A 114307-nucleotide genomic window follows, 5' to 3' on the forward strand; every position below is an offset into this window, starting at 1 on the left:
AGCAGGTCACACGCCTGTACGGCCAGGTTAGCGGCTTTGGTGCCGTGCATGCCTAGCATACCGAGATAAACGTCACTGTGTGGGTTCACACTGCCCAGTCCCTTCAGAGTAGCAACTGCCGGGATGCCGGTCTCTTCTGCCAGCTTGCGCAGTGCCGGAACCGCCTGCGCCAGACCAACACCGCCGCCAACATAGAACATGGGCTTTCTGGCCTGCGCCATCAGTGCACGAGCCTGGTCAATCGCCTGATGCGGCAGCGCATTTCTTTCTTCAACCGGAACCAGATGCGGCGCGGGTTCACCCTGTGCAATCTGAATGTCTTTCGGGATATCAATCAGTACCGGGCCAGGACGGCCTGACTGCGCCAGCGCAAAAGCTTCCGCCATGATGGCGGGCAGCTCATCCAGCGATTCCACCAGGAAGCTGTGCTTGGTGCAGGCCAGAGAGAGTCCCAGTACGTCAATCTCCTGAAAGGCATCGGTGCCGATGAAGGCCGAGGTGACCTGACCCGTTACCGCCACAACCGGCACTGAATCCATCATGGCATCCGCCAGACCGGTGATCAGGTTTGTCGCGCCGGGGCCGGAAGTGGCGATACAGACGCCGGTTTTGCCGGTTGAACGGGCATAGCCGATTGCCGCCATCACAGCGCCCTGCTCGTGACGACACAGTAGGTGTTCCACGCCGCCATCATAGAGCGCGTCGTATACCGGCATGATGGCGCCGCCCGGGTAACCAAATACGGTATCAACACCCTGCGCGCGTAAAGCCTGAACTACCCACTGTGCACCTGTCATCGCTATTCTCCTGTGTCCTGACCGGAACAACAGAATTTTATGCTACTGTTCATTGTTTGTTCCTTGTGGATTTACTGATATTTCCTCGGGTCGAAAAAAAACCCCCGGACCTTTCGGTGCGGGGGTTTTTCGGATTCGAGGCTTGATTTTTAAGCCTTTCTTTCTCCAAGCGTTGCCCCGCACGGTAGGTTAATAACCACCACCACGCTAATCACGACCAGGCTAATCACTTGTAGAAGGGCTTTCATGTGTTGTTCAATTCTTTTTCGTGTTCGAAGTAATGCCTACAGAGTTATCATAGTCAGGGGGCATGACACAACTTTTTTTACAGATTTATTTTAGCTTGTTGCGCAGAATCAAGGCCTATCAATCTGTAATACAAGAAATAATTACATAATGATAATTATTCATCACTTCAGGGACGTAATAATATTTCGATGAATTTGCGTACTGTCGCGCAGCGTTTTAAAACGCCATGAAACAACTTTCGATGGGGTGTGCGATGTCCCGAACTGTGCTGATGCTGTGCTCGCTTTTCTTTGATGCAGTCACCAGACTGACGGCAACAAGGAGCGAGTATGTCATTGTCAAAAGTTCTGACCCGGGCAGCACTGGGGGTGGAAGCCCCGCTGGTGACCATTGAGGCACATATCAGTAACGGCCTGCCTGCCTTGACCCTGGTGGGTCTGCCGGAAACCACGGTCAAAGAAGCGCGTGAGCGGGTACGTAGCGCCATTATCAACAGCGGTTTCACCTTTCCGGCAAAGCGGGTCACCATCAATCTGGCTCCAGCGGACTTACCCAAAGAGGGCGGACGGTATGACTTACCTATGGCAATCGCCATTCTGGTCGCCTCTGAGCAGCTTCCTGCCGACAAGCTGATGCACTATGAGTTTCTGGGTGAACTGGCACTCGACGGCGCGCTGTGCGGTGTTCAGGGCGCGATTCCGGCAGCCATGGTAGCAATTCAGGCTGGACGACAGCTGGTTCTCTCTGCTGAAAATCAGGCGGATGCCGGACTTATCCGTCAGGGATCATCGCTGGTCGCCTCTAACCTCAGCGACGTATGCACTTTTCTGCGCAATGAACTCACGTTACCGACAGCGCAGTCTCCTGAGCATCAGGGCAATCCACCTGCTGACGACCTCGCAGATATTATTGGTCAGGAACAGGGACGCAGAGCGCTGGAGATCACGGCGGCTGGCGGGCATAACCTGTTACTGATTGGCCCGCCTGGCACCGGTAAAACCATGCTTGCCACCCGGCTGCCCGGCATCATGCCTTCTTTAACCGACCAGGAAGCACTGGAATGCGCGGCAATCGCCAGCCTGGTGAACAATAGCAGTACTCTGCACCGACAATGGCGTACCCGGCCTTTCAGGTCGCCTCACCATAGCGCATCTCTCTATGCTTTGATTGGTGGTGGATCGCTGCCACGCCCCGGCGAGATCTCACTGGCGCATAACGGCGTGCTATTTCTGGATGAGTTGCCGGAATTTGATCGCAAGGTGCTGGACTCTCTGCGCGAGCCATTAGAGTCGGGTGTCATCGCTATTTCGCGTGCCCGCGCAAAAGTCACCTATCCGGCAAGATTTCAGCTGATTGCTGCTATGAACCCAAGTCCAACCGGACATTATCAGGGACAGCATAACCGCACCTCACCTCAGCAGGTGCTGCGTTATCTCAGCAAGCTGTCTGGCCCTTTTCTCGATCGTTTTGATCTTTCGCTGGAGGTGCCGCTACTTCCTGGTGGAATGCTTAGTGGACAACGCCCTGTAGCAGAAACGTCTGGACAGGTTCGTCATCGGGTGGTCGCAGCGCGGGAGATTCAGCTGACCCGTGCAGGCAAAATTAATGCGCATTTAAACAATGCGGAGATAATGCGCTGGTGTCAGCCGGCTAAGGAGGATGCGGAGTGGCTGGAGTCAGTACTGGAGAAACTGGGTTTATCTGTACGGGCATGGCAGCGGATTTTGAAGGTGGCGCGTACCGTGGCCGATCTGGCGGGAGATGCGGAGATCAGCCGGCATCATCTGCAGGAGGCTGTCAGTTATCGCACAATTGATCGTTTAATGATTCATCTGCATAACAGCCTGCAATAAAAAAGGGGCTTTCGCCCCTTCTCTGTTAATCGTCGCTGTCGGTAAAGTCTTCGACGGTGTCCATCTGCGGTTTACCGCCGGACAGCGTATGAAAACGCTTAGGACGCTTAATGCGGGTCATATATTTAGACCATACACGTTCGGCTTCCGTTTGCGGCTCACGCACGCCACGACATACTTCAATAAACAGACGTTCTTCTTCTGTTGCAGGCTCACGCTTTGATAAATCCAGCTCATTAAAGGCGAAACCGTGGCGTTCAAGAAGCTGAGCTTCTTTAATAGTAAAGTCACCGTGGCGTGAGAAACCACGCGGGTAATGTTTGTTATCAAAGAAACGATTCTCTGTTGAGAAGCTTTCCGCCATGTTACACGCTCCTGATTTTCTAATGCCGTGCTGTTAATGGCGCGGAGTATTAGATAGGCTTGACAGAGTGTAAAACAAAACATTTAAATCTATACGACAAACATTTTTTGGGAGAACGCTGTGGATACGGAATTACTGAAAACTTTCCTGGAAGTGAGCAGAACACGCCATTTCGGGCGTGCTGCAGAAGCACTTTACCTTACGCAATCTGCTGTCAGTTTTCGCATCCGCCAGTTAGAGAATCAACTTGGCGTTAACCTTTTTACACGGCATCGCAATAACATACGTCTGACAGCGGCCGGAGAGCGCCTGCTTCCCTATGCTGAAAGCCTGATGAGCACCTGGATGATGGCAAAGAAGGAGGTTTCCCACACTCAGCAGCACCATGAGCTTTCGATCGGTGCCAGTGCATCGCTATGGGAGGCTTATCTGACGCCGTGGCTACAGACGCTGTATGAGAATCGTGAAAGCCTGCATTTAGAAGCGCGCGTGGCACAACGACACCTGCTGGTTAAGCAGCTCCATGAACGCCAGCTGGATCTGTTGATCACCACTGAAGCGCCTAAAATGGATGAGTTAACCAGTCAGCAGATTGGTCATATCTCGCTGGCGCTGTTCTGCGCCCGGCAGAGCGAGAAACGCGAAAAATATGATTACATTAAACTGGAATGGGGAGCAGATTTTCATCAGCATCAGAGCTACCTTTCCGGGGCGGATGATGTGCCAGTACTGACCACAACGTCGGCGCATGTTACCCGTGAACTGCTGCATACCACCGGCGCGTGCGCGTTCCTGCCTGACTTCTGGCAAAGCGTTTACAGTGAGTTGATGGTGATCCCGGATACGCCCGTCGCCGTTCGTCCGCTCTATGCTGTCTGGTTGCAGAACAGCGATCAGCAGGCGCATATCCGGCAGTTGCTTAAATTCCCGATTCTGGTCAGGCAAAACAGCTAAAGATCGGCAGGTAGAGAAGTAAGCAGGGAAGAGATGAGACCAGTTAGATTTAGCTGGTTCTTCTTTTTTGCCTTTCTGAAGGCAAAAAAAATCCTTTGCCGAAGCAAAGGATCGTTTTCTGGCAGGGGCGGAGGGACTCGAACCCCCAACACCCGGTTTTGGAGACCGGTGCTCTACCAATTGAACTACGCCCCTAATAGGGTGGCGGAACGGACGGGGCTCGAACCCGCGACCCCCTGCGTGACAGGCAGGTATTCTAACCAACTGAACTACCGCTCCACCGATTCTTTCACGCTTATCAGCAACCGGCTGATAACCGTCTGTTCCCGTTATTTTCCCTGTCAGAGGAAAAGGAACAAATTTGATGCCTGGCAGTTCCCTACTCTCGCATGGGGAGGCCCCACACTACCATCGGCGCTACGGCGTTTCACTTCTGAGTTCGGCATGGGGTCAGGTGGGACCACCGCGCTAAAGCCGCCAGGCAAATTCTTTGTGCTCTGTCCTGTGTCTTCTGTGCTGATGCTGCGTTGGCCGCCCTCGCGCTGCTCAGTCACATACGTCAGTATGCTCCTTCACATCGGTCGGTTGCCGCCTTGCCTCAGCGCAGAATCCTTCGGACTTCAGTCCGCAGGATACAACTATTATCCGGTAACAAAGCTGAAAATCGTGTCTCTCAAAAACGCCTCTGGCGTTGTAAGGTTAAGCCTCACGGGTCATTAGTACCGGTTAGCTCAACGCATCGCTGCGCTTACACACCCGGCCTATCAACGTCGTAGTCTTCAACGTCCCTTCAGGACCCTCAAGGGGTCAGGGAGAACTCATCTCGGGGCAAGTTTCGTGCTTAGATGCTTTCAGCACTTATCTTTTCCGCACTTAGCTACCGGGCAATGCCATTGGCATGACAACCCGAACACCAGTGGTGCGTTCACTCCGGTCCTCTCGTACTAGGAGCAACCCCCCTCAATTCTCCAGCGCCCACGGCAGATAGGGACCGAACTGTCTCACGACGTTCTAAACCCAGCTCGCGTACCACTTTAAACGGCGAACAGCCGTACCCTTGGGACCTACTTCAGCCCCAGGATGTGATGAGCCGACATCGAGGTGCCAAACACCGCCGTCGATATGAACTCTTGGGCGGTATCAGCCTGTTATCCCCGGAGTACCTTTTATCCGTTGAGCGATGGCCCTTCCATTCAGAACCACCGGATCACTATGACCTGCTTTCGCACCTGCTCGAGCCGTCACTCTCGCAGTCAAGCCAGCTTATGCCATTGCACTAACCTCACGATGTCCGACCGTGATTAGCTGACCTTCGTGCTCCTCCGTTACTCTTTAGGAGGAGACCGCCCCAGTCAAACTACCCACCAGACACTGTCCGCAGCCCGGGTAACGGGCCTACGTTAGAACATCAAACATTAAAGGGTGGTATTTCAAGGTTGGCTCCACGCAGACTGGCGTCCGCGCTTCAAAGCCTCCCACCTATCCTACACATCAAGGCTCAATGTTCAGTGTCAAGCTGTAGTAAAGGTTCACGGGGTCTTTCCGTCTTGCCGCGGGTACACTGCATCTTCACAGCGAGTTCAATTTCACTGAGTCTCGGGTGGAGACAGCCTGGCCATCATTACGCCATTCGTGCAGGTCGGAACTTACCCGACAAGGAATTTCGCTACCTTAGGACCGTTATAGTTACGGCCGCCGTTTACCGGGGCTTCGATCAAGAGCTTCTCCTTGCGGATAACCCCATCAATTAACCTTCCGGCACCGGGCAGGCGTCACACCGTATACGTCCACTTTCGTGTTTGCACAGTGCTGTGTTTTTAATAAACAGTTGCAGCCAGCTGGTATCTTCGACTGGCTTCGGCTCGGGGAGTAAATCCCTCCACCTACGCGCCAGCGTGCCTTCTCCCGAAGTTACGGCACCATTTTGCCTAGTTCCTTCACCCGAGTTCTCTCAAGCGCCTTGGTATTCTCTACCTGACCACCTGTGTCGGTTTGGGGTACGATTCTGTGTTACCTGATGCTTAGAGGCTTTTCCTGGAAGCAGGGCATTTATCACTTCAGCACCGTAGTGCCTCGTCGTCACGCCTCAGCGTTAATAAGGGACCGGATTTACCTGGACCCTCCGCCTACACGCTTAAACCGGGACAACCGTCGCCCGGCTGATATAGCCTTCTCCGTCCCCCCTTCGCAGTAACACCGAGTACAGGAATATTAACCTGTTTCCCATCGACTACGCCTTTCGGCCTCGCCTTAGGGGTCGACTCACCCTGCTCCGATTAACGTTGAACAGGAACCCTTGGTCTTCCGGCGAGCGGGCTTTTCACCCGCTTTATCGTTACTTATGTCAGCATTCGCACTTCTGATACCTCCAGCATGCCTCACAGCACACCTTCGACGGCTTACAGAACGCTCCCCTACCCAACAACGCCTAAGCGTCGCTGCCGCAGCTTCGGTGCATGGTTTAGCCCCGTTACATCTTCCGCGCAGGCCGACTCGACCAGTGAGCTATTACGCTTTCTTTAAATGATGGCTGCTTCTAAGCCAACATCCTGGCTGTCTGTGCCTTCCCACATCGTTTCCCACTTAACCATGACTTTGGGACCTTAGCTGGCGGTCTGGGTTGTTTCCCTCTTCACGACGGACGTTAGCACCCGCCGTGTGTCTCCCGTGATAACATTCCTCGGTATTCGCAGTTTGCATCGGGTTGGTAAGCCGGGATGGCCCCCTAGCCGAAACAGTGCTCTACCCCCGAGGATGAGTTCACGAGGCGCTACCTAAATAGCTTTCGGGGAGAACCAGCTATCTCCCGGTTTGATTGGCCTTTCACCCCCAGCCACAGGTCATCCGCTAATTTTTCAACATTAGTCGGTTCGGTCCTCCAGTTAGTGTTACCCAACCTTCAACCTGCCCATGGCTAGATCACCGGGTTTCGGGTCTATACCCTGCAACTTAACGCCCAGTTAAGACTCGGTTTCCCTGCGGCTCCCCTATACGGTTAACCTTGCTACAGAATATAAGTCGCTGACCCATTATACAAAAGGTACGCAGTCACCCCCATAAAGAAGGCTCCCACTGCTTGTACGTACACGGTTTCAGGTTCTGTTTCACTCCCCTCGCCGGGGTTCTTTTCGCCTTTCCCTCACGGTACTGGTTCACTATCGGTCAGTCAGGAGTATTTAGCCTTGGAGGATGGTCCCCCCATATTCAGACAGGATACCACGTGTCCCGCCTTACTCATCGAGCTCACAGCACGTGTGCTTTTGTGTACGGGAGTATCACCCTGTACCCTGCGACTTTCCAGACGCTTCCACTAACACACATGCTGATTCAGGCTCTGGGCTGCTCCCCGTTCGCTCGCCGCTACTGGGGGAATCTCGGTTGATTTCTTTTCCTCGGGGTACTTAGATGTTTCAGTTCCCCCGGTTCGCCTTGCAGCACTATGTATTCATGCTGCAATGATGCACAGAGTGCACCGGGTTTCCCCATTCGGACATCGACGGCTGTAGCGGTTCATATCACCTTACCGTCGCTTTACGCAGATTAGCACGTCCTTCATCGCCTCTGACTGCCTGGGCATCCACCGTGTACGCTTAGTCGCTTAACCTCACAACCCACAGGCGTTTTTCAACGCTGTAAGCTGCAAGCATTTGAGAGACTCGAACGTATCGTATTTTTCATTCTTATTACGGAGAATGAAAACGACACGTCGTTTCAATTTTCAGCTTGTTCCGGATTGTTAAAGAGCATAATACTTCGCAGCACACCGTTGCCGGTACGCTCTGAAGTATTCAGAAAAACAGTTAAAACGGTATGGTGGAGCTAAGCGGGATCGAACCGCTGACCTCCTGCGTGCAAGGCAGGCGCTCTCCCAGCTGAGCTATAGCCCCATACAGTTACTGCAGAGACCACTACTACCAGGAGTAACATTCTTCATGTAAAGAATGCGATTTTTTCTCAGGCAAGGCGTGTCGATGCGAAGCATAGTGAACTATGCGAGCCGTCGACACAACGCAGCATGAGGACAAATCTGGTAGGCCTGAGTGGACTTGAACCACCGACCTCACCCTTATCAGGGGTGCGCTCTAACCACCTGAGCTACAAGCCTGTAGAGGTTTTTTCTGCTCGTTACTTTTTATCAGACAATCTGTTGTGGACACTGCGCGGGAAGGTATCTTCAGGTAAGGAGGTGATCCAACCGCAGGTTCCCCTACGGTTACCTTGTTACGACTTCACCCCAGTCATGAATCACAAAGTGGTAAGCGCCCTCCCGAAGGTTAAGCTACCTACTTCTTTTGCAACCCACTCCCATGGTGTGACGGGCGGTGTGTACAAGGCCCGGGAACGTATTCACCGTGGCATTCTGATCCACGATTACTAGCGATTCCGACTTCACGGAGTCGAGTTGCAGACTCCGATCCGGACTACGACGCACTTTGTGAGGTCCGCTTGCTCTCGCGAGGTCGCTTCTCTTTGTATGCGCCATTGTAGCACGTGTGTAGCCCTACTCGTAAGGGCCATGATGACTTGACGTCATCCCCACCTTCCTCCGGTTTATCACCGGCAGTCTCCTTTGAGTTCCCGACCGAATCGCTGGCAACAAAGGATAAGGGTTGCGCTCGTTGCGGGACTTAACCCAACATTTCACAACACGAGCTGACGACAGCCATGCAGCACCTGTCTCACGGTTCCCGAAGGCACTAAGGCATCTCTGCCGAATTCCGTGGATGTCAAGAGTAGGTAAGGTTCTTCGCGTTGCATCGAATTAAACCACATGCTCCACCGCTTGTGCGGGCCCCCGTCAATTCATTTGAGTTTTAACCTTGCGGCCGTACTCCCCAGGCGGTCGACTTAACGCGTTAGCTCCGGAAGCCACTCCTCAAGGGAACAACCTCCAAGTCGACATCGTTTACGGCGTGGACTACCAGGGTATCTAATCCTGTTTGCTCCCCACGCTTTCGCACCTGAGCGTCAGTCTTTGTCCAGGGGGCCGCCTTCGCCACCGGTATTCCTCCAGATCTCTACGCATTTCACCGCTACACCTGGAATTCTACCCCCCTCTACAAGACTCAAGCCTGCCAGTTTCAAATGCAGTTCCCAGGTTAAGCCCGGGGATTTCACATCTGACTTAACAGACCGCCTGCGTGCGCTTTACGCCCAGTAATTCCGATTAACGCTTGCACCCTCCGTATTACCGCGGCTGCTGGCACGGAGTTAGCCGGTGCTTCTTCTGCGGGTAACGTCAATCGGTGCGGTTATTAACCGCATCGCCTTCCTCCCCGCTGAAAGTACTTTACAACCCGAAGGCCTTCTTCATACACGCGGCATGGCTGCATCAGGCTTGCGCCCATTGTGCAATATTCCCCACTGCTGCCTCCCGTAGGAGTCTGGACCGTGTCTCAGTTCCAGTGTGGCTGGTCATCCTCTCAGACCAGCTAGGGATCGTCGCCTAGGTGGGCCATTACCCCGCCTACTAGCTAATCCCATCTGGGTTCATCCGATAGTGAGAGGCCCGAAGGTCCCCCTCTTTGGTCTTGCGACGTTATGCGGTATTAGCCACCGTTTCCAGTGGTTATCCCCCTCTATCGGGCAGATCCCCAGACATTACTCACCCGTCCGCCACTCGTCACCCGAGAGCAAGCTCTCTGTGCTACCGTCCGACTTGCATGTGTTAGGCCTGCCGCCAGCGTTCAATCTGAGCCATGATCAAACTCTTCAATTTAAGTTTGATTTGCTTAAACAAGTTAAGCGGTGCTCATCTGTAAAACGTCATAATGAATTTCATTATGTGTTCACTCGTGAGACTTGATATTTTTTACGTCCGGAGACGCTGATATCAATCCTGCGAGTGCCCACACAGATTGTCTGATAAATTGTTAAAGAGCATGCCGCGATTTACTGCGGCGCGGGCTGCGTATATTACGCTTTCCGCATTGTCAGTCAAGCATTTATTTTCGCTTAACTCACTGGTTCGTATGATTTCGAACCTACTCAACCCGGCGCTTCGTAAGCCGTTGTGCCGTGTCAGTGGAGGCGCATTATAGGGAGTTCTCGGAGGCTGACAAGTGCTAATTTCAAATAAAATTCCGAGTGCTGATTTTTTCAGCTAAAAGCCGCTAAAGCGCCAGTTTTTCCAGCAATGGGAAGCCGTAACGCTGTAAAATGGGTGATAATTGAACCGCTTCACCATCCAACTCAGTACAGAATGCGACGTTCTGTTGCGATGAATGTATTTGAGGCGCTTCATGCTCCAGCAGCCAGACGGTACGTCGGGCGATTGCCGCACCGGAATCAATCAGACGCGTTCCTTCAGGCAACACCTGCTGCAGCTCTTCGCGCAGTAAAGGAAAATGCGTACAGCCTAAGACGACCGTGTCCGGTGGCTCAGCCATCCTCAGCCACGGCTGAACAATACGGCGCACTTCATCCAGTGCAACCTCCGCACCGTGGAGCTTCGCTTCGGCAAGTTCCACCAGCTCTGCCGATCCCAGCATCTCAATGTTGCAGGAACCGGCAAACTGCGACACCAGCTCATGGGTATAAGGACGGCGCACCGTAGCACGCGTTGCCAGTAATCCCACCACGCCATTACGCGTCAGGCGCGCGGCCGGTTTAATTGCCGGCACCACTCCCACCACAGGAAATGCAAAACGTTCACGTAAAGCGGGTAATGAAACTGTGCTGGCCGTATTACAGGCGATGATGACCAATGAGAGAGGGTAGCGCTGCGTAATAGCCTCAACGATAGCGACCACCCGCTCCACGATGAAGGTCTCGCTTTTCTCACCGTAGGGGAAGCCCGCATTATCGAAGGCATAGAGATAATGCAGGTCCGGCAGTAGCTGACGGACCTCGTCATAGACAGAAAGCCCACCGACGCCGGAATCAAACACCAGCACGGTAGGGCGCAAATCAGAAGTTGTAGCTGCCGCTGAGGTAATACTCTCGTCCTGGAGTCTGATAGCCATACACTGTCTCGTAATCTTTATCGAACAGGTTGGCAATTCTACCACGAACCGTGAGTTGTGAAGTGACCGGATATGAGACGGCGAGATCCCACAGGCTCACTCCCCCTAAGTTCACGCGTCGGCTGGGCGTGCTGTTAAAGTCGGTATCATAACGGTCGCCCAGATAATGGTAGGTGACGGACCAGTCAAACTCATACAGCGTCCAGTCGAGCTGATACTTCACCTGCTGCTTAGCCCGGCGAATGAGGGGCTGATCGGTGCTGCCATCCCGCGCATCAACATAATCATAAGAGAACTGATGCGTCAGCGGCCCGGTATCAAATCCGGCGGTGGCTTCAACGCCTTTAATACTCGCCTGCTCAACGTTGTAGTAGCGGAAGGTCTGCGGATCGCCTTCAATCAGATTATCAATGTCATTGCGATAGCCCGACACGCGCCAGTTCACCGGCCCGCTAAGGCCTTCAAAACCGCCTTCCCACTGCTTACTTTTTTCCGGGTCGAGGTCGCGATTACCATAAAACGGACTGTAAACCTGCGACAGATTCGGTGCTTTAAAAGCCGTGCCATAAGAGGCGAATGCGTGGTAACCAGAGATGAACTCCCATGACGCCGCCGTCTGCCAGGTGTTATGCCAGCCGAACTGATTGTTGTCGTCACCGCGTATCGCACCTTCAAGGGTGACGCTGCCAACCTGCTGCTGGCCGGTCAGGTAAAGGCCGGTGTTACGCTGCTCATAGCCCTCTGACAGATAGTTCGTGCCCGGCTCAGTCGTCTCTTTCTGCCAGTCAACACCGGCGCTGACGGCGCCCTGCCCCACCTGCACCGTGTTGCCCCACTGCAGGTTGTACTGGATGACATCATCAAAGGTGGATGCAGCGCCATAGCGGCCATTGCGCGGATCGTAGTTAATGTCTTTAGTATGGCCGTAACTGGCGATGAGCTGGGTAAAGTAAATGTCACGGTTGAAGCGTAACCCGGTGTCCCAGGTCTGGCTGTAGAGCTGACGGGTATCCGCCAGACCGATGATATTAGTGAAGCTGTCATCATAAGTGTATGACCCGTCGTAGGCGGTACGGTTATCAAACCCATAGCCGCGCACAAAACCGCTGAGTTCATCGCTGAACTGATGCTCAAGGTTGCCATACAGGGTTTTGCTCATGAAGCCGTCGCGATCGTGCTGCGCCGGACCATAGTCATTGGGATAGCCCGCCACCACGTCATACTCTTTGGTATAGGTGTAGTTGCCAGCCAGGGTCAGCTTTGTCGCATCACTCAGTTTCTGCTGGGTGGAGCCATCGTATATCTGATAACCATTGGACCCCATGCCCGCCGTCAGCGTGGTGCCCGGTTGCGATCGACCTGTAATGATATTCACCACGCCGCCAATCGCATCAGAACCGTAAACCGCAGACCGCGCGCCGCGAACATATTCGATGCGCTGCACCAGCGACAGAGGGATCTGGCTGAGGTCAGACGAACCGCTGATACCCGCCTGATTAAGCCGGATACCATCAATCAGGATCAGCACATGTCGGGACTCGGTTCCCCGGATAAACAGTGAACTTTGCTGCCCCAGTCCACCATTCTGTGCGACATCGACACCCGGCAGACGCCGCATCACATCCGTCAGGCTTTTGGCCTGCCAGCGATCAATCTCATCACGCGTGACAACGGTGGTCGGTGCCAGCACACCTGAAACGGGTTCAGCAAAACGGTTGGCGGTAACGATTTGCGTATCATCATTTCCCTGCGCAAAACCGTTTTGCGTCCAGAGGGAAATCGCCGTTGCGCTCAGCGCGAACAGCGATGCAGTTTTTTTAGTCATTTTTAATCGCATCCATAAGACGAAGCAGGATGCCGCGGGCCGACAATCAATAGAACGCGATGATTGAACGAGTAGCGACGTTACACCGGCAGGTCTTCGGGCTGGGAACCATAAGTGATGATGACTTCCCATCCCGCAGGACAGTGTCTGCACTTGCACACATCACGACATTCCTTACCGCTGCGCGTCAGCTCCAGATTCACACTGGATTCCCTGGTAACTCGGGCTTGAGGCCGGCGCTTGCAGTCTACGGAGTGGAGATACGGAAGTCCAGACTGCTAAATATCTTCTCGCTGCAGGACTGGACATCAGCAAGTGAATGCCTACAATCGCCCGCTGGTAAGCTATTAATCAGGATTGCTCATGACACCCGAACATCTCCCCATTGAAGAGTATGACGCACAGCTGGCGGAAAAAGTCAGTCGTTTAGAGACGATGATGACGCCGTTTGCTGCGCCCGACGTGGAGGTGTTCCGTTCGCCGGTCAGCCACTATCGGATGCGCGCTGAATTTCGCCTGTGGCACGACGGCGATGATATCTATCACATCATCTTTGATCAGCAGACTCGCGAGCGGATCCGTGTTGATCAGTTCCCGGCGGCCAGCCAGTTGATCAACCAGCTGATGCCAAAGATGATCGCCGCGATCCGTGATAACCGCACTCTGCGTCATAAACTGTTCCAGATCGATTATCTGTCGACCATGAGCAATCAGATTGTGATTTCCTTGCTCTATCACCGCAAGCTGGATGATGAGTGGCAGCAGGCAGCTGCTGCGCTGCGTGACCAGCTGCGCGCGGAAGGGCTGGATGTGCAGCTGATTGGCCGTGCGACCAAAACCAAAATCTGTCTGGATCGCGACTTTGTAGACGAATGTCTGCCCGTGGCGGGTCGTGAGATTATCTATCGTCAGGTCGAGAACAGTTTTACCCAGCCTAATGCGGCGATGAATATTCAGATGCTGGAGTGGGCGCTGGATGTGACGCAGGATTCACAGGGCGACCTGCTGGAGCTTTATTGCGGCAATGGTAACTTCTCGCTGGCGCTGGCGCGTAATTTCCGCCGCGTGCTGGCGACAGAAATCGCTAAACCCTCTGTTGCGTCGGCGCAATACAACATTGCCGTGAACCAGATTGATAACGTGCAGATCATTCGCATGGCAGCGGAAGAGTTTACGCAGGCGATGAATGGCGTACGCAGCTTTAATCGTCTGGAAGGGATTGACCTGACCAGCTACGAATGCGAGACGATTTTTGTCGATCCGCCGCGCAGCGGCCTGGATGAAGAGACGGTGAAAATGGTGCAGGCCTATCCGCGCATCCTTTACATCTCCTGCAATCCGCAAACCCTGAGCGACAATCTGCAGACGCTGTCAGAAACGCATGAGGTAACGCGGCTGGCGCTGTTTGATCAATTCCCCTATACCCACCATATGGAATGCGGCGTTCTGCTGACGCGTAAAGCGTAAACAAAAACGGGAACCCTGAGGTTCCCGTTTTCATATATTCCTGATGATATCCCTACTGATTACGCTTGCGCTTAAATCGCGTCGCAATCCAGAACACCAGCGCAACCATCAGAACGGTAGGGACAAAGTTGGAGCCAATGTCCGGGTATTCCGCCCGCACCAGCGCGCTATACACCAGAATCCCCAGCAGGAAAAACGCCGCCGCCAGACCTGGCATGCCGTCCGGCATGTTGGTGTTGAGATAACGCTGATGCAGACACCAGGCCGCCAGACCCAGCGCAATCAGCGGAAAAATCGAAAAGGGAACAAAAGCGCTGAACAGCACAGAAAACGAGCCGTTAATCGCTAAGCCGGTAATAAAAGCCAGTGCCAGAGTGCTTTTATCGCGGATACCTGGGTGGGTCATGGACGGATCCTTACTCATTGCTCTTCGGGTTTTTCCAGGGTAACCGCCAGTCGTTCCTGCTCACGGCGATACCAGTAATAAGCGCCTTTGGCGATCATACGCAGCTGCAGCACCAGCCGATCCTCAAGCTTACGTCGCTGCTCAGCATCAACATCCAGTGCTTCTGCACCGGCGCTGAAAACAATGGTCACCATCGCTTCAGCCTGCGCTTCGGTAAAACTACGCGGCATGCGATTTTCGACCTCAAGATAATCGGCCAGTTCAGCAATGAAGTGCTGAATTTCACGCGCCACGGCGGCACGAAAAGCGGCAGAGGTACCGGAACGTTCACGCAGTAACAGGCGAAAAGCGTTGGGGTTGTTGCCGATGAACTCCATAAAGGTCGCCACCGACGTTTTAATGATGCTGCCACCTTTGGCGATACGCTGGCGCGCCTGACGCATCAGCTGTCGCAGCATCAGCCCGCTTTCATCCACCATCGTCAGACCAAGCTCATCAACATCCTTAAAATGACGATAAAAAGAGGTAGGTGCTATTCCCGCTTCACGGGCAACTTCCCGCAAACTCAGACTGGTAAAACTGCGTTCGGCGCTGAGCTGACTGAAAGCTGCTTCAATCAGTGTACGTCGTGTACGTTCTTTTTGTTGCGCTCTGACGCCCATGCTCTCTGCCTTTAGCGGTATTGAGTGGGCACTATAACAAAATTTTCAGCGTACAGATTGGCAATCTTTGTCACCGCCTGTGAACCTCACTCTTTGTCAAAATGTGATGAAAATCGCTGATAGAATTCAGAAGTGCGCGACGAGATGTTAGAATCTCGTTGTAAAAATGTATAAATAATAGGACGTATCGGTATGCAAAAGTCTTACGATTACGATGCCATTGTGATTGGCTCAGGGCCCGGCGGTGAAGGGGCGGCGATGGGGCTGGTAAAACAGGGAGCGCGCATCGCCGTGATCGAACGCTACCACAACATCGGTGGCGGTTGTACGCACTGGGGCACCATCCCTTCTAAAGCCCTTCGCCACGCCGTCAGTCGCATTATTGAATTCAACCAGAACCCGCTCTACAGCGACCATACCCGACTGCTTCGCTCCTCTTTCGCCGACATTCTCAATCACACTGAAAATGTGATCAGCCAGCAGACAGCCATGCGTCAGGGCTTCTACGAGCGTAACCGCTGTGAACTTTATCAGGGTGATGCGCATTTTGTTGATGCCAATACCATTGAAATTGAGCAACCCGATGGCACGCGTGAGACGCTGACGGCAGAGAAGTTTGTTATTGCCTGCGGTTCACGACCTTATCATCCTGACGATGTCGACTTTACCCATCCCCGCGTTTATGACTCTGACTCTATCCTCAACCTGCACCATGAACCGGGCCACGTCATTATTTATGGTGCGGGTGTAATTGGCTGTGAATATGCGTCCATTTTCCGTGGCCTGAACGTCAAAGTTGACCTGATTAACACCCGCGATCGCCTGCTAGCGTTTCTCGATCAGGAGATGTCTGACTCCCTCTCTTATCACTTCTGGAACAGCGGCGTAGTCATTCGTCACAACGAGGAGTTTGAGAAGATCGAAGGCGTGGAAGATGGCGTGATCATGCATCTGAAGTCCGGCAAGAAAGTGAAAGCAGACTGCCTGCTTTACGCCAACGGCCGTACCGGTAACACCGATTCACTGTCGCTGGAAAATGTCGGTCTGGAAGCGGATGGTCGTGGCCTGCTGAAAGTGAACAGCATGTATCAGACGGCTCAGCCGCACATCTATGCCGTGGGTGACGTGATTGGCTATCCAAGCCTGGCCTCTGCCGCCTACGATCAGGGCCGTATTGCCGCGCAGGCAATTATCAAAGGAGAAGCATCCGCGCACCTGATTGAAGATATCCCGACCGGCATCTACACCATTCCGGAAATCAGCTCTGTAGGTAAAACCGAGCAGCAGTTGACGGCGATGAAGGTGCCTTACGAAGTGGGTCGCGCGCAGTTCAAACATCTGGCGCGTGCGCAGATCGTCGGCATGAACGTGGGCAGCCTGAAGATTCTGTTCCATCGCGAAACGAAAGAGATTCTGGGGATCCACTGTTTTGGTGAGCGTGCCGCCGAGATTATTCACATCGGTCAGGCGATCATGGAGCAGAAAAATGGTGGCAACACGATTGAGTACTTCGTGAATACCACCTTTAACTATCCGACCATGGCTGAAGCTTATCGCGTTGCCGCGTTAAACGGCTTAAACCGCCTGTTTTAACGTAGCGTCGAAATAGTGGGCCATGTGGGTTTTAATCGCCTCTGCCAGCTGTTCATAACGGCTGCGCAGAGGTGACCCCGGACGATAGACCAGCGCAATCGTACGCTGTGGCACCGGTTTGTAGCAGGGAAGATAGCAGACGCCATCGCGGACGCGTTCCGGCGGGACTGCCAGCGCTGGTAACAGCGTAATTCCGCTGCCAGCCGCCACCATATTACGCAGCGTCTCAAGACTGGTCGCGCGGAAGTGGGTATCTTCATCCGCACCCGCCTCAAAGCAGAAACCCATCGCCTGGTCACGCAGACAGTGCCCGTCTTCCAGCATCAGCAACTTTTCGCCAGCCAGATCGGACATCGGTACGCGATCGCGATCGCACCACGGATGATCGGCATAGACGGCCAGCTTCATCGGCTCATCAAACAGCGGCACTTCGATAAAGGCCTGACTCTCTTTGACCAGCGCGATAATCGCGCAGTCCAGCTTGCCGCTGTCGAGCTGAGACAGCAGCTGCTGCGTCTGCGCTTCGTGCAGGTACATCTCCAGTTTCGGGAATGTCTGGTGCAGCGTCGGGATAATCTGTGGCAATAAGTAAGGCGCAGTGGTCGGGATGAGGCCGATATGCAGCGGACCTGACATCGCTTCCCCTTGCTGACTGGCCATCTCTTTCAGCACTTTCACTTCACGCAGCACCGTTCGCGCCTGATCTACCAGCAGCAGACCTGCCTGTGTGAACAGCACTTTACGGCTGGTGCGCTCCAGCAGCATCACACCCAGCTCATCTTCCAGCTTACGGATCTGCCCGCTTAATGTTGGCTGACTGACATGACACGCATCCGCGGCACGGCGGAAATGACGGTGTTCAGCAAGCGAAACCAGATATTCAAGATCACGAATATTCATTGTTACCCTCCAAACCACGATAGCCCGTGGCGATAGATAGAATAGCAATGAACGATTGGCCCTATCAAGGGTGGTTAGGAATAATGCGCGCATCAAATGGAACACGGCAGGTCAGGAGCAAAAAATGTTTGCAAGTCAGGAAGGTAAAGCGATTCCATCAGTCACTTTTCACACGCGTCAGGGCGATCGCTGGGTAGATGTCACCACAGAAGCGTTGTTTAAAGACAAAACGGTAATCGTTTTTTCACTGCCGGGTGCATTTACACCGACCTGCTCCTCCAGCCATCTGCCGCGTTATAACGAATTAGCGGGTCTGTTTGCCCAACAGGGCGTGGACAGCATTCTGTGCGTCTCGGTGAATGACACCTTTGTGATGAACGCCTGGAAAGCCGAACAGCGCGCAGACAACATTACTTTTATTCCTGATGGCAACGGCGAGTTCACGCGTGGCATGGAGATGCTGGTTGAGAAAGCCGATCTCGGTTTTGGTCCGCGGTCATGGCGCTACTCGATGCTGGTGCGTAACGGCGTGGTAGAGAAAATGTTTGTCGAGCCGAACAAACCTGGCGACCCGTTTGAGGTCTCCGATGCTGACACCATGCTGCGCTATCTGGCGCCGGAGTGTAAAGCCCAGGAGTCGGTCTCCATCTTTACTAAACCTGGCTGCACCTTCTGCACTCAGGCAAAACAGATGCTGATGGATCATGGTATCCAGTACGAAGAGATTGTGCTGGGGCAGGATGCGACAACCGTGAGTCTGCGTGCCGTTTCAGGCCGGGCGACGGTGCCGCAGATCTTCATGGGTGGTCGTCATATTGGCGGCAGTGAGGAGCTGCAACACTACCTGCTGTCAGCATAAAGAATCTGAGCGTCGGCCGGGAGAGCAGGCGCTTTGATGATGTGCCTATAAAAAAAGTAGTAATTCTGAAGCTAGAGGTTGGCGGGCATTTAATGTGCCCGCTTTTTTTACCTGCTTAGCAGCTGACATGCACTTTTTCAGATCCCGCAATTATCACACGGGAAATAGTCAGATTAACTGGATGCTCCATAATAATGCCAGATAATAGGTAAGAACCCGCAACTTACTCGTACCCAAATCTCTGGGAAATTCCCTTTAGAAAAAACCTCACCCACGAAATAATATAAATAAAGTTGACTCACTAAAATTACCACACTGCAACTCATGTAAAAATACGCACAGTGAATATAATTTTCACTTATTCAGACTAAAAACCACCAAAATAAAGATAAAATACCGCCAGTGCGTAAAATGGAAATTATGCTATATACCACCATCCATCATTCGGTTATTTTTGACTTCGTCGGACAACTTTATATGTTCAGACATAAACCCTATTCTATTTAGAAATAACTTTTTGAGGGATATAATTATGCGTACTTTGTCTTATGAAGAAACAAATGCAGTGAGTGGTGCTGACCTGCAAGGTGCAGTTATCGGCATGGTAGATGGCGCAGCAACAGGTATGGCAATTGGGGGTAAATGGGGTGGTGCAGGTGGCTTCATCGTTGGTGGTATATCACAGCTTTTTGGTCTGATTATTCCAACCATCATGGGTGGTGTCGCAGGCTTAGTTATCGGCGCTGCCACCGATACCGCTTCAGTGCAAAGCCTGCTTGCAGATTATCGTTCCACTTTCGGTCCAGGTAACGTTGATCACGGCGGCACGATCGGCTAATCCGCGCGCCTGTTAACTCTTCAGGGCGAAGCCGGGTCTGATTAATTTATTTCTTCGCCCTTTTTTGTTTCCTATTGAAAAATAAAAAGGTATCGTGCATGAGAGCATTATCGATCAATGAATTTCAATATGTCAGTGGTGCGTCCGTTATTAATACTGAAACCTGGGCTTATATGGATCAGGTGCTGAGTAATACCTTAGATGGGGCATCTACTGGCATGGCGATTGGTGGAAAATGGGGTGGCGCAGGTGGCATCATATTTGGCGCTATATCTCAACTGGTTGGTCTTATTGTCCCCGCAATAATGGGCGGCATATTGGGCATGGTATCCAGCATTACGATAGGTTACGAGGCGACAGGGCTGTTACTGAATGATTATCGGGAAAAGTTTGGCACGGATTAATTTTTTTTCAAAAAAATAAAGACTACCGGTAATAGCAACTGATGTTGGTTTTCGCCCAAAATTTTAGTGCGGTTGAATAATCAGCGCACACAGCTGTTAATAATTTCGCAAAAGTCATGCCTTTTACCTGACATTAAAATAACGGGCAAAGCATTAACTCTGCCCGCTTCTCAATCACGCCAGACGTTGCTTTGCGTCACCAATGGCACGCGCAACCTGCTGCGGCGAAACACCGCCCTGCGCATTACGCTTATCCAGACAGGATTGCAGCGCCAGGATCGGATAAACATCCTCGCCAATTACCGTACTGAATTGCTGCAACTGCGCAAGCGACAGCGCTTCCAGCGCCACGCCCTGCCCGATGGCAGCCACCACCACTTCTCCGACGATATGGTGTGCTTCACGGAACGGCACGCCTTTAGCGACCAGATAGTCAGCCAGTTCGGTGGAGTTTGCGTAACCCTGTTCAGCGGCTTCCTGGCAGCGCGGACGTTTAACCTGCAGGCCATCCAGCACCAGTTCGGACATATGCAGACAGTCGAGCCAGGTGTCGAGCGCGTCAAACAGCCCCTCTTTGTCTTCCTGCATATCTTTGTTGTAGGCCAGCGGCAGACCTTTCAGCGTCATCATCATGCCGGTCAGTGCGCCCTGCACCCGACCACACTTGCCGCGAATCAGCTCCAGCGCATCCGGGTTTTTCTTCTGCGGCATCAGCGAGGAGCCAGAGGTGACTTTATCTGACAGCTCAATAAAGCCCGCTTCGCCGGTATTGAAGAAGATCATATCTTCAGCAAAGCGCGACAGATGCACCATGCCAATGGCCGCATCAGAGAGCAGCTCCAGCACGTGATCGCGATCTGATACGGTATCCAGACTGTTACGTGTGGCAGAAGCAAAGCCCAGCCAGCCAGCCAGCTGCTGGCGATCGATCTCGTAAGCGGTACCAGCCAGAGCGCCACAGCCCAGCGGGCTGACATCAAGCCGCTTCAGGGTATCCTGCAGTCGGCTCTCGTCACGCGCCAGCATTTCAACGTAGGCCAGACACCAGTGCGCAAACGTCACCGGCTGCGCGCGTTGCAGGTGGGTGTAGCCCGGCATCACCGCATCCTGATTCGCTTCTGCCGTCACCACAAGCGCCTGCTGCAGTTCGCGGGTCGCACCCAGTAACGCCTCAATCTGCACCTTGCACCACAGTTTCAGATCGGTCGCGACCTGATCGTTACGGCTACGACCGGTGTGCAGTTTTTTGCCCAGCGCACCGACTTTGTCGATCAGCTTGCCTTCAACCCAGCTGTGGATATCTTCGGCGTCGCTCTGCAGGATCTGCTCAGGATTCTCACGCACGTCATCCAGTAACGCATTCAGCGCGGCTTCCAGCTGCTGCTGCTCATCCTGAGTCAGAACGTTGACCGTCACCAGCGCTTTGGACCAGGCAACAGAGCCAATAATGTCCTGCTCTGCCAGGCGGTAATCGAAGCGCAGCGAGTCATTGAACTGTTTAAAACGCTGATCCGCTGCCTGAGTAAACCGTCCACCCCAAAGTGCCATGTGAAAACTCCTCTGAATCGTTAAACAAGAGGCGGCATAAATGCCGCCTCTGAATTAAAACGGTGAGGCGAGGCGCACCCCGCCTGAAAATTACTTCTTCTGCTCGTTCAGGGCGCGAATGCGTGAAGAGAGCGAGAACAGACGGATAAAGCCGCCCGCGTGACGGTGATCGTAGACTTCATCTTCACCAAAGGTAGCGAACTCTTCTGAGTAAAGGCTGTTCGCGGAACGCTTCTGGGTGGCTGTCGCCTGACCTTTGTAAAGCTGCAGCATCACTTCACCGTTAACCTCTTCCGCCAGCGATTCGGCAGCAGCCTGAATCGACTTACGCAGCGGGGCGAACCAGCGGCCGTCATAAACCACGTAAGACATCTCGTGGCCCAGCTGCTCACGCCATTTGAAGCTATCGCGATCCAGTACCAGCTGTTCAACCGCACGCAGTGCATTCACCATGATGGTGCCGCCCGGGGTTTCGTAGCAGCCACGGGATTTAATGCCCACCAGACGGTTTTCAACGATATCGATACGGCCAACGCCATGTTTTGCGCCCAGCACGTTGAGTTTTTCCAGACACTGGAACGGACTCAGTTTTTCACCGTTAACCGCCACAACCCGACCTTTCTCAACGGTCACGGTCACCTCTTCAGGCTGGTCAGGGGCTTCCAGCGGATCGACAGTCCAGACCCAGCAATCTTTATTCGGTGCATTGGCCGGGCTTTCCAGCACGCCGCCTTCGGTGGAGATGTGCCAGGCATTTTCGTCACGACTGTAGATTTTTTCCAGCGACGCAGTGGTCGGAATGTTGCGCTCTTTCAGGTAGTCCAGCAGTGCTTCACGTGAACGCAGGTTCCATTCACGCCACGGTGCCACCACTTTCAGCTGCGGTGCCAGCGCGGTGTAGGTAGTTTCGAAACGCACCTGGTCATTCCCTTTACCGGTTGCGCCATGACACAGCGCATCCGCGCCCACTTTCAGCGCCAGCTCAACCTGGGCTTTAGCGATGATAGGACGCGCCATTGAGGTGCCCAGCAGATAGGTGCCTTCATACAGCGCACCGGTCTGCAGCACCGGATAAACGTAGTCGCTGATGAACTCTTCACGCAGGTCAACCACGTGACATTCAGATGCGCCAGACTGCAGCGCTTTCTTCTCCACACCTTCCAGATCGCCACGCTCCTGACCGATGTCTGCCACGAAAGCGACCACTTCACAGCCGCCGTAGTTCTCTTTCAGCCATGGAATGATGGCTGACGTATCAAGACCACCGGAGTAAGCCAGAACGATTTTTTTGATGTTTTGCGTTTGCATTTCGTAATCCTTGAATCAGAGTCGTTAAGCGAGAATCCGGGTGCCAATCGACACGCCGTTAAACAGGTCAGGCAGCCGCTCAGCGTGACGCCAGCTGGCAATATCCACCGGGCGGCCCAGCGTACGTGCCGCATCCAGCGCAGCGTGTACTTTCACAATCATGCCGTCGGTAATAATGCCCTGGGTAATCAGCTGCTCGGCTTTATCGGCGGTCATCTCTCCGATGCGCTGACCTTTGCCGTCGAGAATACCACTAACGTCTGACAACAGAACCAGATCAGCGCCCAGCGTCGAGGCCAGTGCGGTCGCTGCCTGATCCGCGTTGACGTTCATCAGGTCGCCGCTGTCAGTAATACCAATTGAGCTGACTACTGGCATATAACCGGCCGCCAGCAGGGTGTTCAGCAGCGCCGGATCGCCCGGCGTTGCGTGGCCAACATGGCCGAGTTCTTCATCAAACGGGGCGACATTGACGATGCCTGCATCGCCCAGGCAAAGGCCTACCGCGTTAATGCCCGATTTTTTTGCCCAGGCCAGCAGCGTTTTATTCGCGGTTCCCGCCAGCGCACCCGTGATGATGTCGATCTGATCGGCCGGGGTGACGCGCAGGCCATTTTTCTTCATCACCGGCAGCGCCAGCTTTTTCATCAGTTCATCAACCAGGCAGCCGCCGCCGTGGACGATGATCAGCGGACGCTGATGAGCGCTACGATAGTTAAGCAATGCTTCAAACAAGCGCGACAGCGCTTCTTCGCTGTCTAACAGCACACCGCCCAGCTTAATAATCAATGGATTGGTCATGGTTTAGTTATCCGTTAAATCAGTGACTGCGTTTCAGGGAAGCCGAACCGGATGTTCAGGCACTGTACTGCCTGCGATGCCGCCCCTTTCAGCAGATTATCTTCGGCTGCTACAACAATCAGATGCTCGTCCTGCACTTCAAAACCGATATCGCAGTAAGGCAGGCCGACAACGGCTTTCAGCGCCGGTACGCCCTTATCGTAGAGGCGTACCAGCGGCTTGTCGTCATAGGCACGATGGAAGACGGCAGCGATATCTTCGCGGCTGACACCCGCTTTCAGACGGCAGGTGATGGTGGCCAGGATACCGCGCGGGAAGCTCCCCAGGTGCGGAGTGAAGATTACTGGCGTACCGAGGTGCGCGACAATTTCCGGGTGGTGACGATGATTGAACAGCCCGTAAGGCTGCAGGCTCACTTCGCAGAAGCTGGTGCCGACATTGGCTTTACGTCCGGCACCGCTCACGCCGCTGGTGGCGTTGATAACCGGCCACTGCGCATCGTTTAACAGTCCTGCATCCACCAGAGGTTTCAGAGCCAGCTGAGCAGCGGTCGGGTAGCAACCGGGTACCGCCACCAGCTGCGCCTGCTGAATTTTCTCATGCTGATATTCCGCCAGGCCATAAACGGCTTTATCGAGCCAGTCGCCATGCTGATGCGTGAAACCGTAGAAACGGGTGTAAAAATCAGCGTCGTTCACGCGGAACGCACCCGACAGGTCGAATACCACACAGCCAGCCTTGAGAAATTCCGGGGCCAGATCGTGGCTGACTTCGTGGGCCGTCGCCAGGAACACGACATCCACTTTGTCTGCCCACTCCGCCGCGCTGCTCAGCGGCTGCAGCGGTAAATCCACCACGCCTTTCAGCTGCGGATGGAGATCGGACAGGCGCTTGCCGGCATCAGGGCTTTGCGCCGAAACCGCCAAAGCGGTTATGTTGATATGTGGATGGCGATTCAGGAAGGTGGCAAGCTCAACACCAGCGTAACCACTGGCACCAACGATCAGCGTATTCAACATCAGGCTGTAACCCTTTTTACAGTCGCACGTTCCGGGTCGCGGCCTTGCCCCGTTACCCACCCTGTCATCTGCAGTGATTTAAGGTTCCCTTGCAGAGGACGTTAATGTATTTTTATTCACTATTACTGCATGAATATGGATACATCCTAACCCAAGGACCGCCAACAGTGAAGACAAAATTACCGCCTTTTATTGAACTGTACAGCCAGTTAGTCGCCACACCGTCGATCAGTGCAACCGATGCCGCGCTGGATCAGAGTAATGAAACTTTAATCAATTTGCTGGCCGGCTGGTTCCGCGACCTTGGCTTTAGCGTTGAAGTGCAGCCGGTGCCCGGCACCCGCAATAAATTTAACATGCTGGCACGAACCGGCAGCGGAGCGGGCGGCCTGCTGTTAGCGGGTCATACGGATACCGTTCCCTTTGATGATGGCCGCTGGACGCGCGATCCCTTTACCCTGACCGAGCACGACAACAAGCTCTATGGTCTGGGCACGGCAGACATGAAAGGCTTCTTCGCCTTTATTCTCGATACGCTGCGCGATGTGGATGTCAGTACGCTGAGTAAGCCGCTCTATATCCTCGCCACGGCCGATGAAGAAACCACCATGGCGGGTGCCAAATATTTCTCGGAATCAACGCAACTGCGTCCCGACTGCGCCATCATCGGTGAACCGACCTCGCTGAAACCAGTGCGTGCACATAAAGGCCATCTGTCGAATGTGATTCGTATTGAAGGAAAATCGGGCCATTCCAGCGATCCGGCGCGTGGCGTCAACGCCATTGAACTCATGCATGAGTCGATCACTCACCTGATGCAACTGCGCAACACGCTGCAGGAGCGTTATCACCATGACGGCTTTGCCATCCCCTATCCCACCATGAATTTCGGTCATATTCATGGCGGCGACGCTGCTAACCGTATCTGCGCCTGCTGTGAACTGCATATGGATATCCGACCGCTGCCGGGCCTGTCGCTGAGCGATCTGGATGGATTACTGAACGAGGCGCTGGCACCAGTGAGCGCCCGCTGGCCAGGCCGTGTCACGGTGGCCGAACTGCATCCGCCGATTCCGGGCTATGAGTGTCCGGCTAATCATGAGCTGGTGAGCGTGGTAGAGAAATTGCTGGGTACGCCAACGGAGATAGTGAACTACTGCACCGAAGCGCCGTTTATTCAGCAGCTCTGCCCGACGCTGGTCCTGGGTCCAGGTTCGATTAATCAGGCACATCAGCCAGATGAATTTATCGATACGGCATTTATTAAGCCGACGCGGGCACTTATCAGTCAGGTTGTGCAGCATTTTTGTCACTGATTGACAGTAAATGGGGCATTTCACTGTATTAACAGCAAAATGCCCCCTCATTCTGCGGGATTTAACAATAAGAATAACTTATCCCGCTTCCTTCCCGATAAATTCTGTGAATTTCCGTTAGTTAGCGCCATCTTCAGCGCACTTTAACGCATTTGACGAACGCAACATTACGTGGCTAGATAAAAGACGATGTTATGCCCACCGGGTGATTATCCAGAACGTTTCAGAATGCGGACAGGCGGCAACGGAGGCGGTTCCCTGTAGATTATCGGGAACACGATGTTGCTGATTTTTTGCTGCCTGAAAGGTCGGGTATAGAAGTTTTTAAAGACGATAAGGGTGTCAGGGTCCAATGAACGAACAATATTCCGCAATGCGAAGTAATGTCAGTATGCTCGGCAAACTGCTCGGGGATACGATTAAGGATGCACTGGGAGAGAACATCCTCGACCAGGTGGAAACCATCCGTAAGCTCTCCAAGTCATCCCGTGCAGGCAATGATACGCATCGTAAAGAGCTGCTCAATACGCTGCAGAACCTCTCCAACGAGGAGCTTCTGCCGGTTGCACGCGCATTCAGCCAGTTTCTGAACCTCACTAACGTAGCGGAGCAGTATCAGACCATCTCGCAGAGCGGCGAAGGTGAAAACCATCCTGAACTGCTGAAAAAGACCTTTGATACCCTGAAGCAGCAGAAAGATATCAGCGAAACCGACATTCTGGCGGCCATTGAGTCGCTGTCGCTGGAGCTGGTGCTGACTGCGCACCCGACCGAAATCACCCGTCGTACGCTGATTCACAAGCTGGTTGAAGTGAACAGCTGTCTGAAACAGCTCGACCACAGCGACGTCTCCGATTACGAGCGTAACCAGATTATGCGCCGTCTGCGTCAGTTGGTGGCACAGGCGTGGCACACCGATGAGATCCGCAAATATCGTCCGACCCCCGTCGACGAAGCCAAATGGGGCTTCGCCGTCGTGGAAAACAGCCTGTGGGAAGGCGTTCCCGCCTTCCTGCGTGAGCTGAATGAACAGGTCGAAGAGGCCTTTGGCATTAAGCTGCCGGTCGATTTCGTGCCGGTTCAGTTCACCTCATGGATGGGTGGCGACCGCGACGGTAACCCGAACGTCACAGCCTCCATTACCCGCCATGTGATGCAGCTAAGCCGCTGGAAAGCCACAGACCTGTTCCTGCGTGATATCGGCGTATTGATTTCCGAGCTGTCGATGTCCGAGTGCAGCGAAGAGATCCGCGAGCTCAGCGGCGATCCGGAAGCGCTGGAACCTTACCGCGTGATCCTGAAACGCCTGCGCAGCCAGTTAATGTCTACCCAGTCATTCCTGGAACGCCGCCTGAAAGGTGAGCGTCTGCCGCGTCCGGCCGATTTGCTGGTCTCCAACGATCAGCTGTGGGACCCGTTGTATGCCATCTATCAGTCACTGCAACAGTGCGGCATGGGCATTATTGCCAACGGTCAGTTGCTCGATACGCTGCGCCGCGTGAAATGCTTCGGCGTGCCGCTGGTGCGTATCGATCTGCGTCAGGAAAGTACCCGCCATACAGAGGCGATTGCTGAAGTCACCCGTTACCTGGGCCTTGGCGATTATGAAAGCTGGTCCGAAGCAGACAAACAGGCCTTCCTGATCCGTGAACTGAACTCCAAACGCCCGTTGCTGCCACGCAGCTGGGAACCCAGCGATGAGACGCGTGAAGTGCTGGAGACCTGTCGCGTTGCGGCTGAAGCGCCACAAGGCTCTATCGCCGCTTATGTTATTTCGATGGCGAAAACCCCTTCCGACGTGCTGGCCGTGCATCTGCTGCTGAAAGAAGCGGGTATCGGCTATGCAATGCCGGTTGCACCGCTGTTTGAAACACTGGATGACCTGAACAACGCAAACGACGTGATGAGCCAGTTACTGAGCATCGACTGGTATCGCGGCTTTATTCAGGGCAAACAGATGGTGATGATTGGCTATTCTGACTCGGCGAAAGATGCCGGTGTGATGGCCGCCAGCTGGGCGCAGTATCAGGCACAGGATGCGCTGATTAAAACCTGCGAAAAAGCCGGGATTTCCCTGACGCTGTTCCACGGACGCGGCGGCAGCATTGGCCGTGGCGGCGCGCCCGCGCATGCCGCACTGCTGTCACAACCGCCAGGCAGCCTGCGCGGCGGTCTGCGTGTGACCGAACAGGGCGAGATGATCCGCTTTAAATATGGCTTACCAGCCGTGACGATCGCCAGCCTGTCGCTCTACACCGGCGCGATTCTGGAAGCGAACCTGATGCCACCACCAGAGCCAGAACGCGAATGGCGCGACATTATGGATCAGCTCTCTGCTGACTCCTGCGCAATGTATCGCGGGTATGTGCGTGAAAATGCGGACTTCGTCCCCTACTTCCGTTCGGCGACGCCGGAGCAGGAACTGGGCAAATTACCGCTCGGCTCACGTCCGGCCAAACGCCGTCCTACCGGTGGCGTGGAGTCGCTTCGTGCGATTCCGTGGATTTTCGCCTGGACGCAGAACCGTCTGATGCTGCCTGCCTGGCTGGGTGCCGGTGCTGCTCTGCAGCAGGCGATGGCGGCCGGTCATCAGGATCAACTGGAAGCGATGTGCCGCGACTGGCCGTTCTTCTCTACCCGCCTGGGCATGCTGGAGATGGTGTTCTCGAAAGCGGACCTGTGGCTGGCGGAATATTACGATCAGCGTCTGGTCGACAAATCACTCTGGCCGTTAGGCAAACAGCTGCGCGACCAGCTTGATGCCGATATCAAAGCGGTACTGACCATTGCCAACGACTCGCATCTGATGGCTGATCAGCCGTGGATTGCTGAGTCGATTGCGCTGCGTAACGTCTATACCGATCCGCTCAACGTACTCCAGGCGGAACTGCTGCATCGTTCCCGTGCGCAGGAAGCACGGGGTGAAGAACCGGATGCCCGCGTTGAGCAGGCTCTGATGGTGACGATTGCGGGTGTGGCGGCAGGCATGCGCAATACCGGTTAATTCCGGTCAGGCGCGGATCACACCCCGCGCCGCCAGAGAGCAGCAATAAAAAAGTCGGGAAATTCCCGACTTTTTTACTGGCTCAGGCAGAACGGTTAAGCCGCCGCCGCAACCGGGCGAACCCCTAACGTGTGGCAGATGGCGTAACTCATTTCGGCACGGTTCAGCGTGTAAAAATGGAAATCTTTCACCCCTTCGCGTGACAGGATTTTCACCATATCCATCGCGATATTCGCTCCCACCATTTTGCGCGTTTCCGGATCGTCATCCAGACCGGCAAACATCGCGCTCATCCAGCCGGGCACGCGCACATTGGTCAGCGTGGCAAAGCGTTGCAGCTGCTTAAAGTTAGAGACCGGCAGGATGCCCGGCACAATTTCCACATCAATGCCGGTTGAGACACACCGGTCGCGGAAACGCAGATAGCTTTCGACGTCGAAGAAAAACTGGGTAATGGCCCGGTTTGCGCCTGCATCAATTTTTCGTTTGAGATTAATCAGGTCGGCCTGGGCGCTTTTCGCTTCGGGATGGACTTCCGGATAGGCAGCAACAGAAATATCAAAATCACCGACCTCTTTCAGCAGCGAAACCAGATCGCTACCGTACATCTCTGGCTTGCCGCTGCCAGGTGGCAGATCGCCACGCAGTGCCACAATATGACGGATACCGTTGTTCCAGTAATCCTGAGCGATGGTGCGCAGTTCATCGCGCGTCGCATCAACACAGGTCAGATGGGGTGCTGCTTCCAGGCCGGTGCGATCTTTAATGCCTTTGATAATGCTGTGGGTGCGATCGCGTTCACCTGAGTTCGCACCGTAAGTGACAGAAACGAATTTCGGTTTCAGACTGCTCAGGCGGTCAATTGAGGTCCACAGAGTCTCTTCCATTTCGCTGGTGCCCGGCGGAAAGAACTCAAACGACACATTAATTTGCCCGTTCAGTTCAGCCAGGCTCTGGTTTAGCGCTTCGCGCTGATTGGCATGAAAGAAACTCATCCTGCACCCTCACTGATTAATAATCGGCCCGCAAACATCTACACGTTTAGACGTCCAGATGTTCAAAATGACGCAATCTCAGTGTGCCGTCAACGTAAAAATGCTCAACAGATGTGATCAATTTTCAATCAATATGAAGGGATTTCAACAGGGAGGAGGCAACACTTTGAAAACAGGCGCCGAAGCGCCTGATGAGGAAGGATTACAGCAGCTGTGCGAGGCGATTAATATCTGACTGAATAGCGCCGGCGGTGACATCCCGGCCAGCGCCCGGCCCGCGGATCACCAGCGGATTATCGCGATACCAGCGGCTCTCAATGGCAAAGACGTTGTCGCACGGCAGCAGCGCGGCCAGCGGATGCTCAGGTCGCACCGCTTCAACACCTACACGCGCCTTGCCGTTAGCATCAAAACGGGCAACGTAGCGCAGCACCAGGTCCATCTCCCGCGCGGCTTCCAGCCGCTGTAGCATCTGCTCGTTCAGCTCTTCGCCATTTTCAAAGAAGTGATCAATCGATCCCTCAAGACAGTTATTCGGTACCAGCGATTCAACGCGCACCTGATCCGGCTCGATGTTATAGCCCGCCTCACGCGCCAGGATCACCAGCTTGCGCATCACATCCTGACCCGAGAGATCGGCGCGCGGGTCAGGCTCGGTTAAGCCCTGCTGCCACGCCTGGTCTACCAGCTCGGTAAACGGCACCGTGCCATCAAACTGCAGGAACAGCCACGACAGCGTACCGGAGAAGATCCCGCTAATTGCCAGAATGGTATCGCCGCTGTCGCGCAGATCGCGCACCGTATAGTTAATCGGCAGACCAGCACCAACAGTGGCGTTATAGAGCCAGTGACGCCCGGTTTTGGTAAAGGCATCGCGAATCTGCCGCCAGCTCTGACTGTCAGACGCACCCGCAACCTTGTTGGCGCTGATCACATGAAAACCGTGGCTGGCAAAATCAAGATATTGCTGCGCCAGCGGTGTACTGGCCGTGACATCCAGCACCACCAAATCATCGAACGGATGAGCACGCATCCACAGGAACAGCGACTCTTCATCGCGCTCCACCGCTTCATCATCAAAGAAGGCGAGCGCACGACTGGCATCCAGCCCGTCATAGCTCAGCAGGCTGCGGCGGCTGTCCGCGACGCCCGCCAGGACAAATTCAAAGCCGGTGCGCGCTGACAGCGTTTCCTGATCGCGGGCAAACAGTTCAAGCCAGCGTGAACCGATATTGCCTTTGCCAAACAGCATCAGACCGATGCGCTTTTCTGCGCGGAACAGCGACTGATGCAGTCCCTGAATCAGGTGCTGGGTCGGCCCGACGCGCAGTACCGCCACCACGCTAATGTGATCTTCGGACTGCCAGATGAATTCAACCGGCTGATCTTTTAGCTGCTGCCAGAAACGATGGGTATGCAGTGGATTGCGGGTAACGCCTGCGCCAACCAGCGCCACCAGCGCCAGGCCGTCGCGCAGCTGCAGATGGCCCGGTAAACCGGCGTCCTGTAGCAGTGTGAAGGCGCTGTTAACCACTTCAGAGGTATAGCAGAGCTGCAGCAGCTGACGGTCAGGATGGACGCCAAACGCCAGCGGACGCAGCTGCGCGCGCTTCAGCAGCAGGTCAATCTCTTTGTGCAGGATGGCGAAGTCATGCTGCTCTGGCAGCTGAATCTCAATCAGGCAAACATCATCGTGGCTGGTGACGATGCGCGCCCCGGTTCCGGAGGCCAGCACACGTTCAATACGGGTTGAGCCCTGCTCCGGCTGATAACTGCAGCGCAGTTGCAGGTCAATATCGCTGCCAGAAACCGGCTGCAGCGTACGGGTGTGCAGCACCGGAGCAGCCAGACGCGCCAGCTCACTGGCTTCATCCAGCCTTAACAGCGGCAGCAGACAGGCATCAGAGACTTTGCGGGGATCGGCGCTGTAAACGCCCGCGACATCGCTCCAGATGGTCACGCGTCCGACACCCGCCAGCGCGCCAATCTGCGTGGCGGAATAGTCGGAGCCGTTGCGGCCAAGCAGGACGGTTTCACCGGCATCGTTGCGGCTGATAAAGCCGGTCACCACGATGCGCTTTTGCGGATGCTGCGCCAGCAAAGTCTGCAGCAGGGGCCAGGATTTCCCCTCATCCACCTGCGGCTGAGCAGCACGTTCAGCACGCAGAAACTCACGCGCATCCAGCCAGCAGGCCTGCAGGTCACGCTGGCTCAGTACCGCTGACATCAGGCGTGCCGACCATATTTCACCGTGCCCGACCACTTCGGCATAGACCGCATCGGTGATCGGCGCATCCAGCAGTACGGCCAGCTTTTCCAGATCGCGGATAAATGTGGTGATTAAGGGTTCGGCGATCTCAGCAGGCAGCAGCGCACCGATTAGTTCACTCTGGTAGCGCCGTAAAGCCTGTTGCACCTGATGCGCAGAGAGCCGATCGTTCTGGCTCAGCTTCAGCCAGCTAATCAGCTGGTTGGTGGTTGAGCCTGCCGCGGAGACCACCATCAGATCGCCCGGCTGGCTGTAGTCCGCCATAATGCTGGCAACGCGCTGATAGCAACGCGCATCGGCCAGGCTGCTGCCGCCAAACTTATGCAACTGCCTGATGTTCGGCGTTCCCGCGCCTGCTGAAATCGTCATGCTTAACCCTCGGCTGCGATCCGGAATGCATTATCCAGATCGGCAATTAAATCTTCGTAATCTTCAATACCAACAGAAACCCGTAGCAGCGTATCGGAAATGCCTGCTGCCGCGCGTGCTTCTGCCGACATCCCCGCGTGCGTCATGGTGGCGGTATGGGAGATCAGACTCTCTACGCCGCCCAGCGATTCCGCCAGCGTAAATAGCCGCAACGCTTTCAGGAAGCGACGCAGCAGCGCCTCATCACCGTCGACCTCGAAACTCAGCATGGCACCAAAGCCGCGCTGCTGACGTACCGCATGTTCGTGTCCGGCGTTTTCCGGCAGCGAAGGATGATACAACTTTTTCACCCGCTTCTGCTGCTTCAGATAGTCCACAATCGCGAGTGCGTTGCGTTGTGCGGCTGCAATGCGCGGCGCAAGTGTACGAATGCCGCGCAGCAGCAGATAACTGTCAAAGGCTGCGCCGGTCACGCCAATGTTATTTGCCCACCAGGCCAGGTCAGTCGCCAGTTGTGGATCTTTGGCAATGACTGCGCCCGCCACCACATCGGAGTGACCATTGAGGTATTTGGTACAGGAGTGGATGACCAGGTCCGCACCCAGCGCCAGAGGATTCTGCAGCGCCGGACTCATAAAGGTGTTGTCTACCACGCTGACGGCACCCGCAGCGCGCGCGGCGGCGCAAATCGCGCTGATATCCACGACGCGCAGCAGCGGATTGCTGGGGCTTTCAATCAGCACCAGTTTCGGTTTTTCATCCAGTGCTGCCTGGAGCGCCACCGGATCGCCCTGATCGACAAATTTCACCCGATACGCGCCGCGTTTGCTCAGGCTGTCAAACAGCCGATAACTGCCGCCATAACAGTCGTGTGGCGCAACCAGCAGATCGCCAGGCTTCAGGAACACCGTCGTGACCAGGTGAATTGCCGACATGCCGGTATTGGTTAATACCGCACCTGCTCCGCCTTCCAGCTCCGCCAGCGTACGCTGTACGACATCACGAGTGGGGTTACCACGACGGGAATAGTCATGTGCACGAGGCTCATTGAAATCAAGAAAGTTATAGGTTGTAGAGAGGTGGATGGGCGGGACAACGCAGCCATATTGCTCGTCATCATTCAAACCGCTGCGCACTGCGATGGTTGCCGGTTTACGCGTCATGAGCGAATTGTTCCTGAAGAGTTAAGAAAATGTAGTCCACAGAATATCACCCTCTAATTAGACGTCAATACATCTGGACATCTAAATGTCTTTGCGTATAGATTGAGCAAAAACGCAATAACCGCTAAAATTATGCGTCATCGCCTGGCGTTCCCCTCTGTGATGAAGAGGCTGTGAGCGAAGAAAACCCGCCATATCAGGGGTCAGGCAGGAAAAAATCAGGCATAATCCGCTGATTTCCTCACATTTAACGTTTATTAATTAAGGTAACCCATGGCTGAATGGAACGGCGAATATATCAGCCCGTACGCTGAGCACGGTAAGAAGAGCGAGCAGGTCAAGAAGATTACAGTTTCTATCCCATTGAGCGTGCTGAAGATTTTAACGGATGAGCGTACCCGTCGTCAGGTGAACAACCTGCGTCACGCCACCAACAGCGAGCTGCTTTGCGAAGCCTTTTTACATGCCTTTACGGGCCAACCGCTGCCGGATGACGTCGACCTGCGCAAAGAGCGTAATGATGAGATTCCGGAAGAAGCAAAAGCAATCATGCGCCAGATGGGTGTCGACCCGGATACCTGGGAGTATTGATCCCCGGGGTCCGGTTTCACTGAATCCCGCTTCAGAGGAGCAGGCTCCGCTCAGGGAGCCGCTTTCTGATGCGATATGAGCGGCTTTTGCTGCTTTCCGCAATCTGATTGACCCTTCTGAATATTGCCCGTCAGACTTATCATAAAAAACCAGCCTGTTCTCATATTATTCCGTTATTTCTGTTGCAATAAGAATGCCTTTTTATTTCGATAATAGAATAATTACTATTGTTCACTATTATCCGCATCCGTAAAATTTTGTCTGAGCGACTATTTCACGGAAAGAAAATGAGTATTAAATATAAAATAACGTCATCTGCATCTGCTTTTATTATTATCCTGGTCGCCTCAGCAGTTCGCTCTTGTTTTGATCAGGCGAAAGCTGCACCCGCTCTCACAGAGCCAAATGGGAATATCAATGCACTGCAACAGGATCGTGTACGCAAAGAGCAACTGATGCTTGAACCGCAGCGGGCAGCGTCTGAACAACAGCGCTTCCGGCCAGAAGATATTCCCTTTCCGCATGAAGAAAACTGCTATCTCATTGATAAGGTCTCTTTAAAGCAGGATAGCAAAAAACTTCACCTCGAAAAATTAAGGTATTTTACTTCTCAGGCAGAAGGAAAATGTCTGGGTATCGCGGGTATAAGATTGCTGTCAAAAACCCTGCAGAATGAAATCATCCGGACAGGATATATCACCACTCGCGTTAATTTACCGGAGCAAAACCTGTCAGGTGGCGAATTAAAATTTGATATTAATGCCGGTAAAGTGGGAAAAATCGTTCTTAATAAATCCGGAGAAGACTATATCAATTTAACCAGCACATTACCGTTCAAAACGGGTGATGTGCTTGAACTCAGCGACCTTGAACAGGGTAGCCTTAATCTTCAGCGCGTACCGGGATCGCAGGTTAACGTCAATCTGGTGCCTGGCAGTGGCAAAGGTGAAAGTGACATCTATATCCAGCGCAGGCAGGATAAATACTGGCAGGTGGGTGCATGGCTTAATGATGCTGGCTCAGTTGCAACAGGCCGTTACCAGGGTGGTGCAGCGCTCTATCTGAATAATATCACCTCACTGAGTGACACCCTTTACGTCTCTTATGGCCACGATATTGCCCCGAAGCACACGATAAAAGGTAACAGTAATAAATCGATAGGTTATTCAATCCCCTGGGGTTACTGGTGGCTCGATCTCTACGCCAGTCACAGTGACTACCGGCAATTTATGACCGGAAACTGGGCAAAATGGACGCTGAATAATAAGAACCGTTATTACAATGCGCAACTCAATCGACTGATTTCACGCACCGTGCATCAGACCAGTACGGTTGGCCTGCAAATATTCGATGCGGAATCGCGTTACTCCCTGGATGATTTTGACCTTGTCAGCATGCATAAAAGAAGTGCGGGCTGGAAAGCGGTGCTGCAACATCAAATCAATGTTGATAATGCAGGTCTCGCAACCACACTAAGTTACCAAAGAAAGATGCCCTGGTTTAACAGCAGCAAAACTGTTGAGCAGGAGTATGGACTCATTGATAAGCAAGGCCGGATTGTTACTTTAGATCTTGAGGGTTCCGTCAACTTTCGTGTCTATGAAAACTGGCTAAACTACTCTCCTCATTTCAGCCTGCAATATTCGCCCGATAGCCTCTCGTCACTCAACCGCTTTTCGCTGGCAAACCGCTGGACGGTGCGCGGTTTCGATGGTGAATATTCTCTTCAGGACAATAAGGGATGGTACTGGCGCAACGATCTTAGCTGGATAATTCCCGGCAAACCGATTCAGCCCTATATCGGTGTTGATGCAGGCCAGGTCTATGGCAATTACAACCAGCAGTATTATACCGGAAAAACCGTCACAGGCAGCGTTGTCGGCCTGCGTGGAAAAGTTCTGCAAACACGCTTTGATCTTTTTGCCGGTACCCCGCTAAAAAAACCACAAGCCTTTCACACTGATCCACTTACGCTGGGTTTTTCATTGCAATGGAAATATTAAAAAAGATGGAGATTTTTTAATAAAAAACAGCTTTAAAAAATAAACACACCCATACAAAAAAAGGATAGAGATAATGAAGAAGCATAAGTTTAACCTGGTATTCCTGGCTACCGTGGCCACATTGTGTGGACAGCCTGCGCTGGCTGCACTCAATACTTACACCCATGCAAATGGATCGACCGTCGTTAATATTAACCAGGCTGATGCAAATGGTCTTTCACACAATATGTATCAGAACTTTAACGTCACCAGTGATGGAATGGTCCTGAATAATAGCACCACAGATTTAGTGCGTGACAAGGGTGATCTTGCGCGAAACAGCAATCTGGATAAGTCAGCCAGCCTTATCCTGAATGAAGTTATCTCAAAAAGCTCGTCTTCACTGAACGGGTATATTGAAGTCGCCGGTCAAAAAGCGGATGTCATTATCGCTAACCCGAATGGTATTACCTGCTCTGGCTGTAGCTTCATTAACACCGGACGCGCCACGCTGACCACCGGAACGCCCACCTTTACCGATGGTGCATTGACTGGTTTCAATGTGGCGAAAGGCACAATTACTGTTAATGATGATGGTCTGAAAGGAGCCGATTACACCGACCTGCTGGCGCAGAAAATTAATATCCAGGGAGAGATCGATACCACCCAATTGAAAGCGATTGCCGGTATCTATGATTACAATATCACTTCCGGTTCGGCGACAGCGAGTGGAACGGCCAAAGCCTACGGCAACACCATTGATGTCAGCGCGCTGGGGGGGGCAACTGCGGGAATTATTCAGCTGCAGACTACTGATGCCGGTGCGGGTGTCAATCACAGCGGCGTACTGAATGCGACTAATCTCTACATTACAGCTAATGGCACATTAACCAACAGCGGCACGATTGAAACCGGACTGCTGAGCGCTACCGCAGGTGGCAGCATAACGAACAGAGGAACGCTGTCTGCCAGCCAGGCTGTTTTGCAGACAACGGATGCGTTCACCAATAACGGCACCATTAAAACGACGGATTACGCCACCATCGTCAGCCTGGGAAAAATTTCTAACAACAATAATGCGCAGATTGATGCTGCTGGTGCTGTAAATATTATTTCTCTGGCCGGTAATATTGAGAACAGAGGAACCATCACGACGCCAAAAACGTTGGCCATGCAGACCGGTTATAATACGGTTGACGGTGTCGTCACGGCTGTCGCCAACACCAGCCTGCTCAATTCAGGGGCGATTCAGGCAGGTAACCTGAGTATGAATGCCGTTAAAGAGGTCAGCCTCCTGTCTGGCGGAGACGTGACTTCACAGGGTACAGCCTATGTTTCTGCGACAAAGGTCTCTAACGCAGCGACCCTGACCGCTCAGAATGCCTCTGTCGTGGCGAATGAGGTCAGCAATCAGGGCGTCATGCAGACAACCGGACTGTTAAACGTGTCGGGTAAAAACGGCATCTCTAATAGCGGTACCATGAGGGCGGGAACGCTGACACTGGCGACAGACGAGAAAATCAGTAACGCATCCTGTTTACTCTGGGTGCTGTGCAGTAAAGGCACAATGTCAGCCGATAAAATCACGATTACCGCACCGAAGATCGCCGCGATTAGTGATTTAAATGGTACTTATACGACGCAGGTACTTGAACTGAATAAGCCTGCGGCGACCCCGGCAACGGACACCAGCCTGTAACAGCCATAAAAAAACCCAGCCGAAGCTGGGTTTTTTCTTGCCGCCGAACCCGCAGGTTCAGGTGCCTTTTAATCTTATTTTTTAGCGCCTGGCACGCTGAAACGCTTGTTAAAGCGGTCAACACGGCCACCAGTTGCCACTTCACGCTGCTTACCGGTATAGAACGGGTGGCATTTGCCACAAACGTCCAGGTTCAGCTCGTGAGTCAGTGTTGAACGGGTGTGGATCTCGTTGCCGCAGGTACATTTGATTGTAACTGCTTCGTATTTCGGGTGAATACCTTGTTTCATGGGAAACCTCATAGAAGGCCGTGTCGCTCTCCGTGCCAGGCGTTAACCTGCACAGCACCACACGCGGTTGAACATTATAGGGTGTACTCCGGCCAGATATTTCTCACCGAAGGCGGCATATTATACAGGTAAGTTTCGATTGCTGCAAATATATGCTGAGATACCCGCCATAGGGGTCAGCGTGTACACTAGCTTCCCCGATGATTAAGCCGGAAAGAGAGAGTTATGCCCGTCGTTCAGGTTGCCCTGCCCGTCCCCTTGCCCCGCCTGTTTGACTATCTGCCGCCTCAGGGTCCGCAGCCGGTCATTGGCGGGCGCGTGAGTGTGCCCTTTGGCAATCGCAGGATGATCGGGATTGTGGTCGCCTTTCGTGACAGCAGCGATCTGCCGGAAGCACAGCTCAAACGCGTGATCGAGGTTCTGGACAGTGAGTCTCTCTATCCGCCGTCGCTGTGGCGCATCCTGAACTGGGCCGCCAGCTACTATCACTCTCCGCAGGGCGAAGTGCTGAGCCACGCAATTCCGGTGCTGCTGCGCCAGGGCAAAGCGGCGCAGGACAATCCCCTGTGGCGCTGGGAAATCACCGAGCAGGGCCGGGCAACCACGCCGGAAAGTTTAAAGCGGGCACCAAAACAGCAGCAGGCGCTGGCAGCACTGCGTCAGCAACCGCTCTATCGGCATCAGGTCAGTGAACACGATCTCACCGAGGCGACATTACAGGCATTGCGGGCCAAAGGCTTATGCGAACTGCATGAGCATCAGCCACAGATGCACGACTGGCGTACCACCTATGCCGTGAAAGGCGAACGTCTGCGATTAAACACCGATCAGGCGATGGCCGTGGGTGCGATTCGGGCAGATGATGAACATTACTCCGCCTGGCTGCTGGCGGGCATCACTGGCTCCGGCAAAACCGAGGTTTACCTCAGCGTGCTGGAAAATGTGCTGGCACGCGGTAAACAGGCGCTGGTGCTGGTGCCGGAGATAGGCTTAACCCCGCAGACTATCGCCCGCTTTCGCGAACGTTTTGATGCGCCCATCGATGTACTGCACTCCGCCTTAAATGACAGTGAACGGCTGGCGGTCTGGTTGCGTGCGCGGCGCGGCGAAACGGCCATTGTGATCGGCACCCGATCGGCGCTGTTTACACCGCTGGCCCGTCCGGGCGTGATCATTATTGATGAAGAACATGACAGCTCCTATAAACAGCAGGAAGGCTGGCGCTATCAGGCGCGCGACCTGGCTGTATTCCGTGCGCATGAAGAGGATATCCCGATTGTCATGGGCTCGGCGACGCCTGCTCTGGAGACACTGCACAATGTCCGCAGCGGCAAGTATCGCCAGCTCGACCTGACAAAGCGTGCCGGCAACGCCCGACCGGCGCTGCAACAGCTTATCGACTTAAAAGGCGTGCAGCTGATCGGTGGCCTGGCGCCCGGCCTGATTGGTAAAATGCGCCAGCATCTGCAGGCTGATAATCAGGTGCTGCTGTTTCTTAACCGCCGCGGCTTTTCCCCCGCCCTGCTCTGTCACGACTGCGGCTGGATTGCAGAATGTACCCGCTGTGACCGCTACTACACACTGCATCAGCACCACCGCCAGCTACGCTGCCATCACTGCGACAGCCAGCGTCCGCTGCCAAATCAGTGCCCGCAGTGCGGTTCAACCCATCTGCTGCCGGTCGGGGTCGGGACTGAACAGCTGGAGCAGCAGCTCGGCACACTCTTCCCTGGCGTGCCGGTGTCGCGCATCGATCGTGATACCACCAGCCGCAAAGGGGCGCTGGAGCAGCATCTGGCTGACGTTCATCGTGGCGGCGCACGTATCCTGGTCGGCACCCAGATGCTGGCCAAGGGCCACCACTTCCCCGATGTCACACTGGTCTCGCTGCTGGATGTTGATGGTGCCCTGTTCTCAGCCGATTTCCGTGCGGCAGAGCGCTTTGCTCAGCTCTACACCCAGGTCGCCGGCCGCGCTGGCCGTGCTGGCAAACAGGGCGAGGTGCTACTGCAGACGCACCATCCCGAACACCCGCTGTTACAGACGCTACTGCACCAGGGTTATTCGGCATTCGCCCAGCAGGCGCTGCTGGAGCGACAGGCGGTTCACCTGCCGCCCTGGAGCCGCCATGCACTGTTCCGCGCGGAAGATATGGATAACCAGCAGGCGGCGGAATTCCTGCAGCAACTCCGCAATTTGCTGGAAGCGAGCCCGCTGAACGATAAGGCGATGTGGTTTATGGGTCCGTTGCCCGCTTTGCAGCCCAAACGCAGTGGACGCTGGCGCTGGCAACTGCTGCTGCAGCATCCTTCCCGGCAACGTCTGCAACAGTTACTGAGCAGTTCGTTGCCGCTGGTTTCAACGCTCCCCGCTGCGCGCAAAGTGAAATGGACGCTGGATATCGACCCGACCGAGAGCTGATTTTTGCTGACACTGCGAGCCAGATCGAAAAACGTCGCATAAGTCACAATTTTTATGCAAATTAAGTAACAACCAGCCGGGCAATCGTTAACAATGTTGCCCGGATTGCTTTCAGGTCAGGCAAAAACAGAATCGAACGCGCCATAACGCGTCAGGAGCATGTGTTGGAGCAGAATCAACAATCGCCCGCCGCCACGATGAAGGATGTCGCGGAGCACGCGGGCGTCTCAACCGCCACCGTATCGCGTGCGCTGATGAATCCGGAGAAGGTTTCTGCGGCGACCCGTCAGAAAGTCGAGCAGGCCGTTGCCGCCGTCGGCTATGCAGCACACGGCCCTGCGCGCAACGCGCGGCGTAACGAAACGCGAACCATTCTGGTGATTGTCCCTGACATCTGCGATCCCTTCTTTAGTGAAATCATTCGTGGCGTCGAAGTCACGGCAGCCGAAGAGGGCTATCTGGTGCTGATTGGTGACTGCGCTCATCAGAATCAGCAGGAGCGAACCTTTCTCAATCTGATGGTCACACGACAGATCGATGGCATGGTGCTGCTCGGGTCACAGTTGCCCTTTGATGCCAGCATTGATGAGCAACGCAACCTGCCGCCCATGGTGATGGCGAATGAGTTTGCGCCGGAAATGTCGCTGCCCACGGTCCACATCGATAACCTGACCGCCGCATTTGAAGCGGTCAATCATTTACTGCAGTTAGGCCACACGCAGATCGCCTGTATTGCCGGACCGGAAGAGATGCCGCTCTGTCAGTATCGGTTGCAGGGCTATGTACAGGCGATGCGTCGCAGCGGGCTGACGGTTGATCCCACCTATATTGTGCGCGGTGATTTCACGTTTGAAGCAGGCGTTGCCGCCATGAATCAGCTGATGACTTTGCCACAACCGCCGCGCGCCCTGTTCTGTCACAGCGATATTATGGCGCTGGGGGCGATGAATCAGGCCAGACGCTGTGGACTGCGCATACCGGAGGATCTCTCTGTAGTGGGATTCGATGACATTGAGCTGTCACGTTACTGCGAGCCGCCGCTGACCACGGTGACACAGCCACGTTACCAGATTGGTCGGGAAGCGATGCTGCTGCTGCTGGATGAGTTAAATGGTAAACGGGTGATCAGCGGATCGCGGTTGCTGGATGCCGGCTTAACGATTCGTGGCAGTACGGCGCGCGCAAAAAAACGTGAAAAATAAGCCTGTTCGTCTGGTTTTTTCAGTAGATTCTTAAAGCGAACACTGCTGGTCAAAGTTCCGACCCTTGAGTAACATGGCGGACTCCTTGCCGGGCGCGTAAAATCATCATTTCGCCCAACTGGCACTATTTTTGAAGGGTATAAGAACGAGAGTGGCACAAAAAGATTACGTAGGCCGCGGGCGTTCAACAGGGACGCGTCGCAAAAAAAGCCCCAGCCGTGGCAAGAAGAGCAAAGGCGGTTCGGGAATATCTAAATTGATGATTGTACTGGCGGTCGCAGTGTTGGTGACCTTTGCCGGTGGTTTATGGTTCCTGGCGCATCACAAGAAAGAAGACGTGCCGGTCATTACGGATCATAAAGCCAACGGCAATGGCTTGCCGCCGAAGCCAGAAGAGCGCTGGAAATATATTAAAGAGCTGGAAAACCGTCAGGTCACCGTGCCAACGCCTATCGAACCCTCTTCAGGTGGCGAAGTGAAGTCGCAGACACAGCTGACCGACGAGCAGCGCCAGTTGCTGGAGCAAATGCAGGCTGATATGCGTCAGCAGCCGACGCAGCTCAACGAAGTGCCGTGGAACGAACAGACGCCGGCGCAACGTCAGCAGACGCTGCAGCATCAGCAGCAGTTGCAACAGCTGCAACGTCAGCAGCAGCAGGTTCAGCAACAACAGCAGCAGCAACTGCAACATCAGCAACAGCAACAGGTTCAGCAACAGCGTCAGCAGTTGCAGGCCCAGCAGCAACAGCAACGCCAGCAGCAGTTGCAGCAACAACAACAGCGTCAGCAACAGCAACAGCAGCAATTACAGCAACGTCAGCAACAGCAGCAGCAGCAAAACGTACAGCGCCAGTCGCAGCCTGCCCCCATTACGCGGGAACCGGACGTACAGTCTAAACCGCAGGAGACAGCGAAGGCGAAACCAGCGGAGAAAGCCTCTTCGCAGCGCTGGATGGTGCAGTGTGGTTCGTTCAAAGGCACTGACCAGGCGGAATCGGTGCGTGCAGGCTTAGCCTTTGAAGGTTTTGAAAGCCGTATTACGACCGGTGGCGGCTGGAATCGTGTGGTTATCGGACCGTATAAAGACCGCGCATCCGCTGACAGCACCCTGAAACGCCTGCGCAGTTCCGGACACTCCAGCTGTATTCCACTCTCCGTCGGGGGTTGAAACCCGTCAAACCCGCCCCATATCTGTTGCATGATACTCCGCGCCCCGTGCGCGGAGTCCTTTTCCGACTGCAACAAGGGGTCTGCCCGTGACAACAATAGTAAGTGTAAGACGCAACGGCCAGGTAGTGATTGGCGGTGATGGCCAGGCTACGCTCGGCAATACCGTGATGAAAGGCAACGTTAAAAAAGTGCGTCGTTTATACAACGATAAGGTGATTGCCGGATTTGCTGGCGGCACCGCAGACGCCTTCACCCTGTTTGAACTTTTCGAACGTAAACTGGAAATGCATCAGGGCCATCTGGTGAAAGCCGCGGTGGAACTGGCGAAAGACTGGCGTACTGACCGTATGCTGCGTCGCCTTGAAGCCTTGCTGGCCGTCGCGGATGAGTCAGCTTCTCTGATCATCAGCGGTAACGGTGATGTCATCCAGCCTGAAAACGATCTGATCGCCATCGGCTCCGGTGGGCCTTTCGCCCAGGCAGCGGCACGTGCGCTGCTGGAGAATACCGAAATGGGCGCACGCGACATCGTCGAAAAGTCGCTGAATATCGCGGGTGATATCTGCATCTACACTAACCACAACGTTAATTTCGAAGAATTAACGTCTAAGGCGTAAGGGTATAAATATGTCTGAGATGACTCCACGCGAAATCGTCAGCGAACTGAACCGCTTTATCATCGGCCAGGACAGCGCCAAGCGCGCCGTGGCGATTGCACTGCGCAACCGCTGGCGCCGCATGCAGCTCGACGAAGAGCTGCGTCATGAAGTGACCCCTAAAAACATTCTGATGATCGGTCCGACCGGTGTCGGTAAAACCGAGATCGCGCGTCGTCTGGCTAAGCTGGCCAATGCACCGTTCATCAAAGTTGAGGCGACTAAATTTACCGAAGTGGGTTATGTCGGTAAGGAAGTGGACTCTATCATTCGTGATCTGACCGATTCGGCCATTAAGATGGTGCGCAGTCAGGCGATTGAAAAGAACAAATATCGTGCCGAAGAGATGGCCGAAGAGCGCATTCTCGATGTGCTGATTCCGCCTGCGAAAAACAACTGGGGCCAGGCAGAGCAGAGCGCTGAGCCGTCTGCAGCGCGCCAGTCGTTCCGCAAAAAGCTGCGCGAAGGCCAGCTGGACGATAAAGAGATTGAGATCGATCTGGCCGCCAGCGCGCCTGGTGTTGAGATCATGGCGCCTCCTGGCATGGAAGAGATGACCAGCCAGCTGCAGTCGATGTTCCAGAACCTCGGCGGTCAGAAGCAGAAAGCCCGTAAGCTGAAGATCAAAGAAGCGATGAAGCTGCTGATCGAAGAAGAAGCGGCAAAACTGGTTAACCCTGAAGAACTTAAGCAGGACGCGATTGATGCCGTTGAACAGCACGGTATCGTGTTTATCGATGAGATCGATAAAATCTGTAAGCGCGGCGGCCAGAATGCCGGCGGCCCGGATGTTTCTCGCGAAGGTGTTCAGCGTGACCTGCTGCCGCTGGTTGAAGGCTGTACCGTTTCGACCAAACATGGCATGGTGAAAACTGACCACATTCTGTTTATCGCCTCAGGCGCGTTCCAGGTGGCCAGCCCTTCCGATCTGATTCCGGAACTGCAGGGTCGTCTGCCAATCCGTGTAGAGCTGCAGGCGCTGACCGTGAATGATTTCCAGCGCATCCTGACTGAGCCGAATGCCTCCATCACCGTACAGTACAAAGCGCTGATGAATACCGAGGGTGTGAACATCGAGTTCACCGAAGAGGGTATCCGCCGGATCGCTGAAGCCGCATGGCAGGTCAACGAAACCACCGAAAACATTGGTGCGCGCCGTCTGCATACCGTACTGGAGCGTCTGATGGAAGATATCTCGTATGACGCCAGCGATCGTCACGGTGAATCCGTGACCATCGATGCTGATTATGTCGGTAAACATCTGGATGAACTGGTGGCTGACGAAGACCTCAGCCGCTTCATTCTCTGATTCACTGAATCAGCGCTTTTCCGAAGCCCATCCCATCCGGCTGGGCTTTTTTATGCATGTTCTTGATCGAACGATGCTTTTTTCATACTGATGATTTTGCCAACAATCTGCATATAGCGATATACTTACCCTTCCTGTGGCAAACAGACGAAACCCCTATGAAATACGATACATCTGAACTCTGCGATATCTACCATGAAGAAGTGAATGTTGTTGAACCGCTTTTTTCAAACTTTGGTGGGCGCACTTCATTCGGTGGTCAGATTACCACAGTGAAATGCTTTGAAGACAACGGCTTACTCTACGATCTGCTGGAAGAGAATGGCCGGGGTCGCGTCCTGGTGATCGATGGCGGCGGCTCCGTGCGTCGTGCGCTGGTCGATGCGCAGCTGGCACGTCTGGCGGCCACCAACGAGTGGGAAGGCCTGGTGATTTACGGTTCGGTACGCCAGGTTGATGAGCTGGAAGAGCTGGAGATTGGCATTCAGGCCATTGCCGCGATTCCGGCAGGCGCTGCGGGTGAAGGGATTGGTGAAAGCGATGTGCGCGTCAATTTCGGCGGCGTCACCTTTTTCTCCGGCGACCATCTCTATGCCGATAACACCGGTATCATTCTGTCAGAGGATGCGCTGGACCTCGAATAGGCCAGACATGAAAACGGGTGCCTGAGCACCCGTTTTTCACATCAGCTGAGGCTTCAAACCTCTTCCATTTTTCCCAGCAAGGCACGCAGACGTTCCTGCCATACGTGCTGCTCTTCTTTCAGGTGCTGATTTTCACGCATCAGCGCATCGTGGTTGCCCGCGACTTGTTGCGCATCGTTACGCAGTGAGTTGTTCTGCTCTTTCAGCTCTTCGATTTCCATCTGCAACAGGGTGATGGTATCAATCGCCTGCTGTACTTTCGCTTCCAGTTTCTCAAACACTTCAAATGACATCTTTCTGACCTCTCCTAAATTCCTGCAAGGCGTTGATGATGCCAGCTTAAGCCAGCAACGTTGTCCCGATTGTATGTAGCCTCACCCCGCAAGTCCAGCAACGCGGCCTTTGCGGGCGTAGTCTGTAACACTTTTCAGCCAATCCCTGAATTTACGCTGCGCTTACTGAAGCTGCGTTCTGGCACTGGCCCGTTATCGCTGTAATGAGGCGCGAATAATGGCTTAAGAAAGCCAGAATACGCGAAAACGCGCATTTTTATGACACAGTACACAAAAAACGATTTCGCTATTTCTCGTTTATGTTCGTTAACGATAAATTCACATCAGCCCTACATAAAAGATGGGTGCCTCATGGACTGAGAACAAAAACTGATAAAATTTAACCTCGCTTCAGGAACCACTATTATGAGTCAGACAACTAACACGCTCAAAGGTCAGTGTATTGCCGAATTTCTGGGGACAGGCTTGATTATTTTCTTCGGCGCAGGCTGTGTGGCTGCTCTGAAACTCGCCGGTGCCGCTTTCGGTCAGTGGGAAATCTGCATTATCTGGGGCTTAGCCGTCTCAATGGCTGTTTATCTTACCGCTGGGGTATCAGGTGCGCATCTGAACCCTGCCGTTACGGTTGCGCTCTGCCTGTTTGCCAACTTCGAAGGCCGTAAAGTGGTGCCGTTTATTCTGGCGCAAATCGCCGGGGCATTCTGCGCGGCCGCGCTGGTTTATGGCCTCTACTACAGCCTCTTTTTCGATTACGAACAAAGTCATCAGATGGTACGCGGTACGGTTCAGAGTCTGGATCTGGCGGGTATCTTCTCAACCTATCCTAACCCTCACATCAGCGTAGGTCAGGCGTTCCTGGTCGAGATGGTGATTACTGCCGTGCTGATGGCAGTGATTATGGCACTGACCGACGATGGCAACGGTGTACCGCGTGGGCCGATGGCACCACTGTTAATCGGTCTGCTGGTCGCGGTCATTGGTGGGTCAATGGGTCCACTGACCGGCTTTGCTCTTAATCCGGCACGTGATTTCGGACCTAAGCTGTTCGCCTTCTTCGCTGGCTGGGGTAACGTTGCCTTCACAGGTGGTAAAGATATTCCTTACTTCCTGGTCCCTATTTTTGGCCCGCTGGTCGGTGCCTGCCTGGGTGCAGTCGGTTATCGCACCCTGATTGGCCGCTACCTGCCAGGTGCCGCTAAAGAACCTGCAAAAATTCCAGCAGACAAACCGGTTGCACGCGCTCAGCAGCGTAAAGCGTAAGTTTCACCTTTTATCATCAGGACTGAATTTATGACTACCACAGATAAAAAATATATTGTCGCGCTCGATCAGGGCACAACCAGCTCACGCGCTGTCGTTCTCGACCACGATTCCAATATCGTTGCGGTATCGCAGCGCGAATTTACTCAGATCTACCCGAAAGCGGGCTGGGTTGAGCATGATCCAATGGATATCTGGGCTTCACAAAGCTCTACGCTGGTGGAAGTGCTGGCCCATGCCGACATCCGCTCTGATGAGATTGCGGCTATCGGTATCACTAACCAGCGCGAAACCGCTATCGTGTGGGAAAAAGAGACCGGCAAACCTATCTATAATGCCATCGTCTGGCAGGATCCCCGCACCGCTGACTACTGTAACAAACTGAAGAAAGAGGGCCTGGAAGAGTATATCCAGCACACGACGGGTCTGGTGATTAACCCCTACTTCTCCGGGACAAAAGTGAAGTGGATCCTGGATCACGTTGAAGGCTCACGTGAGCGTGCAAAACGTGGCGAACTGCTGTTCGGTACCGTTGATACCTGGCTGGTCTGGAAAATGACTCAGGGCCGCGTTCACATCACCGACTATACCAACGCCTCACGTACCATGATGTTTAACATTCACAAGCTGGAGTGGGATCAGCGCATGCTGGATATCCTGGATATCCCGCGTGAAATGCTGCCGGAAGTGAAATCTTCGTCTGAAGTCTACGGTCAGACCAACATCGGTGGTAAAGGCGGTACGCGTATTCCTATCGCCGGTATTGCCGGTGACCAGCAGGCCGCGCTGTATGGCCAGCTGTGTGTACAGCCTGGCATGGCGAAAAACACCTACGGCACCGGCTGCTTCATGCTGATGAACACCGGTACTGAAGCGGTGACCTCGACCCATGGCCTGCTGACCACTATCGCCTGTGGCCCGCGCGGTGAAGTGAACTATGCGCTGGAAGGTGCCGTATTCATCGGTGGTGCCTCTATTCAGTGGCTGCGTGATGAAATGAAGCTGATCAGTGAAGCGGCTGACTCTGAATACTTCGCAATGAAAGTGAAAGACACCAACGGCGTTTACATGGTGCCTGCTTTCACCGGCCTGGGTGCACCTTACTGGGACCCGTATGCCCGTGGCGCAATCTTCGGTCTGACGCGCGGCGCAAACTCTAACCACATCATCCGCGCGACGCTGGAGTCGATCGCTTATCAGACGCGTGACGTGCTTGAAGCGATGCAGAACGATGCCAACACCCGCCTGCAGGCGCTGCGTGTGGATGGTGGTGCGGTGTCCAACAACTTCCTGATGCAGTTCCAGGCTGACATCCTCGGTACCCGTGTTGAGCGTCCGGAAGTGCGTGAAGTCACCGCGCTGGGTTCTGCCTATCTGGCGGGTCTGGCTGTCGGCTTCTGGCAGGATCTGGATGAAGTGCGCGCTAAAGCGGTTATTGAGCGTGAGTTCCGTCCAAGCCTGGAAACCACCGAGCGTAACTTCCGCTATGCCGGCTGGAAAAAAGCGGTTGCCCGCGCACAGGCGTGGGAAGACCAGGAGTAATCTCTGTGCCCGCGACGCTGGCCGTCGCGGGCCTTTTCCCCGCCCCACTGCCCCGCTGTGTTACACTGCTTGCCGGTTTTTTGTCAGGTAGATGCCATGAAACGAGAACTTGCCATTGAATTTTCCCGCGTAACCGAAGCTGCCGCCCTGGCAGGCTATCACTGGTTAGGACGCGGCGACAAAAATGCGGCTGACGGTGCGGCAGTCCATGCCATGCGTCATGTCCTGAACTCCATTGAAATTGACGGTCAGATTGTGATCGGTGAAGGCGAAATCGACGAAGCGCCGATGCTCTATATTGGCGAAAAAGTCGGTACCGGTCGCGGCGATGCGGTCGATATTGCTGTCGATCCGATTGAAGGCACCCGCATGACGGCGCTTGGCCAGGCTAACGCACTGGCTGTGATGGCCGTCGGCGATAAAGGCAGCTTTCTGCACGCCCCTGACATGTACATGGAGAAGCTGATTGTCGGTCCGGCAGCGCATGGTGCGATCGACCTCGACCTGCCGCTGGAAACCAACCTGCGTAATATCGCAATAGCGATGAACAAGCCGCTGTCGCAGCTGACCGTATCGATTCTGGCAAAGCCGCGTCATGATGCGGTGATTAGCCAGCTGCAGCAGCTGGGCGTGCGGGTATTTACCTTCCCGGATGGCGACGTCGCCGCCTCGATTCTGACCTGCATGCCGGACAGCGAAGTGGATGTGATGTATGGCATTGGTGGCGCACCGGAAGGCGTAGTCTCTGCGGCGGTGATCCGTGCACTGGACGGCGATATGCAGGGCCGGTTGCTGGCACGTCATCATGTGAAAGGCGACAGCGCTGAAAACCGTCGGCTCGGTGAGCAGGAGCTGCAGCGCTGTGCAGAGATGGGGATTGAAGCGGGTAAAAAGCTGACGCTGAGTGAGATGGCGCGCAACGACAACGTGGTGTTTGCCGCCACCGGCATTACCAGTGGCGAACTACTGAAAGGCATTACGCGTCAGGGCAATATTGCCACCAGCGAAACGCTGCTGATTCGCGGTAAATCACGCACCATTCGCCGCATCCAGTCGATTCACTATCTTGACCGTAAAGATCCGGCGCTCCATCCGTTTATCCTGTAACCGGCTGGTTGCCGCGCTCCGGCTGACGTGAGAGCGGCAACCAGCAGAGCAGCATCACCAGCGCGGTAAAGAACATCAGCATGCCAAGGCTGAACTGATCGCGCTGCGGCATCATGGCTGAGAGCCACGCCACCAGCCCCGATCCCAGATTCTGCATGCCGCCAATCAGTGCGCCCGCGCTACCCGCCAGCCACGCATACGGTTCCATCGCGCCTGAGGTCGCCAGCGGAAACAGCATACCGGCACCAAAGAAGAACAGCGCGGCGGGGACCAGCAGCGTCCAGATATTCATCACGCCGAACCACGCCGGGATCCACATCAGAATGCCCGCCAGCAGGCAGCTATTCACACCCCACCACATCAGGCTGTGCCATGAACCCTGCTCGCGCCCGGCAAACCAGGCACCAAAGAACGCAGCCGGAATCGGCAGGATGAACAGGATGCTGACGGTGAGGCTGTGCAGGCCGAGCACGCCGCCCAGCAGAACGCCACAGCTCGACTCAAAGACCGCAATCCCGGCCAGCGCGCCAATCAGCAGCACAATATAGCGGACGAAATTCGCGTCGCTGAGCAGGCGGGCATAACGTTTAAAGAAAGGGGTCACTTCTGCACTCTGCGGCCGGGTCTCCGGCAGCCAGCGCGCCATGGAACCGGTCACCGCCAGACAGAGCAGCAGCAGAAAGGCAAAACAGGCGTGCCAGCCAAAGAGCTGGGTCAGCAGTGCGCCAATCACCGGCGCCAGCAGCGGGCTGACCAAAATGCCCATATTAAGCAGGCTGTTAGCGCGGCGCAGCGCGTGACCCTCGTAGAGATCGCGCGGCATGGTACGGGCCATCACGCCTGCCACGCCGGTTCCCAGCCCCTGAATAGCACTGCCGAGCACCAGCATATCGAGTGATGTCGCCATCAGAGCCGTGATTGCGCCGATCATAAAGATCATCATGCCCGCCAGGATCACCGGACGGCGGCCCACGCTGTCTGACAGCGGACCGTAGATCAGCTGGGATCCGCCATAGGTCATCAGATAGGCCGCCATCACTCGCTGCAGCGCGCCATCCCGCACATTCAGGGCGTCCGCCATCACCGACATCGCCGGAACGTAGATAGTCTGTGCCATCTGCCCGACAGCCACCAGCACAATGAGCATCACCAGCAGTGGGCGATTTTCCAGTTTACTAATCATGATTATGCAAAATTTCTTTCTGTAAAAGGAGGTTAAAACAGCGGTTCACCCGCCAGTCATCTTGTTATGGCGGGCAAAATATCAGGATTAGATGACAAAGCGAGAGGTAAGCGAAAAGGTCCCGGCTTGCGCCTGTCAAGTTTATGCGCCAGCCTGTAAAGACAAAGCAACAGTTTGTCGATTAGAGCCTTTGCCAGGGCGCAGGCTGGCAATCTCACCGGCGAGTCGCGAAAATAGTGACCTGCCTGAATAATCAACAACCAGGGAGTGATTATGGCTGAGTGGGTCAATGGTGAAGTAAAGGAAGTCAAAAACTGGACGGATGCATTGTTTAGTCTCCGGGTAAAAGCGCCCATCGATCCCTTTATCGCCGGGCAATTTGCCAAGCTGGCGCTGGAAATCGACGGTGAGCGGGTGCAGCGCGCATACTCCTACGTTAATGCGCCGAAAGATGACCTGCTGGAGTTTTATCTGGTTACGGTGCCAGACGGCAAGCTGAGTCCGCATCTGCAGGCACTTCAGCCGGGCGATCAGGTGATGGTCACCAAAGAAGCTGCGGGATTCTTTGTGCTGGATGAAGTCCCGGAGTGCAAAACCTTATGGATGCTGGCAACCGGCACCGCGATTGGTCCCTACCTGTCGATGCTCCAGCAGGGCGAAGGGCTGGATCGCTTTGAAAACATCGTGCTGGTGCATGCTGCGCGCTATGCGGCTGACCTGAGCTTTTTGCCGATGATGCAGCAGCTGCAGCAGCGCTATCACGGTAAATTGCACATCCAGACGGTAGTGAGTCGCGAAGCGATCCCCGGTTCGCTGACGGGCCGGGTCCCGGCGCTGATCGAAAATGGCGAGCTGGAGCGTGCCACCGGATTAACGCTGGATGCCGACAGCAGCCATGTGATGCTGTGCGGCAACCCGCAGATGGTGCGTGATACGCAGCAGTTACTGAAAGAGACGCGCGAGATGCGCAAACACCTGAAACGTAAGCCGGGCCATATCACCAGTGAACATTACTGGTAAGCCGTTTGCCGGTATCGCACCGGCTGCGTCCCGGTACCAAACCGGTTAGCGCCGGGGGTACCGCGAAAGACGCCGAGATCGAGCAGCAGGCCAGCTATCAGCATAAACGGAATGGCGCGGCCCAGCAGCCAGGGCAGTACACCCGCCAGCATGCTCCAGTTTCCCGCCACCAGCAGCCAGGCGAGAATCACCAGAAATCCCCAGTAGCCGCGTCGGTTGCGGTCGTGCAGCCGTTTAACCATAACCGCGCTGGCGGGCCACAGCAGGCAGACCACGCCAAAGGCCGCCATCTGGGTATCAATCCAGTCGTTTGCTGCTAAGACGAATAAAAGTGTCGTGGTCAGCAACCAGACCGCCTGCCAGATCCAGAAATCACGTCGTCCCAGCCGGCCGCGCCAGGAAAAACACCATTGTTGTAACGTCATGCATTATCATCCAGAGATAAGAGAACCGCCGCGCTTTTGACCTCGCGGATAAAAACCGTTTTAATTTGCGCCTGAGTTTACGGGTTAGGATCGACAAAATGAAGAATTTGCCTGGCGCACTGCTGTTATCGTTTGCGCTGACGGTTCCGGTCTTTGCCGCCGATCCGCCACCGCAGGAACGGCCCGATGCGTTGCCCACCGCGCCTTATCTGCTGGCGGGCGCGCCCACCTTTGATATGACTATCGGCCAGTTTCGCGAAAAATATAATCTGGCCAATGCAGCGCTGATGCTGCCGGAGTATCGCGCTATTGATAACCGGGGTGATAAAAGCAACCTGACGCGCGCCGCCAGCAAAATCAATGAAACGCTCTATGCCTCAACCGCGCTGGAGCCCGGCACCGGCAAAATCAAGACGCTGCAGATTACCTGGCTGCCACTACCTGGCCCGGACCAGAGCGCCTCGCAGCAAAAAGCACTGGCCTACATGACCGCCATGCTGCGCTTCTTTGTACCGGGATTAAGTACCGACGAGGGGCGTAAAAAGCTGGAGGGTCTGCTGAAGGAAGGTAAGGATTTACCCTACTTTGCGCAGGTCGACGGCGCATTGCGTTTTGTGGTCGCTGACAACGGCGACAAGGGGCTGACCTTCGCGGTCGAACCGGTCAAACTGGCGCTCGCGAGTCCCTGATGATGTGGCTGAAAATGACGAAAAGCAAAGCCATCACTACATTTGATCTCTATACTGTCTGGCAGACAACGCTGCCGGCTGGCAGCGATTTTTCATGTATCGCGTTATGCGGAGGATAGAATGCGACATCCACTGGTTATGGGTAACTGGAAGTTGAATGGCAGCAAGCAGATCACAGCTGAACTGATCGCCGGTCTGCGCAAGGAACTCTCTGGCGTTGAAGGTTGTGGCGTCGCCATTGCACCGCCAGCGCTCTATCTCGAGCAGGCAAAACACGCCATCTCCGGTAGCCACATCGCACTGGGTGCGCAGAACGTAGACGTTAACCTGTCTGGCGCGTTTACCGGTGAAGTTTCCGCTGAAATGCTGAAAGATATCGGCGCGAAATATATCATTATCGGTCACTCAGAACGCCGCACTTACCACAAAGAGAGCGACGAGTTCATCGCGAAGAAATACGCGGTACTGAAGTCAGTGGGCCTGGTCCCGGTGCTGTGCATTGGTGAAACCGAAGCAGAAAACGAAGCGGGTAAAACCGAAGAAGTCTGCGCGCGTCAGCTGGATGCCGTTCTGGAAACTCAGGGCGCTGAAGCGTTCAAAGATGCGGTTATCGCGTATGAGCCCGTCTGGGCCATCGGTACCGGCAAATCTGCGACCCCTGCTCAGGCACAGGCCGTCCACAAATTCATCCGTGATCATATCGCGAAGAAAGATGCGGCTATCGCTGAACAGGTCATCATTCAGTACGGCGGCTCGGTTAACGATAAGAATTCTGCTGAGCTGTTCACCCAGCCTGACATCGATGGCGCGCTGGTTGGCGGTGCGTCACTGAAAGCAGATGCTTTCGCGGTAATCGTTAAAGCTGCGGCGGCTGCAAAAAGCGCTTAAGCATTAGCATTCCGGTCAGAGGCGGCGCTTAAGCCGCCTTTTTTATGGGCGCAATCAGCTGACAGGCGTGATTCTGCAACTCCTCCGCCGAACCACTGTTCAGTAGCAGCCAGTTCCGCTCTATCGCCATTAACACCAGTCGCCCATCGCTTAATTCAGCCAATGCCAGCCCATATTTCCCCATCTCTGTGCGTGCCTGTGGCCGTTCATCGGCAAGCCGGATAAAGGCACTCTGCTGAGTCAGCTCATCTGCCGTCAGGGTTCGCAGCCAGTAGCGGTGCTTACGTAGCATGTGTTCCTGCCACTGACCGCCCAGCTGCGGCGTCAGCTGATCCAGCTGTTGACGCACATCGGGTCGCAGACAGGAGAGATGAATATGGAGCTGGTTCTGCGTGCGGCCATACTGTGAATTGATCGCCAGTGACAGAACCCGATCAGCAATGGGTGAGCCGCGTCGCTGTGCAAGCAGGGTTCGTTCATGCCACGCAAGGGCAAAATAGTCGGGCGTCGCGGGTTGCAGTAACCGGGGGCTTTCGATACCGGTGATTTTGTCGAGCGGGATCAGCAGATACTGCAACGGCCCATTCATATCTTTCAGCATGGCATAGCGATGTAGCTGGTCGACACGCTGGCAGGGCGCAGGGTCTCCGCTGCTTTGCTGATGAGGCAGGCATTTCTCGCTGACGATCTGCCAGAGTGCATCACTGTTCTTTTTGAAATGCAGTGCGGCGGCCAGCATCCCCACAACAACCAGCGCCAGCAGAACGGCAACCAGGCGGGTTGCACGACGATTGGTCGGCATAACAACGCTTCCTGAATGGTTTAGCAGCCTGCATCCTCGCCTGGCGAGAAAGGAATGTCACGGGGAATTCGGGCTGATGAACTGGCGGCTGGGCAGAGAAGAGAAAAGACGTGATAGTGGCGGATAAGCGGTCAGCGCAGAGCGCGCTGACCGCAATACACTATGGTTTCATGACCTCGTCATAGCTGCCGCCATCGGCGAAGTGGGCTTTCTGAGCCTGCGCCCAGCCACCAAATTTGTCCTGAATGGTAAACAGCTTCACTGGCGCAAAGGTGCTGGCAAATTTCTTCGCGATTTCAGCATCACGCGGACGATAGTAATTCTGTGCAGCAATGGTCTGGCCTTCTGGCGAGTAGAGATATTTCAGATAAGCATCGGCAACTTTACGCGTGCCCTTTTCATCCACAACTTTGTCGACCACCGACACGGTCGGTTCAGCCAGAATCGATTCGCTCGGGGTAACAATTTCGAACTTATCTTTGCCCAGTTTGTTAACGGCCAGATAAGCTTCGTTTTCCCAGGCGATCAGCACATCACCAATCCCGCGCTCAACAAATGTGTTGGTTGCGCCGCGTGCACCCGAATCCTGTACTTCAACGTTTTTGAAGAGCGCTCTGACGTAAGCCAGTGCTTTGGCCTGATCGCCGTTGTTATGATCCAGTGCCCAGCCCCAGGCCGCCAGATAGTTCCAGCGTGCGCCGCCGGACGTTTTCGGGTTCGGGGTAATCACAGATACGCCAGGTTTGGTCAGGTCACTCCAGTCATGGATACCCTTAGGGTTATCTTTACGAACCAGGAAGACAATGGTCGAGGTGTAAGGCGCAGAGTTGTCCGGCAGACGCTTGATCCAGTTCTTATCAATACGACCACGTTCGGCAATGGCATCAACATCCGATTGCAGCGCCAGTGTGACCACATCCGCACGGATGCCGTTAATCACGGAGGTCGCCTGCTTGCCAGAGCCACCATGCGACTGGCGGACCACGACATTGTCGCCGGTTTCCTGTTTATAGTGCGCACTGAACGCTTTGTTGTACTGTTCGTACAGCTCACGCGTTGGATCATAGGAAACGTTTAACAGCTGAATGTCTTTCGCCAGCACGCTGGTTGAGGCCAGCAACAGGGTAACGCCAATACTCCACTTGTTCATTACGCACTCTCCCAATGTCGTTATGGGCTAAGCGTGACATAAACTATTACAGAGCTAAAAGAATTAAAAATAAGCTGTTATAACCGCGGGGAATATAGAAGGAAAATGCCGGGGCATGCTGTGCAGCACACCCCCGCAGGGGAATTAATAGAGCTTTTTCGCGGTGTCCAGCCAGTCGCGCTTGAACGGACGCTTCATGTTTTCAATGGCGTCGACGATATCGTGATGCACCATCTTCTCGTTCTGAATACCGACACAACGGCCGCCGTAACCCTGCATCAGCAGTTCAATGGAGTAAGCGCCCATGCGTGACGCCAGGATACGGTCATAAGCACAAGGTGCCCCACCACGCTGAATATGGCCCAGAACGGTCGAACGGGTTTCACGTTTGGTCTCTGTTTCAATGAAACGCGCCAGATCGTCGATATCGCAGATGTGCTCGGTAATCGCCACGATAGCGTGCTTTTTACCTTTGGCGATGCCCGCTTTGATTTCCGCAACCAGCTCTTCGCGGGTATACGGGAACTCTGGCAGGACGATGAACTCACAGCCACCGGCAATCGCCGCTGCCAGGGTCAGATCTCCACAATAGCGGCCCATCACTTCAACAATCGAAATACGCTGATGCGAAGAAGAGGTATCACGCAGGCGGTCAATCGCTTCAACCACGGTTTCCAGGGCAGTGAAATAACCGATGGTGTAATCCGTTCCGGCCACGTCATTATCGATGGTGCCTGGCAGACCGATGCAGGGGAAGCCCATTTCAGTCAGGCGCTTAGCACCCATGTAAGAACCATCACCACCAATTACAACCAGCGCATCGATGCCGCGCTTTTTCATGTTCTCAATGGCAACCTGGCGCACATCTTCATTACGGAACTCAGGGAAACGCGCTGAGCCCAGGAATGTGCCGCCACGGTTAATCATGTCGGAGACGCTGTAGCGATCAAGATTGATCATGCGATCTTCGTACAATCCCAGATAACCGTCATAGATCCCAAAAACTTCCAGTCCTTCACTCAGCGCGGAACGAACCACTCCACGAATAGCTGCGTTCATGCCTGGGGCGTCACCGCCGCTGGTTAATACACCAATTTTTTTGATCATGACAACCTCTGGATTGTTCAAAACTAAGGGTTAATCCTGCCTGTCGATCGCTGCTGAAGGTCATTTTACGATTAGCGCGACATGTGATGGCAGATAGTATATCAAAGGCTTGCTGCTGAATTGATTCAGGTCAGACAACTTTTCACTATTTTTTGCAGCAATGTTAGCGTTACGTCATTCCTTTCGTATCGATTTGATTCATTTACGTTAAAAACCTAAAGAATCCTCTCTCTCGAACGGTACCACAGAACAGGGATCCTGATGGATAATTACGTCTGACCCAGGAAATTCTTTGCGCAACGCCTTCTCAACCTGATCGGCTACCCGGTGCGCCTGCACCAGTGGCAACTGGTCTTCCAGTTCCAGATGTAGCTGAATAAATTTAGTCGGGCCGGACTGGCGGGTTCGCAGATCGTGGACGCCCTGCACCTGTGGCCAGTTTGTCGCCAGCGTCAGAATCTGCTGCCGCTCCTCTTCCGGTAGCGCGCGATCCAGCAATGACTGCACCGCCTCATAGCCCATACGCAACGCACTGTAGAGAATGAAAATGCCAATCCCCAGCGCGAACAGGGCATCTGCCCGCGCAAAGCCATAGCTGCTCAGAACCAGCGCGATCAGAATGGCACCATTCATGATGACGTCCGACTGATAGTGCAGCATGTCAGCCCGAATCGCCTGGCTGCGGGTTTTACGCACCACCCAGCGCTGAAAGGCGACCAGCACCAGCGTTGAGCTCAGTGCCACAACGGTCACCACAATACCAACGCCGGGTGCCCGCATCTCGCTGGGCGAAGCAAGATGCTGCAGGCCGGTCAGAAACAGAAACAGTGCCGAGCCGGAGATAAACATACTTTGCGCCAGTGCTGCCAGCGACTCTGCTTTGCCGTGCCCGAACGTGTGATCTTCGTCGGCAGGCTGCAGCGCATAACGCACCACCAGCAGATTGGTCAGCGAGGCAGCGATATCCACCAGCGAGTCCACCAGTGAGGCCAGCAAACTCACCGAACCGGTGTACCACCAGGCAAAAATTTTCACGATTAACAGCACAGATGCAAGAATGGTGGCGGCCAGCGCAGCACGCTTTACCAGTCGGCCATAAGAGGGTTGCATGCCAGATTCCCTATGCAGCATCAGCGACGATGCGTACTCAAATGAAAGAATGGCTAAAGTTTAACACCAGGAGGCGGGCAGTGCTTAGCGGGTCATTCAACGGCTCAGTTTCTTTTGCAAAAGCCTGGCAGGCATAAAAAACAAGCCCCGACCTCGGGGAGGACGGGGCAAAGTGTCATACACATCAGTGTCAGACCACAGTCATGTGCTGGTCTGGGCTGAGAAAGACGCGGCGATTACTTTTTGCCGCCCTTTTTTCCTGCTTCTGATGCTTTTTCACGATCGTTTTTGAAGTTTCCGCCGCCGCTGCTCTGGCCGCCTTTCTTACCGGCTTCAGACGCTTTTTGCGGATTATCTGCGAAATTACCTGAACCACCACGATGCTCTGCCATAACTTACTCCGTTAATAGATTCATTCAGGACTACATAATGTGGTTGTTGCTCCCTGAGACTTCGCAAAGACACTTAACTTCCCTGCAGTGACAGGATTAAGTGTAGAGGGTGCGCCTGAACCGGCAAGCGTAACGCGGGAAAACCAACACGTTGATAGTTAAGATAAAAGCTTACACCACAAGGTTATAAACCTATAATTTTCAGTGGCTTAAAGTATTTAAATGGCCTTAAGATGCTTACCGGTACGCTTAAATTTACGTTATGGCCTGAATAGTCAATAATCGTCGGGCCTGACAAACAAACGTTAAACAAGCGCTAATAAAATGGAGGTTTTGTTGCGCGGTGATGATTCCAGTCAAATTAAAAAAAGCGAAAAAAAGATAAAAAAAACCCCCACCATCATGGCGGGGGAAGACAGGGATGTGTCTATGGCAAGGAAAACAGGGATACTATGTTACTGGTTACTGCTGGTACTACTCACTGCCTGCAGCGATGACACTGACTGCAGATTCGAAAACTGTCGCAGCTCGTTAAGTCGCCGCTGGTAATTTTTCTGCAACGTGGCCTGCTGGTCCGGCGTTAGCAGTTGAAACATTTGATTCTGTACGCGCGCCATCTCAACCTGCTGTTCAACCTGAACTCTGGCGATGACTTCCGCCTTTGCGCGGATGGCCGCTTCGTTAAACTGGTCTGCAGTCACTAAGTCGTGTAGTGCTGCAATATCGTCAATATGAACGACCGGGCGCTCATGTCGGGCCTGTTGCATCAGGTCCCGCATCTGCTGACGCTGCTCTTCAGTCAGCTCGATACCATCGAACATGTGGCTTTGCGGATTTTGCGTCATACTGCCTGTCGGCAATCCGCCATGATGCATCTCGTCAATCGTCGTCGCATCTTTAGCACCTACGCTGGCGAGACTCAGAGCCATCGCTGAGGCAAGGACGACGGCGGTTAATTTGCGCATCGTGTACTCCAGTTCGTTCCGTTTTGCGATTCAACGAGAGCCAGTGTACGGCGACAGCTGCAAACATCCGTCAGGGGGTGTAAAACTACGTAAAGCGATAGATAGGTGCGCCAGGAACACGGTATTTTGCCTGCGGAGGGCTACAAAAATGAATAAAATCCTGTTGGTAGATGATGACCGCGAATTAACTTCGCTTTTAAAAGAACTGTTAGAAATGGAAGGGTTTGAAGTGGTGGTAGCCAGCGATGGTGAACAAGCGCTGAACCTGCTCGATAACTCTATTGATTTGCTTTTACTGGATGTCATGATGCCGAAGAAAAACGGTATCGACACCCTGAAAGAACTGCGACAGCAACATCAGACCCCCGTCATCATGCTAACGGCGCGCGGCAGCGAGCTGGATCGCGTACTGGGCCTTGAACTGGGTGCAGATGACTATCTGCCCAAGCCGTTTAACGATCGCGAACTGGTGGCGCGTATCCGCGCTATTCTGCGGCGCTCCAACTGGAGTGAACAGCAGCAGCAACACGACAATAGCTCGCCCACACTGGAAGTGGACTGCCTGCGGCTCAATCCTGGCCGTCAGGAAGCGAGTTTTGATGATGTCACGCTGGATCTCACCGGCACGGAGTTCACCCTGCTCTATCTGCTTGCGCAGCACCTGGGCCAGGTTGTATCGCGTGAGCATCTGAGTCAGGAAGTGCTGGGCAAGCGCCTGACACCTTTTGACCGCGCCATTGATATGCACATCTCAAATCTGCGTCGCAAGCTGCCTGAACGCCGTGACGGTCATCCCTGGTTTAAAACCTTACGTGGCCGCGGCTACCTGATGGTTTCGGCATCATGATTGGAAGTCTGACCACCCGTATCTTCGCCATCTTCTGGTTAACGCTGGCGCTGGTGTTGATGCTGGTGCTAATGGTGCCCAAGCTCGATTCACGACAGATGACCTCGCTGCTGGAGAGTGAACAGCGGCAGGGCATCATGATTGAGCAACACGTCGAAGCAGAGCTGTCACAGGATCCCCCTAACGATCTGATGTGGTGGCGTCGTCTGTTTCGCGCCGTGGAGAAGTGGGCACCGCCGGGTCAGCGGCTGCTGTTAGTGACCAGTGAAGGTCGGGTGATTGGCGCGCAACATAACGAAATGCAGGTTATCCGCAATTTTATCGGCCAGTCTGATAACGCCGATCATCCGCAGAAGAAGAAATATGGTCGTGTTGAGCTGGTAGGGCCTTTTGCCGTCCGGGATGGCGAAGATAACTATCAGCTTTACATGATCCGTCCCGCCAACAGCTCCCAGCTCGATTTCGTCAACCTGCTGTTTGACCGTCCGTTACTGCTGCTTATTGTCACCATGCTCATCAGCTCACCGCTGCTGCTGTGGCTCGCCTGGAGCCTGGCGCGTCCGGCGCGTAAGCTGAAATATGCCGCCGATGAAGTCGCAAGCGGAAACCTGCGTCAGCATCCGGAACTGGAATCGGGCCCACAGGAGTTTCTGGCGGCGGGTTCCAGCTTTAACCAGATGGTCAGTGCGCTGGAGCGGATGATGACGGGTCAGCAACGTCTGCTATCGGATATCAGCCATGAGCTTCGTACCCCGCTTACCCGTCTGCAACTGGCTACCGCGCTGCTGCGTCGGCGTCAGGGCGAAGGTAAAGAGCTGGAGCGGATTGAGATGGAAGCACAGCGTCTTGATGGCATGATCAACGACCTGCTCGTGCTGTCACGCACCCAGCATAAAAATGCACTGGTCAGCGAAGCGATGAAGGCGAATCAGCTGTGGAATGGGGTGCTGGAAGATGCCCGTTTCGAAGCGGAACAGATGGGCAAGAAGATGGATATCCCCTACCCGCCTGGCCCGTGGCCGCTCTATGGCAACCCTCATGCGCTGGAGAGTGCGCTGGAAAATATCGTCCGCAATGCGCTGCGCTATTCACACACGCATATCAGCGTCAGCTTCTCCGTCGATATTTCTGGTATCACGGTACACGTTGATGATGACGGTCCTGGCGTGAGCCCGGAAGATCGCGAACAGATTTTCCGTCCCTTCTATCGTACTGATGAAGCACGCGATCGTGAGTCAGGCGGTACCGGCCTTGGCCTGGCGATTGTCGAAACAGCAGTGCAGCAGCATCGCGGCTGGGTTAAAGCCGATGACAGCCCACTGGGCGGCCTGCGTCTGACCCTCTGGTTGCCACTCTACTCCTCCGGTCGTCAATAATTTGCTATGCTTCGGCCCCTGTCATCGGGGGCCTTATGCTTAACATTGTCTTGTTTGAACCAGAAATTCCGCCAAATACCGGCAATATCATTCGCCTGTGCGCCAATACGGGCTTCCAGCTTCATTTGATTCAGCCGCTCGGCTTCGCGTGGGATGACAAGCGTTTACGTCGCGCCGGACTGGATTACCACGAATTCACGGCCATAAAATTCCATGCTGACTATCAGGCGTTTATCGCCGCGGAGTCGCCTGAACGTCTGTTTGCGCTGACGACCAAAGGGACGCCTGCACACAGTGCCGTCGCGTATCAGGCGGGCGATTATCTGCTGTTTGGACCTGAGAGCCGTGGACTGCCAGCGGAAATTCTGGCGGCATTACCGGCGCAGCAGAAAATCCGCATCCCGATGAGAGCGGAGAGCCGCAGCATGAATTTATCGAATGCCGTGTCGGTGGTGGTCTATGAAGCGTGGCGCCAGCTGGATTACGCGGGCGCACTGATTAAAGACTAGATGCCGTCGCCAAACTGAAAACCGGCCAGGCTGCCATTGAAGTGCTGATCCATATCCATTGACGGCTTTTCACTGCCTGGCTTGCCGACGATACGCGCGGGTACGCCTGCTGCCGTGGTATGTGGTGGTACAGGCTGTAACACCACAGAACCCGCGCCGATTTTTGCTCCCCTGCCGACTTCAATGTTGCCCAGCACTTTCGCACCGGCACCAATCATCACCCCTTCGCGGATTTTCGGATGGCGGTCGCCACTGGTTTTGCCAGTACCGCCCAGCGTCACCGATTGCAGGATCGAGACATCATTCTCAACCACGGCGGTTTCACCAATCACAATGCCGGTGGCATGGTCGAGCATGATGCCGTGGCCTATATTCGCAGCGGGATGAATATCGACAGCAAAGGAGACGGAAATTTCATTCTGCAGATAAACCGCCAGCGCGCGTCGGCCTTCATTCCACAGCCAGTGACCAATGCGGTAGGCCTGAAGCGCATGGAACCCTTTGAGATAGAGCAGCGGCGTGGAGTATTTATCGACCGCCGGGTCGCGCTGACGTACCGCCTGAATATCGTAAGCCGCTGACAGTATCATTGACGGATCTTCACGGTAGGCTTCTTCAACGATTTCACGAATGGCGATAGCAGGCATAATCGGGTTTGCCAGCTTGTTGGCCAGCATGTAACTCAGTGCACTACCGAGATTTTCATGCTTGAGCAATGTCGCGTGGAAGAAGCTGGCCAGCATCGGCTCACAATCAGCCAGGGCGCGCGCTTCTGCTTTGATATTATTCCAGACCAGTTCTAACTCATCAGACGACATTGCTGCTTTCTCCCGATAAAAAAAGCGCCTGAATGGCGCTGCAGGTGATGATGCTACGCGTCCTGCGTTAGCTGATGCTGTTTTCGTCCTTCCTTGTTCGTCCCAGCAGGCTCAATGCTGCATCTCTCGCCGGTTTTTCGCAATACAACACCTGATAAATCTGCTCGGTGATCGGCATTTCCACACCAAAACGTGCAGCCAATGCTTTGACTTCTTTGGTGTTTCTGTACCCTTCTACAACTTGTCCGATAATGCGTTGCGCGCTATCTACATCCTCACCCTGGCCCAGCATCATGCCAAAACGACGATTTCGCGACTGATTATCGGTACAGGTCAGCACCAGATCGCCCAGACCCGCCATACCCATAAAGGTGGTGGGATCGGCACCCAGCGCTGCGCCCAGCCGGCTCATTTCAGCCAGACCACGGGTGATCAGTGCAGTACGGGCATTGGCGCCAAAACCAATCCCGTCGGACATCCCGGCACCGATAGCAATCACGTTTTTTACCGCGCCGCCCAGCTGTACGCCGATGAAATCAGGGTTGTTATAAACGCGGAAGCTTTTACCGCAGTGCAGCTTCTGCTGCAGGTCGTCAGCAAACTGCGCATCCGTGGCGGCCAGCGCGATGGCCGTCGGTAATCCTGCCGCCAGCTCTTTCGCAAAGGTCGGCCCGGAGATCACGGCCAGCGGAATGGCATCGCCTACGATTTCACGTGCCACGTCCTGCAACAGACGGCCCGTCTCTTTTTCCAGCCCTTTGGTCGCCCAGACAATACGCGAGTCTGGCCGCAGATGAGGTTTAATCTGCTGCAGCACATCGCCAAACACATGACTCGGCACCACGATTAATAAATCGCGGCTGGCGGCAATGGTTTTGGTCAGATCAGGCTCAAGGGAGAGGTTATCGGGGAACGGGACATCGGGCAGGAAAGCAGTGTTGCAGCGGTCAGTCTGAAGTTGCGCCAGATGCGCCGGGTTATGTCCCCACAACAGCACCGGGTGGCCGTTACGGGCCAGCGTAATCGCCAAAGCGGTGCCGTAGGAACCGGCACCGATGACGCTAATCGAAGCGTGAGTTGTCATCAGGCATCCTGATGTGGTTCAGCACCTTCTTCACCTTGTTGCTGCTGCAGGTAGTTCATGAACAGCGCATCAAAGTTAACCGGTGCCAGGTTCAGCTGCGGGAAGGTACCACGGGATACCAGGCTGGTAATGCATTCGCGTGCGTATGGGAACAGAATGTTCGGGCAGTATGCGCCCAGGCAATGTGCCATCTGCGTTCCTTCGATACCGCTGATGGTGAAAATACCGGCCTGCTGAACTTCACACAGGAAAGCGGTCTCTTCGCCCACAGTTGCGGTTACAGTCACACGAAGTACCACTTCGTAAACTTCGTCAGCCAGCTGAGAAGATGCAGTATCCAGGTCCAGCTTAACGTCCGGTTCCCACTCTTTCTGGAAAACCTGCGGGGCATTTGGCGCTTCAAAGGAGATATCTTTAGTGAATACGCGCTGAATCTGGAACTGCATTTCGTTGGTGTTGTGTTCTGACATGTGACCAAATCCTATATATGAGGTTGTCCGGCGTAAAATTACGCCTGCAGTAAGGGATCTAAACCTTCGCGATTATCGAGTGCGAATAAGTCATCGCAGCCGCCAATGTGCTGCGCATCAATAAAAATCTGAGGCACGGTGGTACGACCGCTACGCTTGATCATCTCTTCGCGCTTCGCCATATCGCCATCAATGGGGATTTCCTGAAACGAGACGCCTTTTTGCGTTAACAGCGCCTTCGCACGATGGCAGTAAGGACAGGTGGCCTTGGTATACATTTCAACATTTGCCATGATCAGCACCTCTGTAAGATTATTTACCGCGAACTAACGGCAGATTTTCGCCGCTCCAGCCACTGATACCCTCTTTCAGCACTGAAACCTGCTCAAAGCCTGCCGCGCTTAGATGTGCAGCAGAATCGCCTGCGCTTTGTCCGGTTGCACACACCACAATTATGGGCTGCGCTTTATGCTTTGCCAGTTCGTCGAGGTTGCCTTTTTTAATCTCAGCGGCTGCCACATTCAGCGCACCTGAAATATGCCCCCTGCGGAAATCGTCGCGCGAACGCACGTCTACTACTACCGCGTCCTCTTTATTAATCAGGCGGGTGGCTTCACCGCGGCTGATCGTTTTTACCTTAGAGAACATTCCTTTAACGGTAGTCACAATCACCATAACGAGTAAAACGACCCATGCCAGACTCAGGATGGGGTGATTGCTTGCAAACTGCATAATTTCTTGCATGAGGGGTAACGACTCCAGACCGGGCTAATAAGCTAAAACAAGGGTTCTGAGTATACCTGCGCCACTTCGCATGTACAGATGCTATGCGGCCAGAGTATCGATTTGTGCTCCATTTTCCAAAAAAAGTGGCTGAAAGGCAAAAATGGCGTAAGGGTTAATCCATGTCATGGCGAAAGTGGACATAACTGGAAAAGCAAATGCCCGCTGGCAGCACTGGTAAGCGGCGGTTCATCGTGGAATAATCATTGGCCTATGAAGGGAAAAACAACCGTTTCGCACACAAGGACCCGTCCCAACGGCGATAACCTGCCGTTGTTCACACACCTGTCCAGCCTCTCCCTTAGTCTGCTTTGTGCGGGAGCACTGTTGTTGCCTGCCGTTGTTCACAGTGCAGAAGACAGTAAATCTCAGTTGCAATCCATTCAGCAAAACATTGCTGCAAAAGAGAAAAGCGTTAAAGCGCAGAAATTGCAGCGCAGCAAACTGCTGGATCAGTTGCAGAGCCAGGAAAAGATCATTGCTCAGGCAAGTCGTCAGCTGCGAGATACCCGCAATAGTCTCACTGCCCTGAATGATGAGATGAAACAACTCGCCACCTCCATCGCCCGGCTTGAAAAACAGCAAACCCGCCAGGAAAACCTGCTTTCTGAGCAACTTGATGCGGCATTTCGTCAGGGTCAGCACAGCGGCGTGCAGCTTCTGATGGGCGGTGAAGAGAGCCAGCGCAGTGAGCGTATTCTGGCCTATTTCGGCTATCTGAACGCTGCCCGCCAGAAAAGTATCGAATCGCTGCAAAAGACGCGACAGGATTTAGACCAGCAACGCGCCTCGCTGGAGCAGAAGCAGCAGCAGCAGAAAGAGTTATTAGCGCAGCAGCAGGGGCAGCAGCAGAAGCTGCAACAGGCGAGCGACGCGCGTAAAAAGACCCTGACGTCACTGGAAAGCGCGCTGGAAAAAGATCAGGCCGATCTGGTCGAGATGCGCCAGAACGAAAGCCGTCTGCAGGATAAGATCGCCCGGGCGGAACGTGAGGCGCGCGAGCGCGCAGCTCGTGAAGCGCGCGAGGCGGAAAAAGTGCGTCAGCGTCAGGCGCAGGCGAAAGCCAAAGGCTCCAGCTATCAGCCGACTCAGAGCGAACGTGAACTGGTAGCCCGCACGGGTGGACTGGGGCGCGCGGGCGGACAGGCGTTGTGGCCGGTGCGCGGACGCATTGAACATCGCTTTGGTGAACAGCTGCAGGGTGAACTGCGCTGGAAAGGACTGGTGATTGATGCGCGGGAAGGCACCGAGGTGAAAGCGATTGCCGATGGTCGTGTGCTGATGGCCGACTGGTTGCAGGGCTACGGTCTGGTGGTGGTGCTGGAGCACGGTAAAGGTGATATGAGCCTGTATGGCTACAACCAAAGTGCGCTGGTGAGCGTGGGTACGCAGGTGAAGGCAGGACAGCCTATCGCACTGGTGGGCACCAGTGGTGGCCGCGGTACCCCGTCGCTCTATTTTGAAATCCGACGTCAGGGACAGGCCGTCAATCCACTCCCGTGGTTAGGAAAATAAGTTTTGCTGCAACGTCGAAAAATCTCCGTTCTGTTGAGCGCCTTACTGTTCAGCTATGCTGCACAGGCGGGCAAACTGGCCATTGTCATCGATGATGTCGGCTATCGCCCTGCCGAAGAGAACAAAGTCCTGCAGATGCCGCAGGCCATTTCAGTGGCGGTCTTGCCCAACGCACCCCATGCGCATGAGATGGCGACTAAAGCACATCAGAGTGGTCATGAAGTCCTGATCCATCTGCCGATGGCGCCGCTCAGCAAACAGCCGCTGGAAAAAGATACCTTAACGCCGGAGATGAGCAGTGAAGAGGTTACCCGCATCATGCGTAATGCGGTTAACAACGTGCCTTATGCCGTCGGTCTGAACAACCATATGGGCAGCAGGATGACCTCAAGCCTGCCCGGCATGCAGAAAGTGATGCAGGCGCTGAACCACTACAATCTCTACTTCCTGGATAGCATGACCATCGCTAACAGTCAGGCGATACCTGCCGCGCAGGGTACCCAGGTCAAGGTGTTAAAACGCCGGGTATTCCTTGATGACAGCCAGGATATTAACGCCATTCGCCAGCAGTTCAGCCGGGCGGTGAAGCTGGCGCAGCGCGACGGTTATGCGATTGCCATTGGCCATCCCCATCCGACTACCGTTCGGGTGCTGCAGCAGATGTTACCCACGCTGCCAGCCGACATTACGCTGGTTCGCCCCAGCCAGCTGCTGAACGAATCACTGCGAAGCGGCTCACCGACGCCTGCCGCTCCGGCAAAACCGGTGCCACCACGCTTCCAACCTGCCGGCTTGTGTAAAGCGAAACAGCCACTGGCACCGGTTCCGGCGACCCGAGCCTTAGCGGTAATCGCTGAAAGTGTGAATCACAGCCCACTGTTTACCACGCTAAAAAATCTCTTCTGATTTGCTATGAATGCTAAGTCTCAGGCTTAGCGTTCATTTATACGCAGAAATTACTATAATCCAGGGTCGGACAATAACGGGCTGTGCGGAAACAGTGATAGGGATGACGATAAATAAACAAAAAATCCTGCTGCTGGATAACGGCAGAGAGTGGGGCGGCGGCACCAACAGTATGCTGGAGCTGCTGAAACGTATCGATCGTCAAAAATTTGATATCACCTGCTGCTTCTACCACAACTACAGCCGTGGTAACGACGAAACGATTGAGGCCACGCTGAATGCGCTGGCCATTCCGGTCTTTTTTATTCCGCAAATCAAACAGCCACGCTGGGCAAAACTTGTTAAAGAAGCCGTGCGGGCGCTGCTGTTTTTCAACAAAAAGCTTAAGAAGCGTGTTATCGACGAGATTGATACGCGCTGGCGAATTATGCCTAATGCCAGCAAAATTAATTCCCTGCTGCAGTTGGGTAACTTCGACACGCTCTATATGAATAACCAGCCCAGTACTAATGTGGAAGGTTATCTGGCCGCGCGCAGCCTTGACGTTGCGGTGGTTCAACACTGCCGTATCGATCCGGTTCTGGAACCGCGGCTGGTCAGCATGGTGAATCAAGATTGCCAGGCTGTGATTGCCGTATCTCAGGGCGTCAATAACACCCTGCGTCGCCATGGTATCGATGCGGAACGCTGTTTTACCGTCAGTAATGCCATCGACGTTCACCAGACTCTGCCCGACCGCCTTGAAGTCCGCCAGCGTTTCAAACTCTCCCCTTCGACCTTCGTATTTGGCACTATCGGCTCTCTGATATTGCGCAAATCTAATCACCATATCCTGCAGGCGCTGGGCCGTTTTAAACGCGCCAATCCCGATGCAGACTGGCGGATGGTGATTGTCGGCGCAGGTCCGGAACTTCAGCATCTGCTGCAACTTGCGACTGCAGAGAACATCCAGCATCACGTGGTTTTTACGGGCTTTCAGAACAATGCTCTCGATTACCTCACGGCTTTTGATGCGTTTATTCTGGCCTCACGCAGTGAAGGCTTACCCCGGGTTGTGCTGGAGGCGATGCTGGTAAATACCGCCGTTGTGGGCTCCCGTGTGGTCGGCACTGCCGAATTGATCAGTCATGACGAAACCGGGCTGCTGTTTGATTATGGCAACGTGGTACAACTGACCCAGCACCTGACCGCACTATGGCAGGATGCGGATTTGCGTCAACGCCTGATCAATGCGGCAGCGAAACGCGTACGTGAACAGTACGCCATTGAAACCTATATCAGCGGCGTCGAGAATATTCTGCAAAGCGTCGCCAAAAAGAAACCTCATGCTTAATTTTTTAAATCCCCGTTACCGCCATATCAGAGCGCGCCATAACCTGCCTTATTCGCAAAAAGAGGTTCAGGGCACTGTGCCGGTCACGTCTGTCGTGATCCCCTGCACCGGCGCGGACTATATTGAAGAGGCTTTGCTAAGTGCCGATTTTGCGGCACGTTTCGCGACGGAGGCAAAAGAGGTCGTGATTGTCAGCGATCAGCCAGCGCACGCCTTTGGTAACCTGCCCGCTAAAACCCGCGTGGCGACGCTGGATGTGCCGCACCGGGAAGAGAGTTATCGCTATAAGCAGATCTATCGCAGTCGTTTGATCAAATTGCAGGCGCCCTTGCAGGCAGAAGGCGACGGTATTCTGATGATCGATTCCGACCTCAATCTGCTTAAGATGCCGCAGATCATGATGAAGCCGGACCATCTCTATTCCAGCTTCCGTCAGGGGAAAATGATTGCCAAGCTGGACGGTGCGCCGCAAGAGGCGATTCCCGCCTACTATCCGCACAGTATCCGGCCTTATCTGGTGGACCACGTGAATGGCGCTTACCTGGCTGCCACCCGTGAAGTCTGGCAGCGTATTTCGCCACTGTGGCTGACGCTGTTTAATGACACCTGGAATTTAATGAACGACAGCCAGCCGCCGACCGATCAGCTGCCGCTCGCGGTGTTGCTGGATATGCTGGATATTAAAACCGTCAATCTGGGCGAATGGGCTAACTGGCCGGTCTCCAAGAAAATCGGTGGTCAGTCAGCAGTCATCCCGCCGGAAGTGGTTGGCGCGCATGGCGGCTTTCCGCTGTCGGAATGGCAAAAATACCTTGCTGACCCGCAGCAGCCGCTGAACTTCAAAGGCCAGGACTACACGCGCAAAGTGCGCTACCTGACCGACGAAGAGAAGAAGCAAAGCTAATCCTGCGGCCGCCGTGCCAGCGGCCGTTGTTTTAATCCCAGCTTAGTATCACTTTCCCCGAGCGTCCTGAACGCATCTCATCAAAGCCCTGCTGGAAATCGTCGATACCGTAGCGATGCGTAATGACCGGCGTTAAATCGAGACCGGACTGAATCAGCGCCGCCATTTTGTACCAGGTTTCAAACATCTCACGGCCATAAATGCCTTTGATAAAAAGCCCCTTGAAGATCACCTGATTCCAGTCGATCGCCATTTCACCCGGCGGGATACCCAGCAGTGCGATCCGCCCACCGTGATTCATCACCTCCAGCAGTGAACGGAAGGCAGGAGGCGCGCCCGACATCTCCAGTCCGACATCAAATCCTTCCGTCATCCCCAGCGAGTGCATCACGTCCCGCAGATCTTCATTCGCCACATTGACCGCACGTGTGACGCCCATTTTCCGCGCCAGTGCCAGGCGATACTCATTGATGTCCGTGATCACCACATTGCGTGCGCCGACGTGGCGACAGACTGCAGCGGCCATGATGCCGATTGGACCTGCACCCGAGATCAGGACATCCTCGCCGACCAGGTCGAACGAGAGCGCGGTGTGCACTGCGTTGCCGAACGGATCAAAGATTGCCGCCAGTTCATCGGAAATATTGTCGGGAATTTTAAATGCATTAAAGGCGGGGATGACCAAATACTCCGCAAAGCAGCCCTGACGGTTAACGCCCACACCCATCGTGTTACGGCATAAATGAGTGCGTCCGGCGCGGCAGTTGCGACAGTGTCCACAGGTAATGTGCCCCTCGCCCGAAACCCGATCTCCAATCGTAAAGCCTTTCACTTCCTGTCCAATCGCGACCACTTCACCTACATACTCATGCCCGACAATCATCGGCACCGGAATGGTTTTGCGCGACCAGTCATCCCAGTTGTAGATATGAACATCGGTGCCGCAGATGGCGGTTTTACGGATCTTAATCAGCAGATCGTTATGCCCTGGCTCAGGAACCGGGGCATCGGTCACCATCCAGATGCCCGCTTCCTTCTTCAGTTTGGCGAGTGCTTTCATGACGGACTCCTCAGGCGACGACGCCCAGTTGTTTGCCGATGCGGGTAAAGGCCGCCACCGCACGCTCCAGCTGTTGCTGGGTGTGCGCCGCAGAGATCTGGGTGCGGATGCGTGCCTGACCTTTTGGCACCACCGGATAGAAGAAACCGGTCACGTAGATGCCTTCCTGTTGCAGCAGGCGGGCAAACTCCTGGGCAACACTGGCTTCACCCAGCATCACCGGGATAATGGCGTGATCGGCCCCCGCCAGCGTAAAGCCTGCCGCCGTCATCTGCTCGCGAAAGTAACGGGCGTTGTCCCACAGACGCTGACGCAGTCCGTCACCTTCACTGAGCAGATCCAGCACCCGCAGCGAGGCGGCCACAATGGCCGGCGCCAGCGAGTTAGAGAACAGATAGGGACGGGAACGCTGACGCAGCCACTCCACCACTTCGGCCTTTGCTGCGGTGTATCCACCGGACGCGCCGCCGAGTGCTTTCCCTAGCGTGCCGGTAATGATGTCGACCCGGCCCATGACGTCGCAATATTCATGGGTGCCGCGTCCAGCGTTCCCGACAAAACCCACCGCATGGGAATCATCTACCATCACCAGCGCGGAGAATTCATCGGCCAGATCGCAGATGGCGGGCAGATTTGCAATCACCCCATCCATTGAGAAGACGCCATCGGTGGCGATCAGGATATGACGGGCACCTTTATCGCGTGCTTCCTGCAGACAGATCCGCAGCTCTGCCATGTCATTATTGGCATAGCGATAACGCTGCGCTTTGCACAGCCGGACGCCGTCGATAATGGAGGCATGATTCAGCGCATCCGAGATCACCGCATCCTGCGCATCAAGCAGGGTTTCGAACAGACCGCCGTTGGCGTCGAAGCAGGAGGAGTAGAGAATGGCATCCTCCATCCCGAGAAACGCTGCCAGCCGCTTTTCCAGCTGCTTATGGCTGTCCTGCGTGCCGCAGATAAAGCGCACCGACGCCATGCCGAAACCATGCGAATCCATCCCCTCTTTCGCCGCCTGAATCAGCGCCGCATGGTTCGCTAAACCTAAGTAGTTATTGGCGCAGAAGTTAATCACTGCCGGATCGCTGCCAACCGCGATCTCCGTCTGCTGAGCAGAGGTGATGATCCGCTCCTGTTTAAACAGTCCTTCCTGACGTGCATCATCAAGTTGCTGACGAAGTTGTTGATAAAATTGCGCAGGCATCATTGCTCTCCTCAGATGGCAAAAATCTGGCATATCTTACTGAACAGGCCGCTTCTTCACGATAAATCGCCCAACAGAATGTCATTTTTGCAGCATAGTTCACGCCACGACGATGTACGCATAACGCGTTACAGAGTCATCTGGCTGTCTGCACCCTGATGAAATGTTATGATGTGAGGTATTCGTGTGTGAAACCTCCTGTTTCACCCCACAACGTTGAAGGTAACAACATGATTATCGTAACTGGCGGCGCAGGAATGATTGGCAGCAACATCGTCAAAGCGCTGAACGATCGCGGTCACACCGACATTCTGGTGGTGGATAATCTGAAGGATGGCACCAAGTTTGCCAATTTAGTCGACCTGGATATTGTCGATTACATGGACAAAGAAGAGTTCCTGATGAGCGTGATCGCGGGCGATGATTTAGGCCCGATCGAAGCGGTCTTCCATCAGGGCGCCTGCTCCTCCACCACTGAGTGGGATGGCAAGTACATGATGGAGAACAACTATCAGTATTCCAAAGAGCTGCTGCACTTCTGCCTTGAGCGCGAGATCCCGTTCCTTTACGCCTCTTCCGCAGCCACTTACGGTGGACGCAACGAGAATTTCATCGAAGAGCGGCAGTATGAACAGCCGCTGAATGTCTATGGCTACTCCAAGATGCTGTTCGACCACTACGTCCGTCAGATGCTGCCGGAAGCGAACTCGCCGGTGTGCGGCTTCCGCTATTTCAACGTCTACGGCCCGCGCGAAGGCCATAAAGGCAGCATGGCCAGTGTTGCCTTCCATCTGAACACGCAGATCAGCAACGATGAAAATCCAAAACTGTTTGAAGGCAGCGATGGCTTTAAACGTGATTTCATCCACGTTGATGATGTGGCAGAAGTGAATCTGTGGTGCTGGGAAAATGGCGTCTCCGGAATTTATAACTGTGGTACAGGCCGCGCCGAATCCTTCCAGGAAGTGGCTGATGCGGTACTGAAGTTCCACCAGAAAGGTCAGATCGAGTACATCCCGTTCCCGGAAAAACTCAAAGGACGCTATCAGGCTTATACCCAGGCCGATCTCACTAAATTGCGTGCTGCCGGTTACGACAAGCCCTTTAAAACGGTGGCGCAGGGCGTCGCTGAATATATGGTCTGGCTGAACCGCAACGCATAAAGGAAGCTGCTCCGGCGATGAAAATTCTGGTAATCGGCCCGTCGTGGGTCGGCGATATGATGATGTCGCAAAGTCTCTATCGCACACTCAAGGCCGAACATCCGGATGCAGTGATTGATGTGATGGCACCGGCATGGTGCCGTCCGTTGCTGTCACGCATGCCGGAGGTGAATCAGGCGCTGGCGATGCCGCTCGGGCATGGCGCACTGGAGATTGGTGAGCGTCGCCGGCTGGGGAAAGTGCTGCGCGCCAGTCACTACGACCGTGCTTATGTGCTGCCTAACTCCTTTAAGTCGGCGCTGGTCCCCTTCTTTGCCGGAATAAAACGCCGCGTCGGCTGGCGCGGTGAAATGCGCTATGGCCTGCTGAACGATTTGCGGGTGCTGGATAAAACCGCGTTTCCACTCATGGTTGAGCGCTACATTGCGCTGGGCTACGACACACCGGTTGCCTCGGCAGCGCAGCTGCCACAGCCGCTGTTGTGGCCAAAGCTGCAGGTTGAAGAGCAGGAAAAGATTGAAACCGCCGCACAGTTTCAGCTGGCGGCAACCCGTCCGATCATCGGTTTTTGTCCGGGTGCCGAATTTGGTCCGGCCAAACGCTGGCCGCACTATCACTACGCCACGCTGGCCCGTCAGTTGATTGCTGAAGGCTTCCAGATTGTGCTGTTTGGCTCCGCCAAAGATCGCCCGACCGGCGACGAGATTATCGCTGCGCTGCCAGAAGATGCACGCGGCCACTGCCGTAATTTGGCCGGTGAAACCCAGCTGGAGCAGGCAGTGATTCTGCTGGCGCAATGCCGGGCCGTGGTCAGTAACGATTCCGGCCTGATGCATATTGCTGCGGCGCTGGACCGTCCGCTGGTGGCGCTCTATGGGCCGAGCAGCCCTGACTTTACGCCGCCGCTTGCAAAACAGGCGCGTATTATTCGCCTGATTACCGGCTATCACAAAGTGCGTAAAGGCGATGCCGACCAGGGCTATCACCAGAGCCTGATCGATATTCAGCCTGAGCGCGTACATCAGACGCTGAGCGAACTGCTCGCACCACAGGAGGTGCCATGCACGTCCTGATTGTTAAAACCTCTTCAATGGGCGATGTACTGCATTCACTGCCGGCACTGACCGATGCGATGCATGCTATCCCCGGCATCCGTTTCGACTGGGTGGTGGAAGAGAACTTCGCGCAGATCCCTGGCTGGCATCCTGCGGTCGATAAGGTGTTACCGGTCGCAATCCGCCGCTGGCGCAAACACTGGTTTGGCAGTCAGCAGCGTGAAGAGCGTGTGCTGTTTAAGCGCGCGTTACAGTCGCGTGAGTACGATGTCGTCATTGATGCGCAGGGGCTAATCAAAAGTGCCGCGCTGGTTACCCGCTTATCGAAAGGGGTAAAGCACGGGCAGGACAGCCGTAGCGCGCGTGAGCCGTTTGCCAGCTGGTGGTATGACGTCCGCCATGAAGTCAGTAAGCGACAACACGCGGTTGAGCGAACGCGTGAACTGTTCGCCAAAAGCCTGGGCTATGAAAAGCCGCAAAGTCAGGGTGACTACGCGATTGCCGGACACTTTCTGCATCATCTGTCCGCTGACGCACATCATTATCTGGTCTTTCTGCATGCCACGACACGTGACAACAAGCACTGGCCGGAATCCCACTGGCGTCAGCTGATTGAGCTGGTGCAGCCCAGCGGGCTGCGGGTGAAATTGCCCTGGGGTGCAGAACATGAGCATCAACGCGCCTTGCGTCTTGCTGAAGGCTTTGAGCATGTTGAGGTGCTGCCTAAGCTGACGCTGGAAGCGATAGCCCAACAGCTGGCGGGCGCACGGGCGGTGGTCTCGGTCGATACCGGATTAAGTCACCTGACGGCGGCACTGGATCGTCCCAACCTCACGCTGTATGGCCCGACCGATCCTGGTTTGATTGGTGGTTATGGGCAGAACCAACAGGCACTGAGCGCCCCGAATCATAATCTGGCGGAGCTGACTGCTGACGCGGTGGCAGAAAAACTTCAGGCCGTTATCAGGGAAAATACGCCATGAACTATGTGCTGATCTATCTGCTGCTGGTGCCTTTGCGGACGGTAATGCGGCTGTTTTACCGTCCAACCGGACGCAGCTTAATCATTCAGACGGCAAAGATTGGTGATTTCATCAATATCACCCCGATGCTGCGCGCCCTGGGCCAGTCTGAACTGCTGATCAGCAAGGCGGTCGAGCCGCTGGTGCGTTACGATGACACGGTCAGCCGTTACTTTCTGATTGAAGATGCTAAACGCAGCTTTTTTGCCAAACTGAAGCTCGCGTTCACGCTGATGAACCGTTATGACAACGTTTATCTGGTGCAGCCCAACAGCGTGAACCTGTTTTTCGCCGCGTTATGTAACGCACCGAACAAGCAGTTTCTGCGCACCTATGTGCGTAAGTCTTACCATGCAACCTTCTATCGCAGCGCCAGCGGCATTGTCGACCATAGCAAAACGGATTTAACGCTCGACAGTTATCTGAAGCTGATTAACCGTGACTACCGCTATACCGACTTTCCCAAACATGCGACCTCGCCGCTCTTGCAGCCGGCTGAGCCGCCCGCCGCGCTGCGTAATCCGCGCAGCGGCATTAAAATAGGTATCAGTATTTCTGCCGGTAATCGGGCCAAAACCATTCCTGCCAGCATCTGGCAGCAGCTGATGGCGTCGCTGGCTGAGCTGCCCTGCACCTTTTATGTCTTTGGCCCACCGGCTGAGCAGCCTTGGCTGGATGAGTTACTGAGCCTGACCGGCCCCAAAGAGAATATTGTCAGCCTGATTGGTGAGCTGAAACTGGAAGAGGTTCCCTGGGCCATTGCGCAGATGGATTTCTATATCGCCTCTGATTCTGGCAATGCGTATATTGCTGATGCCCAGCAGATTCCGGTGATCATGCTTTACGGGCCGTGTGAAGTCAGGGAGCAGCGTCCGGTCAATAACGTGTTGTTTATCGGACCCGATAATATTGCGGCCTCGACGTTCGTTTTTGCTACCCGTTTTAAGTTTGATCAGCCCGCTGAAAAATTATTCGGGCTGGATCATGATAAACTGACTAGAATACAAACGTTTATTACTCATAATCTGGAATAGTGAAGCGTAATGGCAATTACCCCTCTTGCTGATGCCGTTCAGCAAAGTCAGCTGCTGGTCAACACGCTTGCTGACACGGATGATAATCCGGTTCACGTTGCGTTTGGCATCAACCACGCCTACGCGCGTGGCCTGGGCATTACGCTGTTTTCACTTCTCCATCATCATCCTGATACCGCGTTCCACGCCCATATTTTCTCCGATTCCCTGCGTGATGGAGATGTGCAAAAACTGCGCTTGCTGGCCACAGGCCACCGTCTGGCGATTACGTTGCATATTTTTAACAGTGCCTGGGTTGATCAGTTGCCTGCTGTGGGTCGCTATCCTAAAAGCATCCACTACCGCTTCCTGATCCCTGAAACTGTGGCGAGCTACAGCGATCGGGTGATCTATATTGATGCTGATACGCTTGTAGTGGGCGACTACTCTCCTCTGTTTACTCTGGACATCACGGATTACACGCTGGCGGCCTGTAACGACACACCACGTGCGCGGCAGAACCAGTGCGCAAGGCTGGGGCTGAAGCATCATCACTATTTCAACTCCGGTTTTATGCTGATCAATATTCCGCGCTGGCTCGAAAGGCAGACTACGGCGCGCATTACCGACGTGCTGGTGACGCGGGGCGCAGAGTTTGGTTTTCCCGATCAGGATGCGCTAAATATCGTGCTGGAGGATGAGACTCTGATCCTGCCGGACCGCTATAACCAGATTTACGACATCATCGCCAATAAAGTCTGGGATCATACTGCCGTTTCAGCGGACACCGTGATGATTCACTACACCGGTAAATGCAAACCCTGGCATGCCTGGGCCGGCAGCGATCTTGCCCAGCTATATTATAGCTATTACCAGCGCTCGCCCTGGGCTTCACAACCACTTGATACGCCCAGACATTATAAAGAGATGAAGCGCTTCGCCCGTATAAAGTGGCATCAGAAACAGTATGCTGAAAGCATGAGCTGGATGATGAAGTATGTCAGTCTCAAGTTTTTTAAGCAGAGCGAGCAGTAGTGCTCTCAGGTTTATCAGATTGATGCAGGCGCGGTTATTTCAGCGCCTGACTTTCCCGTCATTTATCCCGCCTGCTGCTTACCACGATATCTTATAAAAAAGACGCTGAATGAACACCGGCATAATAATCTGTTTACCTGTAAAGCGACTTTGCGTAAAAAAAGCGCATATAGCGCATTATTATTGTCGGGCGTGGTTTTTAGTAAAGCAGGAAAGCTACACCGTCTTATAATCGTGAACTTCCTGATTCCATTCTGCTGATTTGGAAATGATTTATGACGAGGCAACGCCCTTTCGCAGTGAGTTCAACGCGGGTGAAGATAGTGTGATGAGTACTTCTCCTTTGCTGAGTATCATTACGCCGATGTTCAATGCGGGCAGCATGTTTGACGAGTTCATGCAGTCACTGCTGGCGCAGACGCTGACCGCTCTGGAGATCATCATTGTCGATGACGGTTCCACCGACGGCTCAGGTGAGCGCGCTGACCTGTATGCACAGCAGCACGCTCATATTCGTGTGATTCATCAGGAAAATGGCGGCGTGTCGCGCGCCCGTAACGCCGGTCTGGCGATAGCCCGTGGGAAATATGTCACCTTCCCGGATGCAGATGACACCATGCAGCCCGAGATGTATCAGACGCTGGTGACGATGGCAGAAGCGGACAATCTGGATGCGGCACAGTGCAACGCCGAGTGGTTTTTCAAACACAGCCAGCGGGTAAAACCGCTGATTCCGCTGGACCGTTTGCGCAGTACGCCGGTGCTGAGCGGTGCCGACTGGCTCAATACCGCGTTGAAAACCCGTCGTTATATGCACGTGGTCTGGCTGGGCATCTACCGCCGGGCATTGATTGAGCAGCATCAGTTGCAGTTTGAACCCGGCCTGCATCATCAGGATATTCCCTGGACCACCGAATTTATGCTGCTGGCGAAACGCGTACGTTATACCGACGCCGTGCTCTATCGCTACTATATGCACGACGCCTCCATCAGCAACCGCAAACGGACCGGCGAGCGCAACGTGGAATATCAGCGTCACTACCTGAAGATTGCGCGGCTGCTGGAAGAGCTTAACAATCGCTATCGTGACCGCGTGAAAATCTACCCGTCGTTTCACTATCAGGTGACCCATGAAGCGCTCAGCGTTTGTCACAGTGTGAGGCGTGAGCCTGATGCCCGCGCACGCCAGGCAATCATTGCCGATCTGTTCACGACCGGTACACACCTGCGCATGTTACGTAATGCCCGGGGAATTAAGCAGTGGTATCAGTTGCTGTTGTGGCTTGCCCGGCTCTATCGCTGGCGTGATAAATAACCTTTGAGGCTGGCTTTATCCTAAAAAGGGTTTGCCCTACAATCGGTTCACTGAATTCTGAGAACTCTTGTTTATGGCCAGCCTGATTCCAGCAAACTTCTCTCCAAAAAATATATTACTGATTAAGCTGCGCCATCATGGTGACATGCTGCTCACAACGCCCGCCATCAATGCGCTTCATGAGCGTTATCCGCAGGCCAGCATCGACGTGTTGCTCTATAAGGAGACGCGTCCGATGCTGGAGGCGCATCCGGCCATCCGCCATTTGCACGTCATCGATCGCAAATGGAAGCAGGAAGGCACCTGGCGCAAGCTGGGCCATGAGCGTGCATTAATTCGCGCCGTGCGCGACGCCCAGTATGATCTGGTGATCAATCTGGCCGATCAGTGGCGCGCTGCTCAGATTACCCGTCTCTCTGCGGCACCCGTTCGCATCGGTTTTGCCTATAAAAAACGCGATAACGTGCTGTGGCGATGGTGTCACAACTGCCTGGTCCCCACACACAATCACAGCAAACTGCATACCGTTGAGCAGAATATGTCGGCGCTGGCGCCCCTCGGCATCAGCAGCGAAGGCGCTCGCGTATCAATGCACTACAGCGATGCTGACCAGCAAATTGTGCTGGCCCGACTGGCGGAACATCATGTCACTGCGCCCTATATTGTGGTGCAGCCGACCTCACGCTGGGGCTTCAAATGCTGGGAAGAGGAGAGCGTTGCGGCCACACTTGATCAGCTGGCGCAACCGGGCCGCAAAGTGGTGCTGACCGCCGGGCCGGACAAGCAGGAGCTGGCGATGATTAACCGCATTCGCGCGCGCTGTGTATCAAAGGATGTGGTTTCGCTGGCGGGTCAGTTCACGCTGCCGCAGCTGGCGGCATTGATCGATCATGCCCGTCTGTTTATTGGCGTCGACTCTGCGCCGATGCATATGGCTGCTGCGCTTGAAACGCCCTGCATTGCACTGTTTGGCCCGACCAAGTTGCAGCACTGGCGGCCCTGGGGTGACAACAATCATGTTATCTGGGCGGGCGATTATGGCCCGCTGCCCTCACCCGATTCCATCGACACCAAAACTGACCAGCGTTATCTCTCGGCCATTCCGGTAAAGGATGTGGTCGCGGCAGCGAGGAGCTACCTGAATGAGTAAGTTACGGCTGGCGATTGTCCGGCAGAAATATCGTCCGGATGGCGGTGCTGAACGTTTTATCTCACGCGCGCTGGAGGCGCTGGGCAGCGAAAAGCTCGATCTCAACATCATTACCCGCAGCTGGCAGGGCACGCCCAACCCAGACTGGCATCTGCATATCTGTAATCCGGCAAAGCTAGGCCGGGTCTCCCGTGAGCGCGGTTTTGCCCGGGCAGCACGCGCCTGCTGGGAGCGCGAAAAGTTTGATATTGTACAAAGCCATGAGCGCATTGCGGGCTGTGACATTTTCCGTGCGGGTGATGGCGTGCATCGCGTGTGGCTGGAACAGCGCGCCCGCATCGTCTCATCCTGGCAACGGCTGAGTGCTGCACTCAGTCCTTATCACCGCTATGTTCTGCAGGCGGAAGCGGAGATGTTCAACTCTCCGACGCTGAAAGCGGTGATCTGTAATTCAGAGATGGTAAAGCGCGATATCCTGCGTTGCTTTTCGCTCGACGCCGGAAAAATCCATGTCATTCATAACGCTATCGACGCCAGTCGTTTCCAGCCCGCTACGGAAGCTGCCCGTCGCGCCACCCGTCAGCAGCTGTCACTGCCCGATGCAGCGACCGTACTGATTTATGTCGGCTCCGGCTTTGAGCGCAAAGGACTGAAAGCGGCGATACAGGCGCTGGCTGCCAGCGATCGTTATCTGATTGTAGTGGGCCAGGATAAACAATTACAACGTTATCAGCAGCTGGCAAACCAGCTTCACTGCCTGGACCGCCTGCGCTTTGTCGGCGTACAGCAGAATGTGCAGCCGTTCTATCACGCGGCGGATGGCCTGTTGCTGCCCACGCTCTATGATCCCTTTCCGAATGTGGTGCTGGAGGCGATGGCCTGCGGCTTACCGGTAATTACCAGCACCGGTTGCGGTGGCGCGGAATTTATTACTGCTGGTCAGGAAGGCTTCGTCTGTGATGCCCTGGATATCAATGGCTTAAATGATGCAATTAACGCCATACCGGCACTTTCCGTCGATTCACAAATGGGTGACGCGGCACGGCGAAAAATTGAGCCTTATGGTCCACAACGGCTGGCGCAGGCGCTGACTTCGCTTTATCAGCAGGTAGTGAGTAGCAACTGACAATGTGGGATGAGTGCATGCAGGGTTTCTGATACCATGCCGCCATCTCATTTTAATCTGTTTTTAGACGCGAACCTGCTGTAACGGTAACTATGACGACCATTTACACCGCATTGCTCTACTTCATTCAGCCACTGATCTGGCTGCGCCTGTGGCTGCGCGGTCGTAAAGCGCCTGCCTATCGCAAACGCTGGGCAGAACGCTATGGCTATTGTGTCGGCAAAGTGAAGCCTGACGGCATTGTGCTGCACTCGGTCTCTGTGGGTGAAACGCTGGCCGCGATTCCGCTGGTGCGCGCACTGCGTCATCGTTACCCGACCCTGCCGATTACCGTCACCACCATGACGCCAACCGGTTCTGAGCGGGCGCAATCTGCTTTTGGCAAAGATGTGCACCACGTCTATCTGCCTTATGATCTGCCAGGTTCAATTAATCGTTTTCTGGATACGGTTAATCCACGGCTGGTGATCATCATGGAAACGGAGCTGTGGCCGAACATTATCCGCATTCTGCACCAGCGCAACATTCCGCTGGTGATCGCCAATGCCCGCCTCTCGGCCCGCTCCGCCAAAGGCTATCGCAAGCTGGGTAAATTTATGCGCCAGCTGTTGCAGAGCATCACGCTGATTGCGGCACAGAATACGGAAGATGGCGACCGCTTCCTGAGTCTGGGCCTGAAACGTTCACAGCTGGCGATTACCGGCAGCCTGAAGTTTGATATTTCCGTGACGCCAGAACTGGCCGCCAGAGCGGTAACACTGCGTCGCCAGTGGGCGCCGCGTCGCCCGGTGTGGATTGCCACCAGCACGCACGAAGGCGAAGAGGCCATCGTGCTGGATACCCATCGTCGCCTGCTGCAGACGTTTCCGGATCTGCTGCTGATTCTGGTTCCCCGCCATCCTGAACGCTTTAACGATGCGCGCGAACTGACGCAGGAACGCGGCTTCAGCTTTATCCTGCGCAGCAGCGGTGAGATCCCTTCGGGTTCCACGCAGGTGGTCATCGGCGACTCAATGGGTGAACTTATGCTGCTTTACGGCATCGCCGATCTGGCGTTTGTCGGCGGCAGCCTGGTTGAGCGGGGCGGACACAACCCGCTGGAACCCGCGGCCCATGCCCTTCCGGTGCTGATGGGGCCTCACATCTGGAACTTCAAAGATATCTGCAGCAAGTTGCAGGAAGGCCAGGGTCTGATCACCGTCACCGACGTGATTTCACTGGAAAAAGAGGTCACCAACCTGTTACAGGATGATGATTACCGCCGTTATTACGGACGCCATGCGGTAGACGTACTGCACCAGAACCAGGGTGCGCTTCAGCGTCTGCTACAGTTACTCGAACCGCATCTGCCACCACGGGCCCACTAATGTCAGCACGCCAGCGTCTTTCTGTGGTGATGATCGCCAAAAATGAAGCGGAGCTGCTGCCGGCTTGTCTGGCCTCAGTCAGCTGGGCCGACGAAATTATTGTGCTGGATTCTGGCAGCAGTGACGACAGTGTTGAGATCGCCACGCAGGCTGGGGCGCAGGTCTATAAAAGTGATGACTGGCAGGGCTATGGCATTCAGCGCCAGCGCGCACAGGGCTATGCCACCGGCGACATGATTCTGATGATCGATGCAGATGAGCGTGTTTCACCCGAACTGCGTGCCGCGATTGAGCAGGTGCTGGTCGCCCCACCCAGCCACACGGTTTACAGCCTGGGCCGCAGTAATCTGTTTCTCGGCCGCTTTATGCGCCACAGTGGCTGGTATCCCGACCGCGTGATGCGTCTCTATCCACGCACCTTCCATTACAATGACAATCTGGTGCATGAATCACTGCAGAGTGACGGCGCACCGGTGGTGGCGTTGCCTGGCGCTCTGGAACATCTGACCTGCCGCGATTTAATCGCCTTTCAGCGCAAACAACTGGCCTATGCTGAAGCCTGGGCCACGGAACGTCACCAGCGCGGTAAGCGTTGCGGCCTCTTTTCTGTGTTCAGCCATACGCTGGGCGCGTTTGTTAAAACGTTGCTGCTGCGTGCCGGTTTTCTCGACGGCAAACAGGGCTGGATTCTGGCGGTGGTCAACGCGCAATATACCTTCAATAAATATTCAGCCCTCTGGGCGCTGAATCACGCTTCGGCAAAAGGGCGAGTATGACCACTAAAGCCATCTATCCCGGTACGTTTGATCCTGTAACGCTCGGTCATCTCGACATCGTGACGCGGGCAGCGCAGATGTTTGATCAGGTGATTCTGGCCATTGCTGCCAGCCCCAGTAAAAAACCGATGTTCAGCCTGGATGAGCGCGTGGCGCTGGCCGGTCAGGTGGTGGCCCATCTGCCGAACGTTGAGGTGATCGGCTTCAGCGACCTGATGGCAAATTTCGCCCGTGACCAGCAGGCGAATGTGCTGGTCCGTGGCTTGCGTGCGGTGTCAGACTTTGAATATGAAATGCAGCTGGCGCAGATGAATCGTCACCTGCTGCCAACGCTGGAGAGTGTGTTCCTGATGCCGTCTGAAGGCTTCTCGTTTATCTCCTCTTCGCTGGTCAAAGAGGTGGCGCGTCACAGCGGCGATGTTTCCGCCTTTCTGCCCGCGCCCGTGCATCAGGCACTGCTGGCTAAACTGGCTTAATGCTGGCAGTTGGGGCACCAGTAGGTGCTGCGCTGCCCGTGCCTGCCGCTGATAATCGGCGTACCGCATGCCCGGCAGGGTTCACCGGCCCGGCCATAAACCTGCAACTGCTGGGCAAAATAGCCAGGCTTGCCGTCGGTCTGTAAGAAGTCACGCAGCGTAGTACCGCCCTGCTCAATTGAACGTAACAGCACCGCTTTAATGGTGTTGACCAGCAGCTCCGCTTCAGCCTGCGACAGACTACCTGCGGCACGATCGGGAAGGATCCCGGCGGTAAACAGTGACTCACTGGCGTAAATGTTGCCCACGCCCACCACCACTTTGTTATCCATCAGCCACTGCTTGATGAACGTCCGTTTGCCACGTGACTTATCAAACAGGTAAGCGCCGTCAAACTGGTCGCTAAGCGGCTCAGGCCCAAGATGTGCCAGCACGCTACTGCCCGTCAGATCGCTGCTCCAGAGCCAGGCACCAAAGCGGCGCGGGTCGGTGTAACGCAGTACTTTGCCGTTGCCCATCACCAAATCAACATGGTCATGCTTCGCTGCTGGCAGCTCCCCGGATAGCACGCGCAGGCTGCCCGACATGCCCAGGTGGATAATAATCCAGCCATGCGGCAGTTCCAGCAGCAGATATTTCGCCCGACGCTGCACGCTGAGCACCGGCTGATCGCTTAGCGCCAGGATCTCCTGCGAAACAGGCCATCGCAGACGTGAATTACGCACCACGGCGTGAAGAATGGTTTCACCGACCAAATGCGGCTCGATACCGCGGCGGCTGGTCTCAACCTCTGGCAACTCTGGCATACCTTCTCCTCAGCGTTTTACACAAACAAAAAACCCGGCCGGAGCCGGGTTTTTAGCAGGACACTAAAATTACTTAATTTTAGCTTCTTTGTAGATCACATGCTGACGTACAACCGGATCGAACTTTTTCAGTTCCAGCTTCTCTGGTTTAGTACGTTTGTTCTTCGTGGTGGTATAGAAGTGACCTGTACCAGCAGAGGAAACCAGCTTGATCTTCTCACGAATACCTTTAGCCATGATTCAGTTCCTTAGTACCTTAGTACTTCTCACCACGGGCACGCATGTCGGATAAAACCGTATCAATGCCCTTTTTATCAATAATGCGCATACCTTTAACAGATACACGCAGAGTAACGAAGCGCTTCTCGCTCTCAACCCAAAAACGGTGTGAGTGCAGGTTCGGAAGGAAACGGCGTTTCGTCGCGTTCATTGCGTGGGAACGGTTGTTACCCGTTACCGGACGCTTTCCAGTTACCTGGCAGACTCGTGACATGTCTATATCTCCAAAAATCAAATCAGCTCGAGCTTTAAAAATTAGGTTTTGGCCGCCTCGTCAGGCTTGCAGCCCGCCAGGCGAGTTCCATGGAACCCGCTAAGCTGGCCTAACCGCCAAACCCGAGATTCTCAAAGGTGGCGTAGTATACGCCGCTCAGCCCAAGTGCTCAAGTCCCGAACAGATAAAGATCCCGAATGATCGGGCAAAAAGCCGCCACCTGGCGCGAATTTTCCCTGAATCAGAGCCATCCCCGCTCAGCAAAGGAGGCATATTCGCCATGGCCAATCACCAGATGATCGAGCAGACGGATGTCGAATAGCTGACAGGCTTCGCTGACTTTATGGGTCACTTCACGGTCAGCACGGCTCGGTTCCGCCATCCCCGACGGATGATTGTGCGCCAGTATCAAGGCGGCTGCGTTGAGCTTCAGCGCTTCCCGGACGATCTCGCGGGGGTGAACTTCCACACTATTAATGGAGCCAGAGAACATATTCTGTGCCCGCAGCACCCGATGCTGATTATCCAGAAACAGGGCCATAAAGATCTCCCGTTCCTGGTGGGCTAACAGACTTTGCAGATACTGGCGTGTAATCTGTGGATTTTCCATCACGCTTTCGCGCGCCAGCTTACTGGCGAAAAAGCGCTTCGCCAGTTCGGCAATCGCGTGCAGTTGCGCCAGCTTGGCATCACCGACACCTTTAATTTTGCAAATTGCCGCTTTGTCTGACGTCATGAGCTGATAAAGCGAGCCAAATCCCTCCAGCATCTGCCCGGCCAGCTCAAGGACGTTCTGCCCCGGTGAGCCGGTGCGGAGAAAGATGGCCAGCAGTTCGGTATCGCTGAGCGAATGCGCGCCCAGTTTTTGCAGTTTTTCCCGTGGTCCCTTGATTTTCATCTTTGCTCTCCCTGAGATGCGCCTAGAGTGGCCCATCCTGAAGCGTACCGCTATCAGTGGCGCATCAATCTTCGAGGCGGCTCGCAAACGCAGTTGGTGAAAAGGCGCGTCCACGCTTTTGTGATAAAGTCCGTGCATTCGCCGCCGCGGGCGGCAGAGAGCTTAGTGAGGCCAACATCATGATGGGATTAGCCGGCAAAAAAATTCTTCTTGGCGTGAGCGGTGGTATCGCCGCTTATAAAGCACCTGAGCTGGTGCGTCGCCTGCGCGACCGCGGCGCTGATGTCCGCGTAATGATGACGGAGGGGGCAAAGGCCTTTATTACTCCGCTCAGCCTGCAGGCCGTTTCAGGCTATCCGGTGTTTGACGATCTGCTTGATCCGGCAGCGGAAGCGGCGATGGGTCATATTGAACTGGCAAAATGGGCCGACCTGATTGTGCTGGCACCCGCCACTGCCGACCTGATTGCCCGTATCACTGCCGGTATGGCAAACGATCTGGTGACCACCGCCGTCTTAGCGACGGCCTCACCCGTAGCGGTAGTGCCCGCAATGAATCAGCAGATGTATCGTGCGGCGGTGACCCAGTACAACCTGCAGACGCTGCATGAGCGTGGCGTGCTGATCTGGGGGCCGGACAGCGGCAGCCAGGCCTGCGGTGATGTCGGGCCGGGCCGGATGCTTGACCCGCTGGTGATTGTTGACCATGCGGTGCAGTGGGCGGCGCCCGTCAACGATCTGCAACATCTCAACATTATGATAACCGCCGGTCCAACCCGTGAGGCCCTGGACCCGGTGCGCTACATCTCGAATCACAGCTCCGGCAAAATGGGCTTTGCGATTGCCGCTGCTGCTGCCAGGCGCGGCGCACAGGTAATGCTGGTCAGTGGTCCGGTCAGCCTGGCTGCACCAGCGGGTGTGCGGCGCATTGATGTTACCAGCGCGCTGGAGATGCAGGCCGCCGTCATGAGCGAGATAGATAAACAACATATTTTCATTGCAAGCGCAGCCGTGGCAGACTACCGGGCAGCCGATATTGCGGCCGATAAAATCAAGAAACAGGGCGGCGATGATAACGTCACGCTGAACCTGGTAAAGAATCCCGATATTGTTGCCGGGGTTGCCGCACTTCAGGAAAACCGGCCATTTGTGGTTGGATTTGCTGCTGAAACACAGAATGTGGAAGAATACGCCCGGCAAAAACGGGTGCGCAAGAATCTGGACCTGATCTGCGCTAACGATGTCGCTAAAGCCGGACAGGGATTTAATAGCGACACCAATGCTCTTCACCTTTTTTGGCAGGATGGAGAAAAACGCTTACCGCTCAGCGATAAGTCTCTCCTTGGCCAACAATTAATAGACGAGATTGTCAGCCGTTATGATGAAAAAAATAGACGTTAAAATTCTGGATGCGCGTGTCGGCAAAGAGTTTCCACTGCCGACCTACGCCACGTCAGGTTCCGCTGGGTTAGATTTACGCGCCTGTATTGATGAGGTGCTCGACATCGCACCAGGCACAACCACGCTGGTCCCGACCGGTCTGGCGATTCATATCGCCGACCCCGATCTGGCCGCTGTGATCCTGCCGCGCTCCGGTCTTGGCCATAAACACGGCATCGTGCTGGGCAACCTGGTCGGGTTGATTGACTCCGACTATCAGGGACAGCTGATGGTGTCGGTCTGGAATCGCGGCCAGGAAAGTTTCTCTCTGCAACCCGGCGATCGCATGGCACAACTGGTCTTTGTACCGGTGGTACAGGCGGAATTTAACCTGGTCGACGATTTCGACGCTAGCCTGCGCGGCGAAGGCGGCTTCGGCCACTCAGGTCGCCAGTAACCCGCATTACCGACTTTCACTTACGCCCGTTATTTTTCCTCATCGCCATGGGACGCGTTCCTGTGGCAGATGCGTAGGTGTTGCCTGTTTTTAGGTGAATTTCAGGGGTTTTTAAGGTCATGGCAGAAAAAAAAGTCGCGAAGCGGAACCGTCGCGAAGAGATTTTGCAGGCGCTGGCACAGATGCTGGAGTCAGGTGATGGCAGTCAGCGCATTACCACCGCCAAGCTGGCAGCCACGGTAGGCGTTTCCGAAGCGGCGCTGTATCGTCACTTCCCCAGTAAGACACGCATGTTCGATAGCCTGATTGAGTTTATCGAAGACAGTCTGATTACCCGCATCAATCTGATCCTCAAAGATGAAAAAGAGACCATGACGCGCCTGCGTCTGATCGTGCAACTGATTCTGGGATTTGGTGAGCGTAATCCGGGACTGACGCGCATCCTGACCGGCCATGCGCTGATGTTCGAGCAGGACCGGCTGCAGGGACGTATTAATCAGCTGTTTGAGCGGATTGAAGTGCAACTGCGACAGGTGATGCGTGAACGGAAAATGCGTGAGGGCGAAGCTTTTCAGGCTGATGAGGCGTTACTGGCAAGCCAGCTGCTGGCTTTCTGTGAAGGTTTACTGTCGCGCTATGTCCGTTCTGAGTTTCGTTTCAGTCCCACCGCAGACTTTGAGGCTCGCTGGCCGCTGATGGCCGCTCAGCTGGTGTAAAGAGTCAAAGAAGGCGGGCATCGCGCCCGCCTCTGTTAAATCCCGTACGCTTTCTGATAGGCACGAACCTGAGCCAGATGATCGGCCATCTCCGGTTTCTCTTCCAGCCAGCTAATCAGGTCGGCCAGTGTGATAATGGCGGTCACTTTGCAGCCGTAATCACGTTCCACTTCCTGAATCGCCGACATCTCTCCACGTCCACGCTCCTGACGATCAAGCGACACCAGCACGCCTGCCAGGGTAGCGTTATGCGCACCGATAATATCCATCGACTCACGAATCGCTGTACCTGCCGTGATCACATCGTCCACCAGCATCACTTTGCCCTGCAGCGGGCTGCCCACCAGCAGGCCGCCTTCACCGTGATCTTTGGCTTCTTTGCGGTTGAAGCAGTAGGGCACATCGCGGTCATGATGGTCCGCCAGCGCCACCGCAGTGGTGGTCGCAATCGGAATGCCTTTATAGGCCGGGCCGAACAGCAGATCGAAATCGACAGCGCCATCCACCAGCGCCTGCGCGTAGAAGCGTCCCAGCAGCGCTAAATCCCGTCCGCTGTTAAACAGACCAGCATTAAAGAAATAGGGGCTTTTACGCCCTGACTTTAAAGTGAACTCACCGAACTTCAGCACCTGCTTGTTCAGGGCGAATTCAATAAACTGACGCTGCCAGGCTTTCATTTCTCACTCCTCAAATAAAGAAAAGGCGACTCTGAGGTCGCCTGTTACATCAATTTTCCAGCGCTGCTTTCTGCGCCTGAATCAATTCCTCAATGCCGCCACGTGCCAGCGCCAGTAGCGTCAGCAGCTCTTCATGGCTGAACGGTTCGCCCTCAGCGGTGCCCTGCACCTCGATCATGCGACCATCTTCCATCATCACGACGTTCATGTCGGTTTCTGCCGCGGAGTCCTCAACGTACTCCAGATCGCACAGCGCTTCGCCTTTAACGATACCTACTGAAATCGCCGCGACCATGCCCTTCATTGGATTGGCTTTCAGCTTGCCGCTGGCCACCAGCTTGTTCAGCGCATCGGCCAGCGCCACGCAGGCGCCGGTAATTGACGCGGTGCGGGTGCCGCCATCGGCCTGAATGACGTCACAGTCGAGCGTGATGGTAAATTCACCCAGCGCTTTAAGATCAACCGCGGCGCGCAGTGAACGGGCGATCAGACGCTGAATCTCCAGCGTACGGCCACCCTGCTTGCCTTTTGCGGCTTCACGCGCCATACGACTGTGGGTAGAACGCGGCAGCATGCCATATTCAGCCGTGACCCAGCCCTGGCCCTGGCCTTTAAGGAAACGCGGAACCCCTTCGTCTACGGAGGCAGTGCAAAGCACTTTCGTTTCGCCGAATTCCACCAGAACGGAACCCTCTGCGTGTTTGGTGTAATTGCGGGTCAATGTGACTGGACGCACCTGTTGTGCGCTACGGCCTGCTGGACGCATGGGTATTCTCCGGCTTGCTAATGATTGGCTGCGCATTATACGGACTTCCTTGCCCGCTGTCTCTTGCGCCGGTCTGACGCAGGCGCCAGATGAAATTCCCGGCCAGCTGTGGCTAAATGCGCTTTCCTTTCTCTCTGATAAAAAAGACATATGGCCGCCATTCTTCATTTCCTGCTGGCGCTGGTGGTGATTTTCGCCCTTGCGCTGCTGGTCAGTCATGACCGTAAACAGATTCGCCTGCGCTTTATTGTTCAACTGATTGTGGTGGAAGCCGCGCTGGGCTGGTTCTTCCTTCACTCTGCCGGAGGGCTGGCGCTGGTTGGCTCGTTCGCGGGATTCTTTGAGACGCTGCTTGGCTTTGCCGCACAGGGTACAGAATTCGTGTTTGGCGGAATGAGCAAACAGGGGCTGGCATTTATCTTCCTTGGCGTGCTCTGCCCGATTGTCTTTATTTCAGCACTCATCGGCATATTGCAGCACTGGCGCATCCTGCCGCTGCTGATCCGGATTTTCGGGACGCTGCTGTCGAAGATTAACGGCATGGGCAAGCTGGAGTCATTTAACGCCGTCAGCACGCTGATTCTCGGTCAGTCGGAAAACTTCATCGCCTATAAAGGGATTCTGGGTGATATCCCGCCGCGCCGGCTCTACACCATGGCAGCGACCGCGATGTCTACCGTTTCGCTGTCGATTGTCGGTGCTTATATGTCGATGATTGAACCGAAGTATGTGGTTGCCGCACTGCTGCTTAACATGTTCAGTACCTTCATCATTCTGTCGATCATCAACCCGATGGAGAGCCAGAATGAGCAGCCTATCGCGCTGGAAAAACTGCATGAAGAGCAGAGTTTCTTTGAGATGCTGGGTGAGTACATCCTGGCTGGTTTCAAAGTGGCGATGATCATTCTGGCCATGCTGATTGGCTTTATTGCCCTGATTGCTGCCATCAACGCGCTGTTTGCGGCGGTGTTCGGTTACAGCTTCCAGCAGCTGCTTGGCTATCTGTTCTATCCTCTGGCATGGCTGATCGGCATTCCCAAAGCGGATGCCCTGCAGGCGGCCAGCATCATGGCAACCAAGCTGGTCGCGAATGAGTTTGTGGCGATGATTGAGCTACAGAAAGTCGCGGCGGGCATGAGTGCGCGTGGGCTGGGTATTCTGTCGGTGTTCCTGGTTTCCTTTGCTAACTTTGCCTCTATCGGCATTGTGGCGGGCGCAATTAAAGGTCTGAACGAGAAACAGGGAAATGTGGTTTCCCGGTTTGGCTGGAAGCTGGTCTATGGCTCCACACTGGTGAGCCTGCTCTCTGCGGCTTTTGCCGGTCTGTTTATCTGAGTACTCCGCGGGCGGCCTCGCTGCCGCCCGCGTTCATCCTAGAATCCGACACAGACGGGTGCATCCACCCGCATCACCGATTCCTGACCAAAGCGTTTTTTATAGAGGGTACGTAACGCCTCAATGTCCTGATTGGTGGCAGGATCGATACCGTGGATCAGCATCAGCGCTTTACTGTTCTCACGTGCCAGTTTGCCGTTCTCGCCCAGCCATTGCCCTTTAGCGTCATAAACCGACAGTCCCGCTTTGAAGCGTGGCGTGACCTCATTGTCCACAAAGTTCATCCAGTCGAGTGAACTCACCCTGCCGCCATCTGGTTTGCTCAGTCCAAACCACAGTGTGGTTTGCATCATCATGTCGCCACCCGCACAGATGGGTTGCGGTTTCGTGGGCGGCGCGTGGCGCGTCTGGCAACCTGCCAGCAGCAGAGCCATCACAACAGGAAGAGCAATAACGCGTGACATAGATCGATCATCCTCACAAGGGGTTAGTGGTCATCATAAGTGGCTCTTGCGGAAAGCGGAAATGGTTCGTTATTTTCCGGTGAGACGCTTATGCCTGTTATGCCGTGGCTCGCCTCGCTATACTTCACCCATCTTTCCGCAAATGAGTACCGCTTATGATCCGCAGTATGACCGCTTATGCCCGCAGCGAAGCCAAAGGCGAATGGGGCAGCGCCGCCTGGGAGCTGCGTTCTGTTAACCAGCGTTATCTGGAAACCTATATCCGTCTGCCGGAACAGTTTCGCGGGCTGGAGCCGGTTATCCGCGAACGCATTCGCCAGCGTCTGACGCGCGGTAAAATTGAGTGCAACCTGCGTTTTGATGCCGACCCCAGCGCGCAGGGCGAGCTGATGCTCAACGAAACGCTGGCGAAACAGCTGGTGCAGGCGGCCAACTGGGTGAAAATGCAGAGCGATGAAGGCGCGATTAATCCGCTGGATATCCTGCGCTGGCCCGGTGTGATGTCTGCACAGGAGCAGGATCTGGATGCCATTAACACACAGTTGTTGAAGGCGCTGGATAGTGCGCTGGATGATTTCATTGCGGCACGTGAAAGCGAAGGCACCGCGCTGAAAGCGATGATTGAGCAGCGTCTGGAAGGGGTCTCGCAGGAAGTCAGTAAAGTGCGTGCGCAGATGCCTGAAGTCATCAAATGGCAGCGTGAACGTCTGGTCGCCAAACTGGAAGATGCTGAAGTTCAGCTGGAGAACAATCGCCTTGAGCAGGAACTGGTGATGATGGCGCAGCGTGTCGACGTCTCCGAAGAGCTGGATCGTCTGGATGCGCACGTTAAAGAGACCTACAACATCCTGAAAAAGAAAGAAGCGGTTGGCCGTCGGCTCGATTTCATGATGCAGGAGTTCAACCGTGAGTCGAACACACTGGCATCAAAGTCGATCAATGCCGATATCACCGCATCAGCGATCGAACTGAAAGTGCTGATTGAACAGATGCGCGAGCAGATTCAGAATATCGAGTAATACATTTCCGGCAGGTCATTAATGCAGCGCCATTGATGGCGCTTTGTTCATTTTTCAGGCACTATAGTTTGAGATTCATCAACACCTCCGACCTTTTATTACCGTGGCTGGCTTCAACACTACGTAAAGATTGATAAATAAACATTTCCGGACTCTTCCGGAACGCATGTCAGTCACACTTCGCATTTCAGGTCAGTCTTTTTTAATTTTTTGAATTTAAAATCTTTTTTCTGTTGTGAACCCTTTTTTCGCACCTGAAACGCTGGCTCCATGAAACAGGTCAATCCTGTAGATTCCGCAGTTTCCCTTTCTTTGAAGGCACTTTTTGATAAAGTGTTGGTCGAAATCAGTACAGCTGTACCGCCTGGAGACTTATGGAAGTGCTCTTTATGCGATACATCCATCTATCTCATGAAGGTTGTTAATGAAAAACACCGGAAAATTTAGCAGTTCGCTGCTGCATCCGCGTTATTGGTTTACCTGGTTTGGTCTTGGTGTACTCTGGCTTCTGGTGCAGCTTCCCTACCCTGTTCTTATGCGTCTCGGTGCCGGTGCCGGCAAAATTTCCCGTCATTTCCTGCAACGCCGTGAGCGCATCACCCGTCGTAACATTGAGCTCTGCTTTCCTGGCATCAGTGAAGAAAAAACAGAACATATGATTGCCGGTAATTTTGCGTCGTTAGGTATGGCGCTGGCTGAAACCGGTATTGCCTGGTTCTGGTCTGACCGTGCGGTAAAACGTCTGTTTAAAGTGTCAGGTATGGATAATCTCCACGCTGCGCAGAGTGAAAAGCGCGGTGTGATGCTGATTGGCGTGCATTTCATGTCACTGGAGCTGGGCGGCCGCATCAGCGGTCTCTGTCAGCCGATGATGGCGATGTATCGCCCGCACAACAATCAGGCAATGGAATATGTGCAGACCAAAGGCCGGATGCGCTCGAACAAAGCGATGATCGACCGCCGCGATCTGCGTGGCATGGTTAATGCTCTGAAACAGGGTGAATCGGTCTGGTTTGCGCCGGACCAGGATTATGGCCCGAAAGGCAGCACCTTTGCGCCACTGTTTGCGGTAGAAAAAGCGGCCACCACCAACGGCACTTTTGTGCTGTCGCGTCTGGCGAAGCCAGCGATGGTGCCGATTATGCTGATTCGTAATGCAGATAATGAGGGCTATCATCTGATCATTGAGCCGATGCTGGAAAATTATCCTCATACGGACGAGGCTGCTGCTGCAGCGTATATGAATAAAGTGATCGAGAATCAGATTCTACGTGCACCGGAACAATACCTCTGGCTGCATCGCCGATTCAAAACCCGTCCGCCGGGTGAACAATCACTCTACGTCTGAGTAAACAGATAAAGCAGGCACCGCGCCTGCTTTTTTTATTCTGCTAATCCCGCCTGCTTAGTATCCTTTCCCTCAGGTTCATCCATGTGCTGCATCCTCTATCCCGGGTTAACACACGCTTTAATTTTTGCTGTTCAGCGCCTTTCCACGGCCACCAGGCTGGTATCAGAAAGTTAATTAAGGAATGATGAATTCTCTTACCTCGTTAAAGCCGGATAATCTTATGGATATCAACGATACACAGCAGTGGCAGAGGCCGCTGATTGATGACCGCCTTACGCCCTATATTGAAGTGGATGCAGAGCGGCTGGAGCAGAATCTGCAGCATATGCAGCGCAAAGCCAGTGCGGCAGGCGTCGCGCTGCGTCCGCATATCAAAACACATAAAAGCGTCTGGATTGCTCAGCGTCAGCTTGAATATGGTGCTCAGGGTGTCACGGTCTCTAAACCCAGCGAAGGTATCAGCTTTATTCAGGGGGGCGTTCGCGATCTGCTGTTAGCGTACCCGGTTGTGCAGCCGCAAAGCTTGGCTGAGTTGCTGCGTCTCGCCGTGCTTCATCAGGCAAAACTTACCCTGATCGCGGACAGGCTGCAGGGTGTGGCAGCGATTGCGGATGCGTGGCAGCAACAGCCAGACTGCGCGCTGGCGGTGGCGATTAAGGTGGATGTTGGATTACACCGGATTGGTGTTAATCCTGATAGTGATGAAGCCGTGCTGATTGCTCAGGCGCTGCGGGACGGAGGCTTACGCTTTGCCGGATTAGTGTCGCATGCCGGTCACGCTTATGGTGCCGGTAATGCCGCGGCTATTGTTGATGTTGCCAGGCAGGAAACGGTATTGATGCAGCAACTTCAGGCAAAACTGCAGGCTGCGGGATTTACCGACTGCCCGCTCTCTGTGGGTTCAACGCCTACGGCACTGGCAGCCGAGGTTGCGCCCTGCATCAGTGAAATCCGGCCTGGCAACTATGCACTGCTGGACCTTACCGCCTGTCGCCTCGGGCTAAGTCACGTCGACCAGCTGGCAATGAGCGTCATTACCCGTGTGGTAGCGGTAAACGATCATTTCGCAATTGTGGATGCCGGATCGAAAATGCTGAGTTCGGATAAAGGGCCACACGGCACCAATGCGAGCGGCTTTGGTGTTGCAGCCGACGAAACGGGCCACACGTATGAGGTGACAAAGTTATCTGAGGAGCATGGTTTTCTGCTTTATCAGGATCGCCGTCCTGAAGTCGGCACGCTGCTTCGTATCTTCCCGAATCACAGCTGCGCAGTGATGGCTCAGTCGGATGGCTTTGTTCTGCGTCGCGCCAGTGGGCATAGCGAAGAGCACGTAGTTTCTGCACGCGGCAATTTCATCTGAGTCAGCGGCAGACAGCCTCATCCGTTGTCTGCCGTTTGTACGAAACCCTCTCAACACCACACTTCTGCTGTTACAACGTATTAACGAGCCTGACCCCATGCTTTAATGCTTTTTTAGCTTATCCTCCGGAGGTTATATGCTCTCCTCGCGCACGCTGAGCCTGACGATTCCGCGTCACTGGTTAGATCTTTATGAAACCATCTGGAAGCCGGAATTTTTTCCAAAGTGGGCGTCCGGGCTGACGAATAGTGCATTAGAACCTGATGGCAATCGCTGGCGTACTAAAGGCCCTCAGGGAAACGTAAAGCTCCGGTTCTCGCCACATAATCCGTTTGGCGTAATGGATCACTGGATTGACAGTGGATCAGGAAAGGAAATCTATGTACCGATGCGCGTGATAGCCAACGAGCAGGGTGCCGAGGTGATGGTGACGGTTTACCGCCAGCCATTTACTTCAGATGAGAGATTTAAGCAGGATATTGAATGGGTTAGCAACGATCTTGAGAAGCTTAACCAGCTTCTGACAAAGTAAATCAATGACTTAGCTCGATTTTTTCTCTGTACTTATCACTGGCTGTTTATGAAAAAAAACAGAAAAACTTCCGATGATAAAGCATAAAGCGTTTATCTGATTGCATGCCCCTTCTACACGTTTATCACCAACCCTGCTTAAGCATTGTTGCCAGGAAAATTCCTGGCAAAAGTGCCTGACAGGCAGGCTGTCCCCGCTGATTTCAGGCATCTTCATCTGCTGTGTAAACAATTTCGCTAAAACACATACATTAATCATCAACAATCGTTTATTACTCTCGTACTGGAGATTTAATATTTATCATGCATGAAGTGAAACCATTTATTTCTGCGGTAGCGTAATCAGACTTTTCTTATGGTGTTAAATTAAATAAAACAATGTATAAATCATTCCACACACAGCAATACCCATAATGATAAAGCAGGAAAAAAGTCATGGACCGCTCTGCGTATCCTTTGTTATCAGAAAAAGAATTCGTTGAGATTGCCGCAAGGATGCTGGCAGGAGAATATAAAACTACAACAGGATTTATTCGTGATCTGGCGGAATTCTTATTCGCTGCAGGGGATTCCGCCATGACACGAAACAGAGAACTTACCAGGGATATCTATTTTTTATCCGGGCACTATTTGATTGAATCCATAATAACATGGCAAACCTGGAAAGGTATTTCAGGACTCCGGCCGGAAAAATTGCACTAACCAACGGTGTCACAGCAACCTCTCATTGCTGTTACACAACGATTTAATTCTCACAGAGTCAATGAACTCTAACGAGTATATTATGGCAATACGTGAAAGCAGTCTTAATAGCGCAAAGTGGTCTCTGCTCTCTTCAATCAAAATTATTGGCATCGGCGTACTGCAGCTTTCGTTGCTGGCGCAGATTCTGCAGGCGAATGAACTGAACCTGCTGGCGATCGCCGTGATAGCTTTACTGGCTATCGATACGCTGGCCGATCGCGGCTTCTCAAATAAGCTGATCCGCCGCTGTATGCTCTCTATCAACGACCTCTCCACGATCTACTGGGGTAATATGTTGATGGGTGTCGCGGTGTTTGGTCTGTTATTTACGGGCAGTCACCTGCTGAACAGTCTGTTTGGTCAACCTGAACTGGCGTTAATGCTGCAGATGGTCTCAGTGGTGTTTATTATCATCCCGCAGGGTCAGCATTACCGTGCGATATTACAGCGCGAAAAACAATATACCCGTATCGCTTTTGCTGAAACCTCATCAGTATTAGCCGGTCTTGCCGTCACTTTATTTACCGTCTGGCTGACACCTTCAGTATTGTGTGCGATCTGGGGTTATCTGGCGATGGCATCTATTCGCATGCTGATTTACTGCTACTATGGTCGTTCATGGTTCCAGCCGGAATACCATTTTACCCTGAAAGCCTTTTCTAAAATTCGTGCAAAAAACAAATAATAAAATAAGTCTGTATGGTGGGCTCTGAGCATCCGAAACGATGCGTTGGCGTGCTGTTAACCAGCACGCCTTTTCTTTTTATTAAGCCTGTTTCTTTATTTCTCTGATCGATTCCCTTCTTTATCTGCCGCATCCAGCCTTTTTACCTCACTTATAAACTGACTTACCTCCAGCCGTTGTCTGGCGTTCACGGTCGGTTAATATCCGCCCGTCCGGAACCGGAAAACAGCGGGCCGCAACGCACAAACCTTCTGCAGACTGTTTCTTCTCAGATTTAAACAGGCACTCACCGCAGGCTCTGCGCAGAAAAGTCTTTCTATACGGACGCCAGGGCTGGCTGGTATACACTGCGCTTATCACGGACGCCGATCGCCTGAAAATCTCTGTCGCCGTCTTTCAGGCAAAGGCGTCGCCTTGCCGCCGTTTTACCGGAGTCTGCTATGTTACTGACCGTTCTCTACATCATTGGTATTACTGCTGAAGCCATGACCGGTGCGCTGGCGGCAGGCCGCCGCAAAATGGATCTGTTCGGTGTCATTATTATCGCGTCAGTGACTGCCATCGGCGGTGGTTCGGTGCGCGACATCCTGCTGGGTCACTACCCGCTGGGCTGGGTTAAAAATCCCGAATACATCATGATTGTGGCAGCAGCAGCGGTCATCACCACTTTCCTGGCGCCACTGATGACACATCTGCGCAAAGTGTTCCTGGTGCTTGATGCGCTGGGACTGGTGGTTTTTTCCATTATCGGCGCGCAGGTTGCGCTCGATTCCGGACATGCCATGATTATTGCCGCAATAAGCGCGGTCATTACCGGCGTCTTCGGTGGCGTACTGCGTGACATGTTCTGTAATCGCATTCCGCTGGTGTTTCAGAAGGAGCTCTACGCCGGTATCGCCTTCGCCTCGGGCTGGATCTATATCCTGCTGCTGAAAACTACGCTGGCACATGAAGCGGTGATTATCATTACCCTGCTGTTCGGCTTCTTTGCCCGTTTACTGGCGCTGCGCTTCCGGCTCGGTTTGCCGATTTTCAACTATCCCCATCCCGAGCATTGAGGAAGAAGGTATGCCCTGCTGCTGCAGGAACGCGATCAGCGCCTGCACACGGGCATCATGGAACTGCGCAACCAGACGCTTTGCCAGCGCAGCACCAACGCCCGGTAGCGCCTGCCAGTCCGCCACATCCCGCTGCATTAAGCTCTCCCACTGCTGATCGGGTAGCGACTTCAGGGCTTTCCGCGGCAGTGAAATACCTAAGGCATCCACCCAGCGACGAAACGGCTGCTGACGGGTGAGATTAAAACGGTGCCAGAGCTGATCTGCCCGTTCCGGAGAGAAGCCCGTTGCGGCAGCGACCTGTTCCGGTGTTAACGTCAGCCAGCCGAACAGATGCGTCATACTGCCGGTTTCCAGTAAGCGCAGCCAGGTGCTGCGCTCAACGCCCGGAATATTCAGCACCGTTTTCTGACTGAGCCAGCGTAATTTTGCCAGTAACTGCTTCTGGCACTCCGCACTGAAGGTGTAACAGCTTAGCGGCGTATAATGCGACGCGTCGGGAGGCTGAGGATAGTCGCGCTCTGCCACGCGCCAGATCACCCGCTCCAGCCGGGGAATCCCCTGACCCGCCAGACTCAGCGTAATCACATCACCCGCCACAATATCGCTTTCCTGCCAGCGACGCAGGGATCCGACATTAACCCGCCTGACGGTCTTGTCATCCAGCTGCACCGGCTGCAGATTAAGGACGGCAGCTATTTTCCCGGTTCGGCCAACCGGAAAATCAACGGAGAGCACTTCAGCGCTGACTTCCGGAGGCTGATACTTCCAGGCAACAGCCCAGGTTCCCTCTCCCGGCAGCCAGTTTTTGCCCGCAGGACGAAGACTCTGATGAACCACCACACCGTCAGTGACAAAGGGCAGCGCAGCATGGAACCAGCGATCCCGCCAGGCAGCGACCTCCTCTTCATCTTTAACGCTGTGGCTCCATTTTGCCGCAACGCCCAGTCCCCAGCGACTGAGTTGCTCAAGGCGTTCCGTCATTGTTGCCGGGCCATCTGGCCAGGCCCAGATGAAAACATCGAGCGAATTCAGCAGGGGAACACGCTGTTTACTCATCATGGCCCCGGCCACCTGTGCGCGAGCATTTTTACCGCCATCAATGGCCTGTTGATGATCGGTCATCGGCAGAAATAGCTCACCCTGCAGCACAACCTCGTCGAGTCGGGTCTCGATATTCAGCGGAATCGCCGGGATCCAGGCGGCTTTAGCCAGCCACTCTTCACCGCGCAATCCATCGCCACGACTTAACAACGACACCAGTCTGCCCTGGCGATACACCAGTGAAACGGCGATACCATCGACTTTTGGCTGCACCCAGAGATCGCGTCGCCCCTGCATCCAGTAAGCCAGTGCCAGCTTGTCCCGCATCTTTTTTACGCCAGTATGGGCGACCGGGTGCAATGACGTGCCATTACCCGGCAGTTGTGGGGCGTAAGCCGGCTGATAAAGGCTAAAGCAGTGCTGCCACTGAATCAGTCGCTGCTGAAGAGCATCATAATCCGCATCCGCCACCGGACTCTGGCCCTGACGATAGTAAGCGTCATCCCAGTGTTGCAGTTGCTGTTGCAGGCGGCGGATCTCTTCCGTCGCCCGGTTCGGTGTCCAGACCGGACAAACGGCGCTATGCACAGGCCATGTAACGATCCACAAAACAGCCGCAAACAGCGGCCAGCCGAATTCTTTCATACTCTTTCCCCTGACGTTTTTCGGTATTCAATATCAATGCTTTGGCGTCAGCCAGAAACGATGTCCGGTTCAGGAAGGGGTATCGTGGCAATAAAGGATTAGTTGCAACGGTCTGACAGACATTTGCGCGAAGAGACGCAAAAGTTGGCTGTTGCCGCTGCGCAAACGCTGCGTGGCAGCAGGAAGCTGTGTATACTGTGCAGGAAATCGACTCCGCTTTTAATCAATTCAAGAAAATCATGGCTCAAGGCACGCTTTATATTGTTTCTGCACCCAGCGGCGCAGGGAAATCCAGCCTGATTCAGGCACTGTTAAAGACCCAGCCGTTGTATGATACGCAGGTCTCTGTTTCGCACACGACGCGCGGCATGCGTCCGGGTGAAGCCCATGGCGAACATTATTTTTTCGTTGAGAAACATGAATTTGAGCGGATGATCGCGGAAGATGCTTTCCTCGAACACGCTAAAGTTTTCGACAACTATTACGGTACGTCGCGCCATGCTATTGAGCAGGTGCTGGCAACCGGCGTTGATGTGTTTCTCGACATCGACTGGCAAGGTGCGCAGCAAATCCGCGCCAGAATGCCAGGCGCACGCAGCATCTTCGTTTTACCGCCGTCGAAAGAAGAGCTCGATCGCCGTCTGCGCGGTCGTGGCCAGGACAGCGAAGAGGTCATCACGCGTCGTATGGCGCAGGCAGTAGCGGAAATGAGCCACTACGCCGAGTATGACTATTTAATTGTGAATGATGATTTCGATCTGGCGCTGTCCGATCTGAAAACCATTATTCGCGCCGAACGTCTGCGTATGGCGCGCCAGAAGGCGCGTCACGATGCTTTAATCAGCAAACTGTTGGCAGTCTGAATACAGTTTCAGTATGATGCGCAGTCATTTCTTCATCTGTGGAGTAGCACACCTATGGCACGCGTAACCGTTCAGGACGCAGTAGAAAAAGTTGGTAATCGTTTTGACCTGGTGTTGGTCGCTGCACGTCGTGCACGTCAGATGCAGGTTGGCGGCAAAGATCCGCTGGTTCCGGAAGAGAACGACAAGCCTACCGTTATCGCTCTGCGCGAAATCGAAGAAGGTCTGGTCACCAATCAGATTTTAGATGTGCGTGACCGTCAGGAACAGCAAGAGCAGGAAGCCGCTGAGTTACAGGCCGTTACCGCTATCGCTGAAGGTCGTCGTTAACAGCCACCTGCAGGTCACCCTTGTATCTGTTTGAAAGTCTCAATCAACTGATTGAAAAATACTTGCCAGAGGAGCAGATCAAGCGCCTCCAGCAAGCCTACCTTGTCGCACGTGATGCCCACGAGGGACAGACACGCTCCAGCGGTGAGCCTTATATCACCCATCCGGTTGCCGTGGCCTGTATTCTGGCGGAAATGAAGCTCGACCATGAAACCCTCATGGCCGCGCTGCTGCATGACGTGATCGAAGATACGCCTGCCACTTACCAGGACATGGAACAGCTGTTCGGTAAAAGCGTGGCGGAGCTGGTCGAAGGCGTTTCCAAGCTGGATAAGCTGAAATTCCGCGACAAGAAAGAAGCGCAGGCAGAGAACTTCCGCAAGATGATTATGGCGATGGTGCAGGATATCCGCGTCATTCTCATCAAGCTGGCTGACCGCACCCACAATATGCGCACACTGGGGTCATTACGCCCGGACAAACGTCGCCGCATCGCGCTGGAAACGTTAGAGATTTACAGTCCGCTGGCGCATCGCCTGGGTATTCACCATCTTAAAACGGAGCTGGAAGAGCTCGGTTTTGAGGCTCTCTACCCGAACCGCTATCGGGTGATTAAAGAGGTGGTGAAAGCCGCGCGCGGCAATCGTAAAGAGATGATCCAGAAGATTCTTTCTGAGATCGATGGCCGTCTGCAGGAAGCGGGCATTCCCTGCCGCGTCAGCGGTCGTGAAAAGCATCTTTACTCGATCTACCGCAAAATGACGCTTAAAGAGCAGCGTTTTCACTCGATCATGGATATCTATGCCTTTCGCGTCATCGTGAAAGATCTGGATACCTGCTATCGCGTTCTGGGCCAGATGCACAGCTTGTATAAGCCGCGTCCGGGCCGCGTGAAAGATTACATCGCCATCCCCAAAGCTAACGGCTATCAATCGCTCCATACCTCCATGATCGGTCCGCACGGCGTGCCGGTTGAAGTGCAGATTCGCACCGAGGATATGGATCAGATGGCGGAAATGGGGGTCGCTGCGCACTGGGCGTATAAACAGGCGGGCGAAAGTGGCACTACCGCACAGATTCGCGCTCAGCGCTGGCTGCAAAGCCTGCTGGAGCTGCAGCAAAGTGCGGGCAGTTCGTTTGAATTTATCGAAAGCGTGAAGTCCGATCTCTTCCCGGATGAGATCTACGTCTTTACGCCTGAAGGCCGCATTGTTGAGCTGCCAACCGGCGCGACGCCGGTGGACTTCGCCTATGCGGTTCACACCGACATCGGCCATGCCTGCGTCGGCGCACGCGTTGATCGTCAGCCTTATCCGCTGTCGCAATCCCTGACCAGCGGACAGACGATTGAGATCATCACCGCGCCAGGCGCCCGTCCCAACGCCGCCTGGCTCAACTTTGTCGTCAGCTCCAAAGCCCGCGCCAAAATTCGCCAGTTGCTGAAAAACCTCAAGCGTGAAGACTCGGTTAATCTGGGTCGCCGTCTGCTCAGCCATGCGCTGGGCGGCAGCCGTAAACTGGCAGAGATCCCGGCTGAGAATATCCGTCAGGAGCTGGACCGTATGAAGCTGACCTCGCTTGACGATCTGCTGGCGGAAATTGGTCTGGGCAATGCGATGAGCGTGGTCGTGGCGAAGAACCTGCTGCAGGCGGACAGCAAGACCATCAGCAGTAACAGCAAGCGCGGTAAGCTGCCGATCAAAGGCGCTGATGGCGTGTTGATTACGTTCGCTAAATGCTGCCGACCGATTCCCGGTGACCCGATTGTTGCTCATGTCAGCCCTGGCAAAGGACTGGTGGTGCATCATGAATCCTGTCGCAATATCCGCGGCTACCAGAAAGAGCCGGAAAAATTCATGCCGGTCGAGTGGGATAAAGTCACCGAGCAGGAGTTCGTGGCGGAAATCAAAGTCGACATGTTTAACCATCAGGGCGCACTGGCGAACCTGACGGCAGCAATCAACACGGCCGGTTCCAATATTCAGAGCCTGAATACTGAAGAGCGTGATGGCCGCGTCTACAGCGCCTTTATCCGCCTGACCGCACGCGACCGTGTCCATCTGGCGAATATCATGCGTAAAATTCGCGTGATGCCGGATGTGATCAAAGTCCACCGTAACCGTAATTAGGCATGAACGATCAACGTTTTGCCCGGATTCAGGCGATGCTGGCAATGCGCCAGCACGACCTTACGGTCTGTATGGAGCAGGTGCATAAGCCGCACAATGTGTCGGCGGTGATCCGCACGGCCGACGCAGTCGGCATCCACGAAGTGCATGCTGTCTGGCCCAGCCAGCGGATGCGCACCCAGGCTTCCGCGTCTGCCGGAAGCAACAGCTGGGTGAAAGTGGTTACCCATCCCACCATCGGCGACGCTGTAAAACAGCTTAAACAGCAGAAGATGCAGGTTCTGGCGACCCATCTTTCTGACGATGCCGTGGATTTCCGTGAAATCGATTATACCCTTCCCACCTGCATCCTGATGGGACAGGAAAAAACCGGCATTACCGAAGAAGCACTGGCGCTGGCCGACCGGAAGATCGTGATTCCCATGGTAGGCATGGTGCAGTCGCTGAATGTCTCAGTCGCCTGTGCGCTGATTCTTTATGAAGCGCAGCGGCAGCGACAAAATGCCGGTCTTTACCTGCGCGATTACAGCCTGCTGGACGACGATGAGCAGCAACGCCTGCTGTTTGAAGGCGGATTCCCGGTACTGGCACGGGTCGCAAAGCAGAAAGGTTTACCCTATCCGCGCATCAATGCGCAGGGCGAAGTCGACGCCGATCCCAGCTGGTGGGCAACCATGCAATCGACCGGTAAAAAAAGATGAAAGGCCGTCTGCTGGATGCCATCCCGCTCAGTACCCTGACCGGCGTCGGTGCCAGCCAGGCAGCAAAACTGGCCAAAATTGACCTGCATACCATTCAGGATCTCCTGCTTCATCTCCCACTACGCTACGAAGATCGCACCCAGCTCTATGCCATTGACGATCTGCTGCCCGGTATCTGGGCCACCGTAGAAGGTGAAGTACTGCACACTGACATCACCTTTGGTCGCCGCCGGATGATGGTGTGCCAGATCAGCGATGGCAGTGGTGTCCTGACGATGCGCTTCTTTAATTTCAATGCCGGCATGAAGAACAACCTGTCGCCAGGCCGTCGCGTCACCGCCTATGGTGAGATTAAACGCGGTCAGCGCGGCGCGGAGATTATTCATCCCGAGTACCGCATCCAGGGCGAACAGAGCAATGTGGCGCTGGAAGAGACCTTAACGCCGGTTTATCCCACCACCGAAGGCATCCGGCAGGCCACGTTGCGTAATCTTACCGACCAGGCACTGACGCTGCTGGAGAGCTGCCCGATTGCCGAGCTGCTGCCGCAGGAGCTGAGCGGCGGTTTAATCAGCCTGCCTGATGCGCTGCGCACCCTGCATCGTCCACCGCCCGATCTTCGACTCAGTGAGCTGGAAAGTGGCCGTCATCCAGCGCAACGCAGACTGATTCTGGAAGAGCTGCTGGCGCACAACCTCAGCATGCTGGCGGTACGCGCCGGTGCTCAGCGCTATTACGCGTTGCCAATGACGCCGCGACACAATCTTAGCGACCAGCTACTGGCCGCGCTGCCCTTCTCACCAACTAATGCGCAGAAACGCGTGGTGACGGAGATAGAGAAAGATCTGGCCAACGATTTCCCGATGATGCGGCTGGTGCAGGGCGATGTCGGCTCGGGCAAGACACTGGTAGCCGCGCTCTCTGCGCTGAACGTTATCGCCCATGGTAAGCAGGTTGCGCTGATGGCGCCGACCGAACTGCTGGCTGAACAGCATGCCAGTAACTTCCGCCAGTGGTTTGCGCCGCTGGGCATTGAAGTGGGCTGGCTGGCCGGAAAACAGAAAGGCAAAGCCCGCCAGGCACAACAGGAAGCGATAGCCAGCGGTCAGGTGGCAATGGTCGTGGGCACACACGCGCTGTTTCAGGAGCAGGTGCAGTTCAACGGTCTGGCGCTGGTCATTATTGATGAACAGCACCGGTTCGGCGTCCACCAGCGACTGGCCTTGTGGGAAAAAGGCGAGGAGCAGGGTTTCCATCCGCATCAGCTGATCATGACCGCTACCCCGATCCCGCGCACCCTGGCGATGACCGCCTATGCCGATCTTGATACCTCAACCATCGATGAGCTGCCGCCGGGACGTACTCCGGTGACCACCGTGGCGATCCCAGATACCCGACGCGATGAGATTGTGGCGCGGGTTGAGCATGCCTGCCGCGAAGGGCGTCAGGCTTACTGGGTCTGCACCCTGATTGAAGAGTCCGAATTGCTGGAAGCGCAGGCGGCAGAGGCCAGCTGGGAATCCCTGAAAACGGCGCTGCCCGACTTAAATATCGGACTGGTGCATGGCCGGATGAAGCCCGCGGAAAAACAGGCGGTGATGCAGGCCTTTAAAGCGAATGAACTGCAGCTGCTGGTGGCGACGACAGTCATCGAGGTCGGCGTTGACGTGCCGAATGCCAGCCTGATGATTATCGAAAACCCGGAGCGGTTAGGGCTGGCGCAGCTGCATCAGCTACGGGGCCGTGTAGGTCGTGGTGCCGTGGCATCGCACTGTGTGCTGCTCTATAAAGCGCCACTGAGCAAAACGGCGCAGAAGCGTCTTCAGGTGCTGCGTGACAGTAATGACGGCTTCGTCATTGCTCAGTTCGATCTGGAGATTCGCGGGCCGGGTGAACTGCTGGGCACGCGTCAGACCGGCAACGCGGAGTTCAAAGTCGCCGACCTGCTACGCGATGCCGCAATGGTGCCGGAAGTTCAGCGTGTGGCGCGCCACATCCACCAGCACTATCCCGAGCAGGCCAGCGCCCTGATTGAACGCTGGCTGCCAGAGAACACCCGTTATACCAACGTCTGATTGATCTCCATCTGAGTCGGCCTTTTTTATCCTCGCCGGGCAAACGATTGCTTTTGCCCGACGGATGATTACAATCGCCACACTATTTTTTGGGAAGAACAGAAGATGTCTACCACTCCTCAGCCAGATCAGCCTTCCGCCACGAAAAGTGAACTGATTTATCGTCTTGAAGATCGTCCACCCCTGCCACAAACGCTGTTTGCCGCCGGTCAGCACCTGCTGGCAATGTTTGTCGCGGTTATTACGCCTGCGATTCTGATTTGTCAGGCGCTGGGCCTGCCTGCAGAAGATACCCGGCACGTGATCAGCATGTCGCTGTTTGCATCGGGCGTGGCATCACTGCTGCAAATAAAAACCTGGGGACCGGTGGGTTCGGGCCTGTTGTCGATTCAGGGCACCAGCTTCAACTTCGTGACGCCTCTGATTATGGGCGGGATGGCGCTGAAAAATGGCGGTGCTGACGTGCCCACTATGATGGCGGCACTGTTTGGCACGCTGATGGTGGCCTCCTGTACCGAGATGGTGCTGTCGCGCGTATTGCATCTGGCGCGCCGGATCATTACGCCGCTGGTTTCCGGTATTGTGGTGATGATTATCGGCCTGTCGCTGATTCAGGTCGGCCTGACCTCCATTGGCGGCGGTTTAAGTGCGATGAACGACCATACCTTTGGTGCACCGAAAAATCTGATGCTGGCCGGAGCCGTGCTGATGGTGATCGTGCTGCTGAACCGACAGAAGAATCCCTACCTGCGCGTCGCCTCCCTGGTGATTGCTATGGCGGTGGGCTATCTGCTGGCCTGGGCGATGGGCATGCTGCCTGCAGCAGGTATTCCTGCTGATCAGCCGTTAATCATGGTGCCAGCGCCGCTCTACTACGGACTGGGCTTCGACTGGAATCTGCTTATCCCGCTGATGCTGGTGTTTATGGTCACCTCTCTGGAGACCATCGGCGATATCACCGCCACCTCGGATGTTTCAGAGCAGCCGGTGAGCGGACCGCTCTATATGAAACGCCTGAAAGGTGGCGTGCTGGCGAATGGTCTTAACTCCTTTGTCTCCGCGCTGTTTAATACCTTCCCTAACTCCTGCTTCGGTCAGAACAATGGCGTGATTCAGCTGACCGGCGTGGCCAGCCGCTACGTGGGCTTTGTGGTCGCACTGATGCTGATTGTGCTGGGACTGTTCCCGGCGGTCAGCGGTCTGGTTCAGCTCATTCCTGAGCCGGTGCTCGGCGGCGCAACCATTGTGATGTTCGGCACCATCGCCGCCTCGGGCGTTCGCATCGTGTCACGCGAGCCGCTTAACCGTCGCGCCATCATGATCATCGCGCTGTCGCTGGCGGTGGGGATGGGTGTTTCTCAGCAACCCTTAATCCTGCAGTTTGCGCCCGAGTGGCTGAAAACCCTGCTCTCTTCCGGCATTGCGGCAGGTGGCATTACCGCCATCGTGCTCAACCTGATTTTTCCGCAAGAGAAGTAAGTCCACAGGCAGGCTTCGGCCTGCCTGCTAATTATTCGGATTTACATCCAGGCTGTTGAGCTGTAACGGTAATTCAGGCATAACAACCTCTCACCGGATTTAACTCGGGAAGGATGCTATGAAATTTATTGGAAAGTTTTTCCTCACCTTACTTTTGCTGCTGCTTTTCATCCTCGTGGTGATCTATGTGCTGCTGCAGACACAGTGGGGTGCAGGCTGGTTTAGCCGTTGGGTGAGCGACAAAACCGAATGGCATCTCTCCCTGAGTAAAATTGAACACAATTTCTCTTCTCCCTCTCACATCATTCTGGATGACTTCAGCTTTGGTCATGATGGGCAGCCTGCGGTTCTGGTAGCGAAACGGGTCGATCTCGGTCTGGCACTGATTCAGTTCAGCGATCCGCTGCATTTCAGCAGTCTTGAACTGCGCGACGGGGAAGTGAATCTGGCCAATCTGACGCCAGGCAGTGCGCTGCCCATTCAGGCCGATCGCCTGCAGCTCAATAACATGCGTATCGACAGCCCCAACAGCACGCTACCGCTGTTTGCTCAGCAGGTTAATGGCGGCATTCTGCCGTGGAAACCCACAGCCCTTGATATGCTGGGCCGCGATGCCCGCTTCCAGATGAGCGCAGGCAGCATGACGCTGAATAAGGTGCCAGCTGAAAACGTCCTGATTCAGGGCAGTGTTTTCGAAGGACGAATGCGCTTTGACAATATGGGTGCCGACCTGGCGCGTGGTTCCATGACCGGCAACGGTGAGCGCGATGCCCAGGGCAACTGGAAAATTAATCAGCTGCGACTGAATGATATTCGTCTGCAGACCGCCAGCAGCCTGAAAGATTTCCTGCATAGCCTGCAGGTGGTTCCCTCGATTGCGATTACGCGCCTCGACATGACTGATGCCCGCCTGCAGGGGCCTGACTGGGCGGTGACAGATCTTGACCTGACGCTGAGAAACGTTAACTGGCAGGGCGATGACTGGCAGAGTAATGATGGTTCGCTGGCGCTGAATGCCAGCAATTTTATCAACGGTGGATTCGAGCTTAATGACCCTATCGTTACCCTGGATTTCTCTCCGCAGGGCCTGGCGCTGACGCAGTTCAGTTCTCGCTGGGCGAATGGGGTGATTCGGGCTGACGGTGACTGGTCACGCAGCAATAAACGCCTGACGCTGAAAAATCTGGCTGTTGCCGGACTGGAATATACCCTGCCGCAGGACTGGCGCGACCGCTGGCAGGCGGCACTGCCCGCGTGGCTGGATAGCGTAGCGGTGACGCGTTTCACCTCTAATCGTAACCTGATTATCGACATCAATCCGGCGTTTCCCTTCCAGCTGACCTCACTGGATGGTTCCGGCGAGAACCTGCTGCTGGCGCAGCAGCATCAGTGGGGGATCTGGTCGGGTAAGCTCAGCCTGAACGCGGCAGAGTCGACCTTTAACCGCACCGATCTGCGTCACCCGTCGATTGCGCTGAGTGCCGACCCACAACAGATTCAGGTGACCGAGCTGAGTGCGTTCAGTAACAAGGGCCTGATGGAAGGGACGGCTACCGTCGGCCAGCAGCCAGCCCGTCCGCTTACGCTGCAACTGACGGGGCGTGCAGTGCCGGTGAATGTGTTGCAGAACTGGGGATGGCCCGCATTGCCGTTAACCGGTGACAGCAATATGCAGCTGCAACTGAGCGGCGCTTTAGCCGCAGGCCAGCCAATACGCCCGACGGTTAATGGCACACTGTCGGTGACAACCGACAGTCAGCAGGTGCAGCAGACCATGCAGGCAGGCGAGGTACGTTAATAACATAAGGGCCGCAGATGCGGCCCTTATGATTAATTGATACGTGCGCCGGAACCGCCCTCTTCCAGCGGCCCATCAGGATCGGCGGGCAGGACGATGTAAACGCCCTCAAACACCGCGCCACATTCATCATCGCCAAACAGCTCCACTTCAAGCTGAACGCGTGCTTTACGTCCGCGTGCCAGACGGTCAAGGTCGCCGCTTAGTGAGCCGAGATCGGCAATCGCGCCAGGCCGTCCGCTGATCGGACGGCTGTAGCGAATGTGCGCATCTGCCAGAATAATGGTGCCGCCGAGATGGCGCTCGCGCAGCAGCAACCAGATCAATCCCCAGCCGGTCAGCGTGGCAAGCGAGAACAGGCTGCCGGCGAACAACGTGTGATGTGGATTCTGGTTGCCCGCTTCAGGCATGGTGGTGATAAATTTCTGCCCGGTAAACTGCAGGATACGCACCCCCATCTTCTCGCTGAGCGGAATATGATCATACCAGGCCTGTTGCAGCTGACCGCACCAGTCGGCGCGATGCAGGATATCATCGAGCGTAACAACCGGCTTGATCATCAAAAAATGGCGTACCGGCGTCGTCTGCGGCGCGGTAACCTCACCCTGATTGATATAACCGAGCTTAGCAAAGAAAGCGACGGCATCTTCGCGGGCGCTGCAGGTTACCCGCTTCGCGCCTTCCTGACGCGCGACCGACTCCAGGGTCATCGCCATCAGCGTACCCAGCCCTTTCCCCTGCACCGACGGATGAACGGCCATGAAGCGGATAGCGGCCTCATTGTCGGCGTTGATGTAGAGACGGCCTATGGCGACCGGATTTCCCTGCTCATCAACCACCATTTGATGATGCGCCAGGGCATCCCAGGCGTCACGTTCCGACCCCTGCGGCTGACGCAATGGTTTACGCAACATTTCCCAGCGGAACTGATAATAGATATCCAGCTCTTCCGCCGTCTGTGGCACGCGAAGGTGATACATGTAATGTTTCTCCCGCTCGGATAGGTGGCCTGTTCCCTGCCGCTCCGCTTGCGATCTCACACCTGTAACCAGAACGTCACAGGACCATCATTCACCAGCGAGACCTGCATATCCGCCGCAAAACGCCCATTCGCCGTGGTCATGCCCTGCTGGCGACAGTAATCGCTGAAGTAATCATACAGGCGTTCGGCCTCAGCAGGTTCCGCACCACCTGAAAAGGAGGGGCGCATCCCTTTTTGCGTATCTGCGGCCAGCGTAAACTGCGACACCACCAGCACGCTTCCGCCCGCCTGACGAACACTCAGGTTCATTTTGCCCTGTTCATCACTAAAGATGCGATAGCCCAGTACGCGTTCTGCGAGACGTTCCGCACGCGCATTGTCATCACCCTTTTCCACGCCCAGTAAAACCAGTAAACCGGCACCGATTTCGCCGATTACGTTCTGATCGACGCTGACGCTGGCACGCTGCACGCGTTGAATCAATGCAATCATGTTTCCTCGTGTTGTTCTTCTTTGTGCTGCTGTTTTAACTGCCGATAGTCGGCTAACGCGACGGTAATTTCAGCGCCTAACAACACAATACACCAGGTCCAGTAGACCCAGAGAAACAGAATGGGGATCACGGCCAGTACGCCGTAGATCAGCTGATAAGAGGGGAACATAGTAACATAGAGCGCAAAGCCCTTTTTACCCAGCTCAAATAGCGCACCCGCTACCAGCGCGCCAATCAGCGCATCGCGTGGCGGCACCCGCTGGGTGGGTACAATGCTGTAGAGCAACCAGAAGGCGAGCCACGACAGCAGAAGCGGGAAAATGCGCAGCATCTGGTCGACCAGGCTGGTGACGCCGGTCGCATTAATCCAGCGCAGTGACAGCAGATAGGAGCTGATCGCCAGGCTGGCACCGGCCAGAAGCGGGCCGAGCGTCAGGATCATCCAGTAGACCGCAAAGGAGTAAACCATCGGCCGCTTCTTGTTGCTGCGCCAGATGGTATTCAACGCGGTATCAACCGAATGCATCAGCAGTAAGGCCGTTACGATCAGGCCGACGGCACCAACCGCCGTCATCCGGTTGACGTTAGCCACAAACTGCTCAAGATAGCGTTGCAGCGTGTTGCCTGCAGCCGGCATCAGATTGTTAAAGACAAACTGCTTCAATTGTACGCTGATATCTGAGAAGACCGGAAACGCAGCAAACAGCGCAAACACCACCGCAATCAGTGGTACCAGCGCCAGCAATGAGACATAGGCCAGATTACCAGCCTGCGTCGTCATGCCATCCTCATCTATGCGTTTCCACAACAATTTGAGCCACAACCAGAACGCATGCAGCCCGGGACGAAATTTACGTGACATCATGAGTTACGGTTGACCTGCAAACCAGTCAGGTACCGTTTTACTGTCAGTAACCAGTACACTTTCAATGCCCAGAGCGCGCGCCGCCTCAATGTTCTCCGGGTTATCGTCGAAAAACACCGCCTGATCGGCAGTCACACCCTCCGCGTCCAGCACATGCTGATAAATCCGGGCTTCCGGTTTACGCATACCCAGCTCCTGCGAGAGATAGAGTTTGTCAGCTGCCTGCTGTACGTCGGGATACTGCGTCGGCCAGAATTCACAATGCAGCTTATTGGTGTTAGAGAGAATCACCACCCGATGACCTTCAAGCCGCAGCCGATTCATCAGCGCCAGGGTTTCAGGACGCACGTCTACGAAGACCGCCTGCCAGCCAGCAGTAAACTGTTCATAACTCAGCGCTATTGCCAGCTTTTCACACAGCGCCAGCGCGAAGTCTTCATCGCTGAGTTCTCCACGTTCGTGTTGTTCAAACGCTTCATCCATCTGGAAATGGCTTTGCAGCGAGGCCAGCGGCACACGGCTAAGGTCACTCCAGACACCCAGCACGCGGTTAAAGTCGATATCAATAATCACGTTGCCCAAATCAAAGATATACAGCATGGTGTGTCTCCTTCTGTTCCCTGGAGTATTCACTCTAGCGGCAAAAGTGCAGGCTGAACAGGCACGCGTGGAGAGAAAAGCGTAAACGCCAAAAGGTGGATAGAACGCACCCAGATATTTACTGGCCCGACTGGAGAAGCCGGAATTTCAGGCAAAAAAAAGCCCCGCATGCGGGGCTTTTTATCAGTTAAAGGCGCACTTATGCGTCTTTAGGACCACGTGAAGCACGTTTACGGTCGTTTTCAGTCAGGTGACGTTTACGGATACGCACTGACAGTGGTGTTACTTCTACCAGTTCGTCATCATCGATGAACTCGATAGCCTGTTCCAGCGTCATTTTCTGCGGTGGAACCAGGGTCGTTGCTTCATCAGTACCGGAAGCACGCATGTTGGTCAGCTTCTTACCGGTCAGACAGTTTACGGTCAGGTCGTTAGAACGGCTGTGAATACCGATGATCTGGCCTTCATAGACTTCTGCACCGTGACCCAGGAACAGCTTACCGCGATCCTGCAGACCGAACAGGGCGAACGCGACGGCTTTACCCTGACCGTTAGAGATCAGTACGCCGTTCTGACGCTGGCCCACTTCGCCTGGACGAATATCGTCGTAGTGGCTGAAGGTAGAGTAGAGCAGACCGGTACCGGACGTCATGGTCATGAATTCGTTACGGAAGCCAATCAGGCCACGGCTTGGGATCACGTAGTCGAGACGTACGCGGCCTTTGCCATCCGGATCCATGTTTTTCAGATCGCCTTTACGCTCACCCATGGCTTGCATAACGGAACCCTGATGCGTCTCTTCGATATCCAGCGTAACGTTCTCAAATGGCTCTTGTTTACGGCCATCGATTTCACGGAAGATAACTTTCGGACGGGATACCGCCAGCTCGAAACCTTCACGACGCATGTTTTCGATCAGGACTGACAGGTGAAGTTCACCACGACCTGATACGCGGAAGGCGTCAGAATCTTCAGTTTCTTCAACACGCAGTGCTACGTTGTGAACCAGTTCTTTGTTCAGACGCTCAAGGATCTGACGTGAAGTCACGTACTTACCTTCTTTACCGCAGAACGGTGAGGTGTTGACGTTAAAGAACATGGTTACAGTTGGTTCATCGACGCTCAGTGCTGGCAGCGCTTCCACATTCTGCGTGTCACAGATAGTGTCGGAAATGTTCAGCTCGCCCAGACCGGTGATAGCAATGATATCGCCCGCTTCTGCCAGATCGCTATCGATACGCTCGAGACCCAGATGAGTCAGGACTTTACCGACTTTAGCGTTACGGGTTTTGCCTTCGCTATCGATGATAGTGACTTGCTGGTTAGGCTTAACTTTACCGCGCTTGATACGGCCGATGCCGATCACGCCCAGGTAGTTGTTGTAGTCCAGCTGAGAGATTTGCATCTGCAGTGGGGCATCAGCCTC

106 protein-coding genes, 4 tRNA genes, 3 rRNA genes and 1 riboswitch (2 of these 114 running past the window's edge) are annotated in these 114307 nt (G+C 54.6%); of the genes, 60 read left to right on the plus strand and 53 right to left on the minus strand.

Annotated features, from left to right (window positions below; genetic code table 11):
• Positions 1 to 797, minus strand: partial view of an acetolactate synthase 2 catalytic subunit gene (gene ilvG / locus FA92_RS17065; protein WP_033784269.1) — the start only. It extends 850 nt beyond the left edge of the window; the window shows 797 of its 1647 coding nt (coding positions 1–797); it begins with the start codon at positions 795 to 797; its stop codon lies beyond the left edge, outside the window.
• A 149-nt stretch (positions 798 to 946) separates the two neighbouring features.
• The gene (ilvL, locus tag FA92_RS23360) at positions 947 to 1045 is read right to left on the minus strand and encodes an ilv operon leader peptide (protein WP_072101316.1); all 99 of its coding nucleotides are present in this window, start codon (positions 1043 to 1045) and stop codon (positions 947 to 949) included.
• Positions 1046 to 1375: 330 nt separating this feature from the next.
• Between ilvL and FA92_RS17070 the strand changes: the two genes are divergently transcribed.
• Complete coding sequence (locus tag FA92_RS17070; protein ID WP_033784270.1) at positions 1376 to 2899, plus strand: YifB family Mg chelatase-like AAA ATPase; 1524 nt, start codon at positions 1376 to 1378, stop codon at positions 2897 to 2899.
• Positions 2900 to 2924: 25 nt separating this feature from the next.
• Here FA92_RS17070 and FA92_RS17075 read toward each other — a convergent pair whose 3' ends face one another.
• The gene (locus tag FA92_RS17075) at positions 2925 to 3263 is read right to left on the minus strand and encodes a DUF413 domain-containing protein (RefSeq protein WP_010253568.1); all 339 of its coding nucleotides are present in this window, start codon (positions 3261 to 3263) and stop codon (positions 2925 to 2927) included.
• A gap of 120 nt (positions 3264 to 3383) precedes the next feature.
• Between FA92_RS17075 and hdfR the strand changes: the two genes are divergently transcribed.
• Positions 3384 to 4217, plus strand: a complete 834-nt coding sequence (hdfR, locus tag FA92_RS17080; protein WP_010253571.1) for an HTH-type transcriptional regulator HdfR — start codon at positions 3384 to 3386, stop codon at positions 4215 to 4217.
• A gap of 119 nt (positions 4218 to 4336) precedes the next feature.
• Here hdfR and FA92_RS17085 read toward each other — a convergent pair.
• From FA92_RS17085 to btuB, 9 genes are all read right to left on the minus strand, one after another.
• Positions 4337 to 4412: transfer RNA gene (locus FA92_RS17085), tRNA-Trp, on the minus strand.
• A gap of 7 nt (positions 4413 to 4419) precedes the next feature.
• Positions 4420 to 4496 (minus strand) — tRNA-Asp (locus FA92_RS17090).
• Between the two features lie 87 nt (positions 4497 to 4583).
• A 5S ribosomal RNA gene (rrf, locus tag FA92_RS17095) occupies positions 4584 to 4699 on the minus strand.
• Between the two features lie 213 nt (positions 4700 to 4912).
• Positions 4913 to 7821: ribosomal RNA gene (locus FA92_RS17100) — 23S ribosomal RNA — on the minus strand.
• 207 nt (positions 7822 to 8028) lie between these two features.
• Positions 8029 to 8104 (minus strand) — tRNA-Ala (locus FA92_RS17105).
• A 141-nt stretch (positions 8105 to 8245) separates the two neighbouring features.
• Positions 8246 to 8322, minus strand: a tRNA-Ile gene (locus tag FA92_RS17110).
• A gap of 74 nt (positions 8323 to 8396) precedes the next feature.
• Positions 8397 to 9936 (minus strand): 16S ribosomal RNA (locus tag FA92_RS17115).
• Together the 16S, 23S and 5S rRNA genes with 4 tRNA genes alongside form the textbook arrangement of a ribosomal RNA operon.
• A 394-nt stretch (positions 9937 to 10330) precedes the next feature.
• Positions 10331 to 11182, minus strand: a complete 852-nt coding sequence (gene murI, locus FA92_RS17120) for a glutamate racemase (RefSeq protein ID WP_033784271.1) — start codon at positions 11180 to 11182, stop codon at positions 10331 to 10333.
• The gene (gene btuB, locus FA92_RS17125) at positions 11127 to 13007 is read right to left on the minus strand and encodes a TonB-dependent vitamin B12 receptor BtuB (RefSeq protein WP_033784272.1); all 1881 of its coding nucleotides are present in this window, start codon (positions 13005 to 13007) and stop codon (positions 11127 to 11129) included. Before btuB ends, murI begins: the two co-directional genes overlap by 56 nt.
• 69 nt (positions 13008 to 13076) lie before the next feature.
• Positions 13077 to 13260: riboswitch (cobalamin riboswitch) on the minus strand.
• A 110-nt stretch (positions 13261 to 13370) separates the two neighbouring features.
• Between btuB and trmA the strand changes: the two genes are divergently transcribed.
• On the plus strand, positions 13371 to 14474 hold the full coding sequence (gene trmA / locus FA92_RS17130) for a tRNA (uridine(54)-C5)-methyltransferase TrmA (protein WP_033784273.1): 1104 nt from the start codon (positions 13371 to 13373) through the stop codon (positions 14472 to 14474).
• A gap of 52 nt (positions 14475 to 14526) precedes the next feature.
• Here the strand turns inward: trmA and FA92_RS17135 are convergent, their stop codons facing one another.
• Both FA92_RS17135 and fabR read right to left on the minus strand, forming a co-directional pair.
• On the minus strand, positions 14527 to 14880 hold the full coding sequence (locus FA92_RS17135; protein ID WP_013359448.1) for a YijD family membrane protein: 354 nt from the start codon (positions 14878 to 14880) through the stop codon (positions 14527 to 14529).
• Positions 14881 to 14894: 14 nt separating this feature from the next.
• Positions 14895 to 15542, minus strand: coding sequence for an HTH-type transcriptional repressor FabR (fabR, locus tag FA92_RS17140; protein WP_013359449.1), 648 nt, complete (start codon positions 15540 to 15542; stop codon positions 14895 to 14897).
• Positions 15543 to 15734: 192 nt separating this feature from the next.
• Here fabR and sthA point away from each other — a divergent pair, with 192 nt between their 5' ends.
• Positions 15735 to 17135, plus strand: coding sequence for a Si-specific NAD(P)(+) transhydrogenase (gene sthA, locus FA92_RS17145; RefSeq protein ID WP_013359450.1), 1401 nt, complete (start codon positions 15735 to 15737; stop codon positions 17133 to 17135).
• Here sthA and oxyR read toward each other — a convergent pair.
• Positions 17118 to 18035 carry a DNA-binding transcriptional regulator OxyR gene (gene oxyR, locus FA92_RS17150; RefSeq protein WP_013359451.1) on the minus strand — a complete coding sequence of 306 codons (918 nt, stop codon included), beginning with the start codon at positions 18033 to 18035 and terminating at the stop codon, positions 17118 to 17120. The genes sthA and oxyR overlap by 18 nt on opposite strands.
• 124 nt (positions 18036 to 18159) lie before the next feature.
• Between oxyR and FA92_RS17155 the strand changes: the two genes are divergently transcribed.
• The 3 genes from FA92_RS17155 to FA92_RS17165 all read left to right on the plus strand — a co-directional run bounded on the left by FA92_RS17155 (position 18160) and on the right by FA92_RS17165 (position 20136).
• Entirely contained in the window at positions 18160 to 18894 is a 735-nt protein-coding gene (locus FA92_RS17155; protein ID WP_033734438.1) for a glutathione peroxidase, read from the plus strand.
• A gap of 532 nt (positions 18895 to 19426) precedes the next feature.
• Entirely contained in the window at positions 19427 to 19732 is a 306-nt protein-coding gene (locus FA92_RS17160; RefSeq protein ID WP_013359453.1) for a hypothetical protein, read from the plus strand.
• A gap of 98 nt (positions 19733 to 19830) precedes the next feature.
• On the plus strand, positions 19831 to 20136 hold the full coding sequence (locus FA92_RS17165; protein ID WP_049788880.1) for a hypothetical protein: 306 nt from the start codon (positions 19831 to 19833) through the stop codon (positions 20134 to 20136).
• A gap of 174 nt (positions 20137 to 20310) precedes the next feature.
• Here the strand turns inward: FA92_RS17165 and argH are convergent, their stop codons facing one another.
• From argH to argC, 4 genes are all read right to left on the minus strand, one after another.
• A complete protein-coding gene (gene argH / locus FA92_RS17170) occupies positions 20311 to 21684 on the minus strand; it encodes an argininosuccinate lyase (protein WP_033784274.1) in 1374 nt (457 codons plus the stop codon).
• Between the two features lie 90 nt (positions 21685 to 21774).
• Entirely contained in the window at positions 21775 to 22992 is a 1218-nt protein-coding gene (locus FA92_RS17175; RefSeq protein WP_033784275.1) for an argininosuccinate synthase, read from the minus strand.
• A gap of 24 nt (positions 22993 to 23016) precedes the next feature.
• Complete coding sequence (gene argB, locus FA92_RS17180; protein ID WP_033784276.1) at positions 23017 to 23793, minus strand: acetylglutamate kinase; 777 nt, start codon at positions 23791 to 23793, stop codon at positions 23017 to 23019.
• 14 nt (positions 23794 to 23807) lie between these two features.
• Entirely contained in the window at positions 23808 to 24812 is a 1005-nt protein-coding gene (argC, locus tag FA92_RS17185; protein ID WP_013359457.1) for an N-acetyl-gamma-glutamyl-phosphate reductase, read from the minus strand.
• Positions 24813 to 24979: 167 nt separating this feature from the next.
• Here argC and argE point away from each other — a divergent pair, with 167 nt between their 5' ends.
• Entirely contained in the window at positions 24980 to 26128 is a 1149-nt protein-coding gene (argE, locus tag FA92_RS17190; protein WP_033784277.1) for an acetylornithine deacetylase, read from the plus strand.
• Between the two features lie 352 nt (positions 26129 to 26480).
• The gene (gene ppc, locus FA92_RS17195) at positions 26481 to 29132 is read left to right on the plus strand and encodes a phosphoenolpyruvate carboxylase (protein ID WP_013359459.1); all 2652 of its coding nucleotides are present in this window, start codon (positions 26481 to 26483) and stop codon (positions 29130 to 29132) included.
• 95 nt (positions 29133 to 29227) lie between these two features.
• Here the strand turns inward: ppc and metF are convergent, their stop codons facing one another.
• The 3 genes from metF to metB form a co-directional block, all read right to left on the minus strand.
• Complete coding sequence (gene metF, locus FA92_RS17200; protein WP_033784278.1) at positions 29228 to 30127, minus strand: methylenetetrahydrofolate reductase; 900 nt, start codon at positions 30125 to 30127, stop codon at positions 29228 to 29230.
• Between the two features lie 202 nt (positions 30128 to 30329).
• Positions 30330 to 32765 carry a bifunctional aspartate kinase/homoserine dehydrogenase II gene (locus FA92_RS17205; RefSeq protein ID WP_033784279.1) on the minus strand — a complete coding sequence of 812 codons (2436 nt, stop codon included), beginning with the start codon at positions 32763 to 32765 and terminating at the stop codon, positions 30330 to 30332.
• Between the two features lie 2 nt (positions 32766 to 32767).
• Positions 32768 to 33928 carry a cystathionine gamma-synthase gene (metB, locus tag FA92_RS17210; protein ID WP_033784280.1) on the minus strand — a complete coding sequence of 387 codons (1161 nt, stop codon included), beginning with the start codon at positions 33926 to 33928 and terminating at the stop codon, positions 32768 to 32770.
• 273 nt (positions 33929 to 34201) lie between these two features.
• Here metB and metJ point away from each other — a divergent pair, with 273 nt between their 5' ends.
• The 3 genes from metJ to FA92_RS17225 all read left to right on the plus strand — a co-directional run bounded on the left by metJ (position 34202) and on the right by FA92_RS17225 (position 38200).
• The gene (gene metJ / locus FA92_RS17215; RefSeq protein ID WP_013359463.1) at positions 34202 to 34519 is read left to right on the plus strand and encodes a met regulon transcriptional regulator MetJ; all 318 of its coding nucleotides are present in this window, start codon (positions 34202 to 34204) and stop codon (positions 34517 to 34519) included.
• Between the two features lie 287 nt (positions 34520 to 34806).
• The gene (locus FA92_RS17220) at positions 34807 to 36522 is read left to right on the plus strand and encodes a ShlB/FhaC/HecB family hemolysin secretion/activation protein (protein WP_051926538.1); all 1716 of its coding nucleotides are present in this window, start codon (positions 34807 to 34809) and stop codon (positions 36520 to 36522) included.
• 73 nt (positions 36523 to 36595) lie between these two features.
• A complete protein-coding gene (locus FA92_RS17225) occupies positions 36596 to 38200 on the plus strand; it encodes a filamentous hemagglutinin N-terminal domain-containing protein (protein ID WP_033784281.1) in 1605 nt (534 codons plus the stop codon).
• Positions 38201 to 38274: 74 nt separating this feature from the next.
• On the opposite strand, the gene rpmE is transcribed toward FA92_RS17225, so the two are convergent.
• Positions 38275 to 38490 (minus strand): 50S ribosomal protein L31, encoded by a 216-nt coding sequence (rpmE, locus tag FA92_RS17230; RefSeq protein WP_003851227.1) that lies wholly within the window; start codon positions 38488 to 38490, stop codon positions 38275 to 38277.
• 225 nt (positions 38491 to 38715) lie between these two features.
• Here rpmE and priA point away from each other — a divergent pair, with 225 nt between their 5' ends.
• The 6 genes from priA (at position 38716) to rraA (ending at position 45892) form a co-directional block, all read left to right on the plus strand.
• On the plus strand, positions 38716 to 40911 hold the full coding sequence (gene priA, locus FA92_RS17235) for a primosomal protein N' (RefSeq protein ID WP_033784282.1): 2196 nt from the start codon (positions 38716 to 38718) through the stop codon (positions 40909 to 40911).
• A 164-nt stretch (positions 40912 to 41075) separates the two neighbouring features.
• On the plus strand, positions 41076 to 42113 hold the full coding sequence (gene cytR, locus FA92_RS17240) for a DNA-binding transcriptional regulator CytR (protein ID WP_033784283.1): 1038 nt from the start codon (positions 41076 to 41078) through the stop codon (positions 42111 to 42113).
• 151 nt (positions 42114 to 42264) lie between these two features.
• Complete coding sequence (ftsN, locus tag FA92_RS17245) at positions 42265 to 43281, plus strand: cell division protein FtsN (protein WP_033784284.1); 1017 nt, start codon at positions 42265 to 42267, stop codon at positions 43279 to 43281.
• An 88-nt stretch (positions 43282 to 43369) separates the two neighbouring features.
• Positions 43370 to 43900 carry an ATP-dependent protease subunit HslV gene (hslV, locus tag FA92_RS17250; protein WP_003851234.1) on the plus strand — a complete coding sequence of 177 codons (531 nt, stop codon included), beginning with the start codon at positions 43370 to 43372 and terminating at the stop codon, positions 43898 to 43900.
• 10 nt (positions 43901 to 43910) lie between these two features.
• The gene (gene hslU, locus FA92_RS17255; protein WP_013359469.1) at positions 43911 to 45248 is read left to right on the plus strand and encodes an HslU--HslV peptidase ATPase subunit; all 1338 of its coding nucleotides are present in this window, start codon (positions 43911 to 43913) and stop codon (positions 45246 to 45248) included.
• Positions 45249 to 45406: 158 nt separating this feature from the next.
• Complete coding sequence (rraA, locus tag FA92_RS17260) at positions 45407 to 45892, plus strand: ribonuclease E activity regulator RraA (RefSeq protein ID WP_009088032.1); 486 nt, start codon at positions 45407 to 45409, stop codon at positions 45890 to 45892.
• Between the two features lie 53 nt (positions 45893 to 45945).
• Here rraA and zapB read toward each other — a convergent pair whose 3' ends face one another.
• Positions 45946 to 46185, minus strand: coding sequence for a cell division protein ZapB (gene zapB / locus FA92_RS17265; protein ID WP_003851242.1), 240 nt, complete (start codon positions 46183 to 46185; stop codon positions 45946 to 45948).
• 405 nt (positions 46186 to 46590) lie between these two features.
• On the opposite strand from zapB, the gene FA92_RS17270 reads away from it, so the two are divergent.
• The 3 genes from FA92_RS17270 to glpX all read left to right on the plus strand — a co-directional run bounded on the left by FA92_RS17270 (position 46591) and on the right by glpX (position 50094).
• A complete protein-coding gene (locus tag FA92_RS17270; protein ID WP_013359471.1) occupies positions 46591 to 47445 on the plus strand; it encodes an MIP/aquaporin family protein in 855 nt (284 codons plus the stop codon).
• Between the two features lie 30 nt (positions 47446 to 47475).
• The gene (gene glpK, locus FA92_RS17275) at positions 47476 to 48987 is read left to right on the plus strand and encodes a glycerol kinase GlpK (protein WP_013359472.1); all 1512 of its coding nucleotides are present in this window, start codon (positions 47476 to 47478) and stop codon (positions 48985 to 48987) included.
• Positions 48988 to 49083: 96 nt separating this feature from the next.
• Positions 49084 to 50094, plus strand: coding sequence for a class II fructose-bisphosphatase (gene glpX / locus FA92_RS17280; RefSeq protein ID WP_013359473.1), 1011 nt, complete (start codon positions 49084 to 49086; stop codon positions 50092 to 50094).
• Here glpX and emrD read toward each other — a convergent pair.
• Positions 50084 to 51277, minus strand: coding sequence for a multidrug efflux MFS transporter EmrD (emrD, locus tag FA92_RS17285; protein WP_013359474.1), 1194 nt, complete (start codon positions 51275 to 51277; stop codon positions 50084 to 50086). The two genes, glpX and emrD, sit on opposite strands and share 11 nt — an antisense overlap.
• A 273-nt stretch (positions 51278 to 51550) precedes the next feature.
• Between emrD and fpr the strand changes: the two genes are divergently transcribed.
• The gene (gene fpr / locus FA92_RS17290) at positions 51551 to 52297 is read left to right on the plus strand and encodes a ferredoxin--NADP(+) reductase (protein ID WP_013359475.1); all 747 of its coding nucleotides are present in this window, start codon (positions 51551 to 51553) and stop codon (positions 52295 to 52297) included.
• Here the strand turns inward: fpr and FA92_RS17295 are convergent.
• Positions 52288 to 52722, minus strand: coding sequence for a DUF805 domain-containing protein (locus tag FA92_RS17295; protein ID WP_033784285.1), 435 nt, complete (start codon positions 52720 to 52722; stop codon positions 52288 to 52290). The genes fpr and FA92_RS17295 overlap by 10 nt on opposite strands.
• Before the next feature lie 98 nt (positions 52723 to 52820).
• Between FA92_RS17295 and FA92_RS17300 the strand changes: the two genes are divergently transcribed.
• Entirely contained in the window at positions 52821 to 53411 is a 591-nt protein-coding gene (locus tag FA92_RS17300; protein ID WP_033784286.1) for a DUF1454 family protein, read from the plus strand.
• 120 nt (positions 53412 to 53531) lie between these two features.
• On the plus strand, positions 53532 to 54299 hold the full coding sequence (tpiA, locus tag FA92_RS17305) for a triose-phosphate isomerase (RefSeq protein ID WP_033784287.1): 768 nt from the start codon (positions 53532 to 53534) through the stop codon (positions 54297 to 54299).
• Positions 54300 to 54327: 28 nt separating this feature from the next.
• Here the strand turns inward: tpiA and FA92_RS17310 are convergent, their stop codons facing one another.
• The 6 genes from FA92_RS17310 to cpxP form a co-directional block, all read right to left on the minus strand.
• Positions 54328 to 55101 carry a CDP-diacylglycerol diphosphatase gene (locus FA92_RS17310; protein WP_033784288.1) on the minus strand — a complete coding sequence of 258 codons (774 nt, stop codon included), beginning with the start codon at positions 55099 to 55101 and terminating at the stop codon, positions 54328 to 54330.
• 160 nt (positions 55102 to 55261) lie between these two features.
• Positions 55262 to 56251 carry a sulfate ABC transporter substrate-binding protein gene (locus FA92_RS17315; protein WP_033784290.1) on the minus strand — a complete coding sequence of 330 codons (990 nt, stop codon included), beginning with the start codon at positions 56249 to 56251 and terminating at the stop codon, positions 55262 to 55264.
• Between the two features lie 144 nt (positions 56252 to 56395).
• Entirely contained in the window at positions 56396 to 57358 is a 963-nt protein-coding gene (pfkA, locus tag FA92_RS17320; RefSeq protein WP_003851263.1) for a 6-phosphofructokinase, read from the minus strand.
• 207 nt (positions 57359 to 57565) lie between these two features.
• Positions 57566 to 58468 (minus strand): CDF family cation-efflux transporter FieF, encoded by a 903-nt coding sequence (gene fieF, locus FA92_RS17325; protein ID WP_033784292.1) that lies wholly within the window; start codon positions 58466 to 58468, stop codon positions 57566 to 57568.
• Positions 58469 to 58704: 236 nt separating this feature from the next.
• On the minus strand, positions 58705 to 58860 hold the full coding sequence (locus FA92_RS17330) for a KGG domain-containing protein (RefSeq protein WP_010258211.1): 156 nt from the start codon (positions 58858 to 58860) through the stop codon (positions 58705 to 58707).
• Positions 58861 to 59315: 455 nt separating this feature from the next.
• Complete coding sequence (cpxP, locus tag FA92_RS17335; protein ID WP_033784293.1) at positions 59316 to 59825, minus strand: cell-envelope stress modulator CpxP; 510 nt, start codon at positions 59823 to 59825, stop codon at positions 59316 to 59318.
• A gap of 148 nt (positions 59826 to 59973) precedes the next feature.
• Here cpxP and cpxR point away from each other — a divergent pair, with 148 nt between their 5' ends.
• From cpxR to trmL, 3 genes are read left to right on the plus strand one after another with little or no spacing between them, the layout of a single operon-like run.
• Positions 59974 to 60672 carry an envelope stress response regulator transcription factor CpxR gene (gene cpxR / locus FA92_RS17340; RefSeq protein ID WP_009088062.1) on the plus strand — a complete coding sequence of 233 codons (699 nt, stop codon included), beginning with the start codon at positions 59974 to 59976 and terminating at the stop codon, positions 60670 to 60672.
• Positions 60669 to 62048: an envelope stress sensor histidine kinase CpxA gene (cpxA, locus tag FA92_RS17345; RefSeq protein WP_013359484.1), complete on the plus strand. Its 1380-nt coding sequence runs from the start codon at positions 60669 to 60671 to the stop codon at positions 62046 to 62048. Before cpxR ends, cpxA begins: the two co-directional genes overlap by 4 nt.
• Before the next feature lie 35 nt (positions 62049 to 62083).
• A complete protein-coding gene (trmL, locus tag FA92_RS17350; RefSeq protein ID WP_013359485.1) occupies positions 62084 to 62557 on the plus strand; it encodes a tRNA (uridine(34)/cytosine(34)/5-carboxymethylaminomethyluridine(34)-2'-O)-methyltransferase TrmL in 474 nt (157 codons plus the stop codon).
• Here trmL and cysE read toward each other — a convergent pair.
• The 5 genes from cysE to FA92_RS17375 form a co-directional block, all read right to left on the minus strand.
• Positions 62554 to 63375: a serine O-acetyltransferase gene (gene cysE, locus FA92_RS17355; protein ID WP_013359486.1), complete on the minus strand. Its 822-nt coding sequence runs from the start codon at positions 63373 to 63375 to the stop codon at positions 62554 to 62556. The two genes, trmL and cysE, sit on opposite strands and share 4 nt — an antisense overlap.
• Before the next feature lie 67 nt (positions 63376 to 63442).
• Positions 63443 to 64459 (minus strand): NAD(P)H-dependent glycerol-3-phosphate dehydrogenase, encoded by a 1017-nt coding sequence (gpsA, locus tag FA92_RS17360; RefSeq protein WP_197061506.1) that lies wholly within the window; start codon positions 64457 to 64459, stop codon positions 63443 to 63445.
• Positions 64459 to 64929: a protein-export chaperone SecB gene (gene secB / locus FA92_RS17365; RefSeq protein ID WP_010258229.1), complete on the minus strand. Its 471-nt coding sequence runs from the start codon at positions 64927 to 64929 to the stop codon at positions 64459 to 64461. The genes gpsA and secB overlap by 1 nt, the downstream gene beginning before the upstream one ends.
• Before the next feature lie 38 nt (positions 64930 to 64967).
• Positions 64968 to 65222 (minus strand): glutaredoxin 3, encoded by a 255-nt coding sequence (gene grxC / locus FA92_RS17370; protein ID WP_008926942.1) that lies wholly within the window; start codon positions 65220 to 65222, stop codon positions 64968 to 64970.
• Positions 65223 to 65241: 19 nt separating this feature from the next.
• Positions 65242 to 65673 (minus strand): rhodanese-like domain-containing protein, encoded by a 432-nt coding sequence (locus FA92_RS17375; RefSeq protein ID WP_013359488.1) that lies wholly within the window; start codon positions 65671 to 65673, stop codon positions 65242 to 65244.
• A 252-nt stretch (positions 65674 to 65925) separates the two neighbouring features.
• On the opposite strand from FA92_RS17375, the gene envC reads away from it, so the two are divergent.
• The 4 genes from envC to FA92_RS17395 all read left to right on the plus strand — a co-directional run bounded on the left by envC (position 65926) and on the right by FA92_RS17395 (position 70370).
• Positions 65926 to 67227 carry a murein hydrolase activator EnvC gene (envC, locus tag FA92_RS17380; RefSeq protein ID WP_033784296.1) on the plus strand — a complete coding sequence of 434 codons (1302 nt, stop codon included), beginning with the start codon at positions 65926 to 65928 and terminating at the stop codon, positions 67225 to 67227.
• A 3-nt stretch (positions 67228 to 67230) separates the two neighbouring features.
• The gene (locus tag FA92_RS17385) at positions 67231 to 68133 is read left to right on the plus strand and encodes a divergent polysaccharide deacetylase family protein (RefSeq protein WP_013359490.1); all 903 of its coding nucleotides are present in this window, start codon (positions 67231 to 67233) and stop codon (positions 68131 to 68133) included.
• Positions 68134 to 68236: 103 nt separating this feature from the next.
• Positions 68237 to 69466 (plus strand): glycosyltransferase, encoded by a 1230-nt coding sequence (locus FA92_RS17390; protein WP_013359491.1) that lies wholly within the window; start codon positions 68237 to 68239, stop codon positions 69464 to 69466.
• On the plus strand, positions 69459 to 70370 hold the full coding sequence (locus tag FA92_RS17395; protein WP_033784297.1) for a hypothetical protein: 912 nt from the start codon (positions 69459 to 69461) through the stop codon (positions 70368 to 70370). The genes FA92_RS17390 and FA92_RS17395 overlap by 8 nt, the downstream gene beginning before the upstream one ends.
• A 31-nt stretch (positions 70371 to 70401) precedes the next feature.
• Here the strand turns inward: FA92_RS17395 and tdh are convergent, their stop codons facing one another.
• Together tdh and FA92_RS17405 are read right to left on the minus strand one after the other, a co-directional pair.
• On the minus strand, positions 70402 to 71430 hold the full coding sequence (gene tdh, locus FA92_RS17400) for an L-threonine 3-dehydrogenase (protein WP_013359493.1): 1029 nt from the start codon (positions 71428 to 71430) through the stop codon (positions 70402 to 70404).
• Between the two features lie 10 nt (positions 71431 to 71440).
• Positions 71441 to 72637: a glycine C-acetyltransferase gene (locus FA92_RS17405; protein WP_033784298.1), complete on the minus strand. Its 1197-nt coding sequence runs from the start codon at positions 72635 to 72637 to the stop codon at positions 71441 to 71443.
• A gap of 230 nt (positions 72638 to 72867) precedes the next feature.
• Between FA92_RS17405 and rfaD the strand changes: the two genes are divergently transcribed.
• From rfaD to coaD, 11 genes are all read left to right on the plus strand, one after another.
• Positions 72868 to 73800 (plus strand): ADP-glyceromanno-heptose 6-epimerase, encoded by a 933-nt coding sequence (gene rfaD, locus FA92_RS17410; RefSeq protein WP_033734492.1) that lies wholly within the window; start codon positions 72868 to 72870, stop codon positions 73798 to 73800.
• Between the two features lie 17 nt (positions 73801 to 73817).
• Positions 73818 to 74873, plus strand: coding sequence for an ADP-heptose--LPS heptosyltransferase RfaF (gene rfaF / locus FA92_RS17415; RefSeq protein WP_033784299.1), 1056 nt, complete (start codon positions 73818 to 73820; stop codon positions 74871 to 74873).
• Positions 74861 to 75838: a lipopolysaccharide heptosyltransferase RfaC gene (gene rfaC, locus FA92_RS17420; protein ID WP_033784300.1), complete on the plus strand. Its 978-nt coding sequence runs from the start codon at positions 74861 to 74863 to the stop codon at positions 75836 to 75838. Before rfaF ends, rfaC begins: the two co-directional genes overlap by 13 nt.
• Positions 75835 to 76911, plus strand: coding sequence for a glycosyltransferase family 9 protein (locus FA92_RS17425; protein ID WP_033784301.1), 1077 nt, complete (start codon positions 75835 to 75837; stop codon positions 76909 to 76911). Before rfaC ends, FA92_RS17425 begins: the two co-directional genes overlap by 4 nt.
• A gap of 9 nt (positions 76912 to 76920) precedes the next feature.
• The gene (locus FA92_RS17430; protein WP_033784302.1) at positions 76921 to 77925 is read left to right on the plus strand and encodes a glycosyltransferase; all 1005 of its coding nucleotides are present in this window, start codon (positions 76921 to 76923) and stop codon (positions 77923 to 77925) included.
• A 268-nt stretch (positions 77926 to 78193) separates the two neighbouring features.
• Positions 78194 to 79240 carry a glycosyltransferase gene (locus FA92_RS17435; protein WP_033784304.1) on the plus strand — a complete coding sequence of 349 codons (1047 nt, stop codon included), beginning with the start codon at positions 78194 to 78196 and terminating at the stop codon, positions 79238 to 79240.
• A 73-nt stretch (positions 79241 to 79313) separates the two neighbouring features.
• On the plus strand, positions 79314 to 80390 hold the full coding sequence (gene rfaQ / locus FA92_RS17440) for a putative lipopolysaccharide heptosyltransferase III (RefSeq protein WP_033784305.1): 1077 nt from the start codon (positions 79314 to 79316) through the stop codon (positions 80388 to 80390).
• Positions 80383 to 81516, plus strand: a complete 1134-nt coding sequence (locus tag FA92_RS17445) for a glycosyltransferase family 4 protein (RefSeq protein WP_033784306.1) — start codon at positions 80383 to 80385, stop codon at positions 81514 to 81516. Before rfaQ ends, FA92_RS17445 begins: the two co-directional genes overlap by 8 nt.
• A gap of 92 nt (positions 81517 to 81608) precedes the next feature.
• Positions 81609 to 82883: a lipid IV(A) 3-deoxy-D-manno-octulosonic acid transferase gene (gene waaA / locus FA92_RS17450; RefSeq protein WP_013359504.1), complete on the plus strand. Its 1275-nt coding sequence runs from the start codon at positions 81609 to 81611 to the stop codon at positions 82881 to 82883.
• On the plus strand, positions 82883 to 83659 hold the full coding sequence (locus FA92_RS17455; protein ID WP_033784307.1) for a glycosyltransferase family 2 protein: 777 nt from the start codon (positions 82883 to 82885) through the stop codon (positions 83657 to 83659). Before waaA ends, FA92_RS17455 begins: the two co-directional genes overlap by 1 nt.
• Positions 83656 to 84135: a pantetheine-phosphate adenylyltransferase gene (coaD, locus tag FA92_RS17460; protein WP_033784308.1), complete on the plus strand. Its 480-nt coding sequence runs from the start codon at positions 83656 to 83658 to the stop codon at positions 84133 to 84135. Before FA92_RS17455 ends, coaD begins: the two co-directional genes overlap by 4 nt.
• Here coaD and mutM read toward each other — a convergent pair.
• The 4 genes from mutM to radC form a co-directional block, all read right to left on the minus strand.
• Positions 84132 to 84941: a bifunctional DNA-formamidopyrimidine glycosylase/DNA-(apurinic or apyrimidinic site) lyase gene (mutM, locus tag FA92_RS17465; RefSeq protein ID WP_033784309.1), complete on the minus strand. Its 810-nt coding sequence runs from the start codon at positions 84939 to 84941 to the stop codon at positions 84132 to 84134. The genes coaD and mutM overlap by 4 nt on opposite strands.
• A 69-nt stretch (positions 84942 to 85010) precedes the next feature.
• A complete protein-coding gene (gene rpmG, locus FA92_RS17470; RefSeq protein WP_001051798.1) occupies positions 85011 to 85178 on the minus strand; it encodes a 50S ribosomal protein L33 in 168 nt (55 codons plus the stop codon).
• Positions 85179 to 85197: 19 nt separating this feature from the next.
• A complete protein-coding gene (gene rpmB, locus FA92_RS17475; protein WP_013359508.1) occupies positions 85198 to 85434 on the minus strand; it encodes a 50S ribosomal protein L28 in 237 nt (78 codons plus the stop codon).
• A gap of 241 nt (positions 85435 to 85675) precedes the next feature.
• A complete protein-coding gene (radC, locus tag FA92_RS17480) occupies positions 85676 to 86332 on the minus strand; it encodes a DNA repair protein RadC (protein ID WP_033784311.1) in 657 nt (218 codons plus the stop codon).
• Between the two features lie 179 nt (positions 86333 to 86511).
• On the opposite strand from radC, the gene coaBC reads away from it, so the two are divergent.
• The 3 genes from coaBC (at position 86512) to slmA (ending at position 88884) form a co-directional block, all read left to right on the plus strand.
• Positions 86512 to 87732: a bifunctional phosphopantothenoylcysteine decarboxylase/phosphopantothenate--cysteine ligase CoaBC gene (coaBC, locus tag FA92_RS17485; RefSeq protein WP_033784312.1), complete on the plus strand. Its 1221-nt coding sequence runs from the start codon at positions 86512 to 86514 to the stop codon at positions 87730 to 87732.
• Complete coding sequence (gene dut, locus FA92_RS17490) at positions 87710 to 88168, plus strand: dUTP diphosphatase (RefSeq protein WP_013359511.1); 459 nt, start codon at positions 87710 to 87712, stop codon at positions 88166 to 88168. The genes coaBC and dut overlap by 23 nt, the downstream gene beginning before the upstream one ends.
• 119 nt (positions 88169 to 88287) lie before the next feature.
• Positions 88288 to 88884, plus strand: a complete 597-nt coding sequence (gene slmA, locus FA92_RS17495; RefSeq protein ID WP_033734520.1) for a nucleoid occlusion factor SlmA — start codon at positions 88288 to 88290, stop codon at positions 88882 to 88884.
• 35 nt (positions 88885 to 88919) lie between these two features.
• On the opposite strand, the gene pyrE is transcribed toward slmA, so the two are convergent.
• Positions 88920 to 89561, minus strand: a complete 642-nt coding sequence (pyrE, locus tag FA92_RS17500) for an orotate phosphoribosyltransferase (protein WP_003851333.1) — start codon at positions 89559 to 89561, stop codon at positions 88920 to 88922.
• 49 nt (positions 89562 to 89610) lie between these two features.
• Positions 89611 to 90327, minus strand: a complete 717-nt coding sequence (gene rph / locus FA92_RS17505; RefSeq protein ID WP_003851334.1) for a ribonuclease PH — start codon at positions 90325 to 90327, stop codon at positions 89611 to 89613.
• 150 nt (positions 90328 to 90477) lie between these two features.
• Here rph and FA92_RS17510 point away from each other — a divergent pair, with 150 nt between their 5' ends.
• Complete coding sequence (locus FA92_RS17510; RefSeq protein WP_013359513.1) at positions 90478 to 91662, plus strand: nucleoside transporter C-terminal domain-containing protein; 1185 nt, start codon at positions 90478 to 90480, stop codon at positions 91660 to 91662.
• 38 nt (positions 91663 to 91700) lie between these two features.
• Here the strand turns inward: FA92_RS17510 and FA92_RS17515 are convergent, their stop codons facing one another.
• Complete coding sequence (locus FA92_RS17515) at positions 91701 to 92126, minus strand: DUF3574 domain-containing protein (protein WP_013359514.1); 426 nt, start codon at positions 92124 to 92126, stop codon at positions 91701 to 91703.
• Positions 92127 to 92281: 155 nt separating this feature from the next.
• Here FA92_RS17515 and FA92_RS17520 point away from each other — a divergent pair, with 155 nt between their 5' ends.
• Positions 92282 to 93145, plus strand: coding sequence for a YicC/YloC family endoribonuclease (locus FA92_RS17520; RefSeq protein WP_033784313.1), 864 nt, complete (start codon positions 92282 to 92284; stop codon positions 93143 to 93145).
• Between the two features lie 173 nt (positions 93146 to 93318).
• Here FA92_RS17520 and FA92_RS23365 read toward each other — a convergent pair whose 3' ends face one another.
• On the minus strand, positions 93319 to 93549 hold the full coding sequence (locus FA92_RS23365; protein ID WP_146210991.1) for a hypothetical protein: 231 nt from the start codon (positions 93547 to 93549) through the stop codon (positions 93319 to 93321).
• Positions 93550 to 93569: 20 nt separating this feature from the next.
• Here FA92_RS23365 and lpxP point away from each other — a divergent pair, with 20 nt between their 5' ends.
• The 6 genes from lpxP to FA92_RS17550 all read left to right on the plus strand — a co-directional run bounded on the left by lpxP (position 93570) and on the right by FA92_RS17550 (position 98877).
• Positions 93570 to 94493 carry a kdo(2)-lipid IV(A) palmitoleoyltransferase gene (gene lpxP, locus FA92_RS17525; RefSeq protein ID WP_013359516.1) on the plus strand — a complete coding sequence of 308 codons (924 nt, stop codon included), beginning with the start codon at positions 93570 to 93572 and terminating at the stop codon, positions 94491 to 94493.
• A 223-nt stretch (positions 94494 to 94716) separates the two neighbouring features.
• Positions 94717 to 95859, plus strand: a complete 1143-nt coding sequence (locus tag FA92_RS17530) for an alanine racemase (protein WP_033784315.1) — start codon at positions 94717 to 94719, stop codon at positions 95857 to 95859.
• A 136-nt stretch (positions 95860 to 95995) separates the two neighbouring features.
• Entirely contained in the window at positions 95996 to 96391 is a 396-nt protein-coding gene (locus FA92_RS17535; protein ID WP_033784316.1) for a hypothetical protein, read from the plus strand.
• Positions 96392 to 96825: 434 nt separating this feature from the next.
• Positions 96826 to 97092: a hypothetical protein gene (locus FA92_RS17540; RefSeq protein WP_033784317.1), complete on the plus strand. Its 267-nt coding sequence runs from the start codon at positions 96826 to 96828 to the stop codon at positions 97090 to 97092.
• A gap of 82 nt (positions 97093 to 97174) precedes the next feature.
• On the plus strand, positions 97175 to 97819 hold the full coding sequence (locus FA92_RS17545) for an oligosaccharide flippase family protein (protein WP_033784690.1): 645 nt from the start codon (positions 97175 to 97177) through the stop codon (positions 97817 to 97819).
• Between the two features lie 440 nt (positions 97820 to 98259).
• Positions 98260 to 98877: a trimeric intracellular cation channel family protein gene (locus tag FA92_RS17550; protein ID WP_013359520.1), complete on the plus strand. Its 618-nt coding sequence runs from the start codon at positions 98260 to 98262 to the stop codon at positions 98875 to 98877.
• Here FA92_RS17550 and ligB read toward each other — a convergent pair.
• On the minus strand, positions 98815 to 100566 hold the full coding sequence (gene ligB / locus FA92_RS17555; protein ID WP_033784319.1) for an NAD-dependent DNA ligase LigB: 1752 nt from the start codon (positions 100564 to 100566) through the stop codon (positions 98815 to 98817). The two genes, FA92_RS17550 and ligB, sit on opposite strands and share 63 nt — an antisense overlap.
• Before the next feature lie 239 nt (positions 100567 to 100805).
• On the opposite strand from ligB, the gene gmk reads away from it, so the two are divergent.
• The 7 genes from gmk (at position 100806) to FA92_RS17590 (ending at position 109941) form a co-directional block, all read left to right on the plus strand.
• Positions 100806 to 101429 (plus strand): guanylate kinase, encoded by a 624-nt coding sequence (gmk, locus tag FA92_RS17560; RefSeq protein ID WP_033734537.1) that lies wholly within the window; start codon positions 100806 to 100808, stop codon positions 101427 to 101429.
• A gap of 54 nt (positions 101430 to 101483) precedes the next feature.
• Entirely contained in the window at positions 101484 to 101759 is a 276-nt protein-coding gene (gene rpoZ / locus FA92_RS17565; protein WP_003851346.1) for a DNA-directed RNA polymerase subunit omega, read from the plus strand.
• Between the two features lie 20 nt (positions 101760 to 101779).
• The gene (gene spoT / locus FA92_RS17570; RefSeq protein WP_013359523.1) at positions 101780 to 103888 is read left to right on the plus strand and encodes a bifunctional GTP diphosphokinase/guanosine-3',5'-bis pyrophosphate 3'-pyrophosphohydrolase; all 2109 of its coding nucleotides are present in this window, start codon (positions 101780 to 101782) and stop codon (positions 103886 to 103888) included.
• A gap of 2 nt (positions 103889 to 103890) precedes the next feature.
• The gene (gene trmH, locus FA92_RS17575; protein WP_033784320.1) at positions 103891 to 104589 is read left to right on the plus strand and encodes a tRNA (guanosine(18)-2'-O)-methyltransferase TrmH; all 699 of its coding nucleotides are present in this window, start codon (positions 103891 to 103893) and stop codon (positions 104587 to 104589) included.
• Positions 104586 to 106664 (plus strand): ATP-dependent DNA helicase RecG, encoded by a 2079-nt coding sequence (gene recG / locus FA92_RS17580; RefSeq protein ID WP_033784321.1) that lies wholly within the window; start codon positions 104586 to 104588, stop codon positions 106662 to 106664. Before trmH ends, recG begins: the two co-directional genes overlap by 4 nt.
• A gap of 105 nt (positions 106665 to 106769) precedes the next feature.
• The gene (locus FA92_RS17585) at positions 106770 to 108143 is read left to right on the plus strand and encodes a uracil-xanthine permease family protein (RefSeq protein WP_033784322.1); all 1374 of its coding nucleotides are present in this window, start codon (positions 106770 to 106772) and stop codon (positions 108141 to 108143) included.
• Between the two features lie 118 nt (positions 108144 to 108261).
• Positions 108262 to 109941, plus strand: a complete 1680-nt coding sequence (locus FA92_RS17590) for an AsmA family protein (protein ID WP_033784323.1) — start codon at positions 108262 to 108264, stop codon at positions 109939 to 109941.
• 32 nt (positions 109942 to 109973) lie between these two features.
• On the opposite strand, the gene fabY is transcribed toward FA92_RS17590, so the two are convergent.
• The 5 genes from fabY to typA all read right to left on the minus strand — a co-directional run.
• Positions 109974 to 110921, minus strand: a complete 948-nt coding sequence (gene fabY / locus FA92_RS17595; RefSeq protein ID WP_033784324.1) for a fatty acid biosynthesis protein FabY — start codon at positions 110919 to 110921, stop codon at positions 109974 to 109976.
• A 56-nt stretch (positions 110922 to 110977) separates the two neighbouring features.
• A complete protein-coding gene (dtd, locus tag FA92_RS17600; RefSeq protein WP_033734544.1) occupies positions 110978 to 111415 on the minus strand; it encodes a D-aminoacyl-tRNA deacylase in 438 nt (145 codons plus the stop codon).
• The gene (locus FA92_RS17605; RefSeq protein ID WP_013359530.1) at positions 111412 to 112281 is read right to left on the minus strand and encodes a virulence factor BrkB family protein; all 870 of its coding nucleotides are present in this window, start codon (positions 112279 to 112281) and stop codon (positions 111412 to 111414) included. Before FA92_RS17605 ends, dtd begins: the two co-directional genes overlap by 4 nt.
• A 3-nt stretch (positions 112282 to 112284) precedes the next feature.
• On the minus strand, positions 112285 to 112881 hold the full coding sequence (gene yihX, locus FA92_RS17610) for a glucose-1-phosphatase (protein WP_033784325.1): 597 nt from the start codon (positions 112879 to 112881) through the stop codon (positions 112285 to 112287).
• A 199-nt stretch (positions 112882 to 113080) separates the two neighbouring features.
• On the minus strand, positions 113081 to 114307 hold the 3' portion of the coding sequence (gene typA / locus FA92_RS17615) for a ribosome-dependent GTPase TypA (RefSeq protein WP_013359532.1). Its footprint extends 597 nt past the window's final position; 1227 of the gene's 1824 nt are visible here — the last part of the coding sequence; the start codon falls outside the window, past its right edge; its stop codon occupies positions 113081 to 113083.

Origin of the sequence: Pantoea sp. 9140 (genome assembly GCF_000745295.1) — a bacterium.
Classification (GTDB): domain Bacteria; phylum Pseudomonadota; class Gammaproteobacteria; order Enterobacterales; family Enterobacteriaceae; genus Pantoea; species Pantoea vagans.

What these genes read in the sequence shown, in the direction of transcription:
- mutM (WP_033784309.1), bottom strand. Translation starts at nt 84,941, where the DNA reads ATGCCAGAGTTGCCAGAGGTTGAGACCAGCCGCCGCGGTATCGAGCCG.
- ilvL (WP_072101316.1), bottom strand. Translation starts at nt 1,045, where the DNA reads ATGAAAGCCCTTCTACAAGTGATTAGCCTGGTCGTGATTAGCGTGGTG.
- emrD (WP_013359474.1), bottom strand. Translation starts at nt 51,277, where the DNA reads ATGATTAGTAAACTGGAAAATCGCCCACTGCTGGTGATGCTCATTGTG.
- fabY (WP_033784324.1), bottom strand. Translation starts at nt 110,921, where the DNA reads ATGTATCACCTTCGCGTGCCACAGACGGCGGAAGAGCTGGATATCTAT.
- pyrE (WP_003851333.1), bottom strand. Translation starts at nt 89,561, where the DNA reads ATGAAAGCCTGGCAGCGTCAGTTTATTGAATTCGCCCTGAACAAGCAG.
- FA92_RS17430 (WP_033784302.1), top strand. Translation starts at nt 76,921, where the DNA reads ATGGCAATTACCCCTCTTGCTGATGCCGTTCAGCAAAGTCAGCTGCTG.
- FA92_RS17455 (WP_033784307.1), top strand. Translation starts at nt 82,883, where the DNA reads ATGTCAGCACGCCAGCGTCTTTCTGTGGTGATGATCGCCAAAAATGAA.
- rfaD (WP_033734492.1), top strand. Translation starts at nt 72,868, where the DNA reads ATGATTATCGTAACTGGCGGCGCAGGAATGATTGGCAGCAACATCGTC.
- FA92_RS17585 (WP_033784322.1), top strand. Translation starts at nt 106,770, where the DNA reads ATGTCTACCACTCCTCAGCCAGATCAGCCTTCCGCCACGAAAAGTGAA.
- FA92_RS17405 (WP_033784298.1), bottom strand. Translation starts at nt 72,637, where the DNA reads ATGCCTGCGCAATTTTATCAACAACTTCGTCAGCAACTTGATGATGCA.
- trmH (WP_033784320.1), top strand. Translation starts at nt 103,891, where the DNA reads ATGAACGATCAACGTTTTGCCCGGATTCAGGCGATGCTGGCAATGCGC.
- rfaF (WP_033784299.1), top strand. Translation starts at nt 73,818, where the DNA reads ATGAAAATTCTGGTAATCGGCCCGTCGTGGGTCGGCGATATGATGATG.
- grxC (WP_008926942.1), bottom strand. Translation starts at nt 65,222, where the DNA reads ATGGCAAATGTTGAAATGTATACCAAGGCCACCTGTCCTTACTGCCAT.
- tpiA (WP_033784287.1), top strand. Translation starts at nt 53,532, where the DNA reads ATGCGACATCCACTGGTTATGGGTAACTGGAAGTTGAATGGCAGCAAG.
- FA92_RS17435 (WP_033784304.1), top strand. Translation starts at nt 78,194, where the DNA reads ATGATTTATGACGAGGCAACGCCCTTTCGCAGTGAGTTCAACGCGGGT.
- gmk (WP_033734537.1), top strand. Translation starts at nt 100,806, where the DNA reads ATGGCTCAAGGCACGCTTTATATTGTTTCTGCACCCAGCGGCGCAGGG.
- FA92_RS17510 (WP_013359513.1), top strand. Translation starts at nt 90,478, where the DNA reads ATGGCCGCCATTCTTCATTTCCTGCTGGCGCTGGTGGTGATTTTCGCC.
- dtd (WP_033734544.1), bottom strand. Translation starts at nt 111,415, where the DNA reads ATGATTGCATTGATTCAACGCGTGCAGCGTGCCAGCGTCAGCGTCGAT.
- rph (WP_003851334.1), bottom strand. Translation starts at nt 90,327, where the DNA reads ATGCGTCCAGCAGGCCGTAGCGCACAACAGGTGCGTCCAGTCACATTG.
- FA92_RS17390 (WP_013359491.1), top strand. Translation starts at nt 68,237, where the DNA reads ATGACGATAAATAAACAAAAAATCCTGCTGCTGGATAACGGCAGAGAG.
- metB (WP_033784280.1), bottom strand. Translation starts at nt 33,928, where the DNA reads ATGACGCGTAAACCGGCAACCATCGCAGTGCGCAGCGGTTTGAATGAT.
- trmL (WP_013359485.1), top strand. Translation starts at nt 62,084, where the DNA reads ATGCTTAACATTGTCTTGTTTGAACCAGAAATTCCGCCAAATACCGGC.
- FA92_RS17295 (WP_033784285.1), bottom strand. Translation starts at nt 52,722, where the DNA reads ATGACGTTACAACAATGGTGTTTTTCCTGGCGCGGCCGGCTGGGACGA.
- pfkA (WP_003851263.1), bottom strand. Translation starts at nt 57,358, where the DNA reads ATGATCAAAAAAATTGGTGTATTAACCAGCGGCGGTGACGCCCCAGGC.
- gpsA (WP_197061506.1), bottom strand. Translation starts at nt 64,459, where the DNA reads ATGACAACTCACGCTTCGATTAGCGTCATCGGTGCCGGTTCCTACGGC.
- FA92_RS17310 (WP_033784288.1), bottom strand. Translation starts at nt 55,101, where the DNA reads ATGCCGACCAATCGTCGTGCAACCCGCCTGGTTGCCGTTCTGCTGGCG.
- FA92_RS17590 (WP_033784323.1), top strand. Translation starts at nt 108,262, where the DNA reads ATGAAATTTATTGGAAAGTTTTTCCTCACCTTACTTTTGCTGCTGCTT.
- FA92_RS17300 (WP_033784286.1), top strand. Translation starts at nt 52,821, where the DNA reads ATGAAGAATTTGCCTGGCGCACTGCTGTTATCGTTTGCGCTGACGGTT.
- FA92_RS17515 (WP_013359514.1), bottom strand. Translation starts at nt 92,126, where the DNA reads ATGTCACGCGTTATTGCTCTTCCTGTTGTGATGGCTCTGCTGCTGGCA.
- argH (WP_033784274.1), bottom strand. Translation starts at nt 21,684, where the DNA reads ATGGCACTTTGGGGTGGACGGTTTACTCAGGCAGCGGATCAGCGTTTT.
- priA (WP_033784282.1), top strand. Translation starts at nt 38,716, where the DNA reads ATGCCCGTCGTTCAGGTTGCCCTGCCCGTCCCCTTGCCCCGCCTGTTT.
- FA92_RS17315 (WP_033784290.1), bottom strand. Translation starts at nt 56,251, where the DNA reads ATGAACAAGTGGAGTATTGGCGTTACCCTGTTGCTGGCCTCAACCAGC.
- trmA (WP_033784273.1), top strand. Translation starts at nt 13,371, where the DNA reads ATGACACCCGAACATCTCCCCATTGAAGAGTATGACGCACAGCTGGCG.
- glpK (WP_013359472.1), top strand. Translation starts at nt 47,476, where the DNA reads ATGACTACCACAGATAAAAAATATATTGTCGCGCTCGATCAGGGCACA.
- radC (WP_033784311.1), bottom strand. Translation starts at nt 86,332, where the DNA reads ATGAAAATCAAGGGACCACGGGAAAAACTGCAAAAACTGGGCGCGCAT.
- FA92_RS17225 (WP_033784281.1), top strand. Translation starts at nt 36,596, where the DNA reads ATGAAGAAGCATAAGTTTAACCTGGTATTCCTGGCTACCGTGGCCACA.
- rpmE (WP_003851227.1), bottom strand. Translation starts at nt 38,490, where the DNA reads ATGAAACAAGGTATTCACCCGAAATACGAAGCAGTTACAATCAAATGT.
- rraA (WP_009088032.1), top strand. Translation starts at nt 45,407, where the DNA reads ATGAAATACGATACATCTGAACTCTGCGATATCTACCATGAAGAAGTG.
- FA92_RS17540 (WP_033784317.1), top strand. Translation starts at nt 96,826, where the DNA reads ATGGACCGCTCTGCGTATCCTTTGTTATCAGAAAAAGAATTCGTTGAG.
- ppc (WP_013359459.1), top strand. Translation starts at nt 26,481, where the DNA reads ATGAACGAACAATATTCCGCAATGCGAAGTAATGTCAGTATGCTCGGC.
- FA92_RS17155 (WP_033734438.1), top strand. Translation starts at nt 18,160, where the DNA reads ATGTTTGCAAGTCAGGAAGGTAAAGCGATTCCATCAGTCACTTTTCAC.
- FA92_RS17520 (WP_033784313.1), top strand. Translation starts at nt 92,282, where the DNA reads ATGATCCGCAGTATGACCGCTTATGCCCGCAGCGAAGCCAAAGGCGAA.
- FA92_RS17550 (WP_013359520.1), top strand. Translation starts at nt 98,260, where the DNA reads ATGTTACTGACCGTTCTCTACATCATTGGTATTACTGCTGAAGCCATG.
- murI (WP_033784271.1), bottom strand. Translation starts at nt 11,182, where the DNA reads ATGGCTATCAGACTCCAGGACGAGAGTATTACCTCAGCGGCAGCTACA.
- FA92_RS17545 (WP_033784690.1), top strand. Translation starts at nt 97,175, where the DNA reads ATGGCAATACGTGAAAGCAGTCTTAATAGCGCAAAGTGGTCTCTGCTC.
- hslU (WP_013359469.1), top strand. Translation starts at nt 43,911, where the DNA reads ATGTCTGAGATGACTCCACGCGAAATCGTCAGCGAACTGAACCGCTTT.
- FA92_RS17135 (WP_013359448.1), bottom strand. Translation starts at nt 14,880, where the DNA reads ATGACCCACCCAGGTATCCGCGATAAAAGCACTCTGGCACTGGCTTTT.
- fpr (WP_013359475.1), top strand. Translation starts at nt 51,551, where the DNA reads ATGGCTGAGTGGGTCAATGGTGAAGTAAAGGAAGTCAAAAACTGGACG.
- slmA (WP_033734520.1), top strand. Translation starts at nt 88,288, where the DNA reads ATGGCAGAAAAAAAAGTCGCGAAGCGGAACCGTCGCGAAGAGATTTTG.
- rpmG (WP_001051798.1), bottom strand. Translation starts at nt 85,178, where the DNA reads ATGGCTAAAGGTATTCGTGAGAAGATCAAGCTGGTTTCCTCTGCTGGT.
- metF (WP_033784278.1), bottom strand. Translation starts at nt 30,127, where the DNA reads ATGAGTTTCTTTCATGCCAATCAGCGCGAAGCGCTAAACCAGAGCCTG.
- secB (WP_010258229.1), bottom strand. Translation starts at nt 64,929, where the DNA reads ATGTCAGAACACAACACCAACGAAATGCAGTTCCAGATTCAGCGCGTA.
- ligB (WP_033784319.1), bottom strand. Translation starts at nt 100,566, where the DNA reads ATGAAAGAATTCGGCTGGCCGCTGTTTGCGGCTGTTTTGTGGATCGTT.
- recG (WP_033784321.1), top strand. Translation starts at nt 104,586, where the DNA reads ATGAAAGGCCGTCTGCTGGATGCCATCCCGCTCAGTACCCTGACCGGC.
- argB (WP_033784276.1), bottom strand. Translation starts at nt 23,793, where the DNA reads ATGACCAATCCATTGATTATTAAGCTGGGCGGTGTGCTGTTAGACAGC.
- dut (WP_013359511.1), top strand. Translation starts at nt 87,710, where the DNA reads ATGATGAAAAAAATAGACGTTAAAATTCTGGATGCGCGTGTCGGCAAA.
- envC (WP_033784296.1), top strand. Translation starts at nt 65,926, where the DNA reads ATGAAGGGAAAAACAACCGTTTCGCACACAAGGACCCGTCCCAACGGC.
- lpxP (WP_013359516.1), top strand. Translation starts at nt 93,570, where the DNA reads ATGAAAAACACCGGAAAATTTAGCAGTTCGCTGCTGCATCCGCGTTAT.
- zapB (WP_003851242.1), bottom strand. Translation starts at nt 46,185, where the DNA reads ATGTCATTTGAAGTGTTTGAGAAACTGGAAGCGAAAGTACAGCAGGCG.
- FA92_RS17175 (WP_033784275.1), bottom strand. Translation starts at nt 22,992, where the DNA reads ATGCAAACGCAAAACATCAAAAAAATCGTTCTGGCTTACTCCGGTGGT.
- metJ (WP_013359463.1), top strand. Translation starts at nt 34,202, where the DNA reads ATGGCTGAATGGAACGGCGAATATATCAGCCCGTACGCTGAGCACGGT.
- FA92_RS17220 (WP_051926538.1), top strand. Translation starts at nt 34,807, where the DNA reads ATGAGTATTAAATATAAAATAACGTCATCTGCATCTGCTTTTATTATT.
- yihX (WP_033784325.1), bottom strand. Translation starts at nt 112,881, where the DNA reads ATGCTGTATATCTTTGATTTGGGCAACGTGATTATTGATATCGACTTT.
- oxyR (WP_013359451.1), bottom strand. Translation starts at nt 18,035, where the DNA reads ATGAATATTCGTGATCTTGAATATCTGGTTTCGCTTGCTGAACACCGT.
- cpxR (WP_009088062.1), top strand. Translation starts at nt 59,974, where the DNA reads ATGAATAAAATCCTGTTGGTAGATGATGACCGCGAATTAACTTCGCTT.
- rfaQ (WP_033784305.1), top strand. Translation starts at nt 79,314, where the DNA reads ATGGCCAGCCTGATTCCAGCAAACTTCTCTCCAAAAAATATATTACTG.
- argC (WP_013359457.1), bottom strand. Translation starts at nt 24,812, where the DNA reads ATGTTGAATACGCTGATCGTTGGTGCCAGTGGTTACGCTGGTGTTGAG.
- btuB (WP_033784272.1), bottom strand. Translation starts at nt 13,007, where the DNA reads ATGACTAAAAAAACTGCATCGCTGTTCGCGCTGAGCGCAACGGCGATT.
- fieF (WP_033784292.1), bottom strand. Translation starts at nt 58,468, where the DNA reads ATGCAACCCTCTTATGGCCGACTGGTAAAGCGTGCTGCGCTGGCCGCC.
- FA92_RS17270 (WP_013359471.1), top strand. Translation starts at nt 46,591, where the DNA reads ATGAGTCAGACAACTAACACGCTCAAAGGTCAGTGTATTGCCGAATTT.
- FA92_RS17395 (WP_033784297.1), top strand. Translation starts at nt 69,459, where the DNA reads ATGCTTAATTTTTTAAATCCCCGTTACCGCCATATCAGAGCGCGCCAT.
- rpoZ (WP_003851346.1), top strand. Translation starts at nt 101,484, where the DNA reads ATGGCACGCGTAACCGTTCAGGACGCAGTAGAAAAAGTTGGTAATCGT.
- coaBC (WP_033784312.1), top strand. Translation starts at nt 86,512, where the DNA reads ATGATGGGATTAGCCGGCAAAAAAATTCTTCTTGGCGTGAGCGGTGGT.
- cpxP (WP_033784293.1), bottom strand. Translation starts at nt 59,825, where the DNA reads ATGCGCAAATTAACCGCCGTCGTCCTTGCCTCAGCGATGGCTCTGAGT.
- sthA (WP_013359450.1), top strand. Translation starts at nt 15,735, where the DNA reads ATGCAAAAGTCTTACGATTACGATGCCATTGTGATTGGCTCAGGGCCC.
- FA92_RS17160 (WP_013359453.1), top strand. Translation starts at nt 19,427, where the DNA reads ATGCGTACTTTGTCTTATGAAGAAACAAATGCAGTGAGTGGTGCTGAC.
- waaA (WP_013359504.1), top strand. Translation starts at nt 81,609, where the DNA reads ATGACGACCATTTACACCGCATTGCTCTACTTCATTCAGCCACTGATC.
- FA92_RS23365 (WP_146210991.1), bottom strand. Translation starts at nt 93,549, where the DNA reads ATGGATGTATCGCATAAAGAGCACTTCCATAAGTCTCCAGGCGGTACA.
- FA92_RS17375 (WP_013359488.1), bottom strand. Translation starts at nt 65,673, where the DNA reads ATGCAAGAAATTATGCAGTTTGCAAGCAATCACCCCATCCTGAGTCTG.
- FA92_RS17445 (WP_033784306.1), top strand. Translation starts at nt 80,383, where the DNA reads ATGAGTAAGTTACGGCTGGCGATTGTCCGGCAGAAATATCGTCCGGAT.
- FA92_RS17165 (WP_049788880.1), top strand. Translation starts at nt 19,831, where the DNA reads ATGAGAGCATTATCGATCAATGAATTTCAATATGTCAGTGGTGCGTCC.
- fabR (WP_013359449.1), bottom strand. Translation starts at nt 15,542, where the DNA reads ATGGGCGTCAGAGCGCAACAAAAAGAACGTACACGACGTACACTGATT.
- FA92_RS17425 (WP_033784301.1), top strand. Translation starts at nt 75,835, where the DNA reads ATGAACTATGTGCTGATCTATCTGCTGCTGGTGCCTTTGCGGACGGTA.
- FA92_RS17075 (WP_010253568.1), bottom strand. Translation starts at nt 3,263, where the DNA reads ATGGCGGAAAGCTTCTCAACAGAGAATCGTTTCTTTGATAACAAACAT.
- tdh (WP_013359493.1), bottom strand. Translation starts at nt 71,430, where the DNA reads ATGAAAGCACTCGCCAAACTGAAGAAGGAAGCGGGCATCTGGATGGTG.
- FA92_RS17330 (WP_010258211.1), bottom strand. Translation starts at nt 58,860, where the DNA reads ATGGCAGAGCATCGTGGTGGTTCAGGTAATTTCGCAGATAATCCGCAA.
- cysE (WP_013359486.1), bottom strand. Translation starts at nt 63,375, where the DNA reads ATGTCGTCTGATGAGTTAGAACTGGTCTGGAATAATATCAAAGCAGAA.
- rpmB (WP_013359508.1), bottom strand. Translation starts at nt 85,434, where the DNA reads ATGTCACGAGTCTGCCAGGTAACTGGAAAGCGTCCGGTAACGGGTAAC.
- rfaC (WP_033784300.1), top strand. Translation starts at nt 74,861, where the DNA reads ATGCACGTCCTGATTGTTAAAACCTCTTCAATGGGCGATGTACTGCAT.
- FA92_RS17535 (WP_033784316.1), top strand. Translation starts at nt 95,996, where the DNA reads ATGCTCTCCTCGCGCACGCTGAGCCTGACGATTCCGCGTCACTGGTTA.
- coaD (WP_033784308.1), top strand. Translation starts at nt 83,656, where the DNA reads ATGACCACTAAAGCCATCTATCCCGGTACGTTTGATCCTGTAACGCTC.
- glpX (WP_013359473.1), top strand. Translation starts at nt 49,084, where the DNA reads ATGAAACGAGAACTTGCCATTGAATTTTCCCGCGTAACCGAAGCTGCC.
- FA92_RS17070 (WP_033784270.1), top strand. Translation starts at nt 1,376, where the DNA reads ATGTCATTGTCAAAAGTTCTGACCCGGGCAGCACTGGGGGTGGAAGCC.
- FA92_RS17530 (WP_033784315.1), top strand. Translation starts at nt 94,717, where the DNA reads ATGGATATCAACGATACACAGCAGTGGCAGAGGCCGCTGATTGATGAC.
- FA92_RS17205 (WP_033784279.1), bottom strand. Translation starts at nt 32,765, where the DNA reads ATGACGATTTCAGCAGGCGCGGGAACGCCGAACATCAGGCAGTTGCAT.
- FA92_RS17605 (WP_013359530.1), bottom strand. Translation starts at nt 112,281, where the DNA reads ATGATGTCACGTAAATTTCGTCCCGGGCTGCATGCGTTCTGGTTGTGG.
- cpxA (WP_013359484.1), top strand. Translation starts at nt 60,669, where the DNA reads ATGATTGGAAGTCTGACCACCCGTATCTTCGCCATCTTCTGGTTAACG.